General features: G+C 67.7%; 96 protein-coding genes (2 of these 96 only partly in view). 39 read left to right on the top strand and 57 right to left on the bottom strand.

What is annotated here, in order from left to right; translation table 11 throughout:
- Positions 1-738, bottom strand: the 5' portion of a protein-coding gene (locus ACIP5Y_RS43855) for a PspC domain-containing protein (RefSeq protein ID WP_400359462.1). It extends 588 nt beyond the left edge of the window; the window shows 738 of its 1,326 coding nt (coding positions 1-738); it begins with the start codon at positions 736-738; the stop codon falls past the left edge of the window.
- 466 nt (positions 739-1,204) lie between these two features.
- Between ACIP5Y_RS43855 and ACIP5Y_RS43850 the strand changes: the two genes are divergently transcribed.
- From ACIP5Y_RS43850 to ACIP5Y_RS43840, 3 genes are all read left to right on the top strand, one after another.
- Positions 1,205-1,870 (top strand): MspA family porin, encoded by a 666-nt coding sequence (locus ACIP5Y_RS43850; RefSeq protein WP_400359460.1) that lies wholly within the window; start codon positions 1,205-1,207, stop codon positions 1,868-1,870.
- A gap of 345 nt (positions 1,871-2,215) precedes the next feature.
- The gene (locus ACIP5Y_RS43845) at positions 2,216-3,946 is read left to right on the top strand and encodes a PspC domain-containing protein (RefSeq protein ID WP_400359458.1); all 1,731 of its coding nucleotides are present in this window, start codon (positions 2,216-2,218) and stop codon (positions 3,944-3,946) included.
- The gene (locus tag ACIP5Y_RS43840) at positions 3,939-4,142 is read left to right on the top strand and encodes a hypothetical protein (protein ID WP_397006707.1); all 204 of its coding nucleotides are present in this window, start codon (positions 3,939-3,941) and stop codon (positions 4,140-4,142) included. Before ACIP5Y_RS43845 ends, ACIP5Y_RS43840 begins: the two co-directional genes overlap by 8 nt.
- A 138-nt stretch (positions 4,143-4,280) precedes the next feature.
- Here the strand turns inward: ACIP5Y_RS43840 and guaA are convergent, their stop codons facing one another.
- The gene (gene guaA, locus ACIP5Y_RS43835; RefSeq protein ID WP_400359456.1) at positions 4,281-5,846 is read right to left on the bottom strand and encodes a glutamine-hydrolyzing GMP synthase; all 1,566 of its coding nucleotides are present in this window, start codon (positions 5,844-5,846) and stop codon (positions 4,281-4,283) included.
- A 214-nt stretch (positions 5,847-6,060) separates the two neighbouring features.
- Between guaA and ACIP5Y_RS43830 the strand changes: the two genes are divergently transcribed.
- On the top strand, positions 6,061-6,885 hold the full coding sequence (locus ACIP5Y_RS43830) for an alpha/beta fold hydrolase (RefSeq protein WP_400359455.1): 825 nt from the start codon (positions 6,061-6,063) through the stop codon (positions 6,883-6,885).
- A gap of 363 nt (positions 6,886-7,248) precedes the next feature.
- Here ACIP5Y_RS43830 and ACIP5Y_RS43825 read toward each other — a convergent pair whose 3' ends face one another.
- On the bottom strand, positions 7,249-8,379 hold the full coding sequence (locus tag ACIP5Y_RS43825) for a GuaB3 family IMP dehydrogenase-related protein (protein ID WP_400359453.1): 1,131 nt from the start codon (positions 8,377-8,379) through the stop codon (positions 7,249-7,251).
- Positions 8,380-8,456: 77 nt separating this feature from the next.
- On the bottom strand, positions 8,457-10,016 hold the full coding sequence (guaB, locus tag ACIP5Y_RS43820; protein ID WP_400359451.1) for an IMP dehydrogenase: 1,560 nt from the start codon (positions 10,014-10,016) through the stop codon (positions 8,457-8,459).
- Positions 10,017-10,313: 297 nt separating this feature from the next.
- Here guaB and ACIP5Y_RS43815 point away from each other — a divergent pair, with 297 nt between their 5' ends.
- A complete protein-coding gene (locus ACIP5Y_RS43815; RefSeq protein WP_029923780.1) occupies positions 10,314-10,727 on the top strand; it encodes a DUF5319 domain-containing protein in 414 nt (137 codons plus the stop codon).
- Positions 10,728-10,778: 51 nt separating this feature from the next.
- Here ACIP5Y_RS43815 and ACIP5Y_RS43810 read toward each other — a convergent pair whose 3' ends face one another.
- The 3 genes from ACIP5Y_RS43810 to ACIP5Y_RS43800 form a co-directional block, all read right to left on the bottom strand.
- The gene (locus tag ACIP5Y_RS43810) at positions 10,779-11,951 is read right to left on the bottom strand and encodes an anti-sigma-D factor RsdA (protein ID WP_400359449.1); all 1,173 of its coding nucleotides are present in this window, start codon (positions 11,949-11,951) and stop codon (positions 10,779-10,781) included.
- A complete protein-coding gene (locus tag ACIP5Y_RS43805) occupies positions 11,944-12,525 on the bottom strand; it encodes a sigma-70 family RNA polymerase sigma factor (protein WP_397006694.1) in 582 nt (193 codons plus the stop codon). The genes ACIP5Y_RS43810 and ACIP5Y_RS43805 overlap by 8 nt, the downstream gene beginning before the upstream one ends.
- A gap of 157 nt (positions 12,526-12,682) precedes the next feature.
- A complete protein-coding gene (locus ACIP5Y_RS43800; RefSeq protein WP_400359447.1) occupies positions 12,683-13,729 on the bottom strand; it encodes a hypothetical protein in 1,047 nt (348 codons plus the stop codon).
- A gap of 608 nt (positions 13,730-14,337) precedes the next feature.
- Between ACIP5Y_RS43800 and ACIP5Y_RS43795 the strand changes: the two genes are divergently transcribed.
- From ACIP5Y_RS43795 to ACIP5Y_RS43780, 4 genes are all read left to right on the top strand, one after another.
- Positions 14,338-14,631 carry a WhiB family transcriptional regulator gene (locus tag ACIP5Y_RS43795; RefSeq protein ID WP_397006690.1) on the top strand — a complete coding sequence of 98 codons (294 nt, stop codon included), beginning with the start codon at positions 14,338-14,340 and terminating at the stop codon, positions 14,629-14,631.
- Positions 14,632-15,154: 523 nt separating this feature from the next.
- On the top strand, positions 15,155-15,718 hold the full coding sequence (locus tag ACIP5Y_RS43790; protein ID WP_400359445.1) for a sigma-70 family RNA polymerase sigma factor: 564 nt from the start codon (positions 15,155-15,157) through the stop codon (positions 15,716-15,718).
- Position 15,719: 1 nt separating this feature from the next.
- Positions 15,720-16,034, top strand: coding sequence for a hypothetical protein (locus ACIP5Y_RS43785; protein ID WP_400359443.1), 315 nt, complete (start codon positions 15,720-15,722; stop codon positions 16,032-16,034).
- A gap of 174 nt (positions 16,035-16,208) precedes the next feature.
- Positions 16,209-17,186: a hypothetical protein gene (locus ACIP5Y_RS43780; protein WP_400359441.1), complete on the top strand. Its 978-nt coding sequence runs from the start codon at positions 16,209-16,211 to the stop codon at positions 17,184-17,186.
- Positions 17,187-17,272: 86 nt separating this feature from the next.
- Here the strand turns inward: ACIP5Y_RS43780 and groL are convergent, their stop codons facing one another.
- Positions 17,273-18,883, bottom strand: a complete 1,611-nt coding sequence (gene groL / locus ACIP5Y_RS43775; protein ID WP_400359440.1) for a chaperonin GroEL — start codon at positions 18,881-18,883, stop codon at positions 17,273-17,275.
- 123 nt (positions 18,884-19,006) lie between these two features.
- On the bottom strand, positions 19,007-19,309 hold the full coding sequence (gene groES, locus ACIP5Y_RS43770; RefSeq protein ID WP_397006680.1) for a co-chaperone GroES: 303 nt from the start codon (positions 19,307-19,309) through the stop codon (positions 19,007-19,009).
- Between the two features lie 633 nt (positions 19,310-19,942).
- Between groES and ACIP5Y_RS43765 the strand changes: the two genes are divergently transcribed.
- Positions 19,943-21,400: an Hsp70 family protein gene (locus tag ACIP5Y_RS43765; RefSeq protein WP_400359438.1), complete on the top strand. Its 1,458-nt coding sequence runs from the start codon at positions 19,943-19,945 to the stop codon at positions 21,398-21,400.
- 351 nt (positions 21,401-21,751) lie between these two features.
- On the opposite strand, the gene tsaD is transcribed toward ACIP5Y_RS43765, so the two are convergent.
- The 6 genes from tsaD to dapA all read right to left on the bottom strand — a co-directional run bounded on the left by tsaD (position 21,752) and on the right by dapA (position 26,815).
- Positions 21,752-22,783, bottom strand: coding sequence for a tRNA (adenosine(37)-N6)-threonylcarbamoyltransferase complex transferase subunit TsaD (gene tsaD / locus ACIP5Y_RS43760; protein ID WP_400359436.1), 1,032 nt, complete (start codon positions 22,781-22,783; stop codon positions 21,752-21,754).
- Positions 22,780-23,334 carry a ribosomal protein S18-alanine N-acetyltransferase gene (rimI, locus tag ACIP5Y_RS43755; protein WP_400359434.1) on the bottom strand — a complete coding sequence of 185 codons (555 nt, stop codon included), beginning with the start codon at positions 23,332-23,334 and terminating at the stop codon, positions 22,780-22,782. The genes tsaD and rimI overlap by 4 nt, the downstream gene beginning before the upstream one ends.
- The gene (gene tsaB, locus ACIP5Y_RS43750) at positions 23,331-24,077 is read right to left on the bottom strand and encodes a tRNA (adenosine(37)-N6)-threonylcarbamoyltransferase complex dimerization subunit type 1 TsaB (RefSeq protein ID WP_400359432.1); all 747 of its coding nucleotides are present in this window, start codon (positions 24,075-24,077) and stop codon (positions 23,331-23,333) included. Before tsaB ends, rimI begins: the two co-directional genes overlap by 4 nt.
- Positions 24,078-24,152: 75 nt before the next feature.
- Positions 24,153-24,608, bottom strand: coding sequence for a tRNA (adenosine(37)-N6)-threonylcarbamoyltransferase complex ATPase subunit type 1 TsaE (tsaE, locus tag ACIP5Y_RS43745; protein ID WP_397006669.1), 456 nt, complete (start codon positions 24,606-24,608; stop codon positions 24,153-24,155).
- Positions 24,605-25,759: an alanine racemase gene (gene alr / locus ACIP5Y_RS43740; RefSeq protein ID WP_400359430.1), complete on the bottom strand. Its 1,155-nt coding sequence runs from the start codon at positions 25,757-25,759 to the stop codon at positions 24,605-24,607. The genes tsaE and alr overlap by 4 nt, the downstream gene beginning before the upstream one ends.
- 153 nt (positions 25,760-25,912) lie before the next feature.
- Positions 25,913-26,815, bottom strand: a complete 903-nt coding sequence (gene dapA, locus ACIP5Y_RS43735) for a 4-hydroxy-tetrahydrodipicolinate synthase (RefSeq protein ID WP_400359428.1) — start codon at positions 26,813-26,815, stop codon at positions 25,913-25,915.
- A gap of 70 nt (positions 26,816-26,885) precedes the next feature.
- Between dapA and ACIP5Y_RS43730 the strand changes: the two genes are divergently transcribed.
- Positions 26,886-27,797, top strand: coding sequence for a LysR substrate-binding domain-containing protein (locus ACIP5Y_RS43730; RefSeq protein ID WP_400359426.1), 912 nt, complete (start codon positions 26,886-26,888; stop codon positions 27,795-27,797).
- Positions 27,798-27,944: 147 nt separating this feature from the next.
- Here ACIP5Y_RS43730 and ACIP5Y_RS43725 read toward each other — a convergent pair whose 3' ends face one another.
- A complete protein-coding gene (locus ACIP5Y_RS43725; protein WP_400359425.1) occupies positions 27,945-29,492 on the bottom strand; it encodes an NAD(P)H-hydrate dehydratase in 1,548 nt (515 codons plus the stop codon).
- Between the two features lie 129 nt (positions 29,493-29,621).
- Here ACIP5Y_RS43725 and ACIP5Y_RS43720 point away from each other — a divergent pair, with 129 nt between their 5' ends.
- Positions 29,622-30,047: a plastocyanin/azurin family copper-binding protein gene (locus tag ACIP5Y_RS43720; RefSeq protein WP_400359424.1), complete on the top strand. Its 426-nt coding sequence runs from the start codon at positions 29,622-29,624 to the stop codon at positions 30,045-30,047.
- Between the two features lie 7 nt (positions 30,048-30,054).
- Here ACIP5Y_RS43720 and glmS read toward each other — a convergent pair whose 3' ends face one another.
- Positions 30,055-31,923 (bottom strand): glutamine--fructose-6-phosphate transaminase (isomerizing), encoded by a 1,869-nt coding sequence (glmS, locus tag ACIP5Y_RS43715; protein ID WP_400359422.1) that lies wholly within the window; start codon positions 31,921-31,923, stop codon positions 30,055-30,057.
- 144 nt (positions 31,924-32,067) lie between these two features.
- Between glmS and ACIP5Y_RS43710 the strand changes: the two genes are divergently transcribed.
- Positions 32,068-32,931: a dienelactone hydrolase family protein gene (locus ACIP5Y_RS43710; protein ID WP_400359420.1), complete on the top strand. Its 864-nt coding sequence runs from the start codon at positions 32,068-32,070 to the stop codon at positions 32,929-32,931.
- A gap of 99 nt (positions 32,932-33,030) precedes the next feature.
- On the opposite strand, the gene ACIP5Y_RS43705 is transcribed toward ACIP5Y_RS43710, so the two are convergent.
- From ACIP5Y_RS43705 to ACIP5Y_RS43690, 4 genes are all read right to left on the bottom strand, one after another.
- Complete coding sequence (locus ACIP5Y_RS43705) at positions 33,031-35,067, bottom strand: hypothetical protein (protein WP_400359418.1); 2,037 nt, start codon at positions 35,065-35,067, stop codon at positions 33,031-33,033.
- The gene (locus tag ACIP5Y_RS43700; protein ID WP_400359416.1) at positions 35,064-35,378 is read right to left on the bottom strand and encodes a hypothetical protein; all 315 of its coding nucleotides are present in this window, start codon (positions 35,376-35,378) and stop codon (positions 35,064-35,066) included. The genes ACIP5Y_RS43705 and ACIP5Y_RS43700 overlap by 4 nt, the downstream gene beginning before the upstream one ends.
- A gap of 55 nt (positions 35,379-35,433) precedes the next feature.
- Positions 35,434-35,742 carry a DUF6802 family protein gene (locus tag ACIP5Y_RS43695; protein WP_397006647.1) on the bottom strand — a complete coding sequence of 103 codons (309 nt, stop codon included), beginning with the start codon at positions 35,740-35,742 and terminating at the stop codon, positions 35,434-35,436.
- Positions 35,743-35,843: 101 nt separating this feature from the next.
- Complete coding sequence (locus ACIP5Y_RS43690) at positions 35,844-36,035, bottom strand: PspC domain-containing protein (protein WP_400359414.1); 192 nt, start codon at positions 36,033-36,035, stop codon at positions 35,844-35,846.
- A gap of 116 nt (positions 36,036-36,151) precedes the next feature.
- Here ACIP5Y_RS43690 and ACIP5Y_RS43685 point away from each other — a divergent pair, with 116 nt between their 5' ends.
- From ACIP5Y_RS43685 to ACIP5Y_RS43675, 3 genes are all read left to right on the top strand, one after another.
- Entirely contained in the window at positions 36,152-37,807 is a 1,656-nt protein-coding gene (locus ACIP5Y_RS43685) for an ABC-F family ATP-binding cassette domain-containing protein (protein ID WP_400359412.1), read from the top strand.
- A 141-nt stretch (positions 37,808-37,948) separates the two neighbouring features.
- Positions 37,949-38,809 (top strand): ABC transporter ATP-binding protein, encoded by an 861-nt coding sequence (locus ACIP5Y_RS43680; protein WP_400359411.1) that lies wholly within the window; start codon positions 37,949-37,951, stop codon positions 38,807-38,809.
- Positions 38,806-39,681, top strand: coding sequence for an ABC transporter permease (locus ACIP5Y_RS43675; RefSeq protein WP_400359409.1), 876 nt, complete (start codon positions 38,806-38,808; stop codon positions 39,679-39,681). The genes ACIP5Y_RS43680 and ACIP5Y_RS43675 overlap by 4 nt, the downstream gene beginning before the upstream one ends.
- A gap of 44 nt (positions 39,682-39,725) precedes the next feature.
- On the opposite strand, the gene glmM is transcribed toward ACIP5Y_RS43675, so the two are convergent.
- From glmM to rplM, 3 genes are all read right to left on the bottom strand, one after another.
- Positions 39,726-41,102, bottom strand: coding sequence for a phosphoglucosamine mutase (glmM, locus tag ACIP5Y_RS43670; protein ID WP_400359406.1), 1,377 nt, complete (start codon positions 41,100-41,102; stop codon positions 39,726-39,728).
- A gap of 227 nt (positions 41,103-41,329) precedes the next feature.
- Complete coding sequence (gene rpsI / locus ACIP5Y_RS43665; RefSeq protein WP_400359789.1) at positions 41,330-41,791, bottom strand: 30S ribosomal protein S9; 462 nt, start codon at positions 41,789-41,791, stop codon at positions 41,330-41,332.
- 50 nt (positions 41,792-41,841) lie between these two features.
- Positions 41,842-42,285 (bottom strand): 50S ribosomal protein L13, encoded by a 444-nt coding sequence (gene rplM / locus ACIP5Y_RS43660; protein WP_400359404.1) that lies wholly within the window; start codon positions 42,283-42,285, stop codon positions 41,842-41,844.
- 288 nt (positions 42,286-42,573) lie between these two features.
- Between rplM and ACIP5Y_RS43655 the strand changes: the two genes are divergently transcribed.
- The gene (locus ACIP5Y_RS43655) at positions 42,574-43,212 is read left to right on the top strand and encodes a hypothetical protein (RefSeq protein WP_400359402.1); all 639 of its coding nucleotides are present in this window, start codon (positions 42,574-42,576) and stop codon (positions 43,210-43,212) included.
- Here the strand turns inward: ACIP5Y_RS43655 and ACIP5Y_RS43650 are convergent.
- Together ACIP5Y_RS43650 and ACIP5Y_RS43645 are read right to left on the bottom strand one after the other, a co-directional pair.
- A complete protein-coding gene (locus ACIP5Y_RS43650; protein ID WP_400359400.1) occupies positions 43,129-45,909 on the bottom strand; it encodes a hypothetical protein in 2,781 nt (926 codons plus the stop codon). The genes ACIP5Y_RS43655 and ACIP5Y_RS43650 overlap by 84 nt on opposite strands.
- Positions 45,910-45,973: 64 nt before the next feature.
- Positions 45,974-48,835: an FHA domain-containing protein gene (locus ACIP5Y_RS43645; RefSeq protein WP_400359398.1), complete on the bottom strand. Its 2,862-nt coding sequence runs from the start codon at positions 48,833-48,835 to the stop codon at positions 45,974-45,976.
- Between the two features lie 100 nt (positions 48,836-48,935).
- Between ACIP5Y_RS43645 and ACIP5Y_RS43640 the strand changes: the two genes are divergently transcribed.
- Positions 48,936-50,423, top strand: coding sequence for a metallopeptidase (locus ACIP5Y_RS43640; RefSeq protein ID WP_400359396.1), 1,488 nt, complete (start codon positions 48,936-48,938; stop codon positions 50,421-50,423).
- 34 nt (positions 50,424-50,457) lie between these two features.
- Here ACIP5Y_RS43640 and ACIP5Y_RS43635 read toward each other — a convergent pair whose 3' ends face one another.
- Positions 50,458-51,987 carry an FHA domain-containing protein gene (locus ACIP5Y_RS43635; RefSeq protein ID WP_400359394.1) on the bottom strand — a complete coding sequence of 510 codons (1,530 nt, stop codon included), beginning with the start codon at positions 51,985-51,987 and terminating at the stop codon, positions 50,458-50,460.
- A gap of 183 nt (positions 51,988-52,170) precedes the next feature.
- Here ACIP5Y_RS43635 and ACIP5Y_RS43630 point away from each other — a divergent pair, with 183 nt between their 5' ends.
- From ACIP5Y_RS43630 to ACIP5Y_RS43610, 5 genes are all read left to right on the top strand, one after another.
- Positions 52,171-53,754, top strand: a complete 1,584-nt coding sequence (locus tag ACIP5Y_RS43630) for a serine/threonine-protein kinase (RefSeq protein WP_400359393.1) — start codon at positions 52,171-52,173, stop codon at positions 53,752-53,754.
- Between the two features lie 34 nt (positions 53,755-53,788).
- A complete protein-coding gene (locus ACIP5Y_RS43625) occupies positions 53,789-55,018 on the top strand; it encodes a hypothetical protein (protein WP_400359392.1) in 1,230 nt (409 codons plus the stop codon).
- Positions 55,019-55,040: 22 nt separating this feature from the next.
- Complete coding sequence (locus tag ACIP5Y_RS43620) at positions 55,041-56,255, top strand: hypothetical protein (protein WP_400359390.1); 1,215 nt, start codon at positions 55,041-55,043, stop codon at positions 56,253-56,255.
- A gap of 182 nt (positions 56,256-56,437) precedes the next feature.
- Positions 56,438-56,767, top strand: coding sequence for a WXG100 family type VII secretion target (locus ACIP5Y_RS43615; protein WP_397006615.1), 330 nt, complete (start codon positions 56,438-56,440; stop codon positions 56,765-56,767).
- A gap of 49 nt (positions 56,768-56,816) precedes the next feature.
- The gene (locus tag ACIP5Y_RS43610) at positions 56,817-57,119 is read left to right on the top strand and encodes a WXG100 family type VII secretion target (RefSeq protein ID WP_400359388.1); all 303 of its coding nucleotides are present in this window, start codon (positions 56,817-56,819) and stop codon (positions 57,117-57,119) included.
- Positions 57,120-57,206: 87 nt separating this feature from the next.
- Here ACIP5Y_RS43610 and eccCa (ACIP5Y_RS43605) read toward each other — a convergent pair whose 3' ends face one another.
- A complete protein-coding gene (eccCa, locus tag ACIP5Y_RS43605; protein WP_400359386.1) occupies positions 57,207-61,232 on the bottom strand; it encodes a type VII secretion protein EccCa in 4,026 nt (1,341 codons plus the stop codon).
- Between the two features lie 141 nt (positions 61,233-61,373).
- Between eccCa (ACIP5Y_RS43605) and eccD (ACIP5Y_RS43600) the strand changes: the two genes are divergently transcribed.
- Together eccD (ACIP5Y_RS43600) and mycP (ACIP5Y_RS43595) are read left to right on the top strand one after the other, a co-directional pair.
- A complete protein-coding gene (gene eccD, locus ACIP5Y_RS43600; protein ID WP_400359384.1) occupies positions 61,374-62,834 on the top strand; it encodes a type VII secretion integral membrane protein EccD in 1,461 nt (486 codons plus the stop codon).
- Between the two features lie 166 nt (positions 62,835-63,000).
- Positions 63,001-64,449 (top strand): type VII secretion-associated serine protease mycosin, encoded by a 1,449-nt coding sequence (gene mycP, locus ACIP5Y_RS43595; RefSeq protein WP_400359383.1) that lies wholly within the window; start codon positions 63,001-63,003, stop codon positions 64,447-64,449.
- On the opposite strand, the gene eccB (ACIP5Y_RS43590) is transcribed toward mycP (ACIP5Y_RS43595), so the two are convergent.
- On the bottom strand, positions 64,446-65,924 hold the full coding sequence (eccB, locus tag ACIP5Y_RS43590) for a type VII secretion protein EccB (RefSeq protein WP_400359381.1): 1,479 nt from the start codon (positions 65,922-65,924) through the stop codon (positions 64,446-64,448). The two genes, mycP (ACIP5Y_RS43595) and eccB (ACIP5Y_RS43590), sit on opposite strands and share 4 nt — an antisense overlap.
- Positions 65,925-66,037: 113 nt before the next feature.
- Here eccB (ACIP5Y_RS43590) and eccE (ACIP5Y_RS43585) point away from each other — a divergent pair, with 113 nt between their 5' ends.
- Positions 66,038-67,675, top strand: coding sequence for a type VII secretion protein EccE (gene eccE, locus ACIP5Y_RS43585; RefSeq protein WP_400359379.1), 1,638 nt, complete (start codon positions 66,038-66,040; stop codon positions 67,673-67,675).
- On the opposite strand, the gene ACIP5Y_RS43580 is transcribed toward eccE (ACIP5Y_RS43585), so the two are convergent.
- The 5 genes from ACIP5Y_RS43580 to ACIP5Y_RS43560 form a co-directional block, all read right to left on the bottom strand.
- Positions 67,665-68,846 (bottom strand): Cmx/CmrA family chloramphenicol efflux MFS transporter, encoded by a 1,182-nt coding sequence (locus ACIP5Y_RS43580; protein ID WP_400359378.1) that lies wholly within the window; start codon positions 68,844-68,846, stop codon positions 67,665-67,667. The genes eccE (ACIP5Y_RS43585) and ACIP5Y_RS43580 overlap by 11 nt on opposite strands.
- An 86-nt stretch (positions 68,847-68,932) precedes the next feature.
- The gene (locus ACIP5Y_RS43575; RefSeq protein WP_400359376.1) at positions 68,933-69,505 is read right to left on the bottom strand and encodes a TetR/AcrR family transcriptional regulator; all 573 of its coding nucleotides are present in this window, start codon (positions 69,503-69,505) and stop codon (positions 68,933-68,935) included.
- Between the two features lie 49 nt (positions 69,506-69,554).
- Entirely contained in the window at positions 69,555-70,115 is a 561-nt protein-coding gene (locus tag ACIP5Y_RS43570) for an NADPH-dependent FMN reductase (protein ID WP_400359375.1), read from the bottom strand.
- A gap of 9 nt (positions 70,116-70,124) precedes the next feature.
- A complete protein-coding gene (locus tag ACIP5Y_RS43565; protein WP_400359374.1) occupies positions 70,125-71,687 on the bottom strand; it encodes an NAD-dependent epimerase/dehydratase family protein in 1,563 nt (520 codons plus the stop codon).
- Positions 71,688-71,815: 128 nt separating this feature from the next.
- A complete protein-coding gene (locus ACIP5Y_RS43560; RefSeq protein ID WP_400359372.1) occupies positions 71,816-72,634 on the bottom strand; it encodes an S-methyl-5'-thioadenosine phosphorylase in 819 nt (272 codons plus the stop codon).
- 78 nt (positions 72,635-72,712) lie between these two features.
- Between ACIP5Y_RS43560 and ACIP5Y_RS43555 the strand changes: the two genes are divergently transcribed.
- Complete coding sequence (locus ACIP5Y_RS43555; RefSeq protein WP_400359370.1) at positions 72,713-73,075, top strand: metal-sensitive transcriptional regulator; 363 nt, start codon at positions 72,713-72,715, stop codon at positions 73,073-73,075.
- Positions 73,076-73,348: 273 nt separating this feature from the next.
- On the opposite strand, the gene ACIP5Y_RS43550 is transcribed toward ACIP5Y_RS43555, so the two are convergent.
- The 15 genes from ACIP5Y_RS43550 to infA all read right to left on the bottom strand — a co-directional run bounded on the left by ACIP5Y_RS43550 (position 73,349) and on the right by infA (position 85,202).
- Entirely contained in the window at positions 73,349-74,326 is a 978-nt protein-coding gene (locus ACIP5Y_RS43550) for a nitrilase-related carbon-nitrogen hydrolase (RefSeq protein ID WP_400359368.1), read from the bottom strand.
- A gap of 79 nt (positions 74,327-74,405) precedes the next feature.
- On the bottom strand, positions 74,406-75,368 hold the full coding sequence (locus tag ACIP5Y_RS43545) for a helix-turn-helix domain-containing protein (protein WP_400359366.1): 963 nt from the start codon (positions 75,366-75,368) through the stop codon (positions 74,406-74,408).
- 115 nt (positions 75,369-75,483) lie between these two features.
- Entirely contained in the window at positions 75,484-76,338 is an 855-nt protein-coding gene (locus ACIP5Y_RS43540) for a nitrilase-related carbon-nitrogen hydrolase (protein ID WP_400359364.1), read from the bottom strand.
- A gap of 86 nt (positions 76,339-76,424) precedes the next feature.
- Positions 76,425-77,405: an AraC family transcriptional regulator gene (locus ACIP5Y_RS43535; protein ID WP_400359363.1), complete on the bottom strand. Its 981-nt coding sequence runs from the start codon at positions 77,403-77,405 to the stop codon at positions 76,425-76,427.
- Between the two features lie 318 nt (positions 77,406-77,723).
- The gene (locus ACIP5Y_RS43530; RefSeq protein ID WP_400359362.1) at positions 77,724-78,647 is read right to left on the bottom strand and encodes a helix-turn-helix domain-containing protein; all 924 of its coding nucleotides are present in this window, start codon (positions 78,645-78,647) and stop codon (positions 77,724-77,726) included.
- Positions 78,648-78,962: 315 nt separating this feature from the next.
- Positions 78,963-79,748, bottom strand: a complete 786-nt coding sequence (locus ACIP5Y_RS43525) for a hypothetical protein (RefSeq protein WP_400359360.1) — start codon at positions 79,746-79,748, stop codon at positions 78,963-78,965.
- Positions 79,749-79,975: 227 nt separating this feature from the next.
- The gene (locus ACIP5Y_RS43520; RefSeq protein ID WP_400359358.1) at positions 79,976-80,293 is read right to left on the bottom strand and encodes a hypothetical protein; all 318 of its coding nucleotides are present in this window, start codon (positions 80,291-80,293) and stop codon (positions 79,976-79,978) included.
- A 46-nt stretch (positions 80,294-80,339) separates the two neighbouring features.
- Positions 80,340-81,194, bottom strand: coding sequence for a tRNA pseudouridine(38-40) synthase TruA (truA, locus tag ACIP5Y_RS43515; protein WP_400359788.1), 855 nt, complete (start codon positions 81,192-81,194; stop codon positions 80,340-80,342).
- A 124-nt stretch (positions 81,195-81,318) separates the two neighbouring features.
- Entirely contained in the window at positions 81,319-81,834 is a 516-nt protein-coding gene (gene rplQ, locus ACIP5Y_RS43510; protein WP_400359356.1) for a 50S ribosomal protein L17, read from the bottom strand.
- Between the two features lie 53 nt (positions 81,835-81,887).
- Entirely contained in the window at positions 81,888-82,946 is a 1,059-nt protein-coding gene (locus tag ACIP5Y_RS43505; RefSeq protein ID WP_400359354.1) for a DNA-directed RNA polymerase subunit alpha, read from the bottom strand.
- 132 nt (positions 82,947-83,078) lie between these two features.
- Positions 83,079-83,684, bottom strand: a complete 606-nt coding sequence (gene rpsD / locus ACIP5Y_RS43500) for a 30S ribosomal protein S4 (protein ID WP_400359352.1) — start codon at positions 83,682-83,684, stop codon at positions 83,079-83,081.
- Between the two features lie 21 nt (positions 83,685-83,705).
- Positions 83,706-84,119 (bottom strand): 30S ribosomal protein S11, encoded by a 414-nt coding sequence (gene rpsK, locus ACIP5Y_RS43495; RefSeq protein WP_397006571.1) that lies wholly within the window; start codon positions 84,117-84,119, stop codon positions 83,706-83,708.
- A 9-nt stretch (positions 84,120-84,128) separates the two neighbouring features.
- Entirely contained in the window at positions 84,129-84,500 is a 372-nt protein-coding gene (rpsM, locus tag ACIP5Y_RS43490) for a 30S ribosomal protein S13 (protein ID WP_397006569.1), read from the bottom strand.
- Positions 84,501-84,734: 234 nt separating this feature from the next.
- Positions 84,735-84,848: a 50S ribosomal protein L36 gene (gene rpmJ, locus ACIP5Y_RS43485; RefSeq protein WP_033085975.1), complete on the bottom strand. Its 114-nt coding sequence runs from the start codon at positions 84,846-84,848 to the stop codon at positions 84,735-84,737.
- Between the two features lie 132 nt (positions 84,849-84,980).
- Positions 84,981-85,202, bottom strand: a complete 222-nt coding sequence (gene infA, locus ACIP5Y_RS43480) for a translation initiation factor IF-1 (protein WP_040804562.1) — start codon at positions 85,200-85,202, stop codon at positions 84,981-84,983.
- 319 nt (positions 85,203-85,521) lie between these two features.
- Here infA and ACIP5Y_RS43475 point away from each other — a divergent pair, with 319 nt between their 5' ends.
- From ACIP5Y_RS43475 to ACIP5Y_RS43465, 3 genes are all read left to right on the top strand, one after another.
- Positions 85,522-89,451 (top strand): AAA family ATPase, encoded by a 3,930-nt coding sequence (locus tag ACIP5Y_RS43475; RefSeq protein WP_400359349.1) that lies wholly within the window; start codon positions 85,522-85,524, stop codon positions 89,449-89,451.
- A gap of 92 nt (positions 89,452-89,543) precedes the next feature.
- The gene (locus ACIP5Y_RS43470) at positions 89,544-90,704 is read left to right on the top strand and encodes a hypothetical protein (protein WP_400359347.1); all 1,161 of its coding nucleotides are present in this window, start codon (positions 89,544-89,546) and stop codon (positions 90,702-90,704) included.
- Positions 90,705-90,759: 55 nt separating this feature from the next.
- Positions 90,760-92,631, top strand: coding sequence for a serine/threonine-protein kinase (locus tag ACIP5Y_RS43465; RefSeq protein ID WP_400359345.1), 1,872 nt, complete (start codon positions 90,760-90,762; stop codon positions 92,629-92,631).
- A 51-nt stretch (positions 92,632-92,682) separates the two neighbouring features.
- Here the strand turns inward: ACIP5Y_RS43465 and ACIP5Y_RS43460 are convergent, their stop codons facing one another.
- The gene (locus ACIP5Y_RS43460; RefSeq protein ID WP_400359343.1) at positions 92,683-93,222 is read right to left on the bottom strand and encodes a DUF4254 domain-containing protein; all 540 of its coding nucleotides are present in this window, start codon (positions 93,220-93,222) and stop codon (positions 92,683-92,685) included.
- A 145-nt stretch (positions 93,223-93,367) separates the two neighbouring features.
- Here ACIP5Y_RS43460 and ACIP5Y_RS43455 point away from each other — a divergent pair, with 145 nt between their 5' ends.
- Both ACIP5Y_RS43455 and ACIP5Y_RS43450 read left to right on the top strand, forming a co-directional pair.
- On the top strand, positions 93,368-94,207 hold the full coding sequence (locus tag ACIP5Y_RS43455; RefSeq protein ID WP_400359342.1) for a GntR family transcriptional regulator: 840 nt from the start codon (positions 93,368-93,370) through the stop codon (positions 94,205-94,207).
- Complete coding sequence (locus tag ACIP5Y_RS43450; protein WP_400359341.1) at positions 94,204-94,839, top strand: GNAT family N-acetyltransferase; 636 nt, start codon at positions 94,204-94,206, stop codon at positions 94,837-94,839. Before ACIP5Y_RS43455 ends, ACIP5Y_RS43450 begins: the two co-directional genes overlap by 4 nt.
- Positions 94,840-94,862: 23 nt before the next feature.
- On the opposite strand, the gene eccCa (ACIP5Y_RS43445) is transcribed toward ACIP5Y_RS43450, so the two are convergent.
- From eccCa (ACIP5Y_RS43445) to eccD (ACIP5Y_RS43435), 3 genes are read right to left on the bottom strand one after another with little or no spacing between them, the layout of a single operon-like run.
- On the bottom strand, positions 94,863-98,882 hold the full coding sequence (gene eccCa / locus ACIP5Y_RS43445) for a type VII secretion protein EccCa (protein WP_400359340.1): 4,020 nt from the start codon (positions 98,880-98,882) through the stop codon (positions 94,863-94,865).
- Positions 98,883-98,900: 18 nt separating this feature from the next.
- On the bottom strand, positions 98,901-100,394 hold the full coding sequence (gene mycP / locus ACIP5Y_RS43440; protein WP_400359338.1) for a type VII secretion-associated serine protease mycosin: 1,494 nt from the start codon (positions 100,392-100,394) through the stop codon (positions 98,901-98,903).
- Positions 100,391-101,866 (bottom strand): type VII secretion integral membrane protein EccD, encoded by a 1,476-nt coding sequence (gene eccD, locus ACIP5Y_RS43435; protein WP_400359336.1) that lies wholly within the window; start codon positions 101,864-101,866, stop codon positions 100,391-100,393. Before eccD (ACIP5Y_RS43435) ends, mycP (ACIP5Y_RS43440) begins: the two co-directional genes overlap by 4 nt.
- A gap of 156 nt (positions 101,867-102,022) precedes the next feature.
- Here eccD (ACIP5Y_RS43435) and eccA point away from each other — a divergent pair, with 156 nt between their 5' ends.
- From eccA to ACIP5Y_RS43400, 7 genes are all read left to right on the top strand, one after another.
- A complete protein-coding gene (gene eccA / locus ACIP5Y_RS43430) occupies positions 102,023-103,858 on the top strand; it encodes a type VII secretion AAA-ATPase EccA (protein WP_400359335.1) in 1,836 nt (611 codons plus the stop codon).
- Positions 103,859-104,076: 218 nt separating this feature from the next.
- Positions 104,077-105,981 carry a type VII secretion protein EccE gene (gene eccE / locus ACIP5Y_RS43425; protein ID WP_400359333.1) on the top strand — a complete coding sequence of 635 codons (1,905 nt, stop codon included), beginning with the start codon at positions 104,077-104,079 and terminating at the stop codon, positions 105,979-105,981.
- Positions 105,982-106,011: 30 nt separating this feature from the next.
- Positions 106,012-107,262, top strand: a complete 1,251-nt coding sequence (locus ACIP5Y_RS43420; RefSeq protein ID WP_400359331.1) for a hypothetical protein — start codon at positions 106,012-106,014, stop codon at positions 107,260-107,262.
- 8 nt (positions 107,263-107,270) lie between these two features.
- Positions 107,271-108,587 carry a hypothetical protein gene (locus ACIP5Y_RS43415; RefSeq protein ID WP_400359329.1) on the top strand — a complete coding sequence of 439 codons (1,317 nt, stop codon included), beginning with the start codon at positions 107,271-107,273 and terminating at the stop codon, positions 108,585-108,587.
- A gap of 113 nt (positions 108,588-108,700) precedes the next feature.
- Positions 108,701-109,933 (top strand): hypothetical protein, encoded by a 1,233-nt coding sequence (locus tag ACIP5Y_RS43410; RefSeq protein WP_400359328.1) that lies wholly within the window; start codon positions 108,701-108,703, stop codon positions 109,931-109,933.
- A gap of 7 nt (positions 109,934-109,940) precedes the next feature.
- Positions 109,941-111,248: a hypothetical protein gene (locus ACIP5Y_RS43405; protein ID WP_400359326.1), complete on the top strand. Its 1,308-nt coding sequence runs from the start codon at positions 109,941-109,943 to the stop codon at positions 111,246-111,248.
- 9 nt (positions 111,249-111,257) lie between these two features.
- Complete coding sequence (locus ACIP5Y_RS43400; RefSeq protein WP_400359324.1) at positions 111,258-112,766, top strand: serine/threonine protein kinase; 1,509 nt, start codon at positions 111,258-111,260, stop codon at positions 112,764-112,766.
- Here ACIP5Y_RS43400 and eccB (ACIP5Y_RS43395) read toward each other — a convergent pair.
- From eccB (ACIP5Y_RS43395) to ACIP5Y_RS43380, 4 genes are all read right to left on the bottom strand, one after another.
- Positions 112,763-114,337 carry a type VII secretion protein EccB gene (gene eccB, locus ACIP5Y_RS43395; protein WP_400359322.1) on the bottom strand — a complete coding sequence of 525 codons (1,575 nt, stop codon included), beginning with the start codon at positions 114,335-114,337 and terminating at the stop codon, positions 112,763-112,765. The genes ACIP5Y_RS43400 and eccB (ACIP5Y_RS43395) overlap by 4 nt on opposite strands.
- A 117-nt stretch (positions 114,338-114,454) precedes the next feature.
- A complete protein-coding gene (locus ACIP5Y_RS43390) occupies positions 114,455-114,790 on the bottom strand; it encodes a hypothetical protein (RefSeq protein ID WP_400359320.1) in 336 nt (111 codons plus the stop codon).
- A 47-nt stretch (positions 114,791-114,837) separates the two neighbouring features.
- Complete coding sequence (locus ACIP5Y_RS43385; RefSeq protein ID WP_400359318.1) at positions 114,838-115,140, bottom strand: WXG100 family type VII secretion target; 303 nt, start codon at positions 115,138-115,140, stop codon at positions 114,838-114,840.
- Positions 115,141-115,231: 91 nt separating this feature from the next.
- A protein-coding gene (locus tag ACIP5Y_RS43380; RefSeq protein ID WP_400359316.1) for an ESX secretion-associated protein EspG crosses the window boundary here: on the bottom strand, positions 115,232-115,343 show its 3' end. 677 nt of this gene lie beyond the right edge of the window; the window shows 112 of its 789 coding nt (coding positions 678-789); its start codon lies beyond the right edge, outside the window; its stop codon occupies positions 115,232-115,234.

Here is a 115,343-nt window from a genome sequence, read left to right as displayed (position 1 = left end):
GGCCTGCCGCTGGATCAGTGCGAGCGTCTGCAGCACGGAATCGTGCAGATGCGAGGCGATCTCCTCGCGCTCGTCATTGCGGATACGCGCCGCGCGTTCGGCATTCAGCGTCCGCACCATGCGCAGCCACAGCGGCACGGTGAGCAGTCCGGCCCCGATCAGCGTGACCGCCACCGCCAGCAGGGCCGATCCGAGCGAACTCAGATTGATGCGCGCCAGCACCACCACCCCGAGCCCCACCACGATGAGCGTCGCCCCGCCCACGATGCGCGCCCACGTCACCACCGACGCCTTGGCCGGCAGCCCGATGACGGATCTCGGCCCGTCCGCATCGAATTCGCGCCACACCAGCGCCGCACCGATGGCCACCACGATGATCGGCCCCACCACGTGCGCGGCCGTCCCGTTGAACAACCATGCCGTCACCACCGACAGCGACAATCCCAGCAATGCCAGCCCGACGGCCTGCCGCCGCTCCGCCGCCGTGGGCGCCACCGCGGCCCCCGTGGCCGGCGTGAAGATCCACAGCATCCCGTAGGCGACGATCCCGGCCCCCGCCAGCGCGGACAGCAGCACGAACGCCATCCGCACCTTGAACACGTCGACCCCGAGGTGATCCGAGATCCCCCCGGCCACCCCGCCGACGATCCGGCCCCCGGACCGCCGCATCAGCTTCGGTGGCTGCACATCGGCGACGGCCCCGCGAGCGGGGTCGAACAAGGGCAGCGACGGATACATGCCTTCGATACTGGCACGCGGCCCCGACAGGCGACATCGGGAAACACCCCGATTCCCACCCTGATCGACCGTCCGGTCCGGACAGGAATAAGCCACTGACCTGCACGGTCAGGCGTCGGGCTCGGGCAGAGTCGGCCCTACCGCGCCGCGCAGGAATGCAACTCCCACCTGATCTCCGAGCGCCTCGCGGTCCGGATCGGACGCCCCGGCGTCGCAGCCTGCCCGCCTGCGCCGCCGGACCGGACAACCCGCCGCGCCCGGCCCGGCCAGCGGTTTCACGACGCTTCCGCCCGCAGCCCCCGGCGTGGCCCGGCCCCGCATCCCTACCGTTCTTCCCGGGGCTACCGCGTCTCTTCCCGAGACGGCCGCGCCCCACCGGAACCGGCCCAGGGGGACCGGATTCCGCGGGGCGACAGCCCCATTCGTGTCCGCTACCGCAGCGGCGCATCCGGTTCGGGGAGGAACCATGCTCGTCAAAACCGCCATCGCCGGTGTCATCGCAAGCGCCGTCACAGTGGCCAGACTCATCACCGGCCCCGCCGGAGTCGCGCACGCCGACACACTGCCGTCGCACGAGAAGACGGTCACCGCACCCAATGGCATGACCGTCACCGTCGGCCACCGCGACAATGCCGTCCGCCCGGTCGCACCGCTGAACGGCATGCCGACCAATCGGGAGGCGTACCTCGACAACACGTCGTACGGGCGCGTCGAGGGCGGCATCGGCAAGCTGCGCACCGGCTTCTTCATCGCCTGCGCGGTGGACCTGGACGTCAGCTTCGACATCAACGCCACCGCGGGCATCGGCGCGGACGTGTCGGGGGGCGTGACCGCCGACCTGACGGGTGTGACACCCAGCGCGAGCGTCGCCATCACCCCGACGATCGGCGCGAATATCGGCGTCGACCTGTCCATCCGGCCCGGCAAGATCGTGGACGTCGAACTGCCGCCCGAACTCCGGGAGAAGGAACTCCCGGCGAACGACACCGGCTACATCATCGACCGCGACTACCGACTCACCGTGCAGAACTGCGGCGGACCGCTGACCGTGCAGGCGTACACCGTCATCGAAGCCTCCTCACCCGAGGCGAACGTCGCCGAGTACGTCCTCGGCGATCCCGAGGTGCTGTGATGCGCCGGGATCGACGGCGCCGCTGGACGGATCTTCCACTGCAGCCGCTGAATTGGGCTCATGCGGGTGGGGATCGAGCCGGGCGCAATGTGCCCGCCCGCTTCGAATCCCTGCTCTCGGCGGACCGCTCATGGCATCCGGTCGACCACCTGGGTCGCATCCTTCGCTCCCGGTGATCGGACCGTGGTCGCCACCGCCGGGGACGGGGGCCTCCGCTGGTGGGATCTCGATGTCCAGCACGCCGTCGACCGCCCTGCCGGTGACCCCGCCCGATGCCAAGTTCAGGTGCTTGTTCAGGGTGAACCCTGATGTGCCTGAACGGCATCGGACAGCACGATAGAACGCATGACGAGAACGAGCGACTGGTCCAGGAGCGCCGGGCGGGCGGGCTTCTCCGATCAGATTCACGACATTTGGCGGACGCGGCCGCTACGGATGCCCAAGCACGGGCCGGTGGCCGGTGTCGCTGCCGGGTTCGGGCGACGGTACGGGGTCGATCCGGTGCTGGTACGGGTGGCGTTCGTGGTGTCAGCGCTGTTCGGCGGGGCGGGGATCGTGCTCTATCTGCTGTGCTGGCTGCTGCTGAGCCAGAACGGGGATCGGAACTCGCCGGCCGAATCGCTGTTCGGGAAGGGTCAGAGCTCGCAGAACTCGTCCAAGACCATCGTGCTCATGGTGGCGTTGGGGATCGCCGTGAGCACGATGGGACCCGTCGGGATCGGGCTCGGCGGATCCGGCGTGATCAGCTTCCTGCTCATGCTGGGCGGCTGGTGGCTGCTCTACCAGCGGCAACCGGTACCGCCCGCCGGATACCTGGAGCAGGCGGCGCCGGACAGCTTCCTCAATACCGGATACCCGGGCACCACCAACCCGTACTGGACCGGAGTGCCCGGCAATGCCGTCACCTTCGAGGCCTACGGGCCGTACACCAAACTCCCGGACCACTACGAGCCCGACCCGAACCTGGCGCAGCAGCCCCTGGCCGACGAGTCACCCACCGAAGTCCTCGCCGCACAGCGCATTCCGGTCACCGATACGGCGACAGCGGTGTTGAACACGACCGGCCCGTCGGACGAGGCGCCCACCATCAACCTGCGCGCCGACGGCGATCTCGCAAAGGATGACGCCGAAACGGTTGTGCTGCACAAGAATGCGAGCGGACCCGGCACCCCTGTCGACCTGGACAAGGGCCTTCCGGCCGGCACCTCGGGAGCGCCGGACGTGTCCGGCGCCGAGGACTCCGCCGCGCAGTCCGCCGCAGGCTCAGGTCAGGACACCCCGCAGGACGCGCCGCCCACCGACAGCAAACCCCCGGCCCTGCACCGTATTCCACCGACCTCCCCACTCGCCCCCCGCAGCTTCGGCGGCTACGGCCCGGCCCCGATCTCACCCGAGTTCGGCCCCACGCCGCCCGGCTGGGATCCGCTCGGGGTCGCCCCGCTGGCCTGGGATCTACCGGAACCTCGGACGGCGGTGCGGGAACAGCCGCCGGTGCAGACGCTGCCGTCGCGACCGCGCTCCCGGCTCACCCCGGTGACCATCGGCCTGGCCATTCTGGCTGCCGCGGCCGCCGGCGCGATGGCCGCCTCGGGCATCGATTGGATGACGCCCGGACGCATCGGCGCGGCCGCGCTCGCGGTGCTCGGTATCGGTCTCGTCATCGGCGCGTTCATGCGGCGCGGGCACGGTCTGATGGTGTTGCTGGCGCCGCTGGCCGGATTCGTCATCCTGGCCTCGCTCATCGGCCCGATCCAATTCGACAAGGGCGCCATGGGTGATCACCGGTGGGCCGCGGTGACCGGTAGCGAACTGGAGCCGGTCTATCACGTGACCATGGGGTCGGCCACGCTCGATCTGTCCAGGCTGCAGTTGACCGAGGATCGTGCGACCACGGTCAAGGTGCGGATGGGCGATGCCCGGGTGGTGCTGCCACCCAACCTGCGGGTGCACACCGAGTGCACCGTGCGCATGGGCGACTCGAATTGCCTGACCGGCTGGTCCGGTCCGGCGACCGGTCCCGCCCTGAACCTGACCGTCGATGTGCAAATGGGAAATGCGGAGGTGAAACGTGGCTGAGAACAACAAGACCCGTCGTCCCTCGTTCTCGTTGCTGCTGGCCGGACTGCTCGGTCTGGGCGTGAGTGTGTGGGCCTTCATCGGCCCGCATTACTGGCCCGTGTCGGGCGGAGTATCTCTAGGCTGGATTGTGGTCATCGCGGCCATCGTGGTCGGTATCGTTCTGGTTCTGACCCCGCGTAAGAACCGGGATTGACCACCGCGCTGCCTCACCCTCGCCGAGGCAGCGCCACCCGGCCTTCGATGAACTGCCCTCGGAGAAGGCCGAAGGCCCCTCACCACAAGGTGAGGGGCCTTCACACTGTTCCGGGCAGGTCGTGAGAACCGTTCCGGCTCACTCCCATTCGATGGTGCCCGGCGGCTTGCTCGTCACGTCGAGGACCACGCGGTTGACCTCCGCCACCTCGTTGGTGATGCGGGTGGAGATGCGTTCCAGTACCTCGTAGGGCAGGCGGGTCCAGTCGGCGGTCATGGCGTCCTCGCTGGAGACCGGGCGCAGCACGATCGGGTGACCGTAGGTGCGGCCGTCACCCTGCACGCCGACGCTGCGGACATCGGCCAGCAGCACCACCGGGCACTGCCAGATCTGCTTGTCCAGACCGGCCGCGGTGAGCTCCTCGCGGGCGATGGCATCGGCCTGGCGCAGGGTCTCCAGCCGGTCCGAGTTCACCTCGCCGACAATGCGGATGGCCAGGCCGGGGCCCGGGAAGGGCTGGCGCGCAACGATTTCCTCCGGCAGGCCGAGCTCGCGGCCGACGGCCCGCACCTCGTCCTTGAACAGCAGGCGCAGCGGCTCGACGAGCGAGAACTCCAGATCGTCGGGCAGACCGCCGACATTGTGGTGCGACTTGATGTTCGCGGTACCCGCACCGCCACCGGACTCGACCACATCCGGGTACAGGGTGCCCTGCACCAGGTATTCGACTTTGGCCTCGCCCTGCTCGCCGACGACCTCGGCGACCGCGTCCTCGAACGACCGGATGAACTCCCGGCCGATGATCTTGCGCTTCTCCTCCGGGTCGGTGACGCCCTTCAGCTCACCCAGGAACTTGTCCACCGCGTCCACGGTCACCAGCTTGGCGCCGGTCGCGGCGACGAAATCACGCTGCACCTGCTCGCGCTCGCCCGCCCGCAGCAGACCGTGGTCGACGAACACACAGGTCAGCTTGTCGCCGATGGCACGCTGCACCAGCGCGGCCGCGACAGCCGAGTCGACACCGCCGGACAGACCACAGATGGCGTGCCCGCCACCGACCTGCTCCTTCACCTGCGCGATGAGGGCCTCGGCGATATTGGCGGGCGTCCACGCGCCCGGAATCCCGGCGATCTCGTGCAGGAAGCGGCTCAGCACCTGCTGCCCGTGCGGCGAATGCAGCACCTCGGGGTGGTATTGGACACCGGCCAGCTTGCGCGCACGATCCTCGAACGCGGCCACGGGCGCGCCCGCGGAGGTCGCGGTGACCTCGAAGCCGGCGGGGGCGTCGGTGACGGCGTCGCCGTGGCTCATCCACACCGGCTGCCGGGTGGGCAGCCCGCCGTGCAGGACACCGCCGTCGACGCTCAGTTCGGTGCGGCCGTATTCGCGAGTCCCGGTGTGGGACACGGTGCCGCCGAGCGCCTGCGCCATGGCCTGGAAGCCGTAGCAGATGCCGAAGACCGGCAGGTTCAGATCGAACAGTCGCGCATCCAGTTGCGGTGCGCCGTCGGCGTACACGCTGGACGGGCCGCCCGAGAGGATCACCGCGAGGGGCTTCTTCTCGGCGATCTCCTCGACCGTGATGGTGTGCGGAACCACCTCGGAGTAGACGCTGGCCTCGCGCACCCGGCGCGCGATCAGCTGCGCATATTGCGCCCCGAAGTCGACAACAAGGACTGGTCGCTGGGTTTCTGCCACCGGCACAGTCTACGGAGCGACACAGGACACACCTGACCCGGGCGACGCGAGTTGGAACGTGACAACTGATCTCGCGAGGTGCGGGTAACGCCCCGGGTACGCCCGAAATCGGTTCGGCACCCGACCGCCGGCACGGGCGCGCGACGGGCAACGGCACTCGGCCGCCCGCCAAAGTCGCGGAGAGGCGAAAAGAGTCAGAGTCAATGGCTATCCTCTATCCGTGCCATTCGCCCGTGCGATCGATGCCGAGATCCATTACGAGGACAGCGGGGGCGACGGTTCGGTAGTTCTGCTCGGGCACGAATTCCTCATGGACCGAACGATGTTCGCGTCGCAGGACGCGGCATTGACACCGGAGTTCCGGCTGGTCTCCTGGGATGCGCGCGGGCACGGCAACACCCGCGACGAGGGGCTGCCGTTCACCTACTGGACCTGCGCCCGGGACGCCCTGACCGTCATGGATCGACTCGGCGTGGAACGCGCCGTGCTGGGCGGAATTTCGCAGGGCGGGTTCATCGCACTGCGCACCGCACTGCTCGCCCCCGAACGCGTCGCCGCCCTCATCCTCATCAGCGCCGAGGCACAGGAGCCCACTCCCCAGGAACTCGCGAATGCCCGCCGCTTCCTGGACAAGTGGCACGACGAGCCCCTCCGCCCCGCCCTGGCCGACCACCTCGCCCGCAGCCTCATCGGCGACGACGACTGGTACCGCGGCGTCTGGGCGAAACACTGGCTGGCCCGTGACCCCGCCACCCTCGCCGTGGCCGCCGGCGCCCTCCTGGAGCGCGATTCGCTCCTCGAGCGACTATCCGAAATCACCTGCCCCGCACTGATAATCCACCCCACCCACAGCGGCATCCCGCACACCCACGCCCTCGAACTGGCGGCCCGCCTCCCCGACGCCCGCTACGTCGAAGTAGAAGGCGCCCGCCGCACCGTCAACCTCACCCACCCGGTAGCCGTCAACTCGGCAATACGCGAATTCCTCCGCGATCAAGCCGCGCCGCCTCTCCGTGACTTCAGCGCCCGGCTCGGGAGCCGTTGACACCACTGCATGCGGGCCGGCACGAAATCAGTTGACGCCTTTGCAGAACGACGCGCCGAATACGCCCAGCGCGAACACCATCGGTCTCCGCGCACCCCGGCGACCCCACAGCACACCCGCCACAGACGACTCGTGCCCCGCGCAGCCGAAGCAACGCGAGGCACGATGTAGAAACCCGCTGTCAGCATCCGCTACCGGTTCGCTGTCTTCGTCACCAAAGGCGACAACAGATTTCGCGGCAATCGGGGTAACTCCCCGGGTACCCCCAAAATAGTCTCGGCACCCGACCGCACCCCGCATGCACGACAGCCAACGGATGTCAGCCGCGCGCAAAAGTCCCGGGGAGGCGGAACAGCACGGCGATTACCTCACGTTGAGGCCGACCTTCTGGAATTCCTTGAGGTCGCTGTAACCGGCCTTGGCCATCGAACGGCGGAGGCCGCCAACCAGATTCAGCGAGCCGAACGGGTCGTTGGAGGGGCCGTTGAGGACCTGCTCCAGCGGGACGCGCTCCTCGTCGATGGCGTACGGCAGCACCGCGCCGCGCGGCACCGAGGGGTGCGCGGCGGCCGACGGCCAATACCAGCCGCTGCCAGGGGTTTCCGCCGCCATGGCGAGCGGCACGCCCAGCATGACCGCGTCCGCGCCGCAGGCGATGGCCTTGGCGATGTGACCGGAGGTCAGGGTCTCGCCGTCGGCGATGACGTGCACGTAGCGGCCACCGGTCTCGTCGAGGTAATCGCGCCGCGCCGCAGCGGCATCCGCGATGGCGGTGGCCATCGGCACGCCGATGCCCAGCACCTCGTTGGTGGTGGTCGCGCCCTGCATGGAGCCGTAACCGACGATGACGCCCGCCGCACCGGTGCGCATGAGGTGCAGCGCGGTCCGGTGATCGGATACGCCGCCCGCCACCACCGGCACATCCAGTTCGGCGATGAAGGTCTTGAGGTTCAGCGGCTCACCGTCACCGACGTGCTCGGCGGAGATGATGGTGCCGTGCACGACCAGCAGGTCGATCCCCGCCTGCACCAGCGCCGGGGTGAGCGCCCGCGCGTTCTGCGGGCTGACCCGCACCGCGGTGGTGACACCGGCGGCACGCACCTCGCCGACCGCGGCGGCCAGCAGGTCCGCCTTCATGGGCGCGGCGTGCAGCTCCTGCAGCAGCGCGACGGCGGCCTCGGTGCCTTCCTTCTCCGCGACCTCGGTCAGCTGCTGGATCTTGGCGTCCACATCGGTGTGCCGGGCCCACAGGCCCTCACCGTTGATGACGCCGAGGCCGCCGGCCTTGCCGAGCTCGATGGCGAACTTCGGCGAAACCAGGGCATCGGTGGGGTGCGCCAGGAACGGGATCTCGAATCGGTAGGCGTCCAGCTGCCACGCCAGCGAAACCTGCTTGGAGGAGCGGGTCCGCCGCGACGGAACGATGTCGATATCGTCCAGCTCATAGGTGCGCCGGGCGGTCCGGCCCATGCCGATCTCGACCATATCGCGCATCGTTCAGTCCTTTCGGGTTCGTTTGCCGCACATGACAAAGCCGGTCCGCGGACTTTCCGCGAACCGGCGGCGTCCGGCTACGAACGGGCGTTGTAGTTGGGGGCCTCGACGGTCATGGTGATGTCGTGCGGGTGCGACTCTTTCAGGCCCGCCGCCGTGATCTGCACGAACTGGGCGGCCTGCAGGTCCGGAATGGTCTGCGAGCCGGTGTAACCCATGGCCGCGCGCAGACCGCCCACCAGCTGGTGGATGACCTGATCCAGCGGGCCGCGGAACGGCACCCGGCCCTCGATGCCCTCGGGCACCAGCTTCTTCTCCGACAGCACGTCGTCCTGGAAGTAGCGGTCCTTGGAGTAGGACTTGGCCTCGCCGCGACCCTGCATGGCGCCCAGCGAGCCCATGCCGCGGTAGCTCTTGAACTGCTTGCCGCCCACCAGGATCAGTTCACCCGGGGATTCCGCGGTGCCCGCCAGCAGCGAGCCCAGCATGACGGTGGACGCGCCGGCCGCGAGGGCCTTGGCGATATCGCCGGAGTACTGCACGCCACCGTCGGCGATGACCGGCACACCGTGCGGCTTGCACGCGGCGACGGCCTCGAGGATGGCGGTGATCTGCGGCGCGCCGACGCCCGCGACCACGCGGGTGGTGCAGATCGAGCCGGGGCCCACGCCCACCTTGACGGCGTCCACGCCCGCCTCGACCAGCGCGAGCGCGCCGGCCCGGGTGGCGATATTGCCGCCCACGATCTGCACGCGATCGCCGACCTCGGCCTTGATCTTGGAAACCATCTGCAGCACACCGGACTGGTGGCCGTGCGCGGTGTCGACGACGAGCACGTCCACGCCGGCCTCGGTGAGGGTCATGGCTCGCGACCACGCGTCCTCGCCGACGCCGACCGCGGCGCCGACCAGCAGGCGGCCGTCGCGGTCCTTGGTGGCGTTCGGGTACTGCTCGGTCTTGACGAAGTCCTTGACGGTGATCAGACCGCGAAGCCGGCCGTCGCCGTCCACGATCGGCAGCTTCTCCACCTTGTGCCGGCGCAGCAGACCCAGCGCGGCCTCGGCGGTCACGCCCTCCTGGGCGGTGATGAGCGGCGCCTTGGTCATGATCTCGGCGACGCGGCTGTTCTGATCCACCTCGAAGCGCATATCGCGGTTGGTGATGATGCCGACCAGCCGGCCGGTCTCGTCCACCACGGGCAGACCCGAGATGCGGAATCGCGCGCACATGGCGTCGACTTCGGCGAGCGTATCGGTCGGGCGACAGGTCACCGGATCGGTCACCATGCCCGCCTCGGATCGCTTCACGGTCTCCACCTGCGCGGCCTGATCGGCCACCGACAGATTGCGGTGCAGCACACCCATACCGCCGGCGCGCGCCATGGAGATGGCCATGCGCGCCTCGGTCACGGTGTCCATGGCCGAACTCACCAGCGGGGTGCGCAGCGTGGTGTCGCGAGTCAGCTTGCTGGAGGTGTCGACCGAGCTCGGGATCAGATCGGAGGCCGCGGGCAACAGCAGCACATCGTCGAAAGTCAGGCCGAGCATGGCGACCTTGCCGGGATCATCTCCGCCCGTATGGGGGCGGCCGGCGCGTCCGGCGAAATCACTGCGTTCGCCCGTCACGGGACTGCTCATTCGGATCGACCCCTCCTGGACCTCGGCATCATCCACCGGACCGGGCACCGGTGGACGTTGGGATGAATGACAAAGCCGGCGTTTGCGACCCGGCCTTTGAGGAACCATGGTATCGGTCGCATGATTCCTGACGGCACCCACGTGCGGCCTACCGTTGCCGCTGGAAGGGACACCGGCGGCAAAAGTGATGACCCGGCTTGCAAAACCGCCGACACTGTGTGCTGTACCACCAGCGAAGTGAGGGCAAATAGGCTTCAGCGCTGGCGCGGAGGGGGTGATTCTGCGTACCGTGGGACTGTGCGTGACCATCTACCACCTGGCTTGCCGCCGGATCCGTTCGCCGGAGACCCCTCCGACCCGTCGGCCGCGCTCGATGCCATCGAGCCGGGGGAGCCGCTGGATCCTCACGAGCGCCTAGCGGTCGAAGAGGATCTCGCCGATCTCGCCGTCTACGAGGCATTGCTGGCTCACCGCGGCATCCGCGGGCTAGTGGTCAGCTGCGAGGACTGTCGGCAGGACCACTACCACGACTGGGACATGTTGCGCGCCAACCTCCTCCAGCTATTGGTGGACGGCACGGTGCGCCCGCACGAGCCCGCCTACGATCCGACCCCCGAGGCGTACGTCACCTGGGACTACTGCCGGGGCTACGCCGACGCTTCCATGAACGAGGCGTTGCACGGCGACGGATTCGACGGGTTCGACGTCTGACTCATCGAAAAAGGGCCTGCATCCCATGGATGCAGGCCCTTTTCGGGTTGATCAGCGAATTCCGCCCGGAACCGGCAGCGGCACCACGGGAATCGTGGTCGGCACCACCGGCGGGGCGGCGATCGGCGGCTTCTCGACCGGCGGCTGCGAGCCCGGCTCGTGCCCACCGGGATTCGAGCCGGGTTCATGCCCGCCAGGGTTCGGCCCGGGGTTCGAGATCGTGCCCGGTGCACCCGCGGACGGTTGCACCGGGACGGTCGTCGGCACTCCGGCCGAGGGTTGCGTGGCGGGCTCGGATGGTTCCGAAGACGGTTGCGCCGGCAGCGTATTCACCGGCGGTGTGCTCGGCAGGCTCGGATTCCCGCCGCCCTGGGACGGATTCGTCTCCGGGGAGGGCACCGTCATCGGGTTGATGCTGGTGCTCGGTGGCGTAATCTCGCCGCCCGGATTCGGCGCCGTCGTCGGGACGACCAGTGTGGTGGTCACGGGCGGGCCGGTGGTCACCGGCGGCGTGGTCGTCGGAACGATCGTGGCCAGTTGCTGGGCCACGCTCGGCGCGACCGTCTGAATCTGCGACAGCACCTGCTGCCACTTGTTCAGCAGATCGTCCTTCTTACCGCTGTCGTTGACCTGGGTCGCATTGCTGGCCGCCCGCTCCATCAGCGCCTGGGCCTGCTCCGGCTTACCGGCTTGCACCAGCTGCTGGGCCTGCTGCAGATCGCTGCTCGCGTTCTGCACGATGGTGGACTGGGCCTGCTCGCTGAACACGACCTCCTTGACTTTCCACAGGGGATCGCCCGGGTTCGCGTTGTACGAGAAGGCCGTCAGACCACCGATGACCAGCGCGAGCGCGGCCGCCGCACCGGCGATGGGACGCAGCAGCCGTAGTCGCCCTCTGGACTGCGCACCGATACGCGCTTGCCGGGCGCCTATCTCTTGATTGACCGCTGCGACAATGGCATCCAGGTCCGGTCCGGCCGGCAACGGCTCGGCCATGATCTCCGCGCGCCAGTTCGCGAGCACTGCCGCGAGCTGATACTCCTCGGTGCTCCCCGTCTGCACGGGGCCGTCACCGGCAATCGCATCGATCAACGCGTCATCGCGGCGCACCGCCGCGATGTCCACCGGCCCGGTGTCACCGGACGCCTCGGCATAGGGACCGCTGTTTTGCGATCCAGATCGCGCCTTCCAGTCGCCCCGACCGCGCTCGCCATCCCTAGCCATACATTTCACCTGCCCTCGCCACTTGAGACTTGAGTTTCGCGAGTGCCCTGTGCTGGGCGACTCGTATAGCCCCCGCTGTACTGCCCACAGCGGTTGCGGTTTCTTCGGCCGACAAACCCATGACCAAGCGCAAGATGAGGATCTCCCGATGCTTCTCCGGCAACGTCGCCAGCAGAGCGTTCATCTGCCTGCTCGTTTCGGATTCGAGAGCTCGCTGCTCCGGCCCTTGGTCGGTGGATATGACATCCGGTACTTCGGCCATGGCGTCCGCCTTGTTACGGGCGGAATTTCTGTGAGCGTCGGCGACTTTGTGGGAAGCGATGCCGTACACGAAAGCCATGAACGGTCTGCCCTGATCCTGATACCGAGGCAGGGCTGTCATGACGGCCAGACAAACCTCCTGCGCGACGTCGTCCGCGGAGAGCTGACCCCGTTCGGCCGACCCGATCCGCGCACGGCAATACCGCACCACAAGGGGGCGGATGCTCTCCAGTACCTGGGCTAGAGCAGTCCGATCGCCCTGCGCTGCCGCAGCGACGATGGCGGGATCCAACTCCTCACCCGTGTTGTTCATCGTCAGAGCTGTTCCTGGCGTTACGAGTGGCACCGCGGTGCGAGAGACGGTGCTTCCGCGGAGGGGCGGAACGGTCCAACAATAGCGGCTATCACATTTGTGACACCCGATACGGGGGTCACTCTCTGGGAGGACTCAGGGACTTCCCTGAGAACGTTCAGGGTCGGGCCAGAAGGTCGCCGGGAGAACGCAATCGCCCGCCGCGCATCGCCAGCAATCGAGCGCACTCGGCGGCTTCGGCGGCGCCGTCACCTGCCGGATCGATGCCGGAGCGGAGCATGGCGCAAGCCCAGCGCAACGGCAGCAGTTCGAGCGCACGGCATTGCGCGGCGACTTCGGTTGCCAGCGAACGGGACCGGTCGAGATCCCCCGCGGCGGCGCTCGCGGCGGCCAGCAGCAGCCGGGATTTGACGCGATGTCGCAGGGAGGGCGAACTTTCGGCGAGCACCAGCGCCGCCTCGGCGTGCGCGAGCGCCGGATCTTCCTGCAGCGGCGCAGGATCATCCTGAAGTAGTACGACTTCAGGATGATTCCGTCCGGAATCAGGCTGCGCCGGAACACGGTTGACGGCCGCCGGAACGCGGGCGGTCGCTGCGGAGCTCGAATCGGACCCCGCGGAGCTCGAATCGGCCGGAGCGGAGATCAGATTCGCGCCGGGAGCGGACAGCGCAGTTTCAGCGGACACCCAATGCAATCGAATGCGCGGGCGCCAAGCGGACTCGACATCCCGCAGATGAAAGTCCAGGTGCGTGCGGCAACGGTGCAGCAGTCGCGCGGCGAGCGCGGGGCGCAGCGTGCCGAGCGCGTCCGCGGCCAGTCCGGTCAACGCATCGCAAACGGCCTCGGCGCGAAGGATTTCCGCGGGCGTCGAGGCCGGGGCGGAGCCGGGGGCCGGGCTCGGCGGCAGTACCAGGGCGGCGGCGCGGCCGTCGGCGACGGCGGCGTGCGCATGCCAGCCGAGCTGGCGGAGCAGGGAACCCTCGGTGCTGTGGGTGAGCGACAGCAGTGCCGGATCGGTGGTGGTGCGGCGGGTGCGGCGGAGCTCGGAGCGGGCCGCCGAATAGTGCCCGACGCCACTCAGGGCGACGGCCCGCAACCAGGAATCGGTGGCATCGGTGGCGGCCGGCAATCCGATGGCAGCATCGCCGGGGGCGTCGCCGAAGGCGACGGCGGCGAGCACGGAGTTCACTTCGAGCACAGGCACCGCCGCACTGTAGCCAGTGCGGCGCGGGCGCCGGATGGGCGCCATAGCATGGATACCTAGCAACTCTTCAGCATTCGCAAGGGCCTTTGTGTTTCCACTCCGTAAATCTGTCGTCGCTATCGCCCAGCACGCCCGTTAGGAATTCGTATGGCGTTTCGCGCTATTAACCTGACGGCCTCGATGCGGCCATCTCTACCCTACTCACGACGAGTTGTCCAATGGCTGAGATCACTCACATCGCGATGCGTGCATAGCTTGGATTGCACGCATTCGTGCGGGAAAATGCAGTCCCACCAGCGCTTTTGACAAGTCCGAACGGCCACGATGAGCTGCCCGACCAGCTGGGCAACCGATCAGTATCACCATAGGCGGGCCGATTTGTAAATAGAGGAAATGTTAATTCTCTAAAGGATCGGCATTCGGATCGCGGGAGGAGAAACTATTGACTCGATTTCGTTCTCCGACCTAACGTACGACATCGCCACCGTTGGCGCCGCTCGAAATTGCGGAGCCCACGGAGTGCGATCGCCACGCGGCGATGCGGCCCACTGATTGCGAACCAGCACCGCTCGACAATGCCGACGAGCTCGCACCACCAGGAGTTCACCATGCCTATGCCAACCCACCTCCCTGGTCCGAACGCCGATGTCTGGGATTGGCAGATGCGCGGGTCCTGCCGGGGACAGGACTCGTCCGTCTTCTTCCACCCCGACGGCGAGCGCGGCCGCGCCCGGGCCCAGCGCGAGCTACGCGCCAAAGAGGTCTGCAAGTCGTGCCCCGTGCTGCTGCAGTGCCGCTCACACGCGCTCAAGGTGAGCGAGCCCTACGGAATCTGGGGCGGGATGTCCGAGACCGAGCGGGAGATGCACGCCCGCCGCAGCCGGCGCCGGGTGGTGGCCTAGCCCGCGGGCGGGTGCCTACCTGCGATGTCACCGATGCGCCGCGGTGCTGTGAGTTCAGAATTCCTCCCATCCGCGTGCCGCGGCGCGCCGAATCTCTAGCAAACAACCGGCCACTGCTGAACGGAGAGCCGGTTGTGGCTGGTAAGCGCTGTACGCGCCCACCACCGCGACGTTCCGAACCGATGCGCGGTGGTGTGTACCGACCGATGCGCGGCGCCCCGCGGGCAGTACCTGATGAGGCTTCGCACGACATGGCCAGAAGCTGTTGTCCGTCGGAACGGCGTTTCGCGAAAACCCCGGCGTGTCACGGCGTGTCCACAAGGTCACGATTACGGCGTGTCGGTACAAAACGGAAAAACATTGTGCGACAGCGGATTTGCCGATACCCCCCACCGAGAGGAGGTTATAGCGGCAGGCTACCCTCGTGGCCGATGACACAGAACGGAGCGTTGTGACAGCGCGGCCGCCGGCTGCAGAGGGCGACTCGTTCCAGAGTTCTCGGGACGGGCGCGCAGACTCTGTAGTGACGGCGCGCGCAGCCGAAAGCCTCGAACTCGCCGCACTTCTCGAACGCTGCGGTGAACAGGATCAACAGGCTTTCGCCGAACTGTACGACCGCACCAGTGCGCGGGTCTTCGGCCTGGTCCTACGCGTGCTACATGATCCCGGCTACGCCGAGGAGACCACTCAGGAGGTCTACCTCCAGATATGGCGCACGGCCGCCAATTTCGACCCCGCCAAGGGTTCGGCGGTCACCTGGTTGATGACCCTCGCCCATCGGCGCGCGGTCGACCGGGTCCGGGCCGAGCAGGCACATGCTCAGCGCGAGGTCGCCTACGGAACCAGCACCCTCGGTAACGAATTCGATGAGGTCACCGAAGAAGTCGGACGACGGCTGGAACAGCAGGCGGTGCTGCAGGGGCTGGCCACCTTGACGGAGACACAGCGGGAGGCGATCTCGCTCGCCTATTTCGGCGGGCGGACGTATGCCGAGGTAGCGGCTTACCTGGGCGTAGGGTTACCTACCGTTAAGTCCCGTATACGTGATGGACTGACACGACTCAAGAAAAGTTTGGGAGTGACGTGAGATGAACGAAAGCCAGATCGATCTCGCGCACTGTGTCGCGCTCGGATCGATCGGCGACGAAGATCAGCGCGCAGTGCGAGAGCTACTGGATACCGGCGACCCGGTACTGCGCGCGGACTTCACCCAGGAAGTGCAGCAGACCCGAGAAGCCCTCGCCCTGTGCGCGTCGTCGGTGGCCGCAGCGCCACCGCCCGCACTGCGCGATCGCATACTCGCCGCCGTAGCAGCAGACCAGGCTCCGCCGACAGCGATCCACCACAGCCGTCCCCCGCTCCACACCGGAAACGGACGTAGCACCCGCGCAGTTCACGACTGATTCGCATACCCGCGGTCCAGGACGCCCGCCCAGTTCGCTCCGTCGGATTGGGCGCAAACGTCCAAATTCTCTCGCGGCTTCCCCCGCGCGACCCCCCAATATTTCGGTCGACCCATTGCCGGGGCGGACTGTTACCGTCTGCGTACGCGATCAGGTTGGGGGAGCGAGGATCTCATGGCGTTGCAGGCTCTGCACGAGTTCGTGAAGGGGCCGTCGGCTTCGCACGAGTCGGAGGCGATCACCGGAGGGCGCGGGCTCTACCTGCCGCCCGAGGCCGGGGCCGAGGTATCCGAGCTGCTGTCCGCGGAATCGGTGGCCGAAATGACCGCGGGCGTGGTCGAATTGCGCAATCTCATGCCCGGCGGGGATCTGTTCCACAGCTCGGTGCTCGCGCTCATGTGCGGCACGCTGGTCGAGAACGGGGCCGATCCGGGCGCCGCCATCGACGCCACCATGGACCTGTTCCTCGAGGTGCTGGACGCGCTGGCCGAGCAGCCGGACGAGATGGTGCGAGCGGCAGGGCAACTCACCTTCATGGCGACCATGACCATGCTGAGCCGCTCCAAGGAGACTCGTAAACGGTGGCGGGCCCACCCGCGGATCATCGAACGCCTCGACGACCTCGAGGATTCGCAGCTCGTGCCCTGGTTCCTGCGTGAGATCTTCACGCTGCACGACGATCTGGAGCTGCTGGTCCTGGATCCGAAGAACCGCCGCGCCTTCGAATTCCGCCTGACCGGCGTACGCGACCGCCTCTACCACGCCTACGCCCTGCTCCAGGACGCGCTACTGCAGCACACCGGTCCCGGCTACCTCGATGCCGAACCGGTGGACCCGGCCGTGGTCCGCTATGCCCGCAATCACGCTCTGACACAAGCGGAATTCGAGGCCCGCACCCTCCTCGACCACCAGCGCTTCAACTTCACCTTCCCCGGCGGTCTCTTCATGCCCGGCTCCGGCTCCCCCTTCGAACTCCCCCTCCACGACGGCAGACGCGTCCTGGTCGTGGAGCCGAAAGGCATTCACTTCGGCTGGAATCCGGCCGATATGTACGGCATAGCCCACCAGGCCCTGAAAGCCTCCGCGGACCTCACCCGCGAACTCGACCCCGCCGCGGCCGAAGCCCTGCTGGCCCGCTGCGGCCTCACCTGACCTGGACGCAGACCTTCCCGATACGGATCAGGCCCCGGACAGCAACTGCTGTCCGGGGCCCGATTTCACCGCTTATAGCGCGTCGCTCAGTGCGAGTGGCCGTGGTGGTCGTGGCCGGCCGGTTCCTCGGCGGGCTTCTCGACCACGGCGGACTCGGTGGTGAGGACCATGCGAGCCACCGAGGTGGCGTTCTCCACCGCGGAGCGGGTGACCTTGACCGGGTCGATGACGCCCTCGGTGACCAGGTCACCGTAGGTGAGGGTGGCGGCGTTGAAGCCTTCCTTGCCGTCGCCCACCTTGGAGACCACGACCGCGCCGTCGACGCCGGCGTTGGAGGCGATCCAGAACAGCGGGGCGGTCAGCGCCTGACGCACGACGTCGACGCCCACGGCCTCGTCACCGGACAGCGAGTCGCGCAGTGCGACCAGCTTGGTAGCGGCCTGCACCAGGGCGGTGCCGCCGCCGGGGACGATGCCCTCGGCGACCGCGGCCTTGGCGGAGGCGACCGCGTCCTCGACGCGGTACTTGCGCTCCTTCAGTTCGGTCTCGGTGGCCGCGCCGACCTTGATGACGGCGACGCCGCCGGCCAGCTTGGCCAGCCGCTCTTCCAGCTTCTCGCGGTCCCAGTCGGAGTCGGTGTTCTCGATCTCCTTGCGCAGCTGCGAGACTCGCCCGTCGATGGACTCCTGGGTGCCGGCGCCCTCGACGATGGTGGTCTCGTCCTTGGTGACGACGATGCGACGGGCCTTGCCCAGCACGTCCACACCGGCCTCCCGCAGGGTGATGCCCAGCTCGGGGTTGATCACGGTGCCGCCGGTGACGATGGCCAGATCGTCCAGGAACGCCTTGCGGCGGTCACCGAAGAACGGCGCCTTGACCGCGACGACCTTGAGGGTCTTGCGGATCGCGTTGACCACCAGGGTGGACAGCGCTTCACCGTCGACGTCCTCGGCGATGATCACGACCGGCTTGCCGGATTCCGCGATCTTCTCCAGCAGCGGGAGCAGCTCGGGCAGCGAGCTGATCTTGTCCCGGTTCAGCAGGATCCAGGCGTCCTCGAGGACGGCCTGCATGGTCTCCGGGTCGGTGACGAAGTACGGGGACAGGTAGCCCTTGTCGAACTGCACGCCCTCGGTGATGACCACCTCGGTCTGCAGGCTCGAGGACTCCTCGATGGTGACGACGCCGTCCTTGCCGACCTTGGTCAGCGCCTGTGCGACCAGGGCGCCGATCTCCTCGTCACGCGAGGACACGGTGGCGACCTGCGCGATGGCCTTCTCGCCGTTGACGGGGGTGGCGGCGGCCTGCAGGGCGGCGGTGACCGCGTCGGCGGCCTTGCTGATGCCCTTGCCCAGCACCATCGGGTTGGCGCCGGCGGCGATGTTCTTCAGGCCGCCCTTGATGAGGGCCTGCGCCAGCACGGTGGCGGTGGTGGTGCCGTCGCCGGCGACATCGTTGGTCTTGGTGGCGACGCTCTTGACCAGCTGCGCGCCCAGGTTCTCGAACGGGTCCTCGAGGTCGATCTCGCGGGCGATGGTGACGCCGTCGTTGGTGACGGTCGGGCCACCGAAGGCCTTGGCCAGCACCACGTGCCGGCCACGCGGGCCGAGGGTGACCTTGACGGCGTCGGCGAGCTTGTCGACGCCGCGCTCCATGGCCCGGCGCGCCTTCTCGTCGAACTCGATCTGCTTTGGCATGTGTGTACCTACTCCTGAAGTGGTTGCGGCGGAACGCACTCCGCCCCGGGCCGGCGCCGGCACAGGCCTGTGGAGCCAATTACCAGCGGCGCGACGCCGGGGCGGAACACGTTGCCTGACGGCTTACTTGGCTACGACAGCCAGCAGGTCGCGGGCCGACAGGATCAGGTACTCCTGGCCGTTGTACTTGATCTCGGTGCCGCCGTACTTGCTGTAGATGACGACGTCGCCTTCCTTGACGTCCAGCGGAATCCGCTTCTCGCCGTCCTCGGCCACCCGGCCCGGACCCACGGCGATGACGGTGCCCTCCTGGGGCTTCTCCTTCGCCGTGTCGGGGATGACCAGGCCGGAGGCAGTCGTCGTCTCGGCCTCGTTGGCCTGGACGAGGATCTTGTCCTCGAGCGGCTTGATGTTCACGCTCGCCACGTTGAGCCCTCCACTTTCAGGGGATTCTTCTCACCCGGGGCGGGTTGCCCCGGGCTCACGGTTTCAGTTCTTGCTGACCCTGCGCACAGCCCCGTCGTCGCGGGTGCCGGGAACCCTGCTCAGTAGTCAATTGCCGGCACCTGAGCACACAACCAGTGCCACCTAGCACTCTATACACGGGAGTGCCAGCGCTCAAGGGCAGCCACTGCTACCCAGAATGTACTTGCATCTGCAACACCGCAGGACAGAGCTGCAATGCCGCTGGACAACGCGACTCGCCGAGCGAACGGGCAGGGAATCTGAGGGCTTCCATAGAAATACGAAAATCTGTAACGTTCGGATAACGGATTGTGACACCATTGACGACGGCCACGCGGCAGGACCACATCGGCCCCGTCATGTGCACCGTCGACAGTTACACAAACGCTTCACCCCGCTTTCTGTGCGGTCACCGCCGCACGGTCTCGAGAAGAGAGCAAGACCGCAAGTGATCAGTGGCCGGCCCCGATGCCCCATCGGACAGGGGCCCGGCAGGATCCGTAGCTCGGAATCGACCACAACCCAATGGCCGCTTCCGCAGTCCGTTCGAGATGGTCGTCTCCACCAGGACCATCCGCTCGAAGGGAGGTGAACATGCGAACATCCCTCGGCATCTCCGCCGGGAACGAGGTGGTGTGCTCGGCGACGGTCGTCACTGCGCCCAATGGCGCCCAGAACTTCGACTACCGGGTGGTCACCGCCGATACGGCCCACTCCGATCTCGGCGATCTCGTGGCATCCTCCATCGAATTGATGACCACCCAGATTCCCCGCGACATCGTGCATCCGCTCGGCTCTCATCCGGTGGCCATGGCGGCGGCCCGCCACGATCCGGACACCGGCGCGCCCGCCGATATCGCGGTCGCCTACCGCGACCGGGAACAGGCCCAGATCATCCGGTCCGCGATCGGCCGGCAACGCCGCGATGTGCGTCTCATCCCGGAAAGCACCGCGGCCCTCGCCTTTCTGCGGCACACCGGCCTGCTCGACCGCTACGACACGGTCGCCGTGCTCGATATCGGCGCCACCGGCACCACGGTCACGGTCGCCGATCACGCCGACGAGACCGTGCTGCGTTCCGAGCGCACCACCGCCATCAGCGGCACCGCGGTGGACGAACTGATCCTGCAGCACCTGCTGGACTGCCACCTGGCCCGCCGCGGCACCCGGCCCAACCGGGGCATGCTGCTCAACCGCAGCCGCGCGGCCAAGGAGCATCTGTCCATCGCGCCCGCGGTCACCATCGACCATGTGGCCGGGCAGCCGCTGAAACTCACCCGGGTGGATTTCGAGGAACTGATCTCGGATCTGCTGCGCGAACTGGCGGTGTTCGCCCGCGGTGTGTTCGCGCGCTCGCCGAAGTTCCCGGAGGCCGTGGCCGTCATCGGCGGCGGCGCGAATGTGCCGGCCGTGGTGGTGGGGCTGGAGCGGCAGCTGGACGTGCCGGTCTTCACCGTGCCGGAGCCGGAGGCGGCCATTGCGAAAGGCGCTGCGCTGGTGGCGGATTCGCCGTCACAGTCGGCGTTCCCGGTGATCAGCCTGAATTCGGATGCGCCGGTCGGCACCTTCACCAAGCTGGCGGGCACGCTGGCGGGCGCCATCGTGGTGGTCGGGCTGATCGTCGGCTACGGCGTGAAGGAACTGGTGCCGGCGCATCAGGAAACCAACTACTCCCCCAGCACCACGGGCACCCAGCAACCGGTGACATCGGCTCCCGTTGTCCCGCTGCCGGGCGGAATCACCACCGGCACCCACAACCCGGTCTCACCCTCCGCCGGCCCGCCGAGCGGCCAGCCAGGCCCTTCTGCGGTGCCGCAGACTTCGCTCACCACCACGCCGCAGTCGCCGCCGCTGCGCCCGGATCCGGACCTACCCCAGATCCCCTTCCCCGCGGACCTACCCCGATTGCTGGGCCCACTGCTGGGCTCCACGCTGGCGCCGACGACGACGGAACCCGATCCGAACGCCCCCGGCACCACCAATTCGGCGCTGCCCCGCAACAATTCCGGCTCCGGCACGGGCCCCACGACCATGGCCCGCCCGACCGACTGACCAGCAGACCGCGCCGGACCAGCCCCACCCCGCCGCACAGGCCGGGAATGAAGCTGCCCGGCAAGCCCCCAGGCCGACGCTCACGCATCCGCAACGCTGCTGCCTGACGAGCCCCAGGCCGACGCTTCACACATCCGGAATGCTGCTGCCCAGCAAGCCCGAGACCGCCACTTCACACGTCCAGAACGCTGCTGCCCGGCAAGGCCGAGGGTGCTACCTCGCACATCCGGAACGCTGCTGCCCGGCAAGGCCGAGGGTGCTACCTCGCACATCCGGAACGACGCTGCGCGGCAAGGCCCGACGACACTGCCGTGCACATCCCGGCCGTCCCTGCCGCGGATCGGGGCGGGGTCAGAGTCGGCTGGTGGAGACGGGCAGGCCCGGGTCGGTGGCGACGGTGAGTTCGGAGGGGCGGGCGCCGCCCGCGATCACATGGGCGCCGAGGGTTGCGATCATGACGCCGTTGTCGGTGCACAGGCGCGGTTTCGGCACGCGGAGGGTGAGACCGGCTGCGGTGCAGCGCTCCTCGGCCAGGGAACGGATGCGGGAGTTGGCGGTGGCGCCGCCGCCCAGCACGATGGTGTCGACCCCGATGTCCTGGGCGGCGCGCACCGCCTTCATGGTGAGCACATCGGCGACCGCCTCCTGGAAGGACGCGGCGATATCCGGAATCGGCAGGTCGCGGCCTTCGCGTTGCGCCGCTTCGACATAGCGGGCGACCGCGGTCTTGAGGCCGGAGAAGGAGAAGTCGTAGCGCGCGTCGCGGGGACCGGTCATGCCGCGCGGGAAGGCGATGGCATTCGGATCGCCGTCCGCGGCAAGGTTGTCCAGCACCGGGCCGCCCGGGTAGCCGAGGCCGAGCAGCCGGGCCACCTTGTCGAACGCCTCACCGGCGGCGTCGTCGACGGTGCTGCCGAGTTCGACGATGGGCTGCGCGAGATCGGTGACCTGGAGCAGATGGGTGTGCCCGCCGGACACCAGCAGCGCCACCGCCGGCGGCATCGGCCCGTGTTCGAGGGTGTCGACGGCGACGTGACCGCCCAGGTGATTCAGCGCGTAGAAGGGGATGTCCCACGCCGCCGCATAGGCTTTCGCCGCGGCCACGCCGACCAGCAGCGCGCCGGCGAGGCCGGGTCCGATGGTGACGGCGAGGGCGTCCGGTTTGCTGATTCCCGCTGCCGCCAAGGCCCTTCGCATGGCGGGCACGATGGCCTCCAGATGCGCGCGGGACGCGATCTCCGGCACCACGCCGCCGAAGCGGGCGTGCTGGTCGACGCTGGAGGCGACCTCATCGGCGAGCAGTTCGCAGGTCCCGTCCGGCAGTGACCGGACGATGCCGACTCCTGTTTCGTCGCAGGAGCTTTCGATACCCATGACGATCATGACAAGACCTCGGTGTCCTTGGACGACCCGGCGTCCGATCCGTTTCCGGCGGCTTCACTCACGGATCCGGCGGCGGGCCGCGGGAATCCGGCCATGGCGGGCCGGCGCATGGTGTACGCGTCGGCGCCGCTGGGCTGGTAGTAGTTCTTCCGCAGGCCGATGATGTGGAAGCCGTGCTTCTCGTACAGCGTGATGGCGGGTGCGTTGTCGGTGCGGACCTCGAGGAACACCGGTCCGCCGCGGCGTCCGGCCTCACGCAGCAGGGCTTCCAGCAGCAGCGTGCCGATGCCGCCGCGATGGAACCGCGGATCGACGCCGATGGTGTGGATCTCGGCTTCCGGGTTCTCGGCATCCCCGAGCAGCGCGATGCCGGCGTAGCCGAGCATGTGGTTCTCGTTGTCGCGCGCGGTGATGTACCGGTTGTGCGGTCCGGACAGTTCGGACAGGAACGAAACCTCGTGCCAGGGATCGTCCTCGGGGAACAGCAGCTTTTCGAGTTCCGCGCAGCGCGTGACATCGGCCGGCCGCATCGGTTCGATGCGGATGGTCATCGGCCCACCTGCGCGTAGCTCTTCTCGACCGCGTCGGGGCGGCGCAGGTACAGCGGGACCAGCGGCTGCGGTTCGGCGCCCGCGAGCAGTTCGGCGGCGGCGCAGCGCACCAGGCCGGCCGGGGACGGGGTTTCCACGGGCAGCACGGGCAGGTCGAAATAGTCGACGTGCGAGGCGGACCCGGCGATGTAGGTGGCGGTGCCCTGATCCAGATCGGCGGGCTTGCACACTTCGGGGCCTTCGACGCGGATCAGGGCGTGGGCGCCGGTGCCGCTGACGGTGTCCGCGATCGTGGTGGCCGCTGCCACAGTGCGGTAGCGCGCCCAGTACACCTCGCGGCGGCGCGCGTCGGTGACGACGAGCAGTTCGACCGGTTCGGTGCGGTCGCGCAGGTAGCTTTCGGTGTCGGCGGCGATGGCGTCGAGGCTGCACACGCCGTACACGGGAAGGCCGAGGGCGTCACCGAATGCGGCGGCGGTGGCCATGCCCACGCGCAGCCCGGTGAACGGTCCGGGTCCGACGCCGGCGACGACCGCGTCGATTTCGGTTCGGGAGCGGCCGGATTCGGCGAGGCAGGCCAGGATCTGCGGGGTCAGCACCTCGTTGTGTGCGCGAGCATCCACGGTCACCTTGGAGGTGATCGTGGTGATGCGGGGTGCCGTTGACTCAGCGTCCGCCGGTTCCAGTTCCACCAGTCCCGCCGTTACGGCCGGAGTCGCGGTGTCGACAGCCAGAATTAGCATGATTGAGTCAACAATACCGGGTGGTCGAGGCCACTCGATGTCGTGCTGCCCGTCCTGTGGGCAGCGCCTCACCTGCTAGTTGGCGGCGACCCACTCCCAGTCCGCGGTACGCACATCCGATTCGGGTTCGCGGCGGAGCTGGACGCGGAGGTGGCGGTCGGCCAGGCGCTCGGCCACACCGAGGCCCCATTCGATGACGACGACGGCGTGATCGAAATCGGTGTCGAGGTCGAGGGCGTCGAGTTCGTCGAGGTTGCCGCCGAGCCGGTAGGCGTCCACGTGCACCAGGCCCACCGCGCCGGGATGCTCACCCGCGCGATGCTGCCGGGCGATGATGAAAGTCGGTGAGCTGACCCGTCCTTCGACGCCGAGCCCGGAGGCGATGCCGCGGGTGAGGGCGGTCTTGCCCGCGCCCAGGGGTCCGTCCAGGATGACCAGGTCACCGGCTTGCAATTGGTCCGCGAGTTCGCGGCCGAGCGCCTCGGTGTCCTCGACGGTGGGGAGCATGCGATGCCCGCGGCTGTCGGTCATCGCCGGCCTCCGATGTAGTCACGGGTCACGCGGCCGCGTGGTCCGCACACGATCTCGTAGTTGATCGTGCCCAGTAGGTCTGCCCATTCCTGCGCGGCCGGAACCTCGGGGCCCGCGCCGAAGAGGATGGCGAGGTCGCCCTCGCGGACGCCGGCCGCATTGTCGCCGAGGTCGACGACGAGTTGATCCATGCAGATGCGGCCGCGGTTCGGGCGGCGGGCGCCGCCCAGCCATACCGAGATCCGGCCGCTCAGGTTGCGCGGTACGCCGTCCGCGTAGCCGGCGGGGATGAGGGCGACGGTGGTGCCGCGGTCGGCGATCCATTGATGCCCGTACGAGATTCCCTCCCCGGCCGCGACGTCTTTGACCAGGATGACGCGGGATCGGAAGGTCATGGCCGGGCGCAGGCCGAAGTCCGAGATCTCGGGGACCGGTGAAAGCCCGTACACCGCAATGCCGGGCCGCACCATGTCGAAGGCGAGGTCCGGACGGGTCAGTGCCGCAGCGGAATTGGCGAGGTGCACCAGTTCCGGTTGCAGGCCGTGTTCCTTGGCGGTGGCGATGAATTCGAGGAAGCGGTCGCGCTGCATGTCGTTGACCGGGTGCTGCGGCTCGTCGGCCAGCGCCAGGTGCGAGAAGATGGCGCGGAAGCGGACCGCCTCCTCGGCGATCAGCTGGTTCAGCCGCCGCAGGACCTGCGGGTATTCGGCCTGCGGTACGCCGTTGCGGTTGAGCCCGGTGTCGACCTTGAGCGAGACCGTGGCGGTGCGGCCGGTCTGCCGGGCGGCCGCGGCCACGGCGTCCAGGTGCGCGAGTGAGGACACGGCGAGTTCGATGTCCGCGGCGACGGCGGGTGCGAAGTCGGCGTCGGAAGTGTTGAGCCAGCACAGGATCGGTGCGGTGATGCCCGCTGCCCGGAGTGCGACGGCCTCGGGGACGGTGGTGACGCCGAGTTCGCGGGCGCCGGCGGCGAGGGCCGCGCGGGCCACCTCGATGGCGCCGTGGTTGTACCCGTCCGCCTTGACCACTGCCATCACTGCCGCGTCACCGGCGTGCTCGGTCAGAATCCGAACGTTGTGCGCGATGGCATCGAGATCCACGAGCGTCTCGACCTGCGGTTCGGGGTTGTTCACAATTACCGATCCTGCCATCCGCCACGGAGCGGCACGGATCACACCCGGGGGCGGGAGTGGCTTGGCGCGAATGGGAAATGTCAGTGACTCAAATGGGAACGGGGGTGCGGTCCGACCGTGCACGACCGCCGCCGCCAGCGCACCGCGGCCGTGCACGCCGAATCCGGCCGACTATCGGGCAGCCGGAACGAGTTGCGCCGAAACACCCTCGAGAGCGGCCAGTGCAGCGGAAACCGAGGATTCGGCGGCCGGGAGCAACGGCAGGCGGACCGCGGCGCTGGGGATGCGGCCCTGCGCGGCCAGCACCCCCTTCACGACAGTCGGATTGGGTTCCGCGAACAGCGCCGAGGCCAGTGGAACGAGACTGTTGCCGAGCCGGCGACCGTGCTCGATCTCACCACTTCGCCAAGCGGCGATGAGTTCCACATACGCGGCGGGAGCGACATTGGCGCAAGCCAGAATTCCGCCCGAGGCGCCGAGCGCGAGCAGCGGCGCGGTGTAGATGTCATCGCCGGCCAGGACCGAGGTGCCGGGTGAAACCTGGCTCAGGAAGCCGATGGCGGTGTCGTCGATGCCGCCGCCGGCATATTTGAACCCGGCGACATTCGGCAATTCGGCCAAGCGGCACAGGGTTTCGGCACCGAGCGTGCGGCCCGTGCGATACGGAATGTGGTAGATCACGACCGGCACCGGGCTGGCCGCCGCGACCCGGCGGAAGTGCTCGATCACTCCGGCCTCGGAGGGACGGGTGTAGTAGGGGACGACGACGAGCGCGGCCGCGGCCCGGGAATCGAGGGCGGCGACGGCATCCACCGAACCGGCGGTGGTGTTGGTGCCCGCGCCGAGGATCAGCTGCGCACCGCGCTCCTGGCAGGCGCTCGCGCAGACATCGACCACCTGACGCTGTTCGGCGGCGGTGAGGGTGGCGGGTTCGCCGGTGGTGCCGAGCACGACGAGACCGGCCGCACCCGCGTCGAGGGACTGGTGCGCGAGCCCGGACAGGGCCTCGAGCGCGACTTCTCCGGTGGCGGTGAACGGCGTGACGAGCGGTACATACAGCCCTGTGAAAGTCATGCCATCAGAATTGTCGGCATGCGGCTTCAGGTCCATTTCACGTTTCTGCCGCCGAGCGTAAGCTCAGCTGATGCTCGATGTACGCCGCCTGCGGCTGCTGCGTGAACTCGCGCACCGCGGCACCATCACCGCCGTCGCCGAGGCGCTCTCGTACACGCCGTCGGCGGTATCGCAGCAGTTGACGGCGCTGGAACGGGAGGCGGGCGTCACGCTGCTGGAGCGCACCGGCCGCAGCGTCGTCCTGACCCCCGCGGCACAACGACTCGTGGCGCACGCCGAAACCATCCTCGCCGTCCTCGAGCAGGCGACCGCCGAATTGGCCACCGCCCGCACCGAACTCAACGGCGCCCTGCGCATCGGCGCCTTCCCCAGCGCCGTCCGCACCATCCTCTCCCCCGCCCTGGTCTCCCTCAGCCGCGACCATCCGCACCTGGAACTGCTCGTCACGGAGCTGGATCCGGCCCTGGCGCCCGCCGCCCTGCGCGCCGACGCCCTCGATATCGCCCTGGTCCAGGAATACGACTACGTCCCCGTCGACCCCGACACCGCCCTGGACACCGAACCCCTCCTGGAGGAAACGGTCTACCTCGCCACCCTCCACCACGGTCCGCACACCGACCCCCTTGCGGCACACCGCATCTCCCCGTGGATAGCGGGCACCCCCGGCACCCTCTGCCATGCCGTGACCGTCCGCGCCTGCCGCGCAGCGGGTTTCACCCCGCGCATCCGCCACCACGCCGACGACTTCGACACCGTCCTGGCGCTCGTGGCCGCCGGCCAAGGCGTGGCACTGGTCCCCGAACTCGGAACCCTCTCCGTCCCAGCCGAAGTGACCCTGGTCCCCCTCCCCACCCGCCGCCGCACCCACCTCGCCTACCGCCGCGGCACCGCCCACCATCCGGTGATCACCGCCGCCCGCGCCGCCCTCCACACCGCCGCCACCGCCAACCACTCCACCCGCCTCGCCGCAGCGAACCACTGATCACCGCGGCAACTATCGGAACCAGCTCCACCGATCGTATGGTCACGGTGTCGAGCACGATGCGCCTCGTCAGCCGGGTTGATGAGTAACGCAGGCACTGACCGCTCTACGACAAGTATTGCCCGGAGGTCCGACAGATTCCGGCCCTCAGCCGGCGGCGAGCTCACGCAGCGTGCCGATGGCCGCACGCAGGTGGGACAGCAAGGGGGACGCGGAGATCGGTGCGCCCGCGGCGGTGGCCGCATGCGCGGCGAGATTGGCGGCGAGCGCATGCACGCGAGCCGCAGCGGCCGCCGCCCACGCCGGATCCCGCCCGGCGGCGAGCAGCGCCGCGATCACGCCCGACAGCACATCACCGGAACCGGCTGTGGCGGCCCAGGATCCGCCGGCCTCGTTCACCAGCACCGGCCGGCCCGGCGTCGCCACCAGCGTGGCGCGGCCCTTCAACAGCACTGTCACATTCCAGGATTCAGCCAGTTTGCGCACGGCGGCCACCCGGTCCGGACTGGGATCGGCGCCGGTGAGCCGGGCGAATTCACCTGCGTGCGGTGTCAATACCGTGGGCGCGGCCCGGCCGGTGAGCAGGCTCGGGTCGGCGGCCAGCAGCGTGAGGCCGTCGGCATCCACCACGACGGGAAGATCGGTGGCCAGGATCTCGGCCAGCCGCTCGCGAGCCGCCGCATCGGTGCCCGCGCCGGGGCCGAACACCCAGGCCTGAACACGTCCGGTAGCCGAAACGGTATCGGCGGCAATTACTTCAGGAAAATGCGCGAGCACCTGCGCCGCCCCGGTCCCGGCGTATCGCACCATGCCGGACGTCGCCGAGATCGCACCCCCCGTGCACAGCACGGCCGCCCCCGGATATTTTGCGCTGCCCGCGCAAACCCCGGTCACCCCCTGCGTGTACTTGTCATCGGCCGCCCCCGGCACCGGCCAGTCCGCCCCGATCGACTCCGGTTCCAGCGCCGCCAGATTCGCCTCCGGCAGCCGTAACCCGATGGGCACCAACTCGATCCGCCCGCAGTACGGCGCAGCCAGCGCATGCACCGGCTTGTAAGCCCCGAACGTAACGGTCACCGCCGCCCGCACCGCGGCCCCCGAAACGGCCCCGGTATCGGTGTCCACCCCACTCGGCAGATCAGCGGCAATGATCGGCGCCGTCACCGCCGCAACAAGTTCCGCCGCCCGCGGCCGCAATGCCCCGCGCCCGGATATCCCGACGATCCCATCGACAACCAGATCGGCGGCCCTGAGCGCCGCCACCGCGGGGTCCGCCGAGCGTTGCGCCGCGGCGCGGGCCACTGCCGCAGCCTGCGTATCCTGCTGCGCGGCCGCCGAACCCGGTGCCGCGGATCCGTCGATGACGCGGCCGCCGGCGCGGCGCAACGCCGCGAGGCCCTGCACGTGGGCGCGGTCGGGAGACAGGAGGACGGCGGTAACGGTGATGCCGCGGCGGCGGAGGAAGGAGCCGGCCCAGAGCGCGTCGCCGCCATTATCGCCGGAGCCGACCAGGAGGGTGACGGTGCGGCCGGCGGTGGCGCCGGTGCGGGCGCGGAGTTCGCGGGCGACGAGGTCGGCGAGGCCGAAGGCGGCGCGGCGCATGGGCATTCCGTCGGGGACCCGCGTGAAGAGTTCGGCTTCGGCGGCGCGCACCTCGGCGGCCGTGTAGTACCCGCGTACCGCCGGTGCGGTCATGGTTCGCCTCCCGGGAGTCGGTTGCGCGGGGCGCGTGCCCCGCTCGCCTGCGACCTCAGAGCCTACGCCGCGGCGCGTTCGGCGATGCCTGCGAATTGCCTGCTACCTGCGAGGGTTACCCTGACTGACATGTCGATCCGCCGCTGCACACCGACCCGTGCCCTGCTCCTCGCGACCGTGGTGACGGGGGCGCTGATCGTGAGCGGCTGCGGTTCGGACAATTCGAAGCCGGCGGCAAGCTCCACGACAGCGGCGGCCTCGACCTCCGCCGGAGCCACCTCGTCCGCTCCGGCCGTCGCGGCCGCGGTGACCGTCGAAGTGAAGGACATGGCGTTCTCGCCCGCCGACATCACCATCAAGGCCGGCGATACGGTCACCTGGAAGTTCGACGATCGTTTCCCGCATGCCGTGCAGGGGATCGGCGATTCCGCGCTGGGCATCAATTCGCCGATCATCCACAAGGGCGAGTGGAGTCATCAGTTCACCACCAAGGGCACCTACCGCTACTTGTGCCCTTTGCATCCGGAGATGAAGGGCACCGTCACCGTGCAGTAGGCGGGTCCTATTCGACCGTGACCGATTTCGCCAGATTGCGAGGCTTGTCGACGTCGTAGCCGCGGGTCTGCGCCACCTCGGCGGCGAAGATCTGCAGCGGCACCGTGGACAGCAGCGGCTGGTAGAGGGTTGGGGCGATGGGGATTTCGATGAGATGGTCGGCGTAGGGGCGCACGGTGTCGTCGCCTTCCTCGGCGATCACGATGGTGCGGGCGCCGCGGGCCTGGATCTCGCGAATATTGCTCAGCAGCTTGGAGTGCAGCTGGGCGCGGCCCTTGGGGGACGGCATCACGATGAAGACGGGAAGCCCGTCCTCGATCAAGGCGATGGGGCCGTGCTTGAGTTCGCCCGCCGCGAAGCCCTCGGCGTGCATGTAGGCGAGTTCCTTGAGTTTCAGCGCGCCTTCCAGTGCCACCGGGTAGCCGACATGCCGGCCAAGGAACAGGACGGTCGGTACATGCGCCAGTGAGCGGGCGATCTCCCGCACCTGGGGAGCCGATTCCAGCACGCGCGCAACGAGTTTCGGCATGGCCTCGAGTTCCGCGAACTCGCGCGCCACCTCGTCGGGGTACTTGGTGCCGCGCGCCTGCGCCAGCGCCAGGCCGACCAGGTAGTTGGCGGTGATCTGCGCCAGGAACGCCTTGGTGGAGGCGACCCCGATCTCCGGACCGGTGCGGGTGTAGACGACCGCATCGGATTCGCGCGGGATCTGCGCGCCATTGGTATTGCAGATGGCCAGGACTCGCGCCTTCTGCTCCTTGGCGTGCCGCACGGCCTCCAGCGTGTCCGCGGTCTCACCGGACTGGGAGATGGCGACCACCAGGGTGGAACGGTCCAGAACCGGGTCGCGGTAACGGAATTCGCTGGCGAGCTCCACCTCGACGGGCAGCCGCGTCCAGTGTTCGATGGCGTATTTGGCCAGTAGTCCGGCGTGATACGAACTGCCGCAGGCGACCACGAAGACCTTGTCGAATTCGCGCAGTTCCGAATCGGCCAGCCGCTGCTCGTCGAGCACGATCTTGCCGCCCTGGAAATGCCCGATCAGCGTGTCGGCGACACCCTGCGGCTGCTCTTCGATCTCCTTCAGCATGAAGTAGTCGTGGCCACCCTTCTCGGCGGCGGCCAGGTCCCAGTCGATGGTGAAGGGGCGGGTGCGGACGCCGTCGGGATTGCCGTCGAAGTCGGTGACGCGGTAGCCGTCGGCGGTGATGACCACCGCCTGGTCCTGGCCGAGTTCCACGGCCTCACGGGTGTGTTCGATGAAGGCGGTGACATCGGAGGCGAGGAACATCTCGCCCTTGCCGACGCCCACCACCAGCGGGGTGGAACGGCGGGCCGCGATAATGGTGCCGGGGTGATCGGCGTGCGTGAAGACGAGGGTGAACGCGCCCTCCAGGCGCCGGACCACCGACAGTGCGGCGGCCACGAAATCGCCGGCGGTCTCGCCCTCTATATAGGCGCGGGACACCAGGTGCACCGCTACCTCGGTGTCGGTATCGCTGCCGAGTTCGATTCCGGCTTCCTCGAGTTCGCGGCGCAGGGGTGCGAAGTTCTCGATGATGCCGTTGTGCACCACCGCGACCCGGCCGGTGTGGTCGCGATGCGGGTGGGCATTGCGGTCGGTGGGGGCGCCGTGCGTGGCCCAGCGGGTGTGACCCATACCGGTGCCGCCGGTGAAGCGTTCGGTGCCGATGTCCGCCAGTTCGGCCTCCAGATTGGCGAGCCGCCCGGCCTTCCGTTCGATCGCGAGGCCGCCCGCGCCGTCCAGGATCGCGACCCCCGCGGAGTCGTAACCTCGATATTCCATGCGGCGCAACGCGTCCACCACGACACCGAGGGCATCCCGGTACCCCACATACCCGACGATTCCGCACATGGGCCCACAGCTTACGTCTAGTGATACGTATCGCGAATCGGGCTGGGCGCGACGGCCGACACTATGCGCCGACCCGGTGGATTCCCGGAATCGAACACGCGGCGGCTGCGGCGTTCGGGGCGGATACCGGCTAAGTTCAACAGCGTGTCGGCGTCTGTGAAATCGCTCCTGAGCACCTTGACCGCGCGTGGCCCGCAGGAGGTGCTGCGCGGGAACCTCGGCATCGCCGGGCAGCCCGGGGTGGTGTACACGCCCGCGAAGGGCCTGAACCTGCCCGCGGTGGCGTTCGGGCACGGCTGGCTGACGGGTGCGGGCAACTATCGCCGGCTGCTGGAACACCTGGCCTCCTGGGGATATGTGGCCGCCGCGCCGGACACCGAGCGTGGCCCGATCCCCTCGCACCTGAACCTGGCCACCGATCTGCTGACCACCCTGGACATCTGCACGGGCGTCCGCCTGGGCACCGGCGAGATCAGCGTGCACCCCGACAAACTCGCCCTGGCCGGCCACGGCATGGGCGCCGGCGCCGCCGTCATCGCGGCGTCCCAGCGCGAGGTAGCCGCCGTAGCGGCCTTGTTCCCCGCCCCCACGGCCCCGTCCGCCGAGGCCCTCGCCCCCAAGATCGACGCCCCCGCCCTGATCCTCGCGGGCGCAGCCGACATCGACTCGGTCAGCTCAAACGCCATCCCCCTGGCCGCCGCCTGGGGCGACGACGCAGTCTTCCGCTCCCTCGACAAGGCCACCCACAACGGCATGGTCGAAGGCCGCCGCGCCCTCGCCGCCCTCGGCGCCGGCAAACACGAGCCCCGCACCGAACGCCTCACCCGAGCCCTCCTTGTAGGCTTCCTCAACTACGCAGTCCTGGGCGACAAGAAATACAAACCCTTCGCCGACCCCGAGGCCGTAATCCCCCACACCGACCTCGTAGACCCCGAAGCCATCGACGAAGAACCCGAACAGCCCCAAAAACTCCCCGTCCTCCAACTGATCCAGGCCCTCCGCAAGTAACGGCGACACGACCCCCACGCCGCCGCTGCCGGACCTCGCGCCGCCCCGACTGTCGGCCGAGCCCTGGCGAATCCCGACCGATGGACCAGTCTCACCACGTCACTGCGGATTCATCTCTGACGACCGACCCTGGGATGGTTCGGGGATCTCTACTCCGCTATCGGGGATTTCGACCGATGGGTCGGTATCACCGAGGGCCGGTGGAGGATTCGGCTCAGACTGACCACCTTGCGTCGGCACCGAACCGTCGGGCTGCGACGCACCGGGAGCGCCTGGCAGCGGGCCGCTGCCGGCGGGCGGGATCGCCCCGTTCGTGTCCGGTTGTGACGAATTGACCCCACCCGGTTCCGGCGGCTGGTCACTGTCCAGCGGCGAGTGATCGCTCTGCGCAGGCGGTAGCGCACCTTTGCCCGCGAGAGGAGGTGGGAAGCTGTCGTTCTCGGGCTCGGACGATGCGGGGCAGCCAGGTTGTGGGGCGCCTGTATCGGGAATCGACGGGCCGTCGTGGCCCGGATGCGAATCATCAACGCACGGCGGCTGAACCGGTGGGCAGGTCCCTTGCGTGCTGTCCGCGCTTGGTGGCGGGGAATCGCCGGCCGGGGGCTGCGGGTTGCCGGGGCAGGCTGCCGGGTTGGGTTGGTCGACCTGTGGATGAGGGTTCGGGCAGGTCGGAATCGATGGTGGGGCAGCGGATTCGAAGGCCGCAGGATTGTTTGTCGATGGTGAGGATTGGTGGTCGGGTGATGGGGCTTCGGGTTTGGCGGGGGTAGTGGATTCAGTGACGGTCGGGAGGCCGTGGTTGTCGAGTCCGAGGGTGTAGGTGTGGGTGGCGCCGGATTCGTCGGTGACGGTGAGTTGGAGTTCACCCGTAGGGGTTCGCTCGAGGGTGAAATGCTTTCCGGCGATGTCGAGTTCGGCCTTGTCGGTGGCATGACCGGGGTCGGTGGTGGCGGGGTCGGGGTTCGTGGGATCGGATGGTTTCGGAGTGGCTGACTCGATGAGGGTGCGGATCTTGTCTGCGGCTCCGGTGAGGCCCTCGCCCAGGGTGGGTGCGAGTCGGCTCAGGCTGTCGATGATCGAGCGGCCCGCATTGTCGAATTGCGGCATGCTCTCGGGTTGCGACGTAGCGCGTTCCATCGATGCGGGCGCACTGTCGGCCGGCAGGGTCGATGAGGACTGCGGCTGGGATCGGACCGCCATATCCGGCGCGGCGGCGCCGCGCGGGGACTCGTTTTGGACCGGCATCGGGTCCGGATGACTCGATGCCGGGATCGATTGCGGCGGATTGTCGTGCGACGGGGCGGACTGTGGTTGCACCGGGACGGAGTTCACCGCGGGCTGGGCTTGCTGCGGTGCGACCGCGTATTGCGGGATCGGCTGCGGGGCAGGCGATTGCGGCGCAAGCGGTATTGCTCGGGGTGGCGGCTGCGGAATGTTCGATATGGGGAGGTCTACGGGGTGTGGGTACGGTGCCTCGACGACCGAGCCCAGGGCGGCTATGACGGATTCGTATTCGGATTCGAAGAATTCGTCCGCGGTCCTGCAGGCGGCGTTGAATGCGTCCAACTTGCTTTCGACGTCGCGTTTGAAGGTGTTTGTCAGCCAGGGATCGGGGTGCTCGGTGAGCAGGGCATCGATCTCGCCGGGGGTCTTGCCACCGATCGCGACAGTCCTTGTGCCATCAGGGTTTTCCTCGAGCAGGGCCAAGGTGTGCTCGGCCTTGGTGAGTGCGGCCTGACGCAGCGGTTGGAGCACCGCCTCCAATGCCTTGGCGGCGGCTTGCGCCGCATCGATATCGCCGCGGGCCTGGCGTACTTGGGCCTCGGCGATACCGATTGCCTGGATACCGGCGCCGCCGGACCAGATGCCGGGCAGACCGGTCGCCACGTCGCGGTGGGCGGCCAGTTGGGTTTCGGCCTCGGTCAGCGCCTTCGCCAATTCGGCTCGGGCCGTATCGAGTTCGGCGAGGTTCGTACCGCGTTGTTCGTCGTAGCGGGCCTGGAGTTCCCCGGTTCCGGGGCGTGGGATGCCGAAGGCCTTCTCGTACAGGGGCAGGAACCGCTCCCAGTACTGCAATCCGGGCGCACCGTGGTCCAGGATCTGGTCGATGGATTTGCCGGTGATGTCGAAGCTCATCGCCCCGCCCCCGTGACGGCGGCGGCGTTCTGCTGGTCGAGTCGCGCGTATTCCGTTGCCGCGCGCTCGAATACATCGGCGGTGACGCCCGCGGCCGTACCCCAGTTGTGCAGGCAGGACGCGATCCGTTCGAAGCCGTGGTGCAGGGCCAGGCCCTGCCGGCCATAGTTGCGGCCCGCCACATTGTCTGCGAGACCATGCGTGCCGACGCGGCGCGACTGCTCTTCCAGTGCGGACGCGCACCCTCGCAGGGCCGACGCCGCCGCGTGCAGGGCGCCGGTGTCGACGCCGAGCACATCGGATCCACCCATCCGTCCCCCCTAGCTCGAATCCCCCTGTCCCCGGCCGTGTGCCGGGGTGGCCGCGTCAGTGCCCGAGGCGGCCCTCATCGGTGCGCACCCAGGCGGTGGTGCCGTCCGGGTTGTGGTGGAACTCCCACGCCGCGTAGTCGCCGCCGCTGTCGACGACGGTCACGTGATCGGCGTAGCCGTCGTGATCCAGGTCGGTCCACACCTGCATGGCGTTGTCGCTGGTGGTGGTCACGGTGTCGGCTAGTCCGTCGCCGTCGATGTCCTGGGTCGGGTGCTGTAGCTCCACGGCGCCCAGCGCACCCAGTTCCGAATGCGCGTCGAGATTCGGCAGATCAAGTCCTGGCAGATCACCCGATGTGACCATGTGCGCTCCTCCGCAGTGACGTGGCTATCATCCTGTCACTCGCGGTGGACCCCCGCAGCCCCTTGATACCGATTGTGGATAACTCCCGGCTGTGGATGAAATCAGTACTTGGGAATGACGATCCACAGCGCGATGTAAAGCAGGAACTGCGGTCCGGGCAGCAGGCAGGAAAGGACGAACAGGGCGCGTACGAGGGTCGCGCTCCAGCCGAAGTATTCGGCGATGCCGCCGCAAACACCGCCGAACCATTTGTCGGAGGTCGAACGGGTGAATCGCTTGGTCGGTGTGGTCATAGCTCCACTCTGCCGATCGGGAACGCCCGCGACATCGGTCCCCCGACCCATTCCGACCCTGAACTTCGGGAGGCCCGAAGTCAGGGTGCCACCCTGAGCACGGCAGAATTGCCCTGGTGAGCACCACTCTGCATGCGCGCGGACTCGCCGCCGGACACGGCGAGCGGACCCTCTTCGCCGACCTGGATCTCGTACTCGCCCCCGGCGACGTGATCGGACTGGTCGGCGTGAACGGCGCCGGAAAATCCACGCTGCTGCGCATGCTCGCCGACGGCCACGCCCCCGAGGGCGAGATCACCCTCAGCCCACCGGATTCCACCGTCGGCTACCTGGCCCAGGAACCCGAACGCCTCGCCGGTGAAACCGTGCTCGAATTCCTGCGCCGCCGCACCGGAGTCGCCACCGCCCAGCAGACCATGGACGCCGCCGCCGAACGATTGGCGGACGGCGGCGACGACGAATACTCCCCCGCCCTGGAGCGCTGGCTGGCCCTCGGCGGCGCGGATCTCGAACAGCGCGCCGACGAGATCGCCGCCGACCTCGGCCTCACCGTCAGCCTCCCGCACGGCCTCGACACCCTGATGACGGTGCTGTCCGGCGGTCAGGCCGCCCGTGCCGGCCTGGCCTCGGTCCTGTTGTCCCGCTTCGACATCCTGCTCCTCGACGAGCCCACCAACGACCTGGACCTGGACGGCCTGGAGCGCCTGGAACAGTTCGTGAACGAGGTCCGCGTCCCGCTCATGGTGATCAGCCACGATCGGGAGTTCCTGGCCCGCACCGTGAATCGCATCGTCGAACTGGACCTGGCTCAGCAGCAGGTCGACATCTACGACGGCAGTTACGAGTCCTACCTGGTGGAACGCGATATCGCCCGCCGACACGCCCGCGAGGCCTACGAGGAGTTCGCCGACACCAAGGCCGGCCTGGAGGCCCGCGCCGTCATGCAGCGCAACTGGATGGAACACGGCGTCCGCAATGCCCGCCGCAAGGCCCGCGACCCGCGAAAAGTGGACTCCGACAAGGCCGGCCGCAAGATGCGCGCCGAATCCACCGAGAAGCAGGCCTCCAAGATCAAGCAGACGATCAAGCGCATCGAACGCCTGGACCAGGTGGAGGAACCCCGCAAGGAGTGGGAACTGCGCATGACGATTGCCGCCGCACCCCGCAGCGGGACCGTGGTGGCGACCCTCTCCGGCGCGACCCTCACCCGCGGGGACTTCACCCTCGGCCCGGTGACCATCCAGGTGGATGCCGGTGACCGCATCGTGCTCACCGGCGCGAACGGCTCCGGCAAATCCACCCTGCTGTCGCTGCTGCTCGGAAAGACGAAGCCGGACAGCGGTTCCGCGTCCATCGGCTCGGGCGTCGCCATCGGCGAGGTGGATCAGGCGCGTGGACTGTTCCGCGGCACGGCCACTCTCGCCGACACTTTCAGCGCCGAGGTGCCGGATCAGCCCGAGTCCGAGGTGCGCACCCTGCTGGCCAAGTTCGGCCTGCGCGGCCCGCATGTACTGCGCCCCAATGACACTCTCTCCCCCGGTGAACGCACCCGCGCCGCCTTGGCCCTGCTGCAAGCGCGCGGCGTCAACCTGCTGGTCCTGGACGAACCGACCAATCACCTGGATCTGCCCGCCATCGAGCAGCTCGAGCAGGCGGTCGAATCCTTCGACGGCACGGTCCTGCTCGTCACCCATGACCGCCGCATGCTCGACACCGTGCGCGCGACCCGCCGCTGGCATATGGACGCGGGCAAGCTCACCGAATCGCTGTAGCCCCGGTTCCGATCCGAATAGCAACCTTGGTTGACTAAATCGAAGTTAGTCAACTACGGTTGCTTAACGCTGTCGAAACTGAATCGAAGAGGACCAGCCATGCCCGACGCTGACCGAACGATCGAAATCGAAGGACTCCGCATGCGATACGGAGCCGAAGATGTACTGCACGAGGTGAATCTGACCGCTCGACGCGGCGAAGTCCTGGCCCTGCTCGGCCCGAACGGGGCCGGCAAGACCACCACCATCGAAATCCTGGAAGGCTTCCGCCTCCGCTCCGCCGGCCGGGTCACCGTGCTCGGCGTCGACCCCGCCCACGGCGGCGACGCCTGGCGCGCACGGATCGGCGTCGTCCTGCAATCCTGGCGTGACCACGCCAAATGGCAGGTGCGGGAACTGCTTGCCCAGCTGGGCTCCTACTACGCCGACTACAGCACCCCTGCCATCCGACGCCCTTGGGATACGGATGATCTCATCGCCGCGGTAGGTCTCGCCGAACAGGCGCATACCCGGATCGCCAGACTGTCGGGCGGGCAACGCCGCCGCCTGGACGTCGCTGTCGGCCTGGTGGGCCGCCCCGAGGTGCTGTTCCTGGACGAACCCACCACCGGCTTCGACCCGCACGCCAGGCACGAATTCCACGACCTCATCCGGCGATTGGCCCGCGACCGCGCGACCACCGTCCTGCTCACCACCCACGACCTGCAGGAGGCCGAACGACTGGCCGACCGGATCGCCGTCCTGGACGGAGGCCGCATCATCGCCGAGGGCACCACCGCGGAACTGACCACCCGCATCGCCGGCCACGACGAAGTGCGCTGGCATCAGCACGGCCGGTCGCACCTCGAAACCACCACGGACTCGACCGCATTCGCGTTCGACCTGTTCACCCGATACGGCCGCGAGATCACCCGACTGGAGATCCACCGCGCCACCCTCGAAGACGCCTACCTCGATCTGGTCCGCAAAACCGAGGAGACACCGCTGGAGGCAGCATCATGACCGCGGCAGTACCCGGATCGGGCAGCGCCTTGCGCGGCCGCTCGACAGCCGTGCGATCGGGCATCGCCCGCGGACTGGTCGAGCTGCGCCAAGCCTTCACCGGCGGCACCCTGATCGGCCAGATCTTCTGGCCCGCAGCCACATTGGTGGCCGTTTTCTTCCTCCGGCACAAGACCGTGCCCGGCGGCACATCCCTGGACGCTTTCATGCTGCCCAGCGTGCTCGGCATGTACGTGGCGCTGGGCATGCTGCTGGAGGTCCAGTATCTGGCCGCGGAACGCGAGGACGGAACCCTGTTGCGCGCCAGGATAATTCCGGGCGGCATCACCGGCTACTACGTGGGCAAGATCGTGACGGTCTCCGCAACGGTGCTCTTCTACCTCGCGGTACTGCTGATACCCGGCGTGTTCCTGGTGCACGGCCTGCGCCTGGATTCCGCCTCCTGCTGGCTCACCCTGGCCTGGGTGATTCCACTCGGATTCGTTGCCACCCAATCCATCGGGGCCATGCTGGGGTCACTGATCGAGGGCGCACGCGGCGCGGGCTATGTCTCGGTGCCGATTGTCGGCCTGATCGCCATCTCCGGCATCTTCTATCCCATTACCGCGATGCCGGGCTGGTTGCAGGCCGTGGCACAGCTCTTCCCGGTGTACTGGCTGGGCCTGGGCGTCCGTTCGGCCATGTTGCCGTCGTCGGCGGTCGCCGCCGAACTCGGCCATTCCTGGCGGCACCTGGAGACGGTCGGCGTCCTCGGCGCCTGGGCGATCATCGGCATACTCTGCACCCCGATCGTGCTGCGCCGCATGGCAAGACGCGAATCCGGCTCCAGCGTCGCCGCCCGCCGCGACCGGAACCTGCAACGCATCGGATGAGCGGTGAGCGCCCGTCGCCGGTCCGGCGGCGGGCGCTGCGAGACCTATACGGCCGCTACGAGTTTGGCGAGGTCATCCGCCAGGCGCTGGGCTGCCTGCAGGTCGGTGGCTTCGACCATGACGCGGACCAACTGCTCGGTTCCGCTGGGCCGCAGGAGCACTCGGCCGGTGTCGCCGAGGCTGCGTTCGGCGTCCGCCACGGCCTCGCGGACCGAGGGCGCCGAAGCCACGGCCGCCTTGTCGGAGACCGGGACATTGATCAGGATCTGCGGCACCGTCTGCACCACCGCGGCCAATTCCGCTAGGCTGCTTCCGGTTTCGGCCATGCGGGCCATCAGGCGCAGGCCGGTGAGGATGCCGTCGCCGGTGGTGCCGAACTTGGGGAACACCACATGCCCGGACTGCTCGCCGCCGAGGGTGAAGCCGCCGTTGCGGAGATCCTCGAGGACGTAGCGGTCGCCGACGGCGGTGGTACGCACCTCGATGCCCGCGCCGCGCATGGCGATATGCAGGCCGAGGTTGCTCATGACGGTGGCGACCAGCGTGTTCGCGGCCAGCTCACCCGAATCCCGCATGGCGAGAGCCAGAATCGCCATGATGGCGTCGCCGTCGACCACCCCGCCCTTGCCGTCCACGGCCAGGCAGCGGTCGGCGTCGCCGTCGTGGGCGAGGCCGAGGTCCGCGCCGTGCTCACGCACCGCGTGCTGGACCTGGTCCAGATGGGTGGAGCCGCAGCCCTCATTGATATTGAGGCCGTCGGGTTCGGCATTGATGGCGATGACGGTCGCGCCGGCCTCCCGGTAGGCGGCCGGGCCGACCTCGGAGGCGGCGCCGTTGGCGCAGTCGACCACCACGGTGAGTCCGCTCAGGTCGCGCCCGGTGGCTTCCACCAGGTGCTCCACATAGCGTTCGTGGGTGCCTTCCAGGCTGTATCGGTCATTGGCGTCGAAGACGTGACCACCCAGTCCGGTCCGGCCCAGGATGCGGCCGATGGCGGCGCCGGTCGGCCGGGCGAAGGTGCCCGCGGCGACCAGGGCCTCGATGCGATCCTCGATGGCGTCGTCCAGCTTGTGGCCGCCCGCCGCGAAGATCTTGATGCCGTTGTCGGGCATGGGATTGTGCGAGGCGGAGATCATCACGCCCAGGCAGGCGTCGTACACGCCGGTCAGGTAGGCGACGGCCGGCGTCGGCAGCACCCCCACCGACAGCACGTCCACGCCCGCGGCGGTGAGGCCCGCGGTGACCGCGGCCTCCAGCATTTCACCGCTGGCGCGCGGATCCCGGCCGACCACGGCCAGCGCGCGTTTCTTCCCCCGGCTCAGCACTTGCGCTGCCGCGGCCGAAACCTGCAGCGCCAGTTCCGGACTCAGTGAGTCGTTGGCGAGTCCGCGGACTCCGTCGGTGCCGAACAAACGTCCCATACCTACCTCAACACCCCTGCTGGTCGGTCGTTACAGCACAAGAGCAGGCGCCCGACCCGCTCCCCGCCTCTCGTTTCCCGCCGCGTGCCGCGGCGGGAAACACCCAGGAGGAAGAAGGAGCAACGAAAACCGTTGCTGGGAGCCTGCTCTCGTACAGGTTGCCGTATAGACCGTACCGTGCCCGGCCCAGCAGAGGGACGCGCACGGTAGGGCCGTACGGCGCAATATCAGCGCTTCGAGTACTGAGGCGCCTTACGGGCCTTCTTGAGGCCGTACTTCTTACGCTCGGTGGCACGCGGGTCACGAGTCAGGAAGCCGGCCCGCTTGAGGGCGGGACGGTCGTCCGGGGTGACCTCGATCAGCGCGCGGGCGATGGCGAGGCGCAGAGCGCCGGCCTGACCCGACGGGCCGCCGCCGACCAGGCGGGCGAAGATGTCGAAGGACTCGGTGCGCTCGACCGTGACCAGCGGCGACTTGACCAGCTGCTGGTGCACCTTGTTCGGGAAGTAGTTCTCGATGGTGCGGCCGTTCAGCACGAAGTTGCCGGAACCCGGCACCATGCGCACGCGAACCACGGCCTCCTTGCGGCGGCCGACGGTCTGGATCGGGCGGTCGATCACGACCGGGGCGGCGGCGAAGGAAGTGAACTCACCCTCGGCCTCGTAGCCGGCCTCGTCGACGACCTCCACAGCGGTGTCCTCGACAACGAACTCGTCGTCGTTGAATTCTTCGGGAGCGGTCACTGGGCCACCTGCTTGATCTCGAAGGGGATGGGCTGCTGGGCGGCGTGCGGGTGGTTCGGGCCCGCGTAGACCTTCAGCTTGCGAATGATCTGGTTGCCCAGCTTGTTCTTCGGGATCATGCCCTTGACGGCACGCTCGACCAGACGGTCGGGGCGGGTGTCCAGGATCTGGCCCACGGTACGGCCCTTCAGACCACCCGGGTGACCGGAGTGGGTGTAGAGGACCTTGTCGTCGCGCTTGTTACCGGAGACGGCAACCTTCTCGGCGTTGATGATGATGACGAAATCGCCACCGTCGACGTTCGGAGCGTAGGTCGGCTTGGTCTTGCCGCGCAGCAGGTTCGCAGCCTGCACGGAAAGACGACCGAGCACTACGTCAGTGGCGTCGATGACGTACCACTTGCGGGTCACGTCACCGCCCTTGGGGCTGTACGTAGGCACAGTGCATCCCTTGTCTGTCGTAGGTTTTGCCAGCCAGTGCGTGGTCGAGCTGATCCCGGCGGCCGGTGGAGACCCGGGGCTCGTGCGACAACCGGGCAAACCCGGCCGTACCGCACACCAGCGGACCACGATACCAGCGGGGTATCGCCCACCCGAAATCGGGATCGAGCCGGGTACGCGGCGACCGGATTGTGACATCCGGCATACCGGAGAGCGGAAATGGCCGGTGCCACCGGAGGCGTTGCAATCTCTGTCGCTTGCATCGTCACTGAAAGACCGGAGGACGCCATGGCGATCACAATTCCGCCGAGCCATCCCCGCGCACAGTCGATGCGGCGACTGTTCCTGGGCGTGATGACGGCGAGTTTCATCTTCCTGTTCCCCTGGATCGGCTACCTGTCGGTGAGCCTGCCCGCGCAGTACAAGGTCCATCAGTGGGACATCGCCTGGGTCGGATTCGATTGCCTGCTCGTGGTCGCGGTCGGCATCACGGCCTGGTGCGCGTGGCGCAAGCGGCAGCTCTTCATCCCCTGGGCGATCATTACCGGCACGCTGCTGACCTGCGATGCCTGGTTCGACATCGTGATGGATTGGAATACGCCGGGGCTGTGGTTCTCGGTGCTCACCGCGGCCGTCGGCGAACTACCGCTGGCCGCGCTGTTGTTCTTCGCCGCCCGGCGGCTGTTCCGGATCAATCTCGATTTGGCGTGGGCGCTGACCGGGCACACCGGGCCCACGCCCAAGGTTTCCCGGATCGGGCTGCTGGCCACGGCGGCCTGGCTCTACGAGTTCAACGCCACCGCGGCCGCGCCGGATGACGCCGCGCCCGCTGCCGCCGATTCGTCAGATGCGAACGGGCGGACCGGGATCGATGCCGCGAGCCGGACCCGGGATGGTGTACCGCAGCGTGTCGATGCCCAGGCGTAGGCAGTCCGGCTGCTTCGTATCACCGACCGTGCTGATGCCCGGCCGCGCGTCACCCGACGCGAACGGGGTCACGGGGCACGAGTTCTCGACCGGCCGCGCGGACAGCGCGGGACCGAACACCTGAATCGTGGCGTCCGCGACCTGCACGGGCCGGCCGTCGGTGTGCATGCCCATGGCCGCGAGGGCCGTCGCGCCGATCACGATCGGCGCGCCGAAAGTGCCCTTCATCTTGTTCCAGAGCTTGCCCTTGCGCTTGCGATCCCGCTCGGACCCGGATTCCGAATCTTCCTGACCGGCGGCATTTTCCGGCGATCGATCCTGTCGCGACCCGCTGGACGGCATCGATCCACCGTACCCTGCCCCGCCCTGACCAGGAGCGTTTCCGGAACCCCCGGCCCCGTACCCGCCTTGCTCGGCGCCGTACCCACCCTGGCCGTACCCGCCCGCGCCATAGGGATTCTGCGCACCGTAACCACCGGCGCCCGGCCCATACTGCCCGGTGTTGTACCCCTGCGGCGCACCACCCGGACCGTATCCGCCACCTTGCCCCTGCTGTGCACCACCGGGAACCTGTTGCGCGCCGCCCTGAACCTGCTGTGCGCCACCGGGTCCGTGTGACCCGCCGGGACCCTGTTGCGCGCCACCGGGTCCCGGCACCCCGCCGGTACCTTGTTGCGCGCCACCGGAATAGCCGGATCCGCCGTAACCGCTCGCCGCACCGGGCTGGCCGCCGTAACTTCCGGCGCCGTATTGTCCTTGGGCCGCGCCCTGTTGCGTACCGGCCGAACCCTGTTGCGCACCAGCCGAACCCGGCGCACCGGCGGGCCCGTAGCCCTGGCCGTACGCCGCAGCGGGCGAGCCCTGCTGCGCACCGGCCTGATTCGCGCCGCTGGCGGACTGACCGGGCGCGGACTGCCCACCGGCAGCACCGTATCCGGCCTGGGCCGCATCGCCCTGCGGGGTGCGGCCGACGACGGCAGTCATCTGATCGTCGGCAGGCGAACCCACCGGCGGCCGGGTGAAGCGTCCGCCCACCCCGGCCAGACCTGGCGGCAACCCGCCCCGACCGGCAGCGGGATCTTCCACCCCGGCACCCTGTGCGCCGGCCGGATCGACGGGCGGCTGCCCGGCGCCGGCCTTCGCGGCCTCCTCGGCGGTCAGTCGCCGGGTCGGACCGGCGGCCCCCGATGGGTCGGCGAACGACGACAGGTCATCGGTCGTCATCCGGCGGGTGAGCCCGGCGTCGGCCGGCTCCGCTCCCGGGACAGGTTCCCCTGTCCGCGAACCGGTTTCGCCCGGCCGCCCCGAGCCCCCGGCCTGCCAACCGGCCGCGGCCGCGAGCCGCGCCGCTTCCTCGGCACTCACCTTCTGCGTCACGTCCTCGGCCGCACCGACCCCGCCCCGTGCGCGCGGATCACCGGTAGGCGGCGAATCCATATGCCGTGGAATCAGTTCCGGCTGCTGCGCCAAGGGCTCGGGCTGCCGCTGCATGGCCTCCATGCCCGCGAACTGCGACAGATGACGCGGGCCCTGCTCGATCGGGCGCGCCTCCTCGGACGTCGATCCGCCCGCAACACCCTGACCGGCTTGCGATGCGGCATCTCCCGGTTGCGGCGCCGCATGACCAGGTTGCGCTGCGCCCTGGCCGGGTTGCGCTGCCGCATGCGCGGATTGCGCCGGAGAACCGGGTTGCGCGGCCTGGCCGCCGGGCCTGACCACCGCGCGTTCGCCGGTGGCATGTCGCCCCTCGGAATGGCGTGGGCCGCTGCCGGATGCGCCCGCCGCACGCGGATCCGACTGTGCCGCTTGCCCGGGCGCGGCGCTCTGGGCCTGGTGGGCGCCGGCGGTGCCGTAGGTTTCGTCGGTTTCGGCGTCGGTGACCATGAGGTGGGCGGCGCCGAGGACCAGGGCGTGCATGGGGTGGTCGGCGACCTGGAAGCGGTGGCCGAGGTGGTTCTGGAAGGCGAGGCGCAGGGCGTCGTTGAAGCACACATTGCCGGTGAGCAGGATGGTCGAGGTGTCGGCGTTGATGGCGCGCGCGGCGGCCATGACCTCGATGACCACATTGTCGGCGGCCCGGGCCTCGTGCAGGGCCTCCTGGGTGATGCCGACGCTGACCGATTCGGTGGGCTCGTCGTCATCGCCGTGGACGGCGACCACCAGGCATTCGCGACCGTCGGAGTAGACGCCGACGGCACCCACCGCGGGCCCGCGACCGGGCCTGCGGACCAGGCCGAGGGCGCGGACGTACCCGGACAGCGCCACGGATTCGGGCAGCGCCTCGGCAGGCACGCCGAGCTGCTCGACCAGGCGGATGAATTCCTCGACCTTCTGATCCGGCCAATCGTCGGGGAACGGCAGGGCGATCACGTCGGGCGGCCCGCCGAGGCGTTCGTTGAGCGATGCCAGCGGGTTGTGCATGCGGGCCCGGAAGACCAGTTCGGCGGGCCAGGTCGCCCCGGCCACCACGATCTGCGGGTGACCGATGATGTCGCGCACATCGGAAATGGCGATGCCGACATCGGGCCGCCGGTCCACGCCGGCCGTGTGCAGCCGGCCGGACGAATCCGCCAGCAGGTAGGCGGGCGGTGTATACGTGCCTTCGACCTCGACCGGGCGGATCGGCGTGCCGCCGCCACCGGCGGCCACCGACACCACGTCCCAGCCGAGATGCACTGCTCCAACTCGCGCTGTCACGTTCATCAGTCTGCCTGCTGAACCCGCAGGGCGCGTACCCGAACCGATACTTCGCACCCCCCGCTCATGCCGCGGACTTCTTCAACCGCAGTCGCGACCAGGTGAACAGCGCCAGCACGATCAGGATCACGGCCAGCATCCCCATGTCCAGGGCCCAGTAGACCGGCTCGTGCTGCCACAGCGTGTCCGCCTGCGCGGACGCCGACAGCTTCCGGATGTTCACCGTCGACCCGCCCGCCGAGTAACCCCAGCGCGCCGGGAACAGCCAGGAGACCTGGTTCAGCACGATCCGGTTCGTCACCGGGATCATGCCGCCCGCCATCACCAGCTGCCCCATGATCACGACCACCAGCAGCGGCATCACCTGCTCGCTGGACCTGGCCAGGCTGGACAGCGCCAGCCCCAGCACCACGCAGGTCACCGCCGTCATCGCGATATCGGCGTACAGCTCGACACTGCCCGGCGGGATCACCACACCCGGCCCGGGACCCTTCTTGAACGCGAGCACGATGCCGATCATCACGGCCGCCTGCAACAGCGCCGCCAGGCTGAACACGATGATCTTCGACATCAGATACGAGCCGGAACGCAGCCCGACGGCCCGCTCCCGGAAGTAGATCGCCCGCTCACCCACCAGATCACGCACGGTCAGCGTGGAACCCATGAAGCACGCGCCCAGGATCAGCACCACCAGCAACTGCTGGGCCTCACTGCCGCCGCTGGGCACGAACGTGCCGTCCGGCAGCTGCGTGAGCGCGCCCTTCTGGAAACCGGCCTTGCCCTGCACCACCAGCGACAGCGCACCCAGCACGAACGGCAGCACCACCAGGAACGCCAGATAACCGCGGTCCGCGAAGATGAGCCGCACCTGCCGCCGCGACAGTGTCGAGAACTGTTTGAGCGGACTGGATTTCGGCGCCTTCGCCTTCTCGGCCGGTTTCGCCGGCGGCGGTGGCGGCGTGAACGCCTGGCGGGAGCGGAAATCCGCGAAGGCGCGGTCCGGGTCGGCGGCGACCCGGGAGAAGATCTCCGCCCAGTCGCTGGTGCCGAGGAACTCCCGCACCCGGCCCGGATGCCCGGCGTAGGCGGTCTTACCGCCGGGCGCGAGCAACAGCACCTCATCGCACATGTCCAGGCACGCAACCGAATGCGTGACCACGATGACGGTGCGGCCCGCGTCCGCGAGCTCGCGCAGCATGGTCATGACCTGCCGGTCCAGCGCCGGATCCAGACCCGAGGTGGGCTCGTCGAGGATCAGCAGCGACGGACCGGTGAGCAGTTCCATGGCCACCGAGGCGCGCTTGCGCTGACCACCCGAGAGCCGATCCACGCGGGTATCGGCGTGCTGGGTGAGCGAAAGTTCGTCCAGCACACCCTCGATGACGGCCTTGCGGTCCGCCTTGCTGGTATCCGGCGGCAGCCGCAGCTGGGCGGCGAAGTTCAGCGCCTGCTTGACGGTGAGCTGCCGGTGCAGCACATCGTCCTGCGGCACCATGCCGATGCGGGAGCGCAGCGCCTCGTATTCGGCGTGCAGGTTGCGGCCTTCGAAGGTGACCACGCCCGAGGACGGATGTGTCGTTCCCGCAATGACTTTCGACAGCGTCGACTTACCCGCGCCGGACGGCCCGATGAGCGCGGTCAGCGAACCGCGACCGGCCTGCATGTTCACGTCGACCAGCAGCTGCTTGTTGCCTTCGACGGTGAATCCGACGCCGTGCACGTGCAGGCCCTGCTCGGCGACCGGCCGCTGCCGGCGCACCAGCGTGCCCTCTTGCACGACGAAGTCGACGTTACCGATGGTGATGATGTCGCGTTCGCGCAGCACGGTGCGCTGTTCGCGGCGGCCGTTCACGAAGGTGCCGTTGGCCGAGCCGAGATCCTCGATGGCCAGGCCCTCACGGTCCCGGACCAGGCGCGCGTGCTTGCGCGAGGCCAGCGGATCGTTGACCACGATCTGGTTGTCGCTGGTGCGGCCGATGTTCAAGCCGCCCTGCGGAATCCGGTCGGCGCGCGCGATGGCGGCGGTGGCGGCGCGGGCCCGCACCGGCGGCAGCATCGAGGTGTCGGCCTTGGTGGTCATATTGATATTGACGGCCGCGTCCTGGTTCGGCGCGGGTTGCACCGGCTGCGCGGCGCTCTGCGGCGGCTGCGCTTGCGGCCCGCTCTGCGGCGGTACCGGCGGCTGCTGCTGGCTGGGCGGTTGCACCTGATGCTGGGGGCGACTCACCGGCGCCTGCTGCTGGCTCGGCGGCTGTTGCGCGTGCGGCTGCTGGCTCGGCGGCTGTTGCACGGGCGGCTGTGGCCGGCTCGGCGGCTGCTGTACCGGCGGCCGCTGGAAGTTCGGCACGGCCGGTTGCACATTGGAGACCGGCTGGTTCTGCCAGGGCGTCGCGGGCGGACGATGCTGCGGGTTCGGCACCACCGGCTGCGGGTGCGAGGCCTGCGGATTGGGCCGCGCCTGTGGCGGATTCGCCGACTGCGCCGGAATCGGATTGGACGGCTGCCGCTGCCCGTACGGTTGCCCCGGCGGTTGCTGCGCGGGCGGTTGTGGCCGGACCGGCGGCCGCTGCTGCTGTGGTGCGGGCCGCTGCTCGGGCACGAATCCGCCGCGGGCCGGCGCGGGCAGCAGGTGCAGCAGCGGTCCGGTGATGGCATCGCCGAGCCGCACCTGGGTGGGCCGGTTGATGACGATCGGGGCGGTGAGCCGCCGCGCGTCCACGAAAACGCCGTTGGTGCTGCCGTTGTCGGTGAGCTTCCACGATCCGCCGTCGTAGGACAGGATCGCGTGCACCCGGGAAACCAGCGGGCTGTCGACGAACAGCAGCACTTCGGGGGCCCGCCCCATGGTGATCTGCTGGCTCGCGTCGAAGACCCGATCGGTTCCTGCATGACGCACGGTGATCTGCTGCGCCCCCGGTGAAGACATGGGCGCAGCATAGTATGCGGACGCCCGGACCATGGTGTTGCGTTTATCGGCGGTATGGCCGATACCGGGGTGGAGCAGGAACGGTCGGCGAGGAGTGGACGTGGCTGGACGCCAGGGGGTGGCGGTACCTCCGCGCCGGTGGGGTGGACTGTGGCGGGCGGTGGTGACGCTCGGCATTCTCACGGTGGTGGCGACGCTGTTGACCGGTTGTATACGAAGTGTTCACGGTCGGGCCGTGTCCATCTACGACGACCCGTTCAAGGTGGCCGGATTGCCCACCACCAGCGGTCCCAGTGGTCCGCGGGCGGGCGTCCCGGATGCGCTGCTGCGGCCGGCCAATACCGATGGCGGCGAGATCGACCACCTGGCCATGAATGCCATCGAGGACATCGAGACCTACTGGAAGGGTGAGTATCCGGCGGATTTCCAGGGGGATTTCGTTCCGGTCACCAAACTGTTGTCGTGGAGTTCCCGCGCGCCGCATTCGCAGGATGTGGAGTTCTGCGCGGACACCACCTACCGGCTGGACAATGCCGCGTACTGCGGCCTGGACCATTCGATCGGCTGGGATCGCACCATGCTGCTGCCGTCGGTGCAGGACACCTTCGGGAAGATGTCGGTGGTGATGGTGCTGGCCCACGAATACGGGCACGCCATTCAGAGCATTGCCAAGCTCGTCAGCCGCAAGACGCCGACCATCGTCAAGGAGCAGCAGGCCGATTGTTTCGCGGGCGCGTTCATGCGTTCTGTCGCGCAAGGCAATTCGAAGCATTTCCGGATCAATACTTCCGACGGCCTGAACGCGGTGCTGGCCACCACGGTCGCCATCCGCGACCAGAACCCGGAGGATCCGGAGTCGGTGCACGGTTCGGCGTTCGAGCGGGTGACGGCCGTGCAGATCGGCTTCACCGACGGGCCCAAGGGCTGCAAGGCCATCGACATGCACGAGATCGAGCACCGGCGCGGCAATCTCCCGCAGACCAACAACGCCGATCCGGCGCACGGCGAGGGCACTGTCGATCAGGCCGCCCTGGAAAACCTGGCCCGGGCCATGGCCGCGATCATGCCGATCGGCAAACAGCCGAAATACACCTTCGACACCGCGAAGATGAACTGCCGCAACGGCGCCGACACCGCACCGGTGACCTACTGCCCCGCCACCGGCATCATCGGCACGGATCTGTCCGCCCTGCGTCAGCGTGGCGCCGCCGACACCGATGAGCAGGATGGGTTGCCGGTCAAGGTGACCGGCGTCTACACCGCCTACCTCGTCTTCATCTCGCGGTACGCGCTGGCCGTGCAGCATGCGGCCGGGCAGGAGCTGACCGGCGCGAAGACGGGATTGCGGGCGGCCTGCCTGTCCGGGGTGATCACGGCGAAACTGGCCGATCCCGATCGGTCCGGCGCGTCGGGCGGGATCACCTTGTCCTCGGCCGATATCGACGAGGCGGTATCGGGCCTGCTTTCCGACGGCCTGGCCGCCAGCGATACCGACGGCAAGACCGTGCCGAGCGGCTTCTCCCGCGTGGACGCGTTCCGCGCGGGCATCCTGGGCAGCCAGCAGACCTGCGCCGCACGGTATTCGTGACCCGCCGGACCAACGGACCGAACGGCTGTGGCGCCTAGCCGAACGGCGGTGGCGCGACCGGCTCCAGCCGCAGCATCCGATTCCCGAGCATGATCTCCGCGCCCGGCGTCAGGGTCAGCGGCTGATTCGGTTGCAGCCGAACCCAATCCCGATAACCCGGCAATCGCACCCGGGTGCCGTTCGTCGAGCCCCGATCCACCACGGTGACATCCCATTTCACCAGCCGGATTTCGGCGTGCGCACGGGACATGCCGCCGGAGGAGTCCTCGATCCGCAAGGGCGACAGCCCCGCCCGGGCCGCGTCGGACTGTTCCGGATCCCGGCCCACCACGGCGTCGGCGGACAACATATAGGTGAGACCGTCGTCGAGCACCAGCATGCCCAGTGGCGGCCGGATCACCTCGGCGACCTGCTGGGTCTGATCCACCGGCATCCCGCAGACCGTGCAGAACGCCGCGCGCGGGTCACTGGGATGCGCTCGCGCGCATTTGAATCCGAGCACCTTCACGGTGAGCGCACTGGCCTTGGCGGTGGCCTCCAGCCGCCGCTGCAGATCCGGATCCAGTTTGGGTGCGGGATTGGTGCCGGCCGTCTCGGGCGCCCCGCCCATCTCGGTCGGCGCATGATGCAGATCCACCGCCGCAACCGAACCGACGGCTTCGGTCGCGGGATCGGCCGCAGGTATATCGGTCTCCGGATCGGCCGTCGCAGCGGGAATATCGGTCTCCGTCTCCGGATCGACCGGGGAGACCGGTAATTCGGCACTCACCCCCGAATCATCGGAGTCCGACGATCCGGCACGTACCCGTGCATCGGCCGGGCGGTCCACGCTCGACTTCGATTCGCGCTGGATTTCCGGGGTTTCGGTGTCCAGGTAGAGGTCGGCCGGTAGTCGGTTGGAGGTGCGGGTCGGAGTCAGGTCGGGGTCCAGCGCGATCGGCCGCGGTTCCGCGTCGAAGGCGGCGGTCGGCGGCGGTACCTCCGCCCGGTGGCGTCCCGCCTCGGCGCGCGCCGAGGGCCGGGGGCGTGCGGCGTCGCCGTCGAACCAGACCACGGCGCCCGCGGCCGCCGCGACACCCTCGATCAGTGAACCGATTCCGCGTTCGGGCAGTTCCGGTGGCCGGCGGCGTTCTTCGTCGATGAACAGTGCGGCGGCCCGCGCCGGATGTTCGGCGACGCGGTCGACGGTGAAGGCGGCATCGCTGCCGCGGTAGTACTCGACGGCCTGCCCGGCCAGCACCGCGGTGACCGAGCCGTGCAGGAAGATGGCCACTCCCCCGATGTCCGCGGCGGACAGGATGCCGAACTCGATGGCCTCCCCGGGTGAAATGCGTTCGGCGTCCTTCATGAGCCAGCGGGTGGCGTGCCGTGCCACCAGCCGCCCGGGACCGTCCGGTGCCTGTTCGGTGGCCGCCGTGACCAGTTCGGACAGTGCGCGGGCCGCGACCGCGGCCCGGGATTCCGCTGTCAATCGGCCGCGTTCGCGGTGCGCGACCACGATCAGGGCTCCCGCCACTCTGCTGACCACATGATTGCCCGCGACAACCTCGACCTGCCGATCCATCAATGGAACCGGCCCCCGGACTGGGCAGGGCAGGGCATGTGCAGCACATGGACCAGGTTACGTGCCGTCGCGTCCGGGCGGCGCCACACGCCGGGCGGCGCCGGGGTTATCGACCCGGACACCTGGTCAGCCCTCCAGTAAGCTCCGGCTAGCACCTACCGAGTCGACCCAGGAGTTCCGAGCATGGCGATGAGTCCCGGCACCATCGTCGGCGGCTACCGAGTCGTTCGGGTCCTCGGCTCGGGCGGGATGGGCACCGTCTATCTCGCCAAGCATCCGCAGTTGCCGCGCATGGACGCGCTCAAGGTGCTGTCGGTGGATCTCACCAGCAATGACGAGTTCCGTGGCCGTTTCGAACGCGAGGCCAATGTCGTTGCCGGGCTGGATCACCCGAATATCGTCGCGGTGCACAATCGTGGTGAGGAGAACGGCCGGCTCTGGATCGCCATGCAGTACGTGGACGGCACCGACGCGTCCGCGGAGATGAAGCGTGACGCCACCGCCATGACCCCGCTGCGCGCGCTCGGCATCACCGCGCAGATCGGCCGCGGCCTGGATTACGCGCATCGCCGCAATCTGCTGCACCGCGATGTGAAGCCCGCGAACTTCCTGCTCACCACGGTGGACGGCGAGGAGGAGCGCGCGCTGCTGGCCGATTTCGGCGTGGCCAAGTCCACCGAGGACACCACCGAGCTCACTCAGACCGGCAGTTTCGTGGCCACCATCGCATATGCGCCACCGGAGCAGCTGGCGGGCGATCATCTGGACCACCGCTCCGATCTGTACAGCCTGGCCTGCTCCTTCTATAAGATGCTGACCGGCCAGAATCCTTATCCCGCAACGCAGCCCGCGCTGGTGATGATGGGTCATCTGCACGAGCCGCCGCCGCGTGCGACGGCCGTCAACCCGCATCTGCCGGAGGCGATCGACGCCGTCATCGCGCGGGGTATGGCGAAGAACCCCGCGGACCGCTACAACTCGTGCCGCGAGTTCACCGATGCGGTGGCCAATGTGCTGACGCCCGGCTGGAATCCGCTGGGCAACAACACCTCACCGACCTATCCGATTCAGGTCGCCCCGCCGGGTCTGTTGCACCGCGGTGAAACCGGCAGCTACACGGCCGCTTCCGCCACGCTGACCGGTACGCAGCAGCGGACGGCGCCGTCGAAGAAGCGACTACGCCTGTACATCGGTGCGGGCGCGGCGGCCGTGGTCGTCGCGCTGGCGGTGGGCATCGGCATCGTGACCCTGGGCGGTAGTGACAGCAAGAATGTCGCGGCCGCCAGCTCCACCGCGCCGGCCGGCACGACCGCGGCCGCGGTGCCGGCGACGCTGGATCAGGCCCGTCAGAACAATCCGGCGTTCCAGGGCAAGACCGTCACCATGGTCGATGTCACGGGCACGCAGTACGACACGAAGTACAGCATCTATCTGGACGGCACCCCGCAGGCGAAGTTCCTGGAGAGCCTCGGCTTCGTCTACAACTTGAATTACGCGCCCAATGGCAACGAGCCCTCGCCGCGGCCGTCCGGTGACTGGGGATCCCTGACCGTGCCGGACAATTCGTACATCATCGCCGTCCGCAGCGATGAGAAGGCCGGTGGCGGTGGACTACTCGGCCTGCCCAGTGAAATCACCAGCTCACGGGCCGTGGTAATTCCGCTCGACGATGCTTCCGCGGTCGCGGCCATGCGCAATTGGACGCCCGATTCGCAGCAGACCTTGATCAACAAGTTGGTCCCGGTGCTGCACAACCGCGTGAAGTAGGGTGTGGCCGATCGGCCATTTCGAGGGGGAGAACATGCGGAAATTCGTGCGTGCGGCGGTGACCGCGGGGACGGCGCTGGCGGTCGTCATGACCGCCGCCTGCGGATCCGATTCCGGGCCCGCGAAACCGGCGTATCCGCCGGAACCGGCCATCGACCTGTCGAAACTGGATACCGGCAATCTGGCGACGCAGCCCAAGCTGTACGGCAAGGCGGTCAATCTGGATCAGGCGCGGGCGCTCGAGGCGGAGCGACTGGCCGATTACATTCCGCTGCCCGTCGAGGTGGATCCGGCCGTGAAGTACGCCGGCCAGCCCATGGCCGCGGCGATCCGCCCGTTCATCGACTTCGGGTCCGGGGCCATGAAGCAGCGCATCGACGCCGACGCGGGCGCCATGAACGCGGCCGCCAAGGGCTTCGTATCCGGATTCGTCACCACCGGGAAGTCGGACGAGGCCGACGAGCTGTCGTACGAGCTCGAGAACATAGTGCTGATCTTCTCGGACGAAGCCTCCGCCACCGCCGCCGCGCAGGCCCTGGGACAAACCGATCTCACCGCCGACCATCCGAAGCAGCGGGTCTCGATCGACAAGTACTCGGCCGCCTTCGCCTACACCGACGACACCATGCCCGGTCTCATCCGATCCTGGTACGCCACCGGCAAATTCGTCGTCTTCACCCGGGTCTTCGACAATGTCATGGGTGCGTTGAAAAACCAGGATCAGGCGAAACTCGCCGCGCACGTACAGCGCAGCCTGGATGTCATCCCGCCGGCATTGGCGAAATTCCCCGCCACGCCCAGCGACAAGCTGGCGGACCTGCCGATCGATATGGACGGGGTACTCGGCCGCACCCTGCCCACGATCCTGGACGACGCCTCGCAGGCGGGTATCCCCGGAATCTATGAACTGCACGGCGGATTGCAGCTGATCCAGGGCGACGACGACACCAGATCGCTCACCGAGGCCGGCGTGGACCGGGTCGCCTGGAAGGGCGGATACGTGTTCCGCACCCGCGACTATCAGTCGGCGGAGAAGCTGATCGATGAGCGCGCCGAGACCTCGCGGACCTTCAAGGCCATCGATCCGCCGCCGAACCTGCCCAATGCCGTGTGCCGGCAGTATGTCGGTCCCGCCTTCGCCGCGATCTCGTATTACTGCTGGGTCGCCCACGATCGCTACGTCGCCGAGCTCTCGGCGAACCAGTTGCTCGACGTGCAGCAGCGCATTGCCGCGCAGTACGCCATGCTGGTCAACGCCCACTGACGAAGTGCCGAGGGAACATTCGATGCATTCACGACGAATTCGGTGGGCCGCCATCGTCATTGCCGCGCTGGCCTTGACGGGTTGCGGCAGTACGCGCAACGGCACCGCCCTGCCCGGCGAGATCGACGTCCGGAAACTGGATGTCGGCAGTTACAACACCGATCCGCTGGACCTGCGCTATCACTACTTCCACGCCCTGGACAACGGGACCACGCTGGCGACCATGCGCCTGGCCGGGCAGGTGGTGGTCGGGCCGGATGTCGATCCGAAGCTGAAATACGGCACCGGGACAGCCGGTTTCAGCGATACCGACGGGGCCACCCAGGTGCTGGCCGCCAATGCGGCGCCCGCGCTCACCGGTAACGGGATGATGTTCGGTGTCGCCGCGAGCGCCGCCGACTCCCTCGGCGACGCGGGCAAACGCGTCAAGGAGGGCATGTGGACCTCCGTGGTCGTCATGCAGTTCCCGGACGACGCGGCCGCGGCCAAGGCGGCGACCGAGCTCGACGATGCCGATTTCGCGGTCGCGGCGGATGTCAATCAGCGCGTCTCGCTACCGAAATACGCGGCAGCGCATACGCATTGGCGGCCCGGCATCGCTTCCATCGGTAGTTACATGGCGCACGGCAGCTATGTCATCCACGTCTTCGCGGGGGTGAAGGATCCGAATCTGGATCAGCTGTCCGCGCTCGCGCAGCAGGTCTTCGACGCGCAGGTGCCGCTGCTGGATTCGCTGAAACCGCTTGACCGTGAAGCCATTCTACGTTTGGACTACGATCCGGACGGTATGCTCCGGCAAACTCTCAGCACCGATGGCTTGGGTATGCCCGATCTGACCTCCGAAGGCGTTTACGAGCCGCGCGGATTTCTTCAGCGAGTGAAGGATCAGAGTTACTGGCAGCGCCTGCTCACCGCGAGCGGCGTGGATCGTTTCTCGCTGTCCGGATACAACACCTCGGGCATCACGATGTTGTTCCGGGCGCGGGATCCGCAAGCGGCGAAACAACTCTGGTCCACAATTCTGGATCCGGCTTATCCGGGCGCCGCCGACGCGCCGGCGGCGGTTCCCGATGCGAAATGCGGCGAGTCGGCCACCAAGGATGATCTGACGATCAAACGGTATCGGTGCGCGGTCACCTATCGCCGGTACGTCGCGACCGTGGAATCCGACCAGTTGGCCGATGTGCAGCAGCGGGTCGCGGCGCAGTACGCCCTGATGGCGAACAGCACGTGGTAGCCCGGATGTGAGGTCCGTCTCGCGTGGAGGATGTCACGCGTGACCGGTAAGGGCTGGTCAGCGGTACCGATACTTCGATAGTGTGCTGACGAATTGCTGTAGCAGGGGTGGAACCGCCGGGACGCGACCCACGTCCAATCACTGCATAGGGGTCGTCAGCCCGCGTATCGAAAGGAGGCACCGTGGCCGGTGCATTCGAAGCCAGTAATGAGCTCATCCAGGCCAAGGCCCAGGAGTTCAAGCAGACCCATCAGGAACTGATGCAATTGATCAGCGACCTGAAGCGCGACGAGGAGGCCACCACCGTCGGCTCCAAATGGGAGGGCGGCGCGCGCCAGGCCTTCGATGCCTTCATGCAGCGCTACTACTACCAGGCCGAGAAACTCAACGACAAGCTCATGAACACGGCCGAGAACCTCGTCAAGGTCGGTTCGAACTACGAAGAGCACGACCAGAACTACGCATCCCAGGTCAATGCGCAGATTTCCAGTCTGGATCTGCCTCCGGTCTAACCCGGTTCGAATCATTCGCTTTTCGATAACTCGGCAAAGGAAACAAACTATGTCGGCAGCAAACGGTCAGGTCATCTCGGCGCATTTCGCGGGCGTCGAGGACGGCGCGAACTCCATCCTGCGGCGCGCGGAAGGCATCCGCGACCAGCTGGAGGCCTTCCACCGCCGGGTGGAGGAGTTCGTGGCCAACAACTGGAAGGGCGACGCCAACGACGCGTTCGCCGACCTGCAGCGCACGTGGAACGTCCACGTCGGCCAGCTCAACACCACCCTCGGCGGCGCGGCCACCCTGGTCCGCACCGGCAATGCCGAACTCCAGGCCAAGGACACCGCCCTCGCGGGCCTCTTCTGAACTGCCCAGCGGCAGCAGAATTACGTGCACCCCGGCAGGTATGCCGGGGCGCTCGTGCGTTCGGAGGGGAGGCCAGGCCTCGGACTGTCAGAGGGTGGGTAGCCAGCCGAGTTGGATGAGGTCCTCGCCGGCGCGGGTGCCGTAGGTGCCGCGGCCGGGCGGCATGAGGGCGGGGCGGGTGGTGCCGAAGAGGATGCCTTCGTCGCGGCTGCAGCTCATCACCAAGGAGGCGGCGTTGAGTTCCTTCATGCGGTTGAGGGTGGCCTCGTACATGGCCCGGCCGGCGCCGCCGGAGCGGCGCGCGATGATCACGTGGAATCCGAGGTCCCGGGCGTGGGCCAGGTGGTCGACCAGGGCGTGCATGGGATTGCCGCTGGCGGTCGCCACCAGGTCGTAGTCGTCGACGATCAGGTAGATCTCCGGTCCGCTCCACCAGGAACGATCCTTCAGCTGCTGCGGCGTCACGTCCGGTCCCGGCAGGCGCTGGGTGACGTAGGCGGCCAGATCGGCCATCTGCTGGGTGAATTGCGGCGCCGTCGTGCCGTATCCGGCGAGGTATCCCTCGGGCACCGTGCCGAGCATGGTCCGCCGATAGTCGCCCAGGATGATCCGCGCCTGGTCCGGTGTGTTCGCCGCGCAGATCGACTCCACGAGTGACCGCAGCAGCGTGGTCTTCCCGCTCTCCGAATCACCGATGACCACGAAGTGCGGACTCGACGCGAAGTCCAGGAACACCGGCGCCAGCTCGGATTCGTTGATGCCGAGCGGGAATCGCAGGCATTTGCCGGCCGATTCCAGATGAGCGGGCCAGTCATCGCACAACCGCAGCAGTTCCTCGCGGGGCAGCCGCTCCGGCAGCATCCGCACCCGCGGGGCGGGCCGCCCGGGCATCGCCTGCGCGATGGCCGAAACAGCCTGTGCCACACCGATTCCCAGCGTGGCGGGATCCGGATCGGAGTCGATGCGCGGTACCGCGGTGAGCATGTGCAGGCATTCGGCGGTCATACCGCGACCGGGCCGCCCCATGGGTACCTGGGCCGCGAACTTGCGCCCGAGGTCGGAGTCCATGGGATCGCCCAGCCGCAGTTCGACGCGCGTCCCGATCTGATCCTTGAGCGCGGGCCGCGCCTCCGCCCACCGGTTGAGCGCGATGACCACGTGCACCCCGTACGAAAGTCCTTGCACCGCAAGGTTCATGACGGTCTGTTCCAGCAGTTCGAACTCCTGCCGGAAGATCCCGTACCCGTCGATCACCAGGAATACGTCACCGAACGGATCCTCGTGCACGCCCATGACCGCGGGCGCGGTGGCCGGGTCGGCGGCCCGCAGCCGCCGGAACTCCGGCATGGATTCGACGCCGAGCTGCCGGAACCGCGCCTCGCGCTGGCGCACGATGCTGACCGTCTCGGCGACCGTGCGCCGCACCTTGTCGCCCTCCATGCGCCCGGCGACGGCGCCGACCTGCGGCAACCCCTCCAGCCCGACCATGGTGCCGCCACCGAAGTCGAGGCAGTAGAACTGCACCTGTTCGGCGGTGTGCGTCAACGACATTGCCATTACGAGCGTCCGCAAGGCCGTGGACTTACCGGACTGCGGACCGCCGACCACCGCCACATTGCCGCGCGAACCGGACAGATCCACGATCAGCGGATCGCGCCGCTGATCGTAGGGCCGGTCCACGATGCCGATCGGGGCCCGCAGGGTGGCAACGGGATTCCAGTCCCCGGTGAGCACCGAGCGCGGGATCAGCTGATCCAGGGTGGGCGCCTCGTCCAGCGGCGGCAGCCAGATCTCGTGGGCGGGCCGGCCGTGGCCGCGCACCCGTGACACCAGCATCTGCAGGTTGGAGATCTGATCGGTATCGGGCTGCGCCTCGACGAGTTCGGGCAGTTCCGGAGCCGGAATATGGTCACTGGCACGGAATCCCACATGGTTGGCAGTGAAGGGCCGCGCGGTGGCATCGATATCGCCGCGCCGGGTGGCGACGGCGGTGTCCCCCTGCGATCCGCCGCCGATATACGGCCCGGACACGTAGGCGGACTGGAAGCGCTGGATCTCGCCCGAGTCGGACTTGAGGTACCCGCCACCGGGATTGCCTGGCAGGTTATAAGCGTCGGGCACGCCCAGCACCTGCCGGGATTCATTGGCGGAGAACGTCTTCAAGCCGATCCGATAGGACAGATGACTCTCGAGTCCCTTGAGCCGCCCCTCTTCCAGCCGCTGCGAAGCCAGCAGCAGATGCACATGCAGTGATCGCCCCAGCCGCCCGATCATGGTGAACAGTTCCGCGAAATCCGGATGCTGCGACAGCAGTTCGGAGAACTCGTCCAGCACCACGAACAGCGCGGGCATGGGGTCGAGGTCCGCGCCGGCCGCGCGCGCCTTCTCGTATTCGGAGACATTCGCGAAATTGCCTGCCGCGCGCAGCAGTTCCTGCCGCCGATTCATCTCTCCGGCGAGCGCGTCGCGCATGCGGTCGACGAGGTCGGCTTCCTCTTCCAGGTTGGTGATGATGGCCGCGACATGCGCGACCCCTTCCAAACCCAGGAAGGTCGCACCACCCTTGAAGTCGACGAGCACGAAGTTCAACTGATCCGGTGAGTGCGTGGCGATGAGCGAAAGCACCAGCGTGCGCAGGAATTCCGACTTGCCCGAACCGGTGGCGCCGATACACAGACCGTGCGGTCCCATGCCGCCCTCGGCGGCCTCCTTGATGTCCAGCACCACCGGCAGCCCGTCCGCGCCGACACCGAACGGGACGCGCAGCCGCTCCCGCCCGTAGCGCGGCTGCCAGGCCGTCTCGGGCGTGAAGGATCCGATATCGCCGAGTCCGAGCAGCTGGTTCCAGGTCGAGATCACTTCGCCCGCTTCGCCGGTGGCCTCGGCGGCGCGCTGGGTCGCGGCCCGGTAGGGCGCGAGCCGCCGCGCGGCCTGTTCCGCCTCGCCGACACTGATCCGGTCGATGCCGGCGAACCGTTCCATGACGCCGGTGGCGCCTCGGCCCGAGCATTCGCCGTCCTCCACCACCATCTGAATCCCGCGGGAGGCGGCCAGTCGTGGTGCGTACCCGCACAGGTCGATGACGGTGACGCCTTCGAATCCGGTCTCCCGCAAGGGATCTTCCTCGGCTTCGAGGAGTCCGCCGTCCACCACCAGCACGATCTGTACCAGGTTCGGGTCGGGCGGCTGGTTGCGGGAGTAGCGGACCCGGTTGTACAGCAGTGGTTGCAGGCTCGTGTGCGCCTGCCGGATGGATCCGTACAGCATGCGTTCGGTGCCGACGCCGTCCTGGGATTCCGGATGCTGGGTGTGCGGCAGCCATTTGACCCATTCCCATTCGCGGGCGGTGTCCGGTCCGCAGACGACGGCGACGAGTATCTGATCGGGTCCCTGGAACATGGCGAGCTGCAGCAGCATGGCGCGGGTCATCTCGCGGGCCTGGGCGCGGTCGCCGGTGAGCTGGATGCTCGCGAAGCCCTTCACGGCTATGGCGGTGGGCAGTTCGGGGACGGTCGAATGGGTGCGCACGAAGCGCCTCAGCGACACCGCAGCTATCGGTTCCAGTTCCTCCACCGGGCCGGTCTCCGGGGCCACCAGCCGGGTGGCCAGCCGCTGGCTGCCGAGGCCGATGCGGGCGTGGCAGAAGTCCTTGTCGCCGGGCCTGCGTTCCCACATGCGGGAGGTGCCGGCCAGCATCCACACCAGGCCGGGTTCGGGGTGACTCCATTCGATGGCGGCGCGTTGCTGCTGTGCGGTCACCTCGACGTCGCGGCGTACCTGATCGAGGTAGCGCAGGTAGTCCTTGCGGTCCTCGTCGGCTTCTCCGGCCTTCTGCCCTTTGCCGCCTTGACCTGCGTACATGCCGATCATGGAGAAGACCATCATGACCGGGAACATGAGGCTCATCGGGTTGGTGGCGATGCCGCTGCCCGAGGTGAACATGAGCACGACCATGCCGAGCATGGCGACCACCATGACGAGCGGCATGAGTTTGGTGAAAAGGTTCGCGGGGACCGCGCGCGGGATCTCGGGCGGCGGTTGCAGAGTCACTTCACCGCCCGGTGAACGTGGCGTCTCCCGGCGTGGACGGCGCTGGAACCGGACAGTGCTCATGGATCGGATAAATCCCCCATAGAGTGGCTGGACTGCGGCTCAGTGTACGTCCAGCATCCTCGATGGATTAGAGTGCTGGCAGCATTTCCGCATTTCAGAGCGGCGCGGCTGCACGACACGACGACAAACGTTGGGGGACGTGTGACACAGGCACGACCGGATCAGCTCGAGGACCTCCGCGGCACCGTCCGTGCCCCCGATCTCGCGCGGGTCACCATCCTGGCCAAGCACACCCAGGTCGATATGGCCATCCCGGTGGACGTCCCGGTCGCGCTCGTCATCCCCAGCGTCGTCGATATGGTCGCCCAGCACGGGCGCGCCAATGACTTCGACAATGACGGCGAGCAATTCGAGCCGCACGAGTGGGTGCTCGCCCGCATCGGGCAGTCGCCGTTCTCCAACTCGCTCAGCCTCGCCGAACAGCAGGTCCGCGACGGCGAACTGCTCATGCTGGAGAGCGCCGAACACACCGCGCCCGCACCGCTGTTCGACGACATCATGTACAACGTCGCCAATGCCGACGCCGACCGCTTCCGCGGCTGGACCCCGAGCACCGCCCGCCGCACCGGCTCGATTCTCGCGGTCCTGACCATGCTGGCCGGTTGCTTCGGCCTGCTCGCCACGCCGGATGCCCTGCCCGGCTGGGTGAGCGGCATCGTCGCCGCCTTCGTCGCCGTGCTGCTGGTGATCGCGAGCATGGTGCTGAGCCGCATGTACGCAGACACCGCCAGCGCCCTCGTCCTCGGCGGCTGCGCGCTGCCACCGGCTTTCAGCGCGGGCATGCTCTTCGTACCCGGCTCCTACGGCTGGGCGAATATCCTGCTCGGCGCCGTATTGACCGGCGCCACAGCGATTCTGGCGTGGCGCGTGAGCGGCGTCGGCCTCGGACTGTTCATCGGCGCGGCCGTCCTGGCGCTCTATGCCGCCCCGGCCGCACTGGTCGGACTGCTCACGGAGGTACCCGGCAAGGCCATCGGCGCGGGCGCCGCCGCACTCGGACTGGCCGGATTGTCGCTCGCTCCAAGGCTTTCCATGCTGCTCGCCAAACTCCCGCTGCCCCCGGTCCCCGCTCCCGGCACCCCCATCGACCCGACCGAGGACGACCCCGACGATCACCGCGCCCTGCCGACCCTGGAGGCGCTGCGCATCAAATCGGAACGCGCCCGCAAGTACCTCGCCGGCCTGGTGGCCGCCACCACCGTGGTGGCCGCCGTAGGCGCGGTCGCCGCCGTCGAACCCCGCGCCCACATCCCATACTGGCCGGGGCTGGCCCTCGCCCTGGTGTGCGCGGTGGTCCTGATGTTCCGCAGCCGCACCTACGCCGGCGCCGAACAAGCGGTGGTCCTCATCGCGGGTGGCGCCGCAATCCTGTTGACCCTCTTGGTATTCGCCTCCTTCACCGCCCACCGGCCTCTCGCCGTCTTCGCCGCCGCCCTGGTCCTCCTGATCGCCGCGCTGGTCCTGGGCATCGTCGTCCCCCGCCGCCAAGCCACCCCACCCATGCGCCGCGCAGTGGAGCTGCTGGAGTACACCTTCGTGGCCGCGATCGTGCCGCTGGTGTTCTGGGTGACGGGCCTGTACACACTGGTCCGCGGGCTGTGAGCCGACCGGTCCCATGGCACGTCACACCGTGAGCGGCAGCGATTTCCGCGCCCACCCGCACGCGCCGCTCGGACCCCCGCCGACGGGCCGGCCGGCGACGATCGCCGCACTGGCCCCTACCTCGCGTCGGAGTTCCGCTCCAGTCCGGTGGAACCGCGCCCTGCCTATGCACCGCACACCCGGTGCCGCCTGGTGGCGCGTTGCCGGGGCCGCATCGATACTCGCGCTGAGCGTTTCGATCGGCGGTACGGAACCGGCTGCCGCTCGGGCGGTGCCGGGCGTGGCTCATCTCGCTCGGCCGCCTGCCATCGATCCGGGTCTCTTGCCTCCGGGCGGTCCGGCGGCGCCGCCCGGTGAGACCGAGCATCCGGCGAATTCGCCGTGCATAAGCACGCAAACCGGTGGCGATGGGCCGACCGTTCCCGCGACCCAGCGCACCCTGGATCTGCCGCAGGCGTGGCAGTTCTCGCGTGGGGCAGGGGAATTGGTGGCGGTGATCGACACCGGTGTGTCACCGCATCCGCGGCTCCCGGGTCTCATTCCGGGCGGCGATTATGTGGCGGCGGGTGGCGACGGCACCGAGGATTGCGATGCGCACGGCACGCTCGTAGCGGGGCTGATCGCGGCGACGCAGGTGGACGGGCAGGGGTTCGCGGGTGTCGCACCCGATGCGCGGATCATGACCATCCGCCAGACCAGTGCGCTCTATCAGGCGAAAGGCGCGGGCCAGGGCAAGGGGCCCGACGATATGCCCGACGGCTACGGCAAGATCTCCGCGCTCGCCTCGGCGGTGCGCCGGGCCGCCGATGCGGGGGCGCGGGTCATCAATATCTCGCTGGTGGCCTGCCCGACCAGCGAACCCGACGGTCCCGAAATGGGGGCGCTGGGCGCGGCCGTGCAGTACGCGGCGGTGGAGAAGGATGTCGTGATCGTCACCTCGGCGGGCAATAACGACACCTGCAAGGCGAGCAATCCGGGGTGGAATCCCTTGCAGCCCAATGCGGATCTGTGGAATAACGTGTCGTCGTACGTGGCCCCGGCGTGGTGGGACGACTACGTATTGTCGGTGGGCTCGGTGGATGCGTTCGGCCAGCCCTCGAAGTTCACCGTGCCCGGCCCATGGCTCGGCGTCGCCGCACCGGGCGAGAACATCATCTCCCTGGACCCGCGCAGCAATGGCCTGACCACCGCCAAGATCACCAATCAGGGTCAGGTGACGCCATACAGCGGAACGAGTTTCGCGGCGCCGTATGTGTCCGGGGTGGCGGCGCTGGTTCGTTCACGCTTCCCGGATCTGCGGGCGTCCGATGTCGTCAAGCGGATCGAGTCCACCGCCCATGCGCCGGGCGAGGGCTGGAATCCCTATATCGGTTACGGCACCGTCGATCCCGTCGCCGCCCTGACCGCCGAGGTGCCGGGTGATCTCCCGCCCAAACGGCCGAATCCCGCCGCGGACAAGCAATTACCGATCCCCGTGCCACTTCCGGCGCCCGATCACACCGCCCGCAATGTGGCTCTGATCGGCAGCGGCGTCATCGTGCTGCTGCTGGTACTCGGCTATCTGGCGTCGTTCCCCCTGCGCCGCCGCTTCGGCCTGCACGAGGACGATATTTAATTCTGGGTCTTCACCGGGTCTTTCGCCGGATTCGGATCCGGCGCGACCCCGTCGTGCGCCACCATGGCCGCTTCCCGGCTGAGTGTCGGCCCCGGTGCGAGCAGTCCCACGATCTGCCACGGCGCGGGTTCGGGCCGCACGCTCTGTGGATCCATACCCAGCGCCTTGGCCGCCTCCAGGTTCTGAATGCCGTACCGGACACCGTAATCGGAGACGAAGTAGAGACTGTCGTGCCGCTGACTGTCCGGTTCGAGCCCGGTGGTCTGCACGTACGCCCCGGCGCCGGGCTTCATGTAGAACGAATCCGCCTTGTTGCCGCTGCCGTCGGCTTGCGCCAGCGGAACCAGCGCGGCACGGTCGGGAATCGGCACGGCATGCCCGGTGAGCACGGTCAGCTCGGCGTGTGTGGAGCCGTCGGATTTGTCGGCGGCCTGCACCGGCTTCCAGGACATGCAGTCGGCGGGCTGATCCTTGCCGTCCACCAATTCGGGTGCGCGATCGGGATATCGGGATACCGGCAGCGCCGCGGAGACGGGTGCGCCGGTGCGGTCCGCCTGCGCGATGTGGTCGTCGGCGGCCGTGGATTTGTAGGCATTGCGAATGATGTCGGCGGTCAGCGGTGACACCTGCTGCAGCCCGTCGCCGAGCACCACGTAGTACTTGTCGTCGGTGCGCACCTGCACCACATCGCCGATGCGGTGGTCACCGATCGAATAGTTCGGTGGCGCACCGGCATTGTCGATGCGCGGCGGCGCCAGCGGCAGTACCTCGGGAATGGCGTTCAGCAGGCCCTCGCTGATGGGCCGCGGTGCCTGGCCGCGCAGGTCGAGGGCGTCGGCGACCGCGCGATCGTTCAGATCGAGCTGGGCGCGTTGATTGTCATAGACGAGGTACGTGTGGTCCCGCCCCTGCACGAGCAGCGCCTTCCCGGACGGCAGCGCCGACGCCTTGTCGCCGAGGTCCGGTGTCCCGGCGAGGACGGAGGTGGTGAGGTTGCGGCTGCCGTCATTGGCGAGCATGTCGCAGACGGTCCAGGCGCGGCCGTTCCCGCTGTTGTCGAAGTTCAGTGAGGCGGGGGCGCCCGGAATGCCGATGAGTTGTCCGCGTGGCTTCTTGGCCAGCTCGGATTCCTTGACGGTGGCGGGTTTGGCGGCCTCCCCGGCCGCGAGCCGCGCCGAGGCCAGGTTCAGGGCGGGGTGCACGACATTGTCGATGACCACGTAGACCGCGCCGGTGTCCTTGCCGAGCAGGATCTTGTTGCTGCCCAGTTTGTCCTGTGGTCGCAGTAGAGCTAATACACCGCAACCTGCCAGTGCGACGCACGCCAGGATCAATCCGGCCATGAACGCGCGTGATTGCGAGCGCATCGGGTCGTGCAGCATTCGCACATCCCGGCGGACCAGGGCGTGCTCCATGCGGCGGACCAGGAAGCGGTAACCGCTCACCTGCCATCGCGTTGTGGGTCTGGACGGCATCGAAAACTCCCCCGAGCAGGGAACAGATTCGCCGAATACAGTACATTTCCCCAGGACCTTGATTCGCGCGCGGTCCCGCCGAGGCGGGCCGGCACGGCAGTTGGGGGATGACGATGAGCGCTCGGCGCGGGCGGCGGCACCGGATCTCCGGGCATGCGTCGCTCACCGATGTGCTGGTGGCACAGCTGGTCGCGCTCGTCGTGCTGGCGGTCGCATGCCTGTGCGGGCTGCCGTTCCGGTGGGCGCTGGGCGTGGGTGTGGTGCTCGGCGGGCTGCTTCTAGTGGAATTGGGCAAACGAACAGTTTCCTCTTGGATCGCCACCCGCCTCCGCTATCGCTCCCGGCGCGGACGCGCCCCCGCGGACATCATCGACTTCCGCGCCGCGGATGGCCGCTCACTCGGGCTCTACCGCGACGGCAGCCGAGTCGTGGCGGTGGTCGAGGTACTGCCGCCCCGCGGCGGACTCACCCGCCTCGGGCGGTCGACGGTCCGGGCCTCGCATCTACTGCCGCTCGCGGAACTCGCGAAATGCCTGAGCCAGCACGATATCCGGCTCACCGGCATCGACATCGTCTCGCACGGATACCGCAGCCGCTCCGGTACGCCCGCCGGCGCGATCTACGAATCCCTGCTGGGCCCGCTGCCCGCGACCGCCCATCGCACGGTCTGGCTGGCCATCGCCTTCGACCCGCTCACCTGCCCGGAAGCGGCCGAGCGGCGCGGCGGCGGACTCGACGGGGCCTGCCGCGCGGTCACCATTGCCACGCGGCGCATCGTGCGCGCCCTCGAGGACGCCGACTGCACCGCCCGCCTGCTCACCGCACCCGAGATCGCGCAGGCGGCGCTGCAGGTGACCGCGGGCGTGGATCCCGCCGAGCTGAAACAGCATTGGCGCGGCGTCGATCTGAACAACAGCGTGAATATCGGCGCGGCAGTCGATCCCCGCGATATCGACTCGGATCTACTGGCCCGGCTGTGGGTTCCGGCCTCCCGCGGCACCACGGTGGCCGTGCGGTTGCGCCCCGGACGCGACGCCCGCACCGTGCGCATCGGCGCGGCCTGGCGGCTCACCACCCGCGAACTGCCGTTGGATCCCGTGCAGCAGCACATGATCTCCATGAACGGCCGGCAGCGCGAGAGCCTGCTCGCCCACCTGCCCTTCGCGGTGCCCGGTCTCGACGCCACCGTGCCCACGGCCGAACGCGGCATCGAGGACACCGATGCCCTGTGGCTGCCGTCCGCCGGCTGCGGCCAGCTCCTCGGCTCCGATGACGAGGGCAATGGCGTCGCGATACGGGTTATCGGCCAAGGCATTTCGAGTGTGTACGTGGCGGGTGAACTGTATCTGGCCCAGCAGTTGATCTTCCGGGCGCTGGCGGTCGGCGAACGGATTCTCATCCGCACCGACCGCCCCCAGACCTGGCAGCAACTGGTCACCACCATCGGCAACCCGGAGCGCCTCACCATCGCGGTCGAAACCCACCAGTCCGACACCGATTTCACCGGCGCGGTCGTGGACGGTGTGCTGGCCCCCGCACCGCACGCCGGCGTCACCACCCTCTATCTCACCGGTACTCCCCTCGGCTGGCCCGCTACCCGCCCGGACCTCTCGATCCACCAGCCCGACGCCGCGGGCAACCGCATCACCCTCCGCACCGGCACCACCCAGGTGGATCTCACCCTGGTCTCCATCCCGCGCGAATCCACCTACATCGGCCACCCGCGAGCCGCTCACGCTGTCACGCAATGACAGAAGGCTCAGCCACGGCAGCAGTGGCAGTGGCCGGACGCAGCGCCCGGGACCAGCCGACGAAGGCCAGCGCACCCACTCCGAGGGCCGCGCCGATCCAGGCGACGGACGGATAGCCCAGTCCCGCACCGATGGCCAGCCCACCCAGCCACGGACCGACGGTGATGCCCACGTTGAAGGCGGCCACATTGCCGGCGGGACCCAGCGTGACGGCGGCCGGGGCGAGCGTGAACACGCGGCTGTTCAGCACGGGGTTGGTGCCGAATGCGAAGGCGCCCAACAGGAATACCAGCACCACTACGGGCGCGAGGTGGTGCGCCGTCGAGGCCAGTAGCGCCGAGGTGACGATCACGCCCGAGATGCCGACGACCAGGGTCCGGGTGGGATGGGTGTCCGCCATCCGGCCGCCCACGGCGATGCCGAGCAGGCTGCCCGCGCCGTACACCGCGAGCACCACCGGCACCCAGTTCTGCGCCAGCCGCGTGGTCTCGGTGAGCAGCGCACCCAGGTAGCCGAAGGAGACCAGTTGTGCGGCGGTGGTCAGTACGGTCGTCCCGAACAGCAGCCACACCGGCCGGATCGCCAAGGCTCGCAGCTCCGCTCGCACCCGTGGCGGCTCGGCCGGGCGGGTGTCGGGCACCTTGGCGAAGACGGCGATCATGGCGGCGATGGACAGTCCCGCGACGGTCCAGAACGCGCCGCGCCAGCCGAGATGGTCGCCGATGAAGGTGCCTGCGGGCAGGCCGATGATGGTGGCGACCGTCAATCCGCCCGCCACGATGCTCATGGCCCGGCCGCGTGCGGTCTCGGGTACCAGCGCGATGGCGGTGGCCGCGCCGACCGACCAGAACCCGGCATAGACGAACGCGCCCACGATGCGGGTGGCGAACAGCAGCCAGTAGCTGGCGGTCGAGGCCGCGACCACGTGGGTGGCCGCGAAGACCGCGAGGAAGGCGAGCAGGGCGGTGCGCCGGGACCAGCGTTGGGTGGCGATGGCCAGTACGGGTGCGCCGAGCAGCATGCCGATGGCGAAGGCCGAGATCAGCAGTCCCGCTTGGGGTATGGAGACGTGCAGGTCATTCGAGATGCCGGTGAGCAATCCGGCGAGCATGAGCTCCGAGGTGCCCTGGGCGAAGATGGACAGGCCCAGGATGTAGACGGCCAATGGCATAGGTGTTTCCTTCGATCTCGGATCTCAGTTTTGGATCGATTAGTTCAAAACTTGCGCATGCGAAAGAGACTGCGCGACAGCATTGTTTACAGGCAGCTCAGCGCGGTATTCGCGATGCCTTCGAGGGTTTCCTTCCCCGCACCCCCGCGCGCCGCGACCCGCATACCGCCGATGGCGGCGATCACGAACTGCGCCAGATCGGTTGCGGCCCTGCTCTTGTCGAGTTCCCCGGTACGCTGCCCCGCGGTGATCATCGCGGTGAGGGCATGCAGCCGCCGCTCCTGATCGAGCTTCAGCAGCCCGGCGATCCCGGTATCCCGCGGGCCCATTTCGACGGTCGCGTTCACCACCAGGCACCCCAGCGGATCCTCGTGCGGCGCGTCGATCACCTGCCGGAACAGTGCGTGCACTTTGTCTTTCGCCGAACCCGGGCCGTCGAGCACGGCGAAGGTGCCCGAGTTCTTCTCGGCCATGTACCGCCGCAGTGCCCGCTCGAACAGATCGCGCTTGCTGCTGAAGGTGTTGTAGATGCTGCTGCGCCCCAGCCCCGTAGCGGTGCAGAGGTCCTGCGTCGAGGTGCCCTCGTAGCCGGCGGTCCAGAACGCTCGCATGGCGGCGTCGACCGCACGGTCCTCGTCGAACTGTTTCGGCCGTGCCATGGGCTCACCGTAGCACGTTTTGAAACGATTAGTACAAAATGGCGAGAGATCAGCCCGGATACGGATCGGCCGCCCGCGCGGACCGCAAAGCCCTTCCCCACCAGGCCAGTTGCCGCAGCAGCCGATCCGCCGCATCGATGGCGGCGCCGTCCTGGGTATTGCCCTCGGCATCGAATTTGCGCTTGGCCTCGTGGAAGCTCACGGTCTCCCGGATCGAGACCATATGAATCTCTGCGACCACCTGCCGTAGCTGCTCGACCGCCCGCAACCCGCCCGACAGCCCGCCGTAGCTGACGAATCCGATCGGCTTGGCTCGCCATTCCCGCTTGGCGCTGTCCAGCGCGGTCTTCAACGCGGCCGGATACCCGTGGTTGTATTCGGAGGTCACCGCCACGAAGGCATCCGCGGCGCCGACCCGCTCCTGAAACGCGCGCACCTCCGCGTCTTCGGTGAGATCCACCGGTAGGGGCGTATGCGCGAGGTCGATGACGCCCACCTCGAACGCCGCGTCCGCGTTCGCCGCACGCAGGAACCAGTCCGCCACCACCGGCGCGAACCGTTGCGGGCGCACGCTGGCGACGATCACTTCGAGCCGTAATGGGGCAGCCATACCGCGAGCCTATCGGGCGCGGACCGCATAATCGGCCAACCCGCGCGCCGGCGCGATCCGGGGCGTGAAATCCAATGCGCCCCTGGCTCGTTCGGAATTCGCCACCAGATGCCGGATATCGGTGATCCGATACTGCCCGGTCACCACCGGATCGGGCGCGCCCAAGGTCTTCGACATGATGGACGCCACCTCCCACAAGGTCAGCGGACGGCCGGACGCGATATTCAACGGCACGAATCCGGGCAAGGCCCGCTCGACCGCCGCCAGGGTCGCCGAGGCGATATCCCGCACGTGCACGAAGTCCCGCATCTGACCGCCGTCCTCGAACAGTCGCGGCGCCCGCCCCGCCGCCGATTCGGCCCGGAACCGGGCGGCCAGTCCGGAAGCGGCCGAGCGAGAACGGATTCCGGCCGCCGGATCCCCGTACACATGGTGATACCGCAGCACGGTCACCGCGGATCCGGTCCCCGTCGCCCAGGCCAGCGCATAATGCTCCTGCGCCACTTTGCTTGCCGCATAAGCGCTCCGGGGCCGCAACGGCGCATCCTCCCCCACCGGCTCCCAGGTCAGCAGCTCCCCCGTCCGTGGCGCCCGATGATCGAACAACCCCCGATCCAGGTCCGCCCGCCGCCGCAACCCAGGAAAGAACGGCCCACTCCGCACCCCCCGATACCGCCCCTCCCCATACACCGCCACCGAAGAAGCCAGCACCAGCCGCCCCACGCCCGCCTTCTCCATGGCTGCCAGCAGAACCGCGGTCCCCGCGTCATTGTGCGACGCGTACAGCGCCGCCCGCCGCATCCCCGCCTCCGCCGCTCCCGAGCCCACCGCCCGCTCGGCTCCGGTGGGAGTCGCCGCCGCGCCCACCACACGCTCGCCCTCCGTGGGGATCACCCCGGCACCTGCCGAGCGCTCGGCATCCCTGCTCGGCCCGCGCACACATGGCCCCGCACCGTGTCCCAGGTCATCGCGCCGCGCCTCGCGGGACTGGTCGCCGCCCGCGTCCTCTCGCGCATTCTCGTCGGCAGCCGCCGGCTGTCCGCTGTCGGTCGGCCCGTCCGCACCCCGCCCAGCGATGCCCCGAGCGCCCGCCGTCTTGCCCGCATCGCGGCTGCCGTCTCCGTCCTCCGGACTACCGGCGGCGGACGGGCCGGTCGCGGGGTCGCCGGTGGAACGACTCACTCTCGCAAAGGGATTCGATCCGGTCGCAGGGCCTGAGCCGCGCGACTCAGGGCCGGGAAGGCCGGAGTGCGCGTGCGGCGCGCCGCGGCGGGCCGGGCGGGCCGGGGGCTCGGGGAAGTCCGGGACGGGGACGGCGGCGGCGAGGTGGCAGACCACGTCGATTCCGGGCAGGAGCGCGTCCAGGGCCTCGGGGTTGCGGATGTCGACGAGGGAAACATCGTGCGGGAGGGTGGTATTGAGGTCGTGGGCGGAGTCGAGGAGGGCGTCGATGGCCACCACCTCGTGGCCGGCGGCGCGGAGGGCCTGGTGGACGTGGGAGCCGATATAGCCCGCGGCGCCGGTCAGCAGCACTCGTAATCGGTCGGCCTGGGGTCCTCCGCCGGCGCTCATCTCCTCAGCCTAGGCCCCCGCTATCGGGCGCGGCCGGGTGAACTCCGGCCGGGCGGCCGCGCAACGCAATCGGCCCGGTCACGGCCGTGCGGACCGGACCGGGCCGAAAGCAGTTCGGCGGGAGGCGGTTACTGCGGCAGTTCGAAGGGCAGCTGCACGCCGGTGCCGGTGAGGATCCGGCACTTGTCGCAGGTGTCGTCGCCGTCGACGGCGGCCACGGCGCGGCGGACCAGCGCCTTGAACGGCACCAGGTTGCGCTCGAATTCGGCGAATACGTTCGCGGCGCTGACGCCCTCACCGGATTCCAGTCCGGCATCCAGGTCGGTGACGAGAGCGATTGCGGAGTAGCACATTTCGAGTTCGCGGGCGAGCACGGCCTCCGGGTGCCCGGTCATATTGACCAGTTCCCAGCCCTGCCCGGCGAACCAGCGGCTCTCGGCGCGGGTGGAGAAGCGCGGGCCCTGCACCACGACCATGGTGCCGTGATCCTTCATCGGCAGCTCGGTGCCCGCCGAGGCGATGGCGGCGGCCCGCAGATCGGCGCAGTAGGGGTCGGCGAAGGACACGTGCACGCCGCCGGCGTCGTAGAAGGTCTGGTCGCGGCCGGAGGTGCGGTCGACCAGCTGGTCCGGAACGGCGACGGTGCCCGGCCCCCAGTCGGCGCGCAGGCTGCCGACGGCACAGGGACCGAAGACGCGGCGCACGCCCAGTGTCCGCAGCGCCCACATATTGGCGCGGTACGGCACGGTGTGCGGCGAGTACTCGTGCTTGCGGCCGTGCCGCGGCAGGAACGCCACCGAGCGGCCCTCGACCTGGCCGATGGTGATGGGCGCGCTCGGCGCGCCGTACGGAGTGTCGAGCTCGACGGTCGTCGCGTCGTCACCGAAGAAGTCATAGAACCCGCTGCCGCCGATGATGGCCAGCGAGGCCCGAGGATCCGAACTCATGCGCTGATTCTTGCGCACTCGTGCATGGATGGCGGCACCAGGGCGAACACTGTACCCTAGGGGGGTATCAACGACGGAATGAGGACGAATCCGGTGACCGACCAGCAGCCCACCGAGACCACCGCGAAAACCGCCGAGCAGCCCGGCCATGACCACGCCGGCCACGGCTACATCACCGCCAAGGACGACTACCTCAAGCGCCTGCGCCGCATCGAGGGCCAGGCCCGCGGCCTGCAGCGCATGGTCGAAGAGGAAAAGTACTGCATCGACATCCTCACGCAGGTCTCCGCCATGACCAAGGCCCTGCAGGCCGTGGCCATGGGTCTACTCGAGGACCACATCAGCCACTGCGTGGTCGATGCCGCCGTAGCGGGCGGCCCCGAGGCCGAGGCCAAGATCAAGGAAGCCACCGACGCCATCGCCCGCCTGGTCCGCTCCTAACGGACCGGCAACCGCCCGGCAAGCGACGATCGGCTCCGATTCCGCGGGCGACGACCGGCTTCCGCGCGCGACCACCCGGTTCCGGCCCGGCAAGCGACGATCGGCCCGAACTCCGTGCGCGACAACCGGCTTCCGCGCGCAACCACCCGTTTCCGGCCCGGCAAGCGACGATCGGCCCGAACTCCGTGCGCGACGACCGGCTTCCGCGCGCGACCACCCGTTTCCGGCCCAGCACATGCGTTTCCGGCCCGGCGCATGACAATCGGCCCACGCCTAGCAGGCGGCAATGCCGCCCGGGTAGGCGCCGAGGGAGAGCGGCAGGGCCCAGCGGTCGGGGCCGGACTGCCAGCCGGGCACGGCCCGGCGAGTCCCCCGGCGCGCCGGAGCGGCCGACTTGCGATTGCGGGACTGCCGATCGAGGTGCTCGGCTTCGAGACCGGAAGCCCCGAGTTCGAGGTCCGCGCAGAGGATGCCGTCGACACCCTCTTCGAGCGGGGCCACCACTTCTTCCCCGTCGGCGGCGTAGATGTGCGCCCGGCCGGTGCGCGGTCCGGCGAACGCCCCGCGGCCGTCCCAGGCCGACTCCCCCACCACGGCGCAGGGCGCGAGCACGAAGGCGCCGGCCTCGAGGGCGTACATGCGGCTCACCGTGGTGCTCGATTCCGGCCCTGCCGCATCACCGTCCGGGCTGCCGGGCCAGGCGGCTATGTGTAGTTGTTCCTCGTCGGCGCGTAGGGCCCGGGTGAGCAGCGGGCGCTGATTCTCCTGCCCGGACAGCGCGCCGTATTTACCGATCGGAGTGTGGTGCACCGCGGGCAGATTCGGGGTGCCGGAGGCGAATACCTTGCGTTCCACGCTGTTCAGCCCGGCCTTGCGCCGTACCGAGACGATCTCGCCGAAATCGTCGATGACGGCCTGCGCCATATAGATTCGCCGTTCCTGCCGTTCTCCGAATCCCAGGACGACGTGAATACCGTGCGCGCGTGCGGCATCGGCAATGGCATCGATTTCGGCGCCGTCCCGAGTCATCGAATTCTCGCGAGCGCGAGTCGAATACTCGACGTTCCACTGGTTGGAATCGACCCAGCACCACCAGGGATATCCGGGCAGAAACGTCTCCGGGAATGCGATCAGCCGGGCGCCCGCACCCGCGGCGGCGCCGATCAGGTCGATGACCTGCGCGACGCCATCCGCCAGCCGCAACCATTTCGGCTCGGCCTGGACGGCGGCGACCCGTACCGTATTCTTCATCGCGTTTCCCTCATGGGTCGTGATGCTCGCCAACACTTTCCGGCCGGGCAATGGCCGACAGTGCCGTTCGACCGACTGATCATGCCAATGCCCGAAAAGCTCCCGGTGTGGTACCCATTTCCAATCGGAAAGATCGATAGAAACTCCGTTCGGTCAGGAACCCCGCCGCTTTGGCCACCGCGGAGAGCGGCAACTGCGGCGCATTGCGCAGTAGATCGCAGGCGCGTTCGATCCGCATGCGGCGCAACACCGTTCCCGGACCGCCCTCGAACTCGCCGAACACCCGGTACAGGGTGCGCCGGGACATGCGGCAACCCTCCGCGATCCGGTCCACGCCGAGATCGGGATCGGCGCAGTGGCTGCGCATGAAGGCCAGCACCCGTTGCCGATTGAGCACATCCGCTGATTGGTCGCGCGGAATACCGCCGGCGGCCGCCACCACGGCCGCGGCGAGCAGATCCATTCCGGGTTCGGCCAGCAGGGCGGCGCCGGCGGGATCGGAGCTCTGCAACAGCGCCACATTCCGGAAGAACCGGCCGACGACACCCGGGGTGGTGCCTCTGGAAAACGTTGTGGCCGTGGGTATATCGAGATTGGATACGCCGTATCGATCGCGTAGCCGACTCAGTGGAACCTGCACCACGACCTGTTCGAACTGTTCGTAGAAATCCCACCGATAGGGACGCGTGCTGTCGTAGAACACGATTCCGCCCGGGCCGATATCGGCTTCCCGGCCATCCTGGAACAGTCGCGCATTGCCGATGGTCGGGATGCTGGCGAGCAGGTACTCGCCATTTGTCCGCGCGATCAGTCGCTCGGTCCGGCGGATCTTCTGTTCGGTGGACCCGGCAATCGAGAGTTCGAGGTCGCCATAGCTCGCGTGCTCGATATAGCCAAGAAAACGACCGCTCGGTTTGGGTGAAACAGCGAGTGGGACATAGGCTTCGCTCACCTGAGCTTCCCAGCGCTCGAAGGCCTCCGACGCCGATGTTTCCGGCCCGGACCGCACTTCGATCCGATTGACCGCCTCTGACTGCTCCACTCCGCAACCTCGATGACCATCAACGGCCAGCATCCGACCGAATACGGTGCAGTTTCTCAGATTTCCACGGCTCCGACCAATACGGTCGTACCGATCCAGGATGGTCATACCTGTGCTACGCAGCGGATTCGCAGCTCAAATCCAGCTCGAGATCCGCGTACAGCAAACCCTCCTCATGCCCACCCAGCGGGGAGGCCAGCTCCTCCCCGCCGGGTGCGAAGATGCGCGCATGCCCACCCGGACCACGAACCAGCTGCTTTGCCGGCTCGGCACCACGACGGCTCTCGCTGCCCGCCACATCCATGATCGCGCAGGCCGCGATCACGTTCAGATGGCCAACCACCGCGTACCAGAGCGTGGCCGCATTGTTCACGCGCACACCCCATTCCACGTCCCGCGCCACGATGAACCCCGGCCAGGACACGATGTGCACCTGCGCACCCGTGCGCTCCAACTCCCGGCGCGCGGGCAGGTGCAGCTGCTCGGAGCCGCCTTGCACCCCGATACGGCCGATGCCGGTGCGGAATACGGACGGTTCCGCGGCTTCACCGGCACGGAAGATCCTGTGTTCCAACGGCGTCAGCTCGGGCTTACGGCGGACTCCGAGCAGCACCCCACGATCGTCGATCAAGCATTGCGACATATACAGCGCGGCGCCACAGCGCTCGCTGAACCCCAGCAGCACATGAATCCGATGCCGCCGCGCCGCATCGGCAATGCGCCGGAATTCGGTGCGGCCCACCGTCATCGAATTCGTCCGATAGCGCGCGAAGAAGCCCTGGCCCCAACTCACCGAATCCAGCCACAGCCACCAGGGATAGCCCGGTAGAAATGTCTCCGGAAAGGCAATCAATTGCGCGCCTCCGGTGGCGGCCTTTTCGATCAGTTCGATTGCCTGCTGGACGCCGGACCGCAAATCCAACCACCGCGGCTCGGCTTGTACGGCTGCGACACGCACCTTGGTAGGCACCTCGGCTCCTTCGACACGGATCGGATTGATCTGTGCCATCACCCTTCGCCGAACGAGTGCTGGGTGCAGCGACATCCCGTGCCGAGCTACCGACCGCGCGTGCCTGCGTCCAATTGAGCTCGGAATTGTCCTGGCGTAAGACCGGTTTCCTCGCGGAATGCTCGATAGAAATGCCGGTCGGTCGCGAATCCGGAAGCCGCCGCAATCGCGGAAAGCGGGCGGGTCGGATCGGCACGCAACAACCGCCGCGCATGCTCGACCCGCATGCGCCGCACCAGCGCCGCCGGGCCCCCGATGTCCTCGCAGACGCGATAGAGCGTGCGTCGCGAGACCAGGCAGGCGTGCGCCACCTCGTCGACCGTCAACTCCGGATCGGTATAGCGTTTCCGCAGGTAGGACAGGACCTGCTGGCGCGTGTACAGCGAATCGGAGGGCGCGGGCGAACTCTGCCCGGTGGCCAGCAGCACCGCCGACGAGAGCATCCCGGCAATTTCCGATTCCAGAATGTTTGCGGCCTTATCGGTTTCGTCCGACGGCAATTCCGCCAGCCCCCGGAAGAAACCTGCGACCACACCCAATGCACCGGTCGTCGGCATCGGCGTGGCAATCGGGAGTTCGTCGCGAATCAGCCCGGCGTGTTCCAGCACCAGAGTCATCGGCGCGCGAACAATCGTGGACGAGGAATTCTCGGTGGTGCGGCTCTCGATCGGCCGGGCGCTGTCGAAGAACGCAATGGAACCGGCCGGACTGTCGGCGGTGCGACCGTTCTGTTCGGTCCAGTTCGCGCCCTCCACCACGATATTCACCAGCAGGAATTCGCCGGTGGCCTGCTCGACCTGACGTTTGGTACGCGTCAGGCGCAGTGCGCTGGAGGTCATCAGGGTGAGGCTGGACCGATCGAATTGGGTGCTGGTGATCCGGCCGTGCCAATGTCCCTTGGCCAGCGGCTCGATGGACGACGGCACGACCGCATCGGCGACGATGGACTCCCACTGCTCGAAGGCCTGGCGCGCAGATACATCCGACGTCGAACAGACCTCGGCGCTGGCAGTTGCCGCGTTACCCACAGGTGCATCATCCCACCCGGCGGAGCACGGCAAACCGCGATTGGGACGGTTCGAATCCGGCGAAACGGACCAGTTCCGTGGTGAATTCATCAAGACCAGTCCGCCTGCCCGGTCGTCGGCGGCTCGAAGCGACGACCGGGCGGCGCCTCCTCATCGCAGGACCGGCCCGCCGGCTTCGTCGACGACTGGCAGCGCGGGGCGACGCCACGCGCCATCGCGAACCGAATGCCTACCCAGTATTCACATCGGTTGCCGCACTGTGACTGTCCCGCCGTGCCAGATCACTGCCATTTCACGTCAGGGCCGACAAGCCCCTGATCAGGCACTGGTTGTACGGAATTCGCCAGGCGTCATGCCCATCTCGCGTTTGAAGGCCCGATAGAACTGCCGCTCGGACACGAAACCCGATGCGCGCGCGACCGACTGCAGCGGGCGGGTGGCATCGGTGCGGATGAGCGACAGCGCGCGTTCGACGCGCATGCGCCGCAACATCGAGGCCATCCCGTCCTCGCCGTTCTCGAACAGGCGGTACAGGGTGCGCCGCGAGATCGCACAGGCCGCCGCCACCCGATCCACGGTGAGTTCCGGATCGGCATAATGCCTTTGGATGTACATCAGCGCCCGCTGCTTGGTCAGCGCGTGACCGGGTTCGTCACGCGGCAGATCCCCGGCCGCCAATTGCACCACCGAGGCCAGTAATCCGGTGCCGTGCCGGGCCAGCACCGCCGCCTGATCCGGCGCGGTGTGCTGCAAATGCGCGAGCCCGCAGAAGAACCGGCCCACGATGCCGGCCGCGCCCTCCGGCGGAAAGCGCACCGCGGTGGGCATCCGGTCCGCCGGCACCCCCGACGCACTGACCACCTGCGACAGCGGTACCTGCACCGCCACCACGCCCCAGCTCGATTCGAAGTGCGCGGTGAACGGCCGCGAGCTCACGTACAGCATGAGCCCGCCGTCGGCCATCTCCCCGACCCGGCCGTCCTGCTCCAGCCACCCGTGCCCGTGCGTGGTGACCGTCGCGAAAAGGATGGGTTCATCCGGTTCGTGGATCAACCTCGGAATCCTGCTGATGTGCTGTCCCGAAGCGGTGACGGTCGATACGTCGATGTCCTCGAACCGGGACTGCACGATGCGTGCCTGGAACTCCCCCGGCTGCACCGGTGTCACCACCAGCGGCACATAGGCCTGCGCGACCGCGGCCTCCCATTGCTCGAATGTCTCCTGTACGGAAACCTCCGGCATCGACCGAACCTCCACCACTGCGGGCTCAGAGCCGCCCCTCATGGCCCGATTGTCGCACCACCGCAGCTCGGAAAATCCGAAATCCCTTCATATCTTCCAACTTTCATTGCCACTGTCCGAATTAGGCCATTGCCCGCAACTTGCGCGACGAATCCTCATTCCGGCGTGTGTCATTCATTCGCACGCGCATTTGCGACATCATGCGAACGCACAAGACGACACGATCGGAGTCCCATCGAGCGCACGGCCGAATTCCCGTCCACCGCACCATAATTGACGTAGCACCAGGTCGAGAGCCGAATACGGCGCCATCACCTACGAACCGGCCACACAGCCCAGCAAGGGGGCGACAACCTTTCCGAGGATTTCGCAGTGCCGCCCATGCGGCAGCATGAGCAACTTCGAGGCAGACAAACCAGACAATCGTGCTTGTAGCACCAAAGCCGCGGCGCCATACGGCGGCATGCCGTCCACCGAATCGCCGTAACCGTCGTCCTCGAGCCCTAGGGCCGCCAGTTGCGCATCATGGAGTCCCCGCGCATGCAACGCACGCACCGCACGCAATCGGAAATCATCCGGCGCGATCGCCTCCGACGACGGACAGAGCTCGTGCGCCATACCGAGGGCGCCCGCCGTCTCGCCCTCGCCCAGCGGCAGGATTTCCTGCACCGCACCGCAATCGAGATCGTCCACCGACAGCAGGAAGCCGTGCTCACGTCCGGCCCGCCGGAACGTGCCGTACAGCAGGCAGCGCGGCGCCAGCGTATCGGTCAGCACCAGAAAGTCCCCTGCCGCCACGGGTTCCGCCAGCTCCGCGGCCCAGTCCGGCGCCGATACACCCAGCGCCGTGAGCCGATCGGCGGCCCGGGCACCGGCCCGGGCGACCGATCCCGCGGTCAGCGAACCCAATGCCCGCAACATACCCAGGCCGATCGCATCCCCTCGCGTCTCGAATCGTGTGACGAGCGATTCGGCAAATGCCTTGCCTACCCCGGGACTCAACTCGATCCCGATCGACAGAAACGAAGCCACCAGTAGCTCGGCATCGAACGCGTCGGTGGCCGCCCCGAATTCCGCCGCGGCCAGATCTATCTCGGCCACCGTGGCCTCGAGATCGAAACCCCCGCAAACCGAGCAGTCACACCGTTCGGCCCGGCCCCGCCGTTCCATCCCCCGCGCCTGCCGTGCGCGCCGATTGTTCCGCTTGTGCCGCTTGCGGCTTCGCCTCCCCTGAGTCATGAATCGAGTGTCGCCACCGCGTCCCCGGAACACATCCCCTGGCGAAACCTCGCACCCCACGAACTCGGCGCGTCGCGTCGAACGCGCGGCTACGCGTCGCGCTCGGTACGTGATTGCGCGGTCAGCGGCTTGGTGGCGCGGCGGACCGTGATGATTCCGGTGAGCACCACCAGGGCAGCCAGAATCACCTCGGTGAACACGAATTGCAGCAGGTGCCGGCCGGTGATGCCACCGATCAGGATCGGTCCCACCAGGACCGGAATCAGAATGACCGTGAAGGCGCGCCAGATCTCGGCGCGCCGGGTGGCCGGATCGGAATCGGCGGTGCGGCGCAGGGTTATGGAGATCACGGCCGCGCCGACGATCGTGTAGATGACGACCGGAACGGCATAGAAGAACGCGTGCACGGATGCTCCTCCGAATTCGGGCAGACGGTCGGCGTGGGGCGGTAGGTCAGTCGCCGCAGCACCCCTCCGGGTCCGGAACGGTCCGCACCTCACGGGTCTGGGCATTGCGGGCGGCCAATTCCGAATCCGCCGGATAGTCGACGGCGATCAGGGAAAGGCCGTGCGCGGGCGCAACTGTAATAGAGCTGGAGCGCTGGCGTTCGTTCAGCAAACCCGCGATCCAGGCGGGCGTACGCCGGCCTTCACCGACCGCGAGCACCCCGCCGACCAGGCTGCGCACCATGGACCAGCAGAAGGCGTCGGCGCTGACGTAAGCGGTGAGAATATCGCCGTCGCGCTCCCAATCGAAGCGCTGCAATTCGCGAATGGTGGTGGCACCCTCGCGGCGACGGCAGAAGGCCGCGAAATCGTGCAGCCCCAACAGGTTCCAGGACGCCTCGCGCATCGCGTCCAGGTCCACATCGCGGCACGGCACAATGTGGCGCGCCTGCAACGGTTCCGCGCCATAGGGGGCGGTGGTCAGGTGATACGCGTAATGCCGCCGGATCGCCGAGAACCGCGCGTCGAATTCCGCGGGCACGAGCCGAACGTCCTTGACGCGCACGTCTTTCGGGAGGAACCGCGCCAGCCGGTGCACCAGCTTCGGCCCGTCCACCTCGGTGCGCGTATCGAAGTGCGCGACCTGGCCCGCGGCGTGCACACCCGCATCGGTGCGCCCGGCCACGGTCAGCTGGATCGGCTCGCGCTGCACCTTGCTCAGCGCGTCCTCCAGGACGCCCTGCACGGTGCGCAGGCCGGGCTGCCGGGCCCAGCCGGTGAAATCGGTGCCGTCGTAGCCGATGTCCAGTCGTACCCGAATCGAAACCGCTTCCGGCTCCTGATCCTCCACCGTCACAGCGATCTCCTGGTTAACATGGAGAAAGCCCGCCGACCCGGAGGGGACGGCGGGCTAACTCATGACTTCCCTACCCTGTGGGGTTTCCGGGGCTCGCCCCTGAGACCCCACGAGAGTCCGGATGGAAGACTCAGTCTTCCTTCTTGTCCTCGGCAGCCTCGGCGGCCGGGGCGTCCTCGACGACCTCGGCGGCGGGGGCATCCTCGACCTTGGCCTCGGCGGCCGGGGCCTCGGTGGCCTTCTGCGAAGCCGCGACACGACGGGCCCGATCGGCCTCGTTGGTCACGGTCTTCTCGCGGACCAGCTCGATGATCGCCATCGGAGCGTTGTCACCCTTGCGGGGGACGGTCTTGATGATGCGGGTGTAGCCACCCTCACGACCCTCGAACGAGGGACCGATCTCCGCGAACAGGGCGTGCACGACGTCCTTGGAGCGGATCACCTTCATGACCTCGCGACGGTCGGCAAGCGAGCCGGCCTTCGCCTTGGTGACGAGCTTCTCGGCGTAGGGGCGCAGCGCCTTGGCCTTGGCCTCGGTGGTCGTGATACGACCGTGCTCGAAGAGCGCCGTCGCCAGATTGGCGAAGATCGCCTTCTGGTGCGACGCCGTCCCGCCGAAGCGGGCACCCTTCTTGGGCTTGGGCATTGTTTGAATCTCCTGTGTCTAAGGCCGATTCGGGGTCTGCGCCCCGGACGGGCCTAAAGCTGTTCGGTCTCGGCGTAGTCCTGCTCGCCGCTGTCGGTGTCGCTGAACGAACCGCTGTCGCTCCAAGTGCCGCTCGCCGCGTCGTAACCGACGACGGAGGACGGGTCGAAGGAAGTCGGGGAATCCTTGAGGGACAGGCCGAGCGAGTGCAGCTTGACCTTGACCTCGTCGATGGACTTCTGGCCGAAGTTCCGGATGTCCAGCAGATCCGACTCGGTGCGGGCGACCAGCTCGCCGACGGTGTGCACACCCTCACGCTTGAGGCAGTTGTACGACCGAACGGTGAGATCCAGGTCCTCGATCGGCAGGCCGAACGAGGCGATGTGGTCCGCCTCGGCCGGGCTCGGGCCGATCTCGATGCCCTCGGCCTCGACGTTCAGCTCGCGCGCGAGACCGAACAGTTCGACCAGGGTCTTGCCCGCCGACGCCAGCGCATCCCGCGCGGAGATCGAGTTCTTGGTCTCGACATCCAGGATGAGCCGGTCGAAGTCGGTGCGCTGCTCGACACGGGTGGCCTCGACCTTGTAGGTCACCTTCAGAACCGGCGAGTAGATCGAGTCCACCGGGATCCGGCCGATTTCCGCACCCGACGCCTTGTTCTGAACGGCCGGGACGTAACCGCGACCGCGCTCGACCACGAGCTCGATCTCCAGCTTGCCCTTGTCGTTCAGGGTGGCGATGTGCATGTCCGGGTTGTGCACGGTCACGCCCGCCGGGGGGACGATGTCACCGGCGGTGACGGTGCCCGGGCCCTGCTTGCGCACGTACATGGTGACCGGCTCGTCCTCTTCGGACGACACGACCAGGCCCTTGAGGTTCAGGATGATGTCGGTGACATCTTCCTTCACGCCGGGAACCGTGGTGAACTCGTGCAGCACGCCGTCGATGCGGATGCTCGTGACAGCGGCACCCGGGATGCTCGAGAGCAGGGTGCGCCGCAGCGAGTTGCCGAGGGTGTAACCGAAACCCGGCTCCAGCGGTTCGATGGTGAACCGCGACCGGTTCTCGGACACGACCTCTTCGGTCAGCGTCGGTCGCTGTGAAATCAGCATGGACTATTCCTCCTTCAAGAGCGCCCACCATTTGACGCTCACGACTTGGATTGCGGGAGAAGACTTTTCGGCCCGGAGGCAAGTAAAAGCCTTCTCCCACCAGCGGTGCGCCAGCGCACCTATAGGTTCGAGCTACTTGGAGTAGTACTCGACGATGAGCTGCTCGTTGATCGGAACATCGATCTGAGCGCGCTCGGGCAGCTGGTGAATCAGGATCCGCAGACGACCCGGAACAACCTGGATCCAGCCCGGGACGGGACGATCGCCGACGGTCTCACGAGCGACCTGGAACGGCAGCGTCGGGAGCGACTTGTCCTTGACATCGATGATGTCCCACTGCGAGACGCGGTAGCTGGGGACGTCGACCTTCACGCCGTTCACGACGAAGTGGCCGTGCGAGACGAGCTGACGAGCCTGACGACGGGTCCGGGCCAGACCGGCGCGGTACACGACGTTGTCCAGACGGGTCTCCAGCAGACGCAGCATGTTGTCGCCGGTCTTGCCCTTCTGGCGGTTCGCCTCTTCGTAGTAGCGGCGGAACTGCTTCTCCATGACGCCGTAGGAGAAGCGAGCCTTCTGCTTCTCCTGGAGCTGCATCAGGTACTCGGACTCCTTGATCCGCGCGCGGCCGTGCTGGCCGGGCGGGTAAGGACGACGTTCGAACGCCTGGTCGCCTCCGACGAGGTCGACACGCAGACGACGCGACTTGCGGGTGATGGGGCCTGTATAACGAGCCATTTTTCGCTAAATCCTTTCCCGCTAGACGCGACGCCGCTTGGGCGGACGGCAGCCGTTGTGCGGCTGCGGGGTGACATCAGAGATCGAACCCACTTCCAGGCCGGCGGCCTGCAGCGAACGGATCGCGGTCTCGCGGCCCGAACCCGGGCCCTTCACGAAGACATCGACCTTCTTGACGCCGTTCTCCTGCGCCTTGCGGGCAGCGTTCTCGGCGGCGAGCTGCGCGGCGAACGGGGTCGACTTACGCGAACCCTTGAAGCCGACGTGACCCGAGGACGCCCAGGAGATGACGTTGCCTTCCGGGTCGGTGATGGACACGATCGTGTTGTTGAACGTGCTCTTGATGTGTGCGTGGCCGTGCGGGATGTTCTTCTTATCCCGGCGACGGGCCTTCTGTGTCTTCTTCGGGCCAGCGGCCCGGCTCTTCGGAGGCATGCGCTATCCCTACTTCTTCTTGCCGGCGACGGTCTTCTTCGGACCCTTACGCGTGCGGGCGTTGGTCTTCGTCCGCTGGCCGCGCACGGGGAGACCGCGCCGGTGGCGCAGACCCTGGTAGCAGCCGATCTCGATCTTGCGACGAATGTCGGCCTGCACCTCGCGGCGCAGGTCACCCTCGACCTTCATGTCCGAAGCCTCGATGTAATCGCGAAGCTTGGTCAGATCGTCGTCGGAGAGGTCCTTCGAGCGGAGGTCCGGGCTGACGCCGGTCTCCACCAGGATCTCCTTGGCCCGGGTCTTGCCGATGCCGAAGATGTAGGTCAGCGCGATCTCCATGCGCTTTTCGCGCGGGAGGTCGACGCCCATCAGACGTGCCATGGTTGGCATTCCTTAACTGTTGCGGAGGTCTGCTCCCTGTCCGTCCCCACGTAATCGGGGCCCCGGCCTCCGTAACCGGGGGTGAGCCGCCATCCGCCCCGTGCGGGGCTCGGCGACGGCGACTGGCGCTGGGAGTTTCTTCTTGTTGCTGCCAATCCGAACTGCGTTCGGTGCTTGGCTGGTGAGCGTCGAGCCCGGCCGTGGCCGAGAATCGAACCCGGCACGAGGCCGAGATCAGCCCTGGCGCTGCTTGTGGCGCAGGTTCTCGCAGATCACCATGACCCGACCGTGACGGCGGATCACCTTGCACTTCTCGCAGATCGGCTTGACGGACGGCTGAACCTTCACGTCAGATCCAATCTGGGTTGTGGTGTTCACTGGCCGTGAACACAGTTTTTCCCCGACCGGAAATGGCCGGGGAAACCCGGGGCGCGTAGCCCCGGAAATCTTTGGCGCCCTTGGGGTTTCACCCCGTCGGGCCTACTTGTAGCGGTAGACGATACGGCCGCGCGTCAAGTCGTAAGGCGACAGCTCTACGACGACACGGTCCTCGGGCAGGATGCGGATGTAGTGCTGCCGCATCTTGCCGCTGATGTGAGCGAGAACCTTGTGGCCATTCTCCAGCTCGATCCGGAACATCGCGTTGGGCAATGGTTCGATAACCCGGCCCTCGACCTCGATGGCCCCTTCCTTCTTCGCCATATCCTCCGCGATCCCGGTTAGGCTGAACCTGGTTGGTTCATGCTCATTACGGCTTCTCGGTCACCTGCAGTTAGTCGTGCACTCCAGTCGACCCGGTGCGATACTCAGCTGCGGTGACATGAGGACATGCCACAACCACTATGTAGGTGCACCGCCGACCTAGCTTACCCGTTTCCCCAGATGCGGCCAAATACGGGCCCTCTGACGTGGGACGGAACACTCCGGCCGGGCGGCCTCCCGCTTGCCGGGCACGCACTTACGGGGAATCGCTAAACTACGGCCTTGTCCTGCAAGATCGATCGAGCAGTCGGGGGTAGACGTGAGCCGCAACAACGACGGGCTCCCCATGCTCCCGCCATGGCTCTCCGAGTCCGAGGTCAGCCAGTCCAACACCGGGTACGAAGCCCCCGTCGAGAACCTGCCCCACGACGACCTCATCCCCGAGAAGAAGTCGCCCCGCAGCCTCTTCGGCAAGCGCAAACCCCGCAAGGACAACGACCACGACCAACCGGCCGCGGCCGATCGAACTGCCCAACAAACGCCCGACCCGCAGCCCCCCACGCCCGGCCCCCAGAGCTCCTACGGCCCGGCCGGCTCCCCCTCAACCGGCGGCCAGCAGTCGCCCGCCCCCGGACCACAGGGCCCCAACGGCTCCCCCCAAGGCCCGGCTGCCCCGCAGGGCGCCAACGCCCCAGCCTCCCGCTGGCAGTCCCCGCCGGACCCCACGCCACCCCGGAACGGCGACGCACCCGCCGAAGCCCGGCCCAAGCAGAGCCTCCTCGGCCGCCCACCCCTGCCCGCAACACCCCAGCAGGGCCCCGACACCCAGATTTCGCAGCAGGGACCCGACAGCCGACTGCCCCAGCAAGGCCCGGGTAGCCGACTCCCCCAACCAGGTCTCGACGGCAGGGCGCCGCAGCAAAGTCCCGAAGGCCAACTGCCGCAACAAGGCATGGCCGGTCGGCCACCCCTGCCCGCCGCACCGCAGCAAGGTCCGGATAGCCGACTGCCGCAGCAAGGCCCCGACCACCGCTCGCCGCAGCCCGGGCTTGAAGGCCAACTGCCGCAACCGGGTCTCGATGGCCGAGCGCCGCAGCAGGGGCTCGGTAGCCGACTGCCGCAGCCCGGGCTCGATGGGCGGATGCCGCAGCAGGGAGCCGATGGCCGGGTGGCGCAGCAGGTTCCGCCGGGGCAGCAGGCTCCGGTCGGGCAGCAGCCGCCGATTCCGCAGCATCCCCAGATTCCGCAGCGGGATCCGGGCACGCACTTCTATCTGCCGGGTCAGCAGAAACCGGAAGGGGCGCAGGTCCCTCAGAGCCGACAGGCAGGGGGGCCGCGGTTCGACGCGCCGCCGCTGCCGGATGCACCGCCGGCCGCGGCCGAGAGTGATCAGCCGCGTTCCCTGCCGCAGCACGGCAAGCCGGGCTTCACTCCGCCCTCGCTGCCGCCGTCTCCCACGGTGGGGCGTGGAGCGCCCTCGCCCGCCGACACGTCGGAGACCAGGGCCGAGACCCTGCCTCCCGCACCGCAATCCGGCGGTACACCGGACTTGACGACGCGAATCCAGCCGCATGCCGCCGGTGCGGCCATGCCGGGCGCGGGTCCGGCGTTGCCGGGCAATGCCGGGCCCGGAGTGTCCGACATGACGACACGGATGCCGCTCCCGCCTTCACCGTCCGAGGTGGAGGCCGTTGAAAACGCCTCTCCCCCAAACGAGTCGACGAGCTCCGACCTGTCGGGAGGGGCCGCCGCCGGTGCCGTACCGCTCCCGCCCCGGGAGACACCGCCGTTCACGCCCCCGGAGATTCCCGCGAGTCGCGCCTTCACCGACGCCGATCCGCTCACCACGGCGAATGCGCTGCTCGATGCCCTGACACAGAGCGGTCCACTCAACACGGTCGACCCCCTCACCCCCGACACTTCCTCCTCCGCTGGATCGATGCGCGGTGCCGCTGCCGAACACGGCAATAGCGCCGCTGATTCAGTCACCGCAGCCGGGTCCGACAAACTCGCCGAGTCCCACAACGCCGCCGGGTCCGGCAACGCGACCGGGTCCCGCGATGCGGCCGGGTCCGGCAATGCGGCCGGGTCCGGCAATGCGGCCGGGTCCGGCAATGCGGCCGGGGCGAACGATTTGGCTGGACCGGGCAATGCAGCCGGGTCGGGCAATGCAGCGGGGTCGGGCAATGCAGCGGGGTCGGGCAATGCAGCGGGGTCGGGCGATAAGGCCGGGTCGGATGATTCGGCCGATGCGAATGCGCGGGCGGCCGAACTCCTGCCGGGCGAGGACTCGACGCAGGGGCGGCATCGGGCGTTGGACGCCCGGCTGCCGTCGGCGCCGCAGCTGCGGCCCGATTCCTCGGCTTCCGGTGCGCCGCACCAGGGTTCCGGTCTCGATGGTTATGGTCCGCGCGGGGGTGTCCTGTCGCAGCCGCAGGCGGGTCGGTCGGCTCCGCCGCTGCCGGGTACGCCGCAGTTCGCGCAGCCGCCTTATCCCCCGATGGGACAGGCTCCGGCGCAGCCGAATCCGCAGGGTCCCGGACCGGATGGGGCGAATGGTGGTGTGCGGAGTTCGCTTCCATCGGATCAGACGGTCACCGATATGCCGAACATCGCCGGTGCACCGCCGCAGGCGCCCGGCACGGCAAGTCCGGCCACCGGCTTCTCCGGCTCGCAGCCGGGGTCTCAGCCCTGGCCCGGACAGCCTTACGGTGTCCCGGGGCAGCAGGCCCCGGGCGGATTCGTCCAGCCGGGCGCTCCTGTCTCGCAACCCGATTGGCACGTGCCCGCTCAGCCCGGAACGCAGTCGCGTCCGACGGACGAGACCGTGCTCGGCCTCCCGATGACAGCACCCATGCCGGCTACTGATGGGGCACAGGCGGATCCACGCGCCACGGGTGACCCGTCCGTCTACCCGCCGGCTCCCGGGCAGCCGCAGTCCGGCGGATACGGACCACAATCCGCACAACCGGGCAGCTACGCGTCCGCGCCGGGACAACCGAACTACGGCTACGCACCCGCGCCAGGACAACCGGACGGATACGCTGCCGCACAAGGCCAGCCTGATGGCTATGCGCCCACATCGGGTCAGCCGGGCGACTACGCGCCCGCGCCGGGACAGCCGGAGGGGTATTCGCCGGCGCCGAGGCAGGCCGGTGGATCGCCCGTGCCGGGGCAGCCCGGTGGGTATGGGCAGGGATACCCCGGTGGCTACGTGTCAGGGCAGCCGGGTGGGTACGCGCCGGGGCAGCAAGGTGGGTATCCGCAGGGGCAGGCGGGCGGGTTCGGGCCGGGGCAGGCGGGATCTTATGGGGTTCCGGGGCCGTCGTTGGATGATGTGCCGTTGCGGCGGGCCAAGAAGGCGCCGGCGGGGTCGGGGTGGCGGCGGGCCGTGCATCACATGTCGGGTGGGTCGATCAATCCTGGGATGTCGGCGGAGGAGCGGCGGCTGCAGGAGTTGGTGGCGCGGATTCGGCAGCCGGTTCGTGGTGATTATCGGATTGCGGTGTTGTCGTTGAAGGGCGGCGTGGGGAAGACGACCACGACGATGGGTCTGGGGTCGATCTTCTCGTCCATCCGGGGTGACCGGGTGATCGCGGTGGATGCGAATCCGGACTTCGGTACCTTGTCGCAGCGGGTGAGTCTGCAGACGCGTTCGACGGTGCGGGATCTGTTGCTGGACGAGCATATTCAGCGTTATTCGGATGTGCGCCGGCATACTTCGCAGGGTACGAGCCGGCTGGAAATTCTTGCCAGTGAGCGGGATCCGGCGGCGTCGGAGGCGTTCAGCGAGGAGGAGTACCGTGCGGTCGCGCGGATCCTGCAGCGCTTCTACAACATCATTCTGACCGATTGCGGTACGGGACTGATGCATTCGGCGATGGCGGGTGTGCTGGATCTGGCGCATTCGCTGGTGCTGATTTCGTCGTCGGCCATCGATGGTGCGCGTAGTGCGGCGGCGACGCTGGACTGGTTGTCGCTGCACGGTCACGATCATCTGGTGCGGAATGCGGTGGTGGTGATCAACCTGCCGCGGCCGGGTGCGCCGAATGTGGGTATCAATCAGCTCCGGGATTACTTCCTGTCGCGTTGCCGGGCCGTGCACATCATCCCGTACGACCCGCATCTGGGTGAGGGCGCGGAAATCGATCTGCATCGGCTGCATAAACAGACCAAGCGCTCTTATGTGGAACTGGCGGCGACGGTCGCCGATGATTTCGCCACCGACCACCGCCGGCACCGCGGCTGAGTGGCGGCGGAGTCGCTGTTCTGCACGAGCTCTTCCGATCGAATGGTCCTCCGGCCGGGGCGGTGTTAGGTTCTTGGCTCGGAAAGGGGCGTATGTCTTTCGGAGTCAACAGGTTCGCCGCGGTCGTGGTCGGGCTCGCAGTGATGGCGGTTTCGGCAGCCTGTGGTAGTGAAAGCGCACCGGATTACGGTAAGTACCCAGCGCAGCGAATAGCGGGTGACTATGACTCGCAGCCGAGTCGGGCGCGCGGAATTCTGGCGGAGTCGGTGCGGCTCGGCGAGCGTCTGGTCTTCGCCTCCGATGTCGATCCCGATCTGAAAGCAGGTCGTGGCGGTGGTGTGCTGGCCGACTACACCGGGCTGAATTACACGCTGATCCCCGGTGCGCAGGTCGCGGCGGCGAATGCCCATGGCGTGCAGGGAGCTTTCGGTGTCACGGCCGCGGATAAGCCGGGTGCGGACGCGAAGAAGCAGCTGAGCGTTTCGCTGCTCGAATTCCCGGATGATCAGGCCGCCGCGGCGGCGTCGCTGGATATGGAGCGCGCGGATTTCGGGTTGGCCCCCGATAATGCGCCGGTCCTGGTGGATGCCTTCCCGACGGCGTGGGCGCATTGGCGGCCGGGTATTCCCGCGCTGTCGAGCACCTTCGCCTGGAAGTCGTTGGTGATCAGAGTTTCCGCGCAGTTACCGGATCCGGATCTGGGTGCGCTGGTGAACATGGTGACCGTCGCCTATCAGAAGCAGCTGGAACTGCTGGATTCGTTCACGCCGGCCGCGGCGGCCGATCTGGCGGCGCTGCGCCTGGACCCGGATGGTTTGCTGCCCCGGTTGGTGAAGACCGGCGACAGTACCCCGGACCGGCAGAATTTCGCGGTCTACGGCGTCCGTGCCTATTCGCTGCTGGGCGCGGATCCGGCGGGCGATTTCGCGGCTACGTCCGGCGCCGGGCTGGTCTCGATGGCCATGTCCCACAACAATCAGCTTTTCCGCCTCCGTGACGCGGCGGCGGCCCACGATTTCACCGCCTATCTGACCAGCCGGGATTCGGATGCGAATTACGTGCCCCTGTCCGGTGTTTCGGGTGCGACCGCGTGTGCGCAGGCGACCCAGCAGGTTCCCACCCAGCTGACCGCTTACCGCTACCGCTGTTTCGTGGTGCACGACCGATTCGTGGTGCGCGTGTACAGCGCTACGGAATCCGATGTCCGGCAGCTGGCCGCGGCGGAGTCCGCGGTGCTGGCGGACCGCCGGTGAAGCCATCGGCGGACGAGATAAACAGCGGCAGTGACTATTTGGTGAGAGGTACGGCATGAAGGCGCTGGCGCCGCAGGACCCGAAGTGGCTCGGCCGCAATCGCATGATCACGGTGATGGGCCGCGGTGAGATGGGTCAGGTGCTACTCGGTCGTTCGCCGGCCGGGAAGCTGGTGTCGGTCACCCAGATTCATCGGCAGCTGGCGGCGACCCCGGAGTTCCGGGAGCGCTTCCAGCGGGAGATCGACGCGGGCCGGCAGCTGACGGGCGTGTACACGGCCACGGTGGTCGACAGCGATACCGAGACCGAAAGCCCTTGGCTGGCCACGGAATACATTTCCGGCCCGGATCTGGGCACGGTGATCGCCGAATGCGGCCCCCTGGATCTGGGTGGCCTGCGCCTGCTGGCGACCGGTCTCGCCGCCGCTCTGGCGGAGATTCACCGGGCCGGTTTGGTGCACCGTGATCTCGGCCCGAGCAGTGTGCTGCTGACCCCGGAGGGCCCGCGCGTGGTCGGTTTCGGGATCGCCCGCGCCCTGGACGGGGACGCTCCGGCGACCTCCGCCGGTGCGGTAATCGGTTCACCCGCCTATACATCCCCGGAGCAGGCCGAGGGCCGCGGCCCGACCTCCGCGGCGGATGTCTTCTCCATCGGCTCGATCCTCACCATGGCTTCGACCGGCGAGAGCCCCTTCGCCGGCAAGTCCACCCAGCAGATCCTCTACAGCGTCGCGCACACGACACCCCTGACTGCCCGTGTCCCGCAGGGCCTGCGCGACCTGGTGGATTCCTGTATGACCAAGGACCCGGCGGAGCGCCCGACCGCCGACCAACTCCTGAAGGCGGCCGCCCGCATCCCCGCCGAGCCGATCTGGTCCCAGGAGGTGCAGGACTTCATCGTGGCCCATCGCACCGATGCGGAATGGTGGGTGCAGACCACCGAGCGCGAGAGCTCGTATCGGGATCAACTGGAGCACATCGAGACTCGCCGCCGCCGCGTGCTGCGCTGGGCGGGCCTGGGCGCGGTCGCCGTGGTGGCGGTGGGCGCGGCCGCGTTCGGCATAACTCGCTGGGCGGACGATTCGGGCCGGCCCGCGCAGGCGGCGCAGTCGGTGGCCGATCCCGCGCTGGCGCAGGGCGCGTCGGATCTGCGCCTGCTGGATGCCTGCAAACTCCTCGACCTCTCCCTGTCGGGCAAGCTGGGCACCGCCGCCGATCCGCTGCAACCCGAGGGCTTCGGTTGCAGTGGCACTTTCACCGAATCCGGCAAACCGGCCGCGTCGTTCTCCTTGTCGGTCGGTGTGCCACCGTCGAATTCGACCCCGACGGGCAAGACCGTGGCCTGGGCTCCCATGGTGGGCGCCGCCGGTCCCTCCCCGACGTGCGCCCGCGCGGTGACCACCCAGACCGATGACCCGGTGACCCTCCAGTTGTCGGCGGGCGTCGATAGCGGCGATGCCTGCCCGATCGCCGAACAGGCCCTGACCCTGGTCGGTCAGCAGCTGGCACACGCTGTCCCGCAGTCGAACCCGCCCGCGAGCTCGATCCTGCGGCTGGATCCCTGCACGGTCCTGGATCCGGCCGCCGCCGAGGCGGTGTCCGGCGATCCGGGTCTGCACACCTCCACTCCGCACACCTGCACGGTCGACGGCGTGGACGCCTCGATCGAGGTGGCTCTCTTCGAAGGCCGGCGCGTGGACAAGTCGGCGGACCACCCGACGGCGGTGCCGGTCGGGTCGTTCACCGCGTACACGTTGAGCCCTTCGGACAGCCCGCACTGCGAGGTGACCTACGTCGTGCGCCCGACTTCCGACGACCGCGCCGAGCAGGTCGCGGTGGCCGCCCACAATCGCGGCCTGACGCCGGGCGCGTGTGACAAGGCGGAAAAGGTACTGGCCGACGTGATTTCACGGATGCCCAGGCCATAACGAATGGCGGTCCGGGCCGCCCTTGCGCCCGGACCGCACGTTGAGCTTCGGCTACCAGGCGGGGAGCCGCCGGCGTCCCGCGAGCACGTCGCGCACGAGATCGTCGTAGGCATCCGACAATTCGGCCAAATGGTGCCAAGCACCGTGTAGCACTTCATCATTCGCGTCAAGAGTCATCAACGCGTGATGGGCGCGCACCGAGGCTTCGGCCAATCGGTCGATGACCGACCCGACGGTTTCGGTGTGCAGCGTGGCGCCCAGCCGGTGCTGGGGCACGGAGCGCACGATCCAGTCGTCAATGGCCATGACCAATTCGATTCGGCGGCGCTTGTTTTCGATGATCGAGGTGGGATCCGTCTCCGGCCCGACGCCGCCCCGGCCGACCACTCTGCGCTCGTGCAGCACCGCTAGGTCGCTGGCGAACCACAGCAGAGGTCCGCCGATCACCCGGTGTCCGCGACAAGCGCGCAAGAGTAGGTCGGAGGTGGGTAAGAGCCCCGCCGCGAACGGCTGTGCCTCCATGACCGCATACTCAGGGGACACGTCGGGCAATGCCACAACGACCGTGTTTGATGTCTCCGAACCTGCCACGTTGCCTCGCGTTCATCGACGTATAACAACACCGCATTCAGGACGTTCATTACAATAAACCTCGGAATGCGTATGTCAAGCCTTACACGGCAGTAGGGCACCCGGAGTAGACTTCTGAGCCTTGAAGCAACAACCGAGGAGCGAGATGGCGGACGGTCCGAGATATCAACGGATCGCAGACCTCCTCCGCGAGGAGATCCGCGCCGGCAAGTGGGAACCGGGCGATCGACTACCGAGTCACAATGAGCTGGCCGTTCAGATGCAGGTCTCGATCACGACGGCCCGCAATGCGATTCAGCTTCTGGTCGCCGAAAATCTGGTCTACACAGCGACTTCCCGCGGCACGATTGTGCGGAGTCAGGAAGTCCTGGAATCCGTTGTCACCAACCATATTCGCCCGGACCGGCCGCGAGCGGCGCACGATATCTTCGTCGAGATCGCCCGGACCGCCGGTCGCGAGCCGTCCAAACAGTTCAGTGCCCGAATGGAACCGGCCAGTCCGGAGGTCGCGCACTGGCTGGGCGTGGACCAGGACGCATGGGTGGTTTCCCGCACGGTCATGCAGTATCTGGACAACGAGCCCTGGTCGTGGGAGGTGAGCTTCTATCCGCGAGATCTGGCCGAGGCCACCGGAATCGACTGTCCGCACGATATTCCGGAGGGCACGACGCGCCGGCTGTCGGATCGGGGCTTCGCCGAGACGGCGCATCGCGACACCATTGTCGCGCGGCCGGCGACGGCGGAAGAAGCGGCCGTACTCGGAATCGGAGCGGGCACCGTTCTCCTCGATCATTTGCGTATCGGAGCAAATCACGAGCGCATCACCAGAGTGACACGGCACCGTTCCACTGCGGCCCGCAACCGACTGGCTTATGAATTGGGCGATGACCCTGGAACGGACATTATTCGTAAAACCCTGGGCGCACCGTGTCCGCCCGGCAATTCCCATTCATTCGGTAATTCCCTTTTACCCGGCTCGCCATGAAACCGCACCTACGCCGCGCCGACATCGGCGATCTAGGAACCGTCACCCGATTGCGATTGCAACGCACCAATTGGCTGGCGGCACGCGGCAGTGATCAATGGACCCGGGCCGGTCGCGGACTCCCCATCGAGCTCTTCGCCCGGTCCGTGGCCCGGGCCGTGCGCGCCGGCGAGACCTGGATAGCCGAGATCGACGGCGAACCCGCGGGCACCATCACCGTCAATAACCGCGCCGACGAAGGACTCTGGTCCCCCGGCGAACTCGCCGACGCCGTCATCGTCCACTACATGATCGTGGATCTCCGCTTCGCCGGAAACCACATCGGCGAGGCCCTGCTGGCGCATGCGGCCGAGCTGGCCCGCACCGCGCACCGCGGCTGGGTCCGCCTCGACGCCTGGACCACCAACCAGGGCCTGCACGACTACTACCTCCGCAACGGCTTCACCCTGGCCCGTATCGCGGGCCCCGAGGCCACCGGCCCCTCGCGGGCCCTGTTCGAACGCCGCACCGCCAGCTGGCTGCCGCAGCCCGCCGCGATACTCCCCACCGGATACCAGGGACCCATCCAGTTGCACGCTCGCCGAGCGCAATTGCCGAGCGCGCTGACCACGCACCGGGATGTCGTCGGCTGATCGACATCCCGGCGCGCGCTCCGCTACAACGCGGGAACGTCGGCGATCTGGATCATTTCGTCGTCGCTGCCGCGGGACCACAGGATGCCGCGGCCGGGGGGCAGCCGCATGGGGCGGATGTCGCCGATGACCTTGCCCTCGTCCCGGGAGCCGCTCATCAGGAGGGCGGGGACGGACAGGTTCTTCATGGAGCCCAGGACCTGGTCGTAGAGGGCTCGTGAAATGCCGCCCATATTGCGGGAGATGACGACGTGCAGGCCGATGTCGCGGGCCTGCGGGAGCAGTTCCACCAAGGGCCCCAACGGGTTTCCGCCGGCGACGACCATGTCGTAGTCGTCGACGACGACGTAGATCTCCGGGCCCGACCACCAGTCGCGATCACGCAGTTGCTGCGGGGTGATGTCGGAGCCGGGGATGCGTTTGGCGAGGTAGTTGACGACCTCTTTGACCATGCCGCCGCAGGTCTGGGAGGACGTCGAGTAGCCGGCGAGCTGGTCGCCTTCCAGGACGCCGAGCAGGCTGCGGCGGTAGTCGATGAGGATGACGCGGGCCTGGTCGGCGTTGGAGCTCTCGGCGAGGCCGCGAATGATGTTGCGCAGCACCGTCGTTTTGCCGGACTCGACCTCGGAGAAGACCATGAAGTGCGGGTCGCTGCCGAAGTCCAGGACGATCGGCTGCAGTTCGGACTCGCCGATGCCGACGACCACCTTGGTGGGACTCTGCTGAATCCCGTGGCGGCGAGCCAGTTCCAGCACCTGCTCGCGGGGCAGGGTGGCGGGCAGCGTGCGGACCTCGGGCGCCCGGCGGTTGCCCCAGAGGGTCTGCATCTCGGTGCGCGCGGCGGCCACGCCCTCGGCCAGGTTCTGGGCGTCGGTGTCGGAGTCCAGGCGCGGCATGGCGATGAGCATGTGCAGCTGGTCGACGGTGAGACCGCGGCCCGGGCGGTTGAGCGGAACGTTGATGGCGACGCGGCGGCCCATCTCGGAGTCGGAGGGGTCACCCAGGCGCAGCTCGATGCGGGTGCCGATCATGTCCTTGATGGAGGCGCGGAGCTCGCCCCAGCGGTTGCAGCCGAGCACCACGTGGATGCCGTACGAAAGGCCTTGGGCGGCAAGCTGTCCGACGGTCGGCTCCAGCGAGTCGAATTCCTCGCGGACGACCTGCCAGTTGTCGATGACCAGGAACACGTCGCCGAATCGGTCGGCCAGCACCGGATCGTCGGTCTGCCCGGCGGCCAGTGCGGCGTGCTTGCGCCGCCGGAACTCGGCCATGGATTCGATGCCCTGCTGGGCGAAGCGCTCCTCGCGTTCCCGCAGCAGCGTCGCCAGTTCGGCGACGGTGCGGCGCACTCGGTCGACGTCGAGCTTGCTCGCCACCGAACCGACGTGCGGCAGGCCGACCAGGCCCGCCATGGAGCCACCACCGAAGTCGAGGCAGTAGAACTGCACCTGCTCGGGCGTGTGGGTGGCCGCCGCGGCCATGATGATGGTGCGCAGCGCCGTGGATTTACCGGACTGCGGGCCACCGACCACGGCCACATTGCCTTGTGCGCCCGCGAGATTGACGGTGAGCACATCGCGGCGCTGCTCGTAGGGCTTGTCGATGATGCCGATCGGCATCCACAGCTGTCCGTGCCGGTTGACCGGCGAACGCCAGTCCGGATCCGGCAGCAGCATGTCGACGGTCGGGGATTCCTCGAGCGGCGGCAGCCAGACCTCGTGGGCCGGGCGGCCGTGTCCGGTCAGGCGTTTCACGACCACCTGGAGCAGGCTGTCGGGGACGCCTTCGTCGGCAGGCGGGGGCGGAGGGAGCAGATCCAGTGGATCGAGCGGGTTCACCGGTTCGGGAAGTTCCAGCATTTCCACTGACGCGGCGGTGAATTCGCGTGGCGGCGCCTCGGCCACGGAGCGGCCGTCGGCACTCTGCCGGACGGTGCGCGGGGCGACATAGGAGCCCGAGACGTAGGTCGCGTTGAACCGCAACGGATCCGACGCGTCACTCTTCAGGTAGCCGGAGCCCGGAATACCGGGCAGATGGTAGGCGTCGGTGATACCCAGCACGGCGCGAGATTCGTTGGCGGAGAAGGTACGCAGACCGATCCGGTAGGACAGGTGCGCGTCCAGGCCGCGCATCTTGTTCTCTTCCAGCCGCTGCGAAGCCAGCAGCAGGTGTACGTGCAGCGAGCGGCCGAGCCGGCCGATCATGACGAACAGGTCGGCGAAATCCGGCTTCTGCGAGAGCAATTCGGAGAACTCGTCGATGACGACGAACAGCGCGGGCAGCGGGTCCAGTGGTACGCCGGCCGCGCGGGCCTTCTCGTACTCCACGACATTGGCGAAGTTGCCCGCGGAGCGCAGCAGTTCCTGCCGCCGGTTCATCTCACCGGCGAGCGCGTCGCGCATACGGTCGACGAGTGAGAGCTCTTCCTCGAGGTTGGTGATGACCGCGGCCACGTGCGGCAGCGGGTCCATACCGAGGAAGGTGGCGCCGCCCTTGAAGTCGACCAGGACCAGGTTGAGCTGGTCGGGCGAGTGCGTGGTGACCATCGAAAGGATCAGCGTGCGCAGGAATTCCGACTTGCCGGAACCGGTCGCGCCGATGCACAGACCGTGCGGGCCCATGCCGTTCTCGGCCGATTCCTTGATGTCGATTTCGACGGGCGTCCCGTCGGGGGTGATGCCGATCGGCACGCGCAGGCGTTCGCGGCCCGCGCGCGGCCGCCACACCTTGGCCGGGTCGATCTGCGCCGCATCCGGAATCTTGAGCAGGTTCATCAGGCCCGGATCGCTGACCGTGGTGTTGTCGCCGAGGCTGACGATCTGCGCCGCGGTGGCGATGCGGTAGCGAGCGAGGCTGCGCGAGAACGCCTCCGCCTCGGCGAGCATCACCTGGTCGGCATTGGCGAACTTCTCGGTGCCCGCCGCGCTCTTGGCGAACACCTCACCGCCGGCGGCCACCAGTTGCAGCCCGCGCCGCGCGGCGAGGCTGTTCTCGGCGGCGCTGAGGTCGATGACGGTGACCGCGTCCAGCCCGGACTCGCTGATCAAACGCTCACTGCCGCTGACGTATCCGTCGTCGATGACGACCACCAGGTGCTGACGCCCCTGTGTGGGTTGCGGATTGCGCATGAACCGCCCGCGCTCGAGCAGGTCGTCGGAGAGCGCGGTCTCCAGCTCACCGAGCGAGCGGTAGATCATGCGGGCCGCGCCCATGCCGTCGCGCTGGCTCGGATGCTGTACGTGCGGTAGCCATTTCGCCCAGGACCAGGCTTCGCGGTCGGGTTCGGCGGTGACGATGGCGACTCCGACATAGTCGGGTCCGTGGAACGCGGTGAGTTCCATCAGCATCGATCGCACCAGTCCGTGTGCGTCCGCGGCCGGTCCCTCGACATTGATGGCCGGGAACGCGCGCAGCGATACCGCGGTGGGCAGGTGGTGGACCACGGAATGCGTACGCACGAAACGACGCAACGCCACCGTGGAGACCGGTTCCAGGTCTTCCAGCGGCCCGGTTTCCGGTCGCGCCAGTTTGGCGGCGAGCCGATGCGTACCGATGCCGACGCGTACGTGCCCGAAGTCGGGATCGTTGGGGCGGCGTTCCCACATGCGCCGGCTGCCGACGATGGACGGCAGGTCCGTCGGTTCCGGGTGGCTCCAGACCAGCGCCTCCAGCTGCTTCTGCCCGGTGCGCCGGACCTCGCGGCGGGTCTGGTCGAGGTAGCGGAAGTAGTCCTTGCGTTCCTCGTTGAGTTCGGCGGAGCTCTTGCCGCTGCCGCGCTGGCCCATCAGCATGCCGCCCATGCCCATGAGCATCATCAGGGGCATCATCATCATGTACGGGTTGCTCAGCATGGACCGGCCCATCATGGCCATCATCGCCATCATGCCGATCATGGCGACGATCATCACGACCGGCATGAGCTTCTGCATGAGCGGCGCGGAGACCGCGCGCGGGATTTCCGGCGGTGCGGTCAGCGCCATCTCACCGCCGGGGGCGCGTGGCGGGGCGATACGGGGCCGACGCACGAAACCTTCGGTAGCCATGGGTATCTCTCCGGGTTGTCAGGAATCGAGGTCGGGCAGGTCGTCGTCGCGGCGGTGCCGCCGGAAGGGAATCGATATCGCGAGACCGATTCCCAGCGCGGACAGACAGACGAGGGTGCCGATGGTGGCGATCAGTCGCGGGAATCGCGGTGGGCCTGCGGGCTTGTCGGGCATGGGAAAGGCTTGCGGCTTGTCGGCTCCGACGTGGATCGGCAGCTCGGGTTGTTCCGCGGTGAGCGTGTCCGGCGGCAGTTGCGCGGTGAGCGCGGCGACCGGATCGATCAGGCCCGCGCCGATGCGGTCATCGCGGCCGGTGCCGGGCTGATGCGCGGTGAGCATGATCTGGTTCATGATCTGGCGCGCGGACCACTCCGGATTCTTCGCCCGCAGCAGGGCCGCCAGTCCGGCGACCTGGGGTGCGGCGAAGCTGGTTCCGTTGAGGCCGATGGGTTTTCCCTCTTTGTCGACGCCGGTGGCGTTGATCAGCCCGCCGGGTTTGTTGACGTCGAGGGAGACGAGGTCCTGGCCGATGGCCGCGACGCCGACCCACGGGCCGTAGAGCGAGTTGCCGGATGGGTTGCCGTAGGGATCGATCCAGCCCACCGACAGCACGTACTTGCTGAACCAGGCCGGGCTGGAGATCGTTTTCACGTTCTCCCAGCTTGCCTTCGCATTGCTGTACGAACCGTTCTGGGTGCCGCAGCCGGTGCTCTGGTCCAGGTTGCCCGCGGCGACGACCACGACCACATTGTGGTCGAAGGCGTACCGCACGGCGTCGCCGAGCGCATCGTCTCCGGTCCCGCTGCCGGAATCCACTTCGGTGCAGGCCGCTTCGGAGATATTGATGGTCTGGGCGCCCATGTCGACGGCGTGCACCACGGCCGCGGCCAGGGTCAGGCTGGGGCCGTAGCCCTGCTGACTCATGCTGCCCGGGGGTTTGTCGCCGTTCTGGTCCTTGGCCTGGTAGTGATCGCTGAACTGGCGAATGGCCAGGATCTGTGCGTCCGGCGCGACGCCGACCAGTCCGTCGTCGCCGCTGGGTTTGGCGGCGATGATGCCGGCGACAGCGGTTCCGTGGCCGTCGCAGTCCTCGGTACCGTCACTGCCGGAGACGAAGTCGCCGCCGGGTTGGATGTCGAGCCTGGGGTTCAAGCCCACGCCTGTATCGATGACCGCGATCTTCTGTCCCGCGCCCTTGTTGTTCGGCAGCGGGTTGGCCTGCCAGACCGCGGGCAGGTCGAGAACCTTCTGTGCGACCGCCGGATCGCGCGGCACGACGTTGTTCTTCAGGAACCACGTGCTGCCGCACTCGATCTTCTTGTCGGTGGGGCCCAGTGGTGCGGGCTTACCGGCGATGGCCTGCGCGTCGCCGAGGTGCTTGTAATCCGGGTCGGGCTTCAGGACGGTCGCCATCGGCCGGGCGTCCGCCGTGGCCTGTGGACCCAGCAGTGCACCACCGAGTACCGCTGCCGCACACAGTGTTCGCGCCCAGTTTCCGGGACGCGCGCTCATATGTTCCGGGCCGTCGAGTAGACGTCCATGATCCACAGCACCAGCGGGATGATCGACACGATGAGGCCGTATTCGAAGATCTCGTTGAAGCGCCGGGTCACCGGGGTGGCCTGGATGTGTGGTCCGATCACGCCGAATCCGATGGCGCCCACCGCGAATGCCAGCAGCAGCCCGGCCGAGACCAGCAGCATGCCGTCATCGGACAGGGCGAGCAGCACCGCGAGGGCGACGAAAGTGACGCAGCCGCTGACGATCAGCGTGGCGGCCTGGGTGAGATCGGCGAACGAGCGGCCGCGCAGGCACAGGATGATGGAGATCACGATCGCGAGCGCGATGCCCTGCCAGCGATGGGAGTGCAGCGGGTCGGCCGCGCCGATCGCGCCGGCGACCGCGCCGATGGCACTGCCGAATACGATGCCGGCCTGGAACTGATTGGCGGTGCGGGCGCGCTGCCCGAGTCCGTGCGCGGATGGCAGTACGGTCGCGCCGATGGCGCCGATGCCTTCGATGGTGGGCCGGGGTTCGTGGTCGGCCGGGTCGATGGCCTCACCCGCGGTGGGCACGGGCGGCACGGGCAGCCGGGCGAGCATGGCGGCGAGCCGCGGCACCATGGACAGCACGACTATCGAGGCGACCATCACTCCGGCAGCCACTTTCGGCAGTCCGGCGTCCCAGATCATGCGGACGGCCGCGCCGATGCCGGATAGCAGCACGACGGTGACGATGGCCGCGATCACCGCGGCGCCCGCCCCGATGATGCGATATCCGACCACCGCGAGCAGCAGCGTGGCGGCGGCGCCGAGCATGAGGTGTGGGCTGCCCAGTGTTCCGGGCACCGCCAGTGTCGCGCCGCCGAAGGTGAGCAACAGCATGCACAGTGTCAGTACGGTCGCGGTCTGCTCGTCGGCGTATTTGCGCATGGCGATGGCGGCGGCGACCAGTGCGGCGAGGGCGCCGGCCAGTAGCAGCGGCGGCGCCACGAATTTGTCTCCGCCGGACCGCGAGAGCAGGCCCAGCAGTACCGCGAAGACCACGGCGACCACGCCGCCCACCAGTCCGGTCCAGCGGGCGGCGCCCGCCGACCAGCTGCGGAACTCTTCGGCGGTCAGCCGGGAGACGGCGTCGATGACGTCGTCGAAGAGCGCCGGGGCTTCCTTGGCGGAAACCGATCGGAGTACCAGCAATTCGCCGTCGTAGATCTCGGCGTCATTGAGGGTCTGGCTGGGCGCGATCATGTCGCGTCCCAATTTGGCCAGTGTCCAATGTTGCGACTGGAGTGGCGTTCCGCCCTCTTCGCCGCCTATGGGATCCGGGTTGCGGGATTCGATGAGGCGTACCAGATCACCGATGAACGCGGCGATCGGCACGTTGGCCGGCAGCCCGACGTCGAGCTGGGTATTCCCCCCGATGACGGACACTCGGCACAATTCGGGCTCAGCGGCCCGCGAGCCGCTGATCGACTGTGCTGTCACTTGCTGAACTGCTCCCCTGTAGCTCTCAACAGTTGCCCGCCCAGGGCGGTTAACCATAATGTATCCGACTGTCCGCAGCTGTGCGATCACACCGGTGTGGGTGGGGATTGTGAACGAAAGACCAGCCAGGTTCGACGAATTCGGGGTTCGACTAGGATGATCGACACTCGCCAGGCACAACGCGCCTTCGATGCCGGAGTGCTGTCACTGGGGTTGAGCATCGAGGGCCAGGAATCGAACCGGGACCTCGACTACGCGAAACTCGCCTTTCAGCGCGCCACCGAGTGGGACCCGACCATGGCCGACGCCTGGCTCGGCCGGGCCGCCGCCGGTGAGGTCACCACGGATGTTCTGTCCAACCTCTACAAGTGCAGCACGGTCTCGCTGGGCCGGGAACAGCGCCGGTTGGGGCTGTCTTCGCGGATGCTTGCCGGACGTTTCCTGCCGGGCCTCTACATCGACTACCCGCTGGCGAGTTTCACCGAAATTCACCTGGCGTGGGCCGCGCATCTGATCGCCGAGAAGCAGTACGACGATGCGCAGCACGTGCTCGACGAGCTCGAAAAGCACCGCCGGGCGCGGGCTTCGGAGCCGGATTTCGAAATCGACGGCCGCATCATCAAGTACGTGCGCGGGATCCTGCACTACAACACCCAGCGCTGGCCCGATGTGATGACGGTGCTGGCGGGGTCCGCGGAGTGGGAAGATCCGTATCTCGCCGCGGGTGCGCATGTGATGGTCGGCACATCGTGTGCGCAGCTGGGTCTGTTCGGTGAGGCGATCCGCCGCATGGAAGCGGCCGAGGCGGGCCCGATTCCGGCGGCGCGCACCGCGGCCATGTTCTGCCGCGGTCTGTGCCTGCGCGAGAACGGCCAGTCCGAGGAGGCGCAGGCGCTCTTCGAGAACGTGTATTCGCAGGCGCCCAATTTCGACGCCAATACCGCGGCCATGCGCGACCGCACCTACCGGATCACGCTCACTTCCAAAGAGGTGATCGAGGCCCGCACCGACAAGTGGGATCCGGCGTCCGCGCCCTCGCTGGAGGAGAAGCAGGCCGCCGAGCACGAGGACCGTGCCAAGGAAGTACTCGCGCAGGCGCGGGCCGAGCTGGACAAGCAGATCGGTTTGGCGGCGGTGAAGACCCAGGTGGCCAAGCTGCAGTCGAGTGCGCAGCTGGCGAAGATCCGGGCGGAGAAGGGACTTTCGAGTTCCGCTCGTGGTCAGCACCTGGCGTTCACGGGTCCGCCCGGAACCGGTAAGACCACCATCGCGCGGGTGGTCGCCAAGATCTATTGCGGTCTGGGCATTCTCAAGACCGACAAGGTGGTCGAGGCGAAGCGCTCGGATTTCGTCGGTCAGCACCTGGGTTCGACGGCCATCAAGACCGAGGCGCTGATCGATACCGCCATGGACGGCGTGCTGTTCATCGATGAGGCGTACACGCTGATCCAGACCGGTCTTTCGGGTGGGGACGCCTTCGGCCGCGAGGCCGTGGACACCTTGCTGGCGCGCATGGAGAACGATCGCGAGCGGCTGGTGGTGATCATCGCCGGCTACGACGGCGAGATCGACCGCTTCCTGGCCGCCAATGACGGTCTGTCCTCCCGCTTCGCCAAGCGGCTGCAATTCCCGTCCTACACCGCCGAAGAGCTCGGTCAGATCGGCAAGGTGGTTGCGACCAAGCGGGATTCGGAGCTGTCGGAGGGCGCGCTGGCGGCGCTGGTCGAGACGTGCACGCGACTGTACGAGCTGGAGAGCACCGATCAGAGCGGGCAGCCGCGCCGCGGTGTCGACCTGGCCGGCAATGGCCGCTTCATTCGTAACCTGATCGAGGCCGCCGAGGAAGAGCGTGAATTCCGGCTGGCCAATGATGAATCCATCGATCTGAGCGCAGTGGACGAGTCGGTACTCATGCGGATCGAGGGCCCCGATATGAAGGCCGCGCTGAGCAGCCTGCTCATTTCACTGGGCCTGTCGTCGGCCGCCGGCTGAGAGGCTACTGAACTGTGAACGACTTTCCGCGGGGTGGAGCCGGCAACTACGGGCCGGGCGGAAATGGTGCGGATCCATACGGCGGGAGCCCCGGCTATCCGCAGGGTGGGCGGCATGGTTTCCCGCCGCGCCACCAGGGTGGTCACGACCAAGGTGGTTACCCGCAGGACGTGCCGCCGCAACGGCCTGCCGACCTATCGCCGCAACGACCCGGTGGTATGCCGCCGAACGGATCCCGCGACTTCGAACAGGGCGGATCGGGCGAGCTACGACCGGATACGGACGACGGCCGCGCGCCGGGTGGTGTCGCGCTGGCGGCGCCCCCGCGCCCCGCTCCCCCGCGCTCGGCGACGCGGGTGACCGAACCGGCCGCGCATCGTGCCGCCGAGCCGGCCGCCGCGGGGATCGAGTTGCGCGCGGACGATCTGTGGCTGCTCCGGAATCTGCCGCTGCGGCTGGTGGTTCCGGTGGCGTTGATCGGGGTGGCGGCTTCGCTGGTGGCGGTCGGCATGCACACGCAGTGGTGGGCGGCGCTGGTGGCCGGGCTGGTGCCCGTGCTCATCGGTCTGGCCCCGATCGGCGGCATCCCGGTGGGACTGCGGATCGGGCGCTGGGTCGCGTATCGCTGGAAGCAGGCGCGGCGCAAGGCTTTCGATGAGAACGCCGTGGTCGACGTGCCGATGCCGGACGGTGGCAGCTGCGGATTGCGCTGGGACGGCACGCTGCTGACCACCATGCTGCGCATCGACCCGCCGCCGGACACGCTGACCCTGCTGCGCCGTGGCTCGCTGAGCACCGACCAGCTGCTTCCGCTCGACGAGATCGCCGCCTGCCTGCGGCAATACGATGTCGAGCTGCATTCGGCGGACGTGATCAGCAGCGGCACCCGCACGGCCAGCACCGAGGCCGTGATCTCCGGCTATGCCGCGAGCATCGCGCCGCTGGGCCGCCTCTACAACGAGATCCTCGGCCCGCTGCCGGCCATCGCGCATCGCACCATGTGGCTTATCCTGCGGTTGAACCCACTCGACAATGCGAAGGCGGTCGACAATCGCGGCGGCGGTCCGGAGGGCGCGCTGCGCTCGGCGCTGGTCGCCACCCGCCGGGTCGCCAATCGGCTGGCGGGGCACGGCATTACGGCGTCGGTGCTGACCACCTCGGAGATGACGGCCGCGCTGCGTGAGCTGACCCGCGGCATTCCGGTGGGCGAGCTCACCGAGCACCCGGACAACCTGGAGCACAACGGGATTCACCTGACGAGCTACCAGATCGACCCGCAGCTGTTCAATTCCGATGGCCTGGCCAAGATCTGGGCGGTGCGCAGTCTCGCCACCACGGTGACCGTGCGGCTGCAGCCGGTGGCGGAACCGGGCGCGAAGCCGGGTCAGCCCGCGGGCATCATCGAGGTGGATGCCCGGGTCCGCTACGACACTCCGTATGAGCTCGGTGAGCCGCCCGTCGCGGGTCTCAAGGAGCTGCCGCGCCGCCAGATGTGGGCGCTGATGGACATTCTGGTCTACGGGGCGCAGGAGATTCGTCCCAGCGGCTATCGCGGTCCGGTGGACGTGCTCACCGATATCGCCATGCCCACCGCGGGGTGCGGTCAGCTCATCGGTGCGGATGCCACCGGCAGTGGTATCGCGGTGCCGCTCATCGGTGTCGGTTCGCGGCGCATCGACATCATCGCCGATCTGGAACTGGTGCAGCAGGTCATCCTGCGCGCCATCGCCTTGGGTGCGGGCGCGGTCGTGCATACCGCGCGCCCTTGGGCCTGGCAGGGCATGGTGACGAATATTGCCGCCCCGCACGCGCTTTCGCTGGCTTCCTCGGTCACACACAGTTCCCGTGGCACCACGGTGACCGGCCGCCTGCCGCATCCGGCCGCCACCGTCATCGTCTTCGACGGCGTCCCGTCGAGCGCTCCTCCCGGTTCGGCGACCGTGGTCACGGTGCACGAGGCGCTCTCCCCCGATTACGAGCCCGATGCCGACGTGACCATCGTCCAGCATCCGAACGCTCCGCACACGGTCACCGTGCACACCCCCGCGACCACCACTACCGCCCAGCTGGTCACCACGCCGGCCGAGCAGCACTACCTGAGCGGGGCCACGGCCCGGCGCTGATTTACTGATTTACAGGGGGGATCCGCACATATGCGTCACCACACAGGCCGATTACCGTCGGCCCGATTCGGGCTGCGCGCTACCGCCGCGGCCATCCTGCTGTTCTCGGCCCTGGCCGCGACCGGCTGCGGATCCGATTCCCATTCGCCGGGGGATCAACCGGTCGACCTGAGCAAGCTGGACACCGGCAACTATCAGACCAAGCCGCAGGACTTCGTTCCGAAGGATGCGGCGACAGCGGCGCGCACGGCCGAAGCGCTGCGGCTCGGCGACATCATGCCGCTGCCCATGGAGATCGACCCGGCGTTGACCAACCATGCGTTCGGCGAACATGTTCTGCTGACCGGGGACTCGTACGACGGCTGGGTCGACAGCGATCACTTCGGCACCGACGCGCCGGGTTACGTCACCGGTTTCGCCACCGCCGCGGAGACGACACCGGTCTCCGGGATGTACTCGCTCAGCGATACGGTCATGATCTTCGACAGCGACGCCGACGCGACCAATGCCGCCGGTGCCCTCGCCCGGAGCGGCCTCGATCTGAAATCGCTGCAAACCGGGGACCCCTCGGCGACAGCGCAGTCCCCGCAGTCGACTCTGCATCCGAGCGCTCAGATCCGGTGGTCTCCGGAGGAGCAGGCTCTGGCGTCCTGGTACCCGACCGGCCGATTCATCATCTTCACCCTGATCCACCGTGGTGAGAACGCCTACCTGCAGGACTACTGGCATATCGCGGCCGACCCCGCGCCACTGGCGCTGGCGGACAAGGCCATCGACCTCACGGCGGACCGGCTGAAGTCCTTCCAGGCGACGCCGCCCGACAAGCTCGCCGGTTTGCCGCTCGATCCCGATGGCATGCTGCGGCTGACCCTGCCGCGTCCGGACGGCGATCAGACTGCCAATGCGTTCACCGGGACCCTGGACGGGCACGGTGCACTGCACGCTGAGGACGATCCGAACGTGGCCCCCGCGCTGTTCGAGAAGGCGGGCATCGACAGGGTGAGTTACGGTGCGGGGCAACTCAATCGGGCCCGCGATGCCGACTCGGCGCGGGCCTACCTCGACGCGGCGTTCATCGACCGGTTCCGGCATCCGATCGCGCCGCCGCCGGGACTGCCGAATGCGACCTGCACCCAATACCGCGGCCCCGACCCGCACAGGTTCCCCTTCGACTGCCATGTGGTCGTCGGGCGGTACGTCGCATCGGTGTGGTCGCAACAACAGCAGGACGTGTATCAGCGGATCTCCGCGCAGTACGCCATCCTCGCCAACGGCAAGTAGGGGGAATCGTGAAGAGTCCTTACGCTCGACGTTCCGTCGGCAGAACGGTATTCGGCGCGCTCGCCGTGGTCCTGGCCGCGGCCGCGCTCACGGGTTGTGGCAGTGCGGTATCCGGAACTCCGGCGGCGGGTGAGATCGATGTCCGGAAACTCGCCGTCGGCAACTACCCGACCGATCCGCTCGACGTCCGCATGGAGAACAACTTCGGCACGGACACCGGCGAATCGGGCGCCCTGGCCAGGCTGGCGGACAGTGTTGTCACCGGGCCGGACGTCGACCCGAAGTTCAGCCACAATGTGCTGTCGCTGTATCTGAGGTCGTCGGAATCGGCGAAGTATTCCTCGGTGCTGGCAGGTGCGGTGCAACCCGTATTAGACGGCAACGGAATGATGTTCGGCTATTCCGCGGCCGCGAGCACCCACGCCTTGGTCAAGTCCGCCGGATTCCCCGACGACGACACCTTCAACCCCTTCGCCGGCGCCCAGGGCGACCCGGACGCGACCTCGTTCAATGTCACAGTGCTGCAGTTCCCGGATGCGCAGCAGGCGCAGACGGCCGCAGTACAGATGGAGGCGGCCGACTTCGCGGTGGCGGCCGACCAGAACGTCCACGTCACACTCGACAAGCAGCCCGACGCGAAAGCGCACTGGCGGCCGGGCATTCCATCGCTGGCAGCCACCCTCGCCCACGGTGGGTACGTCGTGAACGTCTATGTGGCGCAACCCAGCCCGGACCTCGACGGTCTACGGAAGTTCGCCGATCAGGTTTTCGCGGCACAACTACCGCTCCTCGACCAGGCACCCGCCTTGTCGGCGCGCGATATCTTCCGCATGCAATACAACCCCGACCCCATGTTGCGCCGCACCCTGCACCCCAACCAGTATCTGGACCTCGACGCCTTCACCGAAATCACCCACACCGCACGTGGTTACCTGCATTACGTGGACGATCAGGCAACCGTGAAACGCCTCCTCGAAGACAGCGGCGTCGACCTGGTGTCCACCGCCAAGAAGGGCGGCCTCCTGTTCCGCGCCCGCGACGCCAAGTCCGCCACCACCCTGTCCTCCGGCATCGACAAGCTCCTCCCCGGAGCCACCGACCCACCCGCGGGCGTCCCCGACGCGGCCTGCATGGAAAACCCGAACCCCAAGTCCGGCTTCTCCATGGACGTCGACGGCTACAACGCCTGGAACGCGGAGAACAAGTACACCTGCACCGTGCACTATGACCGCTACGTCGCCCGCGTCGCGAGCAACCAGCTGATCGACGCACAACAGAAGGCGGCAGCGCAGTACGCGGTCCTCGCCAACAGCCAGGCGCTGTGAGAAGCGCCGCAGGCGATCGGCAGGTGCGGCCCCTACATCAACCGCCCAGTACACTCTGCACACCAGAAGCAAGGCATAGCAGGCAATTCGGTATCGGCGGGGGGATGTTCGTCATGCGTTACAGCTATGGCCGACTACGGTCGGCCCGCATCCGGCTGCGCGCGGCAGGCGCAGCGGTGCTGGCGGTTTCGGTGCTGGCCGGCGCGGGGTGCGGGTCCGAATCCCATGCGGCCAAAGAGCAAACGATCGATCTGAGCAAGCTCGATACCGGTAGCTATGCGACCAAACCGAAAGACGCGACCACCTCGGATCCGGCGGCGACCGGCCGTGTCCTCGAGGGCGTGCGGCTCGGCAACGTCCTTCCGCTCGCCTCCGAGATCGACCCGACTCTTTCCCACAGCGCGTACGTCACAAATCTCTTCACCGACGCCAACTCGTACGACGGCCTCCTCAAGACCGACCATTTCGCCACTGACACACCGGGATTCATCACGGGCTTCGCCACCAGCGGGCGGCCCTCTACAGATGGATTCCTCGGCTCCACCCTTTACAACGCCGTCATGATTTTCGACAGCGATGCCGACGCCACATCCGCGGCAGCCGCTCTCGCGCACAGCGGCTTCGCGCAGAGCAACATAGTGGTCGAGCCGCTGCAATCGGACCAGCATCCGGCCGCCCAAATCATCTGGACAGCCAGCGAACAGATGCTCGCCTCCTGGTATCCGACCGGGAGATTCGTCATCTTCACCATGATCGATCAGGTCGAGAACCGCGTTGTCGACAACAACTTCAAACTTGCACCCGAGCCTCCGCAACTAGCTTTGGCCGATAAGGCCATTGACGTCACTGTCGATCGGTTGAAGAAATTCCAGCCGACACCGCCTGACAAACTCGCCCAGCTACCGCTGGACCCCGACGGCATGAGGCGATTGACATTGCCACGCCCGCCGGGAGACCAGACCGAAAATGCTTTTACCGGAACGCTCGACCGGCATGGGGCGTTGCACACGGTGGGGGACACCGCGAAGTATCAAGCACTGTTCGACCGAGCGGGTGCCGATGCCTATAGCTTCGGTGCGGGATACCTGATTCGAACCAGGGACACCGCGTCAGCCCAAACATTCCTCGACACCGGATTCGCCTCCAAGTTCAGACATCCGATCGACCCGCCAACCGGACTCCCTATCGCACAGTGCACCAACTATCACGGTCCCGACGACACTTCGGCCCCGTTCATATGTAGCTTCGCCTACGGACGGTATGTCGCAACAGTGTGGTCTCGGCAGAAGCAGGATGCGTATCAGCGAATATCCGCGCAGTACGCCATCCTGGCTAATAACAAGTAGGGGGACCATGAAGAACCTCGGAACTCGCTGCTCATCTGGCAGAACAGTTTTCGGTGCGCTGACTGTTCTTCTGGTCGCGGCCTCGCTCTCCGGATGTGGAGGCCAGACAACAGGCACCGCGGTAGCGAGTGAGATCGATGTGCGGAAACTCGCTGTCGGCAACTACCCGACCGATCCGTTCGACCTCCGAGAGGCTTACCAGCATGACGGTTCCGGCGGCAAGGCCCTGGCGCAGACGCGGCTCGCCGACCATGTAGTCATCGGTGCTGATGTCGACCCGAAGTTCAGCCACAATGTTCTCGGCGGCCGGCTGGACCCGACGAGCGCGGAGTTCTCCAAAGTGCTGGCCGGTGCGGTTCAACCGGTGTTGGCCAGCAACGGCATGATGTTCGGCTTTTCTTCCGCCTCGAGCACCCGCCCGGTACCGAAGTCGACCGCTCACGATCGCTCCGGCAACTTCAACCCGTTCGACGGTGCCGAAACCGATCCTGAAGCAACCGTTTTCAACGTCACTGTGCTGCAATTCCCGGACCAGCAGCGAGCACAGGCCGCCGCCGATCAAATGGAGGCTGCCGACTTCGCGGTAGCCGCCGATCAGAACGTCCATATCAGCCTCGACAAACAACCGAACGCGAAGGCCCATTGGCGGCCCGGCGTTCCGTCCATGGCAGCCACACTCGCATATGGCCAGTATGTAGTGAATGTCTATGTGGCACAGCCGAAACCTGACCTCGACGGCTTGCGCAGCTTCGAAGAGCAGGTCTTCGCGGCGCAATTGCCTCTCCTCGACCAGGCACCCGCATTGTCGCCCCACGAGATCTTCCGGCTGGACTACGACCCGGACGATATGCTGCGCCGGACGCTACACCCAAGGGATGTAGCCAAACCCAATGTGAAAAGCGAAGCGACCCGTACGGCTAGGGGCTACCTCCACCTTGTGGATGATCAGACGACTTGGAAGCGGCTTCTGGACGACAGCGGCGTCGATCGCACATCCACCGCAAGCTACGGCGGACTACTGTACCGAGCGCGCGACGCCAAGGCCGCAACCCAGTTGTGGTCCGGAATCAACGGCACCACCGCCAAGTCCGTAGACGCACCCGCCGGTGTCCCGAACGTCTCGTGCGCTGTTGTGCCCACAGATGACGTCGATGTCTTGCGTTTTCAGTACGACATCCCGGAAACGGACACCGCCTACCTCTGCACCCTTCACTACGACCGCTATGTCGCGCGTGTGGCCAGCCCGCAACTAATCGACGCGCAGCAGAAGGCCGCAGCACAATTCGCCCTGCTGGCGAATAGTCAGTACATGTGAGGATTTAGGATGAACATCGGACCGGGCACCATCGTCCGCGGCTACCGTATCGAGCGCGAACTCGGAGCGGGCGGCATGGGTACGGTGTATCTGGCCAGGCATCCAGAACTGCCGCGCTGGGACGCCCTCAAGGTGCTCAGCCCGCAGTTCAGCCAGGACGCCGAGTATCGAGCGCGGTTCGAGCGCGAAGCGAATCTCGCTGCGGCTCTGGACCATCCGAACATCGTCTCGATCTACAATCGCGGCGAGGACAACGGTCAGCTGTGGATTGCCATGCAGTACGTCAACGGCATCGACGCGGCCGCTGCAGCCGAACGGGATCCACGCTCGATCACGCCGTGGCGTGCACTCCACATCGTCACTGAGGTCGGACGGGGTCTGGACCACGCACACCGCCGGGGTCTGCTGCATCGGGACATCAAACCCGCGAATTTCTTGCTGTCCATGGACGACAACGGCGACGAACGGGTGCTGCTGACCGACTTCGGCGTCGCGAAGTCCACAGAGGACGCCAGCGAACTCACCCAGGCCGGTGGCTTCGTAGCAACGATCGCCTACGCTTCACCCGAGCAGTTGAGCGGATACCGGCTCGATCATCGTGCCGACATCTACGGCCTCGCGTGCTCGTTCTTCCGGTTGCTGACCGGCCAGAATCCATATCCGGGAACGCAACCGGCGATCGTCATGATGGGTCATCTCAACGAGCCGCCCCCGCGTGCTACCGCGATCGATTCCACCCTGCCGCCCGCCGTGGACGAGGTACTCGCCGTCGCTCTGGCGAAGAACCCTGCGGAACGGTTCGACACCTGCCACGAGTTCACGACGGCTCTGAAATCCGCGCTCGAATATGGTGTTTCCGGTCTGTCCATGCAGACCGTGCCGCACAACAGGCACGCTCCGACCGCCTCGCCACTATCGCCGGCGCCTGTCGTACCCACGAAATCCCGTGCACGCAAACGTGCCTGGCTCATCGGTGGAGTCGCCGCGACGGTTATCGCCTTGGCTGCGGGTGTGGGCATCTGGGCGACTCAGCATGGCTCCACGGCCTCCGCGACGGGCAACCCGATGGTCGATGCTCGCGCGCAGAACCCCGCCTTCAGCGGCAAATACATTGTGATCATGGATATCTCGGGCACCAGCGGCTATTCCGCGAACATGGATATCCAGCTCAAACCGGGACCTCAATCGAAGTTCCTCGAGGACTTGGGCTTTACCTACAATCCCAACTTTCTGCGCAACGGCGATGAGCCGAACCCCCGGCCCATTGCATCGGGTGCTGATACCCAATTCAACGCGTTGCAGAGCGTCAACTCCGGCTATCTCCTTGCCGTTCGGAGCGATACCGATGCCGGCGGCGGCGGTCTGGTGAATCTTCCCTCGTCCGTCGCCGCGACCAAGGCGTCCGTGATCGTCCTCGACGATCCGGCCGCAGTCACCGCGATACGTCAGTGGTCGGACAGCTCCGAACAAGTCTTGCGCGACAAGCTGTTGCCGATCCTGCGCAAGAGCGTCAATTAGGTTCCGTTCTTCGGTTCCTGACCGCACGGCGTGTCACAGCGCGGTGGCAGCGTGTCCCAGCTCTTCAGTGCGTCTTGCTGAGAGAGCGTGGGGCCTGGAACCAGCTTGTTGACGATCTCCGTCGGCGCCAGATGGGGTTGGACACCCAGACCGAGCTTCTGAGCCGTATCGAGATCAGGGATGCCGTATCGGATTCCGTTGTCCGCGATGTAGAACAGATTCCCGCGTACGGGGCTACCCGGTTCGATGTTGGTTGTACGCACGAATTCTCCGGTGGAGGGCGCGACAAACACGCTGTCGACCCGATCGCCACCAGGTCCGTCTGCGGTGGCCAAAGGGACCGGAAGTTGTGAGTCGCTCAGTGGCCAGCGGGTTCCCACCAACAACTGCACGGTCGCCCAGTCTGCGGGACCTTCGGTCGCATCCGCCTGATCCTTGCCGAGACCGTTCTTCTTCGCCCAGGTGATGCAGGAAACAGGGTTGTCCGACGCGGAAATGATCTTCGGCGCGATGCTCGGAAAGTCATCGACCGGCAGCCCGCCGTCGTCGGTCGCATGGATGACGGGCACGCCCGCGACCTGGTCCGGTGTGACGGTCTGGAAGTCGTCCATCCCCTGGGAGTTCGCGGAGCTGATGATCTGGGCCGTGAAAGTGGAAATGAGCTGCCGACCGTTCTGCAATACGACATACAGATCGGATCGGCCCGAACCGTCCAGCGCCGCAACCTTGATGATGCCGCCGACCTTCACACCATTCAGTCGACCCGGGCCGTTTTCACCGGCATGCGGGATCGTGGGGGCGACCAGCGGAGCCACATGCCGTGCCGCGCCCAGCAAGTTGTCCGAAATCGGTCTCTTGTTGGACAGATCGAGCACCCGCGCGACGGCATCCTGCGTTATGCCGTCATGCTGCGGATTGACCTCGGCGATCTTGCCGTCGTAGAGCAGATAGGTGTGATCCTGCTTCTTCGCGAGCACAGCCGTGCCGGCATCGGCCGGCTTGATGTGCTCATTGAGCTGCAGGCTTCCCGCGATGATGGTGGTCTCCGCCCCCGTAGAGGATGCCGAACCACCGGATGCGGAAAGCGGAATCTTGTCGCACAGCGTCCACTGGGACCGCTGGCCTTGTCCGGTGCCGGGCAAGGCGGCTGGTACGCCGGGGATCCCACGGATCGGGCCACGCGGGATCGAGTTGAGTTTGCTGTCCTTGACCGACCTCGGATCTTCACTGGTGCCCGAAATCAACCGCGCCGACGCGAGATTCAGCGTCGGGTACAAGGTCATCTTGTTCTTGTCGTTCTTGTCCCGCACAACGACATAGAGGGCGCCGCTGTCCTTGCCCATGATGATGTTCGCGTCACCGATGGAGCCCTGTGGGCGAATGAACGCCATGATTGCCGCGCCCGCGACGACGAGCATCGCGATGATCGCACCGGAGATCAAGGATCGGAACTGCGCCCGCATTGGATCGTGCAGCATCCGCACATCGCGACGGACCAACGCGTGATCCAGTCTGCGCAGCAGAAAGCGGTACCCATTGACCTGGGCACGGGTGGTCAATTGGGCTGGCACTAACCAAATCCTCCGTCGAACCGGGAACTACGGGCACGTAGATTACTGGGTGTCAGCCGCCGACAGCGCACCCCTCCTAGGCGGAGGAGTGCGCTGTTGTGAGCGACACCGATGTCTCTAGCCGCCGAACTGCTGGCCGACCTTGGCGTCCGCCGAGAGGGCATTGTTCATGGCGTTCTCGACTGCGGTCGCAACAGCGTCCAGAACCGTGAGTGCCTTGTCGTGGTACGCGGTGTCCCAGGCGGACTTCGCCTGGGCAGCGGCCTGCAGCGAGCCGTTCTCCTGGCCGGTGTTCGGGTCCGTCCAAGCGGTCTTCAGGTTCTGGTACGCCTGACCGAGGTCACTGGAGGTGTCGTTCCCGGACGTACCGTCACCGGCGACAGCGACCAGGTCGCTGTGGTACTGCCGGAGGTCCGCCACGAGCTGGGTCATCCCACCCTTGTCGTAAAGCATGTGTATTCCTTTGCAAGTGTTGGAGAGTTGAAAGGGGCTGACGGCTATCAGCCGAGGTTGGTGAGGGCCTTCGTGAACAGGTCCTTGCTACCGATGTCCGTGTGCTCGAACACGTTCGTGCCCTGGCCGACCTTGTCCTGGAACTCGTCCAGCGCCTTGTTCAGCTGCTGGGCCTCGTCGTCCCACGCCTGCGCGGCCTGCAGGAACGCGGCGGCCGCCTCGCCCTGGAAGCTGCCCTTGGACGAGTCCACCCGGTCCGTGATCTTGGTCAGGATGCCCTTCACAGACGCAACCACATCAGCCATGTGAGACTGCGCCTTTACGGCGATGTCCTTATCTACTGCAACCATCGTCTGTACCTTGCCTTTTCTTCGGGATAGAGAGGCGATGCGCTGTGCATCACCGCGTCGGGTTGATCAGCTGTTGTAGGTCACCCGTGACTCACGCCAGCCACCTCCCCCCAGGCAGCGAGTCGATCAGAGCTGAGATCGACTGCGCGATACGGTGATCACTGCCCGGTGTCAGCGTGGACCAGAGCTGCTGGTCCGATGCG

Source organism: Nocardia sp. NPDC088792, from assembly GCF_044750615.1.
In the GTDB taxonomy this organism is placed as follows: Bacteria; Actinomycetota; Actinomycetes; order Mycobacteriales; family Mycobacteriaceae; genus Nocardia.
This window is presented reverse-complemented; position numbering and strand designations above follow the sequence as displayed.

Excerpts from the sequence above, each read along its gene's own strand:
- ACIP5Y_RS43850 (WP_400359460.1), top strand. The coding sequence starts at position 1,205 with ATGCTCGTCAAAACCGCCATCGCCGGTGTCATCGCAAGCGCCGTCACA.
- ACIP5Y_RS43845 (WP_400359458.1), top strand. The coding sequence starts at position 2,216 with ATGACGAGAACGAGCGACTGGTCCAGGAGCGCCGGGCGGGCGGGCTTC.
- ACIP5Y_RS43825 (WP_400359453.1), bottom strand. The coding sequence starts at position 8,379 with ATGCGCGATATGGTCGAGATCGGCATGGGCCGGACCGCCCGGCGCACC.
- guaB (WP_400359451.1), bottom strand. The coding sequence starts at position 10,016 with ATGAGCAGTCCCGTGACGGGCGAACGCAGTGATTTCGCCGGACGCGCC.
- ACIP5Y_RS43810 (WP_400359449.1), bottom strand. The coding sequence starts at position 11,951 with ATGGCTAGGGATGGCGAGCGCGGTCGGGGCGACTGGAAGGCGCGATCT.
- ACIP5Y_RS43805 (WP_397006694.1), bottom strand. The coding sequence starts at position 12,525 with ATGAACAACACGGGTGAGGAGTTGGATCCCGCCATCGTCGCTGCGGCA.
- ACIP5Y_RS43795 (WP_397006690.1), top strand. The coding sequence starts at position 14,338 with ATGCCTATGCCAACCCACCTCCCTGGTCCGAACGCCGATGTCTGGGAT.
- ACIP5Y_RS43785 (WP_400359443.1), top strand. The coding sequence starts at position 15,720 with ATGAACGAAAGCCAGATCGATCTCGCGCACTGTGTCGCGCTCGGATCG.
- ACIP5Y_RS43780 (WP_400359441.1), top strand. The coding sequence starts at position 16,209 with ATGGCGTTGCAGGCTCTGCACGAGTTCGTGAAGGGGCCGTCGGCTTCG.
- groL (WP_400359440.1), bottom strand. The coding sequence starts at position 18,883 with ATGCCAAAGCAGATCGAGTTCGACGAGAAGGCGCGCCGGGCCATGGAG.
- ACIP5Y_RS43765 (WP_400359438.1), top strand. The coding sequence starts at position 19,943 with ATGCGAACATCCCTCGGCATCTCCGCCGGGAACGAGGTGGTGTGCTCG.
- tsaD (WP_400359436.1), bottom strand. The coding sequence starts at position 22,783 with ATGATCGTCATGGGTATCGAAAGCTCCTGCGACGAAACAGGAGTCGGC.
- rimI (WP_400359434.1), bottom strand. The coding sequence starts at position 23,334 with ATGACCATCCGCATCGAACCGATGCGGCCGGCCGATGTCACGCGCTGC.
- tsaB (WP_400359432.1), bottom strand. The coding sequence starts at position 24,077 with ATGCTAATTCTGGCTGTCGACACCGCGACTCCGGCCGTAACGGCGGGA.
- tsaE (WP_397006669.1), bottom strand. The coding sequence starts at position 24,608 with ATGACCGACAGCCGCGGGCATCGCATGCTCCCCACCGTCGAGGACACC.
- alr (WP_400359430.1), bottom strand. The coding sequence starts at position 25,759 with ATGGCAGGATCGGTAATTGTGAACAACCCCGAACCGCAGGTCGAGACG.
- dapA (WP_400359428.1), bottom strand. The coding sequence starts at position 26,815 with ATGACTTTCACAGGGCTGTATGTACCGCTCGTCACGCCGTTCACCGCC.
- ACIP5Y_RS43730 (WP_400359426.1), top strand. The coding sequence starts at position 26,886 with ATGCTCGATGTACGCCGCCTGCGGCTGCTGCGTGAACTCGCGCACCGC.
- ACIP5Y_RS43725 (WP_400359425.1), bottom strand. The coding sequence starts at position 29,492 with ATGACCGCACCGGCGGTACGCGGGTACTACACGGCCGCCGAGGTGCGC.
- ACIP5Y_RS43720 (WP_400359424.1), top strand. The coding sequence starts at position 29,622 with ATGTCGATCCGCCGCTGCACACCGACCCGTGCCCTGCTCCTCGCGACC.
- glmS (WP_400359422.1), bottom strand. The coding sequence starts at position 31,923 with ATGTGCGGAATCGTCGGGTATGTGGGGTACCGGGATGCCCTCGGTGTC.
- ACIP5Y_RS43705 (WP_400359418.1), bottom strand. The coding sequence starts at position 35,067 with ATGAGCTTCGACATCACCGGCAAATCCATCGACCAGATCCTGGACCAC.
- ACIP5Y_RS43700 (WP_400359416.1), bottom strand. The coding sequence starts at position 35,378 with ATGGGTGGATCCGATGTGCTCGGCGTCGACACCGGCGCCCTGCACGCG.
- ACIP5Y_RS43695 (WP_397006647.1), bottom strand. The coding sequence starts at position 35,742 with ATGGTCACATCGGGTGATCTGCCAGGACTTGATCTGCCGAATCTCGAC.
- ACIP5Y_RS43690 (WP_400359414.1), bottom strand. The coding sequence starts at position 36,035 with ATGACCACACCGACCAAGCGATTCACCCGTTCGACCTCCGACAAATGG.
- ACIP5Y_RS43680 (WP_400359411.1), top strand. The coding sequence starts at position 37,949 with ATGCGATACGGAGCCGAAGATGTACTGCACGAGGTGAATCTGACCGCT.
- ACIP5Y_RS43675 (WP_400359409.1), top strand. The coding sequence starts at position 38,806 with ATGACCGCGGCAGTACCCGGATCGGGCAGCGCCTTGCGCGGCCGCTCG.
- glmM (WP_400359406.1), bottom strand. The coding sequence starts at position 41,102 with ATGGGACGTTTGTTCGGCACCGACGGAGTCCGCGGACTCGCCAACGAC.
- ACIP5Y_RS43655 (WP_400359402.1), top strand. The coding sequence starts at position 42,574 with ATGGCGATCACAATTCCGCCGAGCCATCCCCGCGCACAGTCGATGCGG.
- ACIP5Y_RS43645 (WP_400359398.1), bottom strand. The coding sequence starts at position 48,835 with ATGTCTTCACCGGGGGCGCAGCAGATCACCGTGCGTCATGCAGGAACC.
- ACIP5Y_RS43635 (WP_400359394.1), bottom strand. The coding sequence starts at position 51,987 with ATGGATCGGCAGGTCGAGGTTGTCGCGGGCAATCATGTGGTCAGCAGA.
- ACIP5Y_RS43630 (WP_400359393.1), top strand. The coding sequence starts at position 52,171 with ATGGCGATGAGTCCCGGCACCATCGTCGGCGGCTACCGAGTCGTTCGG.
- ACIP5Y_RS43625 (WP_400359392.1), top strand. The coding sequence starts at position 53,789 with ATGCGGAAATTCGTGCGTGCGGCGGTGACCGCGGGGACGGCGCTGGCG.
- ACIP5Y_RS43620 (WP_400359390.1), top strand. The coding sequence starts at position 55,041 with ATGCATTCACGACGAATTCGGTGGGCCGCCATCGTCATTGCCGCGCTG.
- ACIP5Y_RS43610 (WP_400359388.1), top strand. The coding sequence starts at position 56,817 with ATGTCGGCAGCAAACGGTCAGGTCATCTCGGCGCATTTCGCGGGCGTC.
- eccCa (WP_400359386.1), bottom strand. The coding sequence starts at position 61,232 with ATGAGCACTGTCCGGTTCCAGCGCCGTCCACGCCGGGAGACGCCACGT.
- mycP (WP_400359383.1), top strand. The coding sequence starts at position 63,001 with ATGCACCGCACACCCGGTGCCGCCTGGTGGCGCGTTGCCGGGGCCGCA.
- eccB (WP_400359381.1), bottom strand. The coding sequence starts at position 65,924 with ATGCCGTCCAGACCCACAACGCGATGGCAGGTGAGCGGTTACCGCTTC.
- eccE (WP_400359379.1), top strand. The coding sequence starts at position 66,038 with ATGAGCGCTCGGCGCGGGCGGCGGCACCGGATCTCCGGGCATGCGTCG.
- ACIP5Y_RS43580 (WP_400359378.1), bottom strand. The coding sequence starts at position 68,846 with ATGCCATTGGCCGTCTACATCCTGGGCCTGTCCATCTTCGCCCAGGGC.
- ACIP5Y_RS43575 (WP_400359376.1), bottom strand. The coding sequence starts at position 69,505 with ATGGCACGGCCGAAACAGTTCGACGAGGACCGTGCGGTCGACGCCGCC.
- ACIP5Y_RS43570 (WP_400359375.1), bottom strand. The coding sequence starts at position 70,115 with ATGGCTGCCCCATTACGGCTCGAAGTGATCGTCGCCAGCGTGCGCCCG.
- ACIP5Y_RS43565 (WP_400359374.1), bottom strand. The coding sequence starts at position 71,687 with ATGAGCGCCGGCGGAGGACCCCAGGCCGACCGATTACGAGTGCTGCTG.
- ACIP5Y_RS43560 (WP_400359372.1), bottom strand. The coding sequence starts at position 72,634 with ATGAGTTCGGATCCTCGGGCCTCGCTGGCCATCATCGGCGGCAGCGGG.
- ACIP5Y_RS43555 (WP_400359370.1), top strand. The coding sequence starts at position 72,713 with ATGAGGACGAATCCGGTGACCGACCAGCAGCCCACCGAGACCACCGCG.
- ACIP5Y_RS43550 (WP_400359368.1), bottom strand. The coding sequence starts at position 74,326 with ATGAAGAATACGGTACGGGTCGCCGCCGTCCAGGCCGAGCCGAAATGG.
- ACIP5Y_RS43530 (WP_400359362.1), bottom strand. The coding sequence starts at position 78,647 with ATGCCGGAGGTTTCCGTACAGGAGACATTCGAGCAATGGGAGGCCGCG.
- rplQ (WP_400359356.1), bottom strand. The coding sequence starts at position 81,834 with ATGCCCAAGCCCAAGAAGGGTGCCCGCTTCGGCGGGACGGCGTCGCAC.
- ACIP5Y_RS43505 (WP_400359354.1), bottom strand. The coding sequence starts at position 82,946 with ATGCTGATTTCACAGCGACCGACGCTGACCGAAGAGGTCGTGTCCGAG.
- rpsD (WP_400359352.1), bottom strand. The coding sequence starts at position 83,684 with ATGGCTCGTTATACAGGCCCCATCACCCGCAAGTCGCGTCGTCTGCGT.
- rpsK (WP_397006571.1), bottom strand. The coding sequence starts at position 84,119 with ATGCCTCCGAAGAGCCGGGCCGCTGGCCCGAAGAAGACACAGAAGGCC.
- rpsM (WP_397006569.1), bottom strand. The coding sequence starts at position 84,500 with ATGGCACGTCTGATGGGCGTCGACCTCCCGCGCGAAAAGCGCATGGAG.
- infA (WP_040804562.1), bottom strand. The coding sequence starts at position 85,202 with ATGGCGAAGAAGGAAGGGGCCATCGAGGTCGAGGGCCGGGTTATCGAA.
- ACIP5Y_RS43470 (WP_400359347.1), top strand. The coding sequence starts at position 89,544 with ATGTCTTTCGGAGTCAACAGGTTCGCCGCGGTCGTGGTCGGGCTCGCA.
- ACIP5Y_RS43465 (WP_400359345.1), top strand. The coding sequence starts at position 90,760 with ATGAAGGCGCTGGCGCCGCAGGACCCGAAGTGGCTCGGCCGCAATCGC.
- ACIP5Y_RS43455 (WP_400359342.1), top strand. The coding sequence starts at position 93,368 with ATGGCGGACGGTCCGAGATATCAACGGATCGCAGACCTCCTCCGCGAG.
- ACIP5Y_RS43450 (WP_400359341.1), top strand. The coding sequence starts at position 94,204 with ATGAAACCGCACCTACGCCGCGCCGACATCGGCGATCTAGGAACCGTC.
- eccCa (WP_400359340.1), bottom strand. The coding sequence starts at position 98,882 with ATGGCTACCGAAGGTTTCGTGCGTCGGCCCCGTATCGCCCCGCCACGC.
- mycP (WP_400359338.1), bottom strand. The coding sequence starts at position 100,394 with ATGAGCGCGCGTCCCGGAAACTGGGCGCGAACACTGTGTGCGGCAGCG.
- eccA (WP_400359335.1), top strand. The coding sequence starts at position 102,023 with ATGATCGACACTCGCCAGGCACAACGCGCCTTCGATGCCGGAGTGCTG.
- eccE (WP_400359333.1), top strand. The coding sequence starts at position 104,077 with ATGCCGCCGAACGGATCCCGCGACTTCGAACAGGGCGGATCGGGCGAG.
- ACIP5Y_RS43420 (WP_400359331.1), top strand. The coding sequence starts at position 106,012 with ATGCGTCACCACACAGGCCGATTACCGTCGGCCCGATTCGGGCTGCGC.
- ACIP5Y_RS43410 (WP_400359328.1), top strand. The coding sequence starts at position 108,701 with ATGCGTTACAGCTATGGCCGACTACGGTCGGCCCGCATCCGGCTGCGC.
- ACIP5Y_RS43405 (WP_400359326.1), top strand. The coding sequence starts at position 109,941 with ATGAAGAACCTCGGAACTCGCTGCTCATCTGGCAGAACAGTTTTCGGT.
- ACIP5Y_RS43400 (WP_400359324.1), top strand. The coding sequence starts at position 111,258 with ATGAACATCGGACCGGGCACCATCGTCCGCGGCTACCGTATCGAGCGC.
- ACIP5Y_RS43390 (WP_400359320.1), bottom strand. The coding sequence starts at position 114,790 with ATGCTTTACGACAAGGGTGGGATGACCCAGCTCGTGGCGGACCTCCGG.
- ACIP5Y_RS43385 (WP_400359318.1), bottom strand. The coding sequence starts at position 115,140 with ATGGTTGCAGTAGATAAGGACATCGCCGTAAAGGCGCAGTCTCACATG.